The 115,343-nt window shown below is 72.1% G+C and carries 92 protein-coding genes and 2 tRNA genes (1 of these 94 running past the window's edge); 60 read left to right on the forward strand and 34 right to left on the reverse strand.

Going from position 1 to position 115,343, the window contains the following annotated elements; all coding sequences use genetic code 11:
* Positions 1 to 174 precede the first annotated feature (174 nt).
* Positions 175 to 924 (reverse strand): CPBP family intramembrane glutamic endopeptidase, encoded by a 750-nt coding sequence (locus ABIC52_RS03800; protein ID WP_354026665.1) that lies wholly within the window; start codon positions 922 to 924, stop codon positions 175 to 177.
* 125 nt (positions 925 to 1,049) lie between these two features.
* Between ABIC52_RS03800 and typA the strand changes: the two genes are divergently transcribed.
* The 7 genes from typA (at position 1,050) to ABIC52_RS03835 (ending at position 9,252) form a co-directional block, all read left to right on the forward strand.
* Positions 1,050 to 2,972 (forward strand): translational GTPase TypA, encoded by a 1,923-nt coding sequence (gene typA, locus ABIC52_RS03805; RefSeq protein WP_126891512.1) that lies wholly within the window; start codon positions 1,050 to 1,052, stop codon positions 2,970 to 2,972.
* 129 nt (positions 2,973 to 3,101) lie between these two features.
* Positions 3,102 to 4,295 (forward strand): amidohydrolase, encoded by a 1,194-nt coding sequence (locus ABIC52_RS03810; RefSeq protein ID WP_354026666.1) that lies wholly within the window; start codon positions 3,102 to 3,104, stop codon positions 4,293 to 4,295.
* A 152-nt stretch (positions 4,296 to 4,447) separates the two neighbouring features.
* Positions 4,448 to 4,987: a hypothetical protein gene (locus tag ABIC52_RS03815; RefSeq protein ID WP_126891514.1), complete on the forward strand. Its 540-nt coding sequence runs from the start codon at positions 4,448 to 4,450 to the stop codon at positions 4,985 to 4,987.
* A 19-nt stretch (positions 4,988 to 5,006) separates the two neighbouring features.
* Positions 5,007 to 6,272: a PIG-L family deacetylase gene (locus tag ABIC52_RS03820; RefSeq protein ID WP_209823224.1), complete on the forward strand. Its 1,266-nt coding sequence runs from the start codon at positions 5,007 to 5,009 to the stop codon at positions 6,270 to 6,272.
* A 36-nt stretch (positions 6,273 to 6,308) separates the two neighbouring features.
* Complete coding sequence (gene fdxA, locus ABIC52_RS03825) at positions 6,309 to 6,626, forward strand: ferredoxin (protein WP_058728223.1); 318 nt, start codon at positions 6,309 to 6,311, stop codon at positions 6,624 to 6,626.
* A 14-nt stretch (positions 6,627 to 6,640) separates the two neighbouring features.
* Complete coding sequence (dapC, locus tag ABIC52_RS03830) at positions 6,641 to 7,759, forward strand: succinyldiaminopimelate transaminase (protein ID WP_354026667.1); 1,119 nt, start codon at positions 6,641 to 6,643, stop codon at positions 7,757 to 7,759.
* Between the two features lie 194 nt (positions 7,760 to 7,953).
* A complete protein-coding gene (locus ABIC52_RS03835) occupies positions 7,954 to 9,252 on the forward strand; it encodes a citrate synthase (RefSeq protein ID WP_111226486.1) in 1,299 nt (432 codons plus the stop codon).
* 500 nt (positions 9,253 to 9,752) lie between these two features.
* On the opposite strand, the gene dapD is transcribed toward ABIC52_RS03835, so the two are convergent.
* On the reverse strand, positions 9,753 to 10,721 hold the full coding sequence (gene dapD, locus ABIC52_RS03840; protein ID WP_354026668.1) for a 2,3,4,5-tetrahydropyridine-2,6-dicarboxylate N-succinyltransferase: 969 nt from the start codon (positions 10,719 to 10,721) through the stop codon (positions 9,753 to 9,755).
* 175 nt (positions 10,722 to 10,896) lie between these two features.
* Here dapD and dapE point away from each other — a divergent pair, with 175 nt between their 5' ends.
* On the forward strand, positions 10,897 to 11,979 hold the full coding sequence (dapE, locus tag ABIC52_RS03845) for a succinyl-diaminopimelate desuccinylase (protein WP_209677698.1): 1,083 nt from the start codon (positions 10,897 to 10,899) through the stop codon (positions 11,977 to 11,979).
* The gene (locus tag ABIC52_RS03850; protein WP_354026669.1) at positions 11,976 to 13,214 is read left to right on the forward strand and encodes a putative hexosyltransferase; all 1,239 of its coding nucleotides are present in this window, start codon (positions 11,976 to 11,978) and stop codon (positions 13,212 to 13,214) included. Before dapE ends, ABIC52_RS03850 begins: the two co-directional genes overlap by 4 nt.
* Here ABIC52_RS03850 and ABIC52_RS03855 read toward each other — a convergent pair.
* A complete protein-coding gene (locus ABIC52_RS03855) occupies positions 13,193 to 14,410 on the reverse strand; it encodes an AI-2E family transporter (RefSeq protein WP_354026670.1) in 1,218 nt (405 codons plus the stop codon). The genes ABIC52_RS03850 and ABIC52_RS03855 overlap by 22 nt on opposite strands.
* Before the next feature lie 145 nt (positions 14,411 to 14,555).
* On the opposite strand from ABIC52_RS03855, the gene ABIC52_RS03860 reads away from it, so the two are divergent.
* Positions 14,556 to 14,726, forward strand: a complete 171-nt coding sequence (locus tag ABIC52_RS03860; RefSeq protein ID WP_017887054.1) for a DUF3117 domain-containing protein — start codon at positions 14,556 to 14,558, stop codon at positions 14,724 to 14,726.
* A gap of 114 nt (positions 14,727 to 14,840) precedes the next feature.
* Here ABIC52_RS03860 and ABIC52_RS03865 read toward each other — a convergent pair whose 3' ends face one another.
* Entirely contained in the window at positions 14,841 to 15,473 is a 633-nt protein-coding gene (locus ABIC52_RS03865; protein WP_126891521.1) for an O-methyltransferase, read from the reverse strand.
* Positions 15,474 to 15,537: 64 nt separating this feature from the next.
* Between ABIC52_RS03865 and ABIC52_RS03870 the strand changes: the two genes are divergently transcribed.
* Positions 15,538 to 15,918: a twin-arginine translocase TatA/TatE family subunit gene (locus ABIC52_RS03870; protein ID WP_238638167.1), complete on the forward strand. Its 381-nt coding sequence runs from the start codon at positions 15,538 to 15,540 to the stop codon at positions 15,916 to 15,918.
* Positions 15,919 to 15,987: 69 nt separating this feature from the next.
* Here ABIC52_RS03870 and ABIC52_RS03875 read toward each other — a convergent pair whose 3' ends face one another.
* The 4 genes from ABIC52_RS03875 to ABIC52_RS03890 are packed head-to-tail and all read right to left on the reverse strand — an operon-like array spanning position 15,988 to position 19,909.
* On the reverse strand, positions 15,988 to 16,839 hold the full coding sequence (locus tag ABIC52_RS03875) for a class I SAM-dependent methyltransferase (protein ID WP_209677703.1): 852 nt from the start codon (positions 16,837 to 16,839) through the stop codon (positions 15,988 to 15,990).
* Positions 16,840 to 16,880: 41 nt separating this feature from the next.
* A complete protein-coding gene (locus ABIC52_RS03880) occupies positions 16,881 to 18,047 on the reverse strand; it encodes a P-loop NTPase (RefSeq protein ID WP_354026671.1) in 1,167 nt (388 codons plus the stop codon).
* Positions 18,040 to 18,606, reverse strand: a complete 567-nt coding sequence (locus ABIC52_RS03885) for a DUF1003 domain-containing protein (protein ID WP_174234724.1) — start codon at positions 18,604 to 18,606, stop codon at positions 18,040 to 18,042. The genes ABIC52_RS03880 and ABIC52_RS03885 overlap by 8 nt, the downstream gene beginning before the upstream one ends.
* Positions 18,590 to 19,909: a magnesium transporter MgtE N-terminal domain-containing protein gene (locus ABIC52_RS03890; protein ID WP_126891525.1), complete on the reverse strand. Its 1,320-nt coding sequence runs from the start codon at positions 19,907 to 19,909 to the stop codon at positions 18,590 to 18,592. Before ABIC52_RS03890 ends, ABIC52_RS03885 begins: the two co-directional genes overlap by 17 nt.
* A gap of 194 nt (positions 19,910 to 20,103) precedes the next feature.
* Between ABIC52_RS03890 and ABIC52_RS03895 the strand changes: the two genes are divergently transcribed.
* Positions 20,104 to 21,201: a general stress protein gene (locus ABIC52_RS03895; protein WP_354026672.1), complete on the forward strand. Its 1,098-nt coding sequence runs from the start codon at positions 20,104 to 20,106 to the stop codon at positions 21,199 to 21,201.
* Between the two features lie 72 nt (positions 21,202 to 21,273).
* Here ABIC52_RS03895 and ABIC52_RS03900 read toward each other — a convergent pair whose 3' ends face one another.
* Positions 21,274 to 21,801 (reverse strand): GNAT family N-acetyltransferase, encoded by a 528-nt coding sequence (locus ABIC52_RS03900; RefSeq protein ID WP_308222913.1) that lies wholly within the window; start codon positions 21,799 to 21,801, stop codon positions 21,274 to 21,276.
* Positions 21,802 to 21,810: 9 nt separating this feature from the next.
* Positions 21,811 to 23,295 carry an aminopeptidase P family protein gene (locus ABIC52_RS03905; RefSeq protein ID WP_354026673.1) on the reverse strand — a complete coding sequence of 495 codons (1,485 nt, stop codon included), beginning with the start codon at positions 23,293 to 23,295 and terminating at the stop codon, positions 21,811 to 21,813.
* A 61-nt stretch (positions 23,296 to 23,356) separates the two neighbouring features.
* On the opposite strand from ABIC52_RS03905, the gene ABIC52_RS03910 reads away from it, so the two are divergent.
* Positions 23,357 to 24,238: a PHP domain-containing protein gene (locus ABIC52_RS03910; protein WP_126891528.1), complete on the forward strand. Its 882-nt coding sequence runs from the start codon at positions 23,357 to 23,359 to the stop codon at positions 24,236 to 24,238.
* A 174-nt stretch (positions 24,239 to 24,412) separates the two neighbouring features.
* Here ABIC52_RS03910 and ABIC52_RS03915 read toward each other — a convergent pair whose 3' ends face one another.
* On the reverse strand, positions 24,413 to 25,930 hold the full coding sequence (locus ABIC52_RS03915; protein WP_209823241.1) for a DEAD/DEAH box helicase: 1,518 nt from the start codon (positions 25,928 to 25,930) through the stop codon (positions 24,413 to 24,415).
* 104 nt (positions 25,931 to 26,034) lie between these two features.
* Here ABIC52_RS03915 and ABIC52_RS03920 point away from each other — a divergent pair, with 104 nt between their 5' ends.
* The gene (locus ABIC52_RS03920) at positions 26,035 to 26,751 is read left to right on the forward strand and encodes a ferritin-like fold-containing protein (RefSeq protein WP_161972693.1); all 717 of its coding nucleotides are present in this window, start codon (positions 26,035 to 26,037) and stop codon (positions 26,749 to 26,751) included.
* A 101-nt stretch (positions 26,752 to 26,852) separates the two neighbouring features.
* On the opposite strand, the gene ABIC52_RS03925 is transcribed toward ABIC52_RS03920, so the two are convergent.
* Positions 26,853 to 27,140, reverse strand: a complete 288-nt coding sequence (locus tag ABIC52_RS03925; RefSeq protein WP_126892675.1) for a hypothetical protein — start codon at positions 27,138 to 27,140, stop codon at positions 26,853 to 26,855.
* A 1-nt stretch (position 27,141) separates the two neighbouring features.
* Entirely contained in the window at positions 27,142 to 27,366 is a 225-nt protein-coding gene (locus ABIC52_RS03930) for a DUF3107 domain-containing protein (protein ID WP_126892676.1), read from the reverse strand.
* Positions 27,367 to 27,527: 161 nt separating this feature from the next.
* Between ABIC52_RS03930 and ABIC52_RS03935 the strand changes: the two genes are divergently transcribed.
* Both ABIC52_RS03935 and ABIC52_RS03940 read left to right on the forward strand, forming a co-directional pair.
* Positions 27,528 to 30,683, forward strand: coding sequence for a PD-(D/E)XK nuclease family protein (locus tag ABIC52_RS03935; protein ID WP_354026674.1), 3,156 nt, complete (start codon positions 27,528 to 27,530; stop codon positions 30,681 to 30,683).
* A complete protein-coding gene (locus ABIC52_RS03940; protein WP_354026675.1) occupies positions 30,680 to 33,985 on the forward strand; it encodes an ATP-dependent DNA helicase in 3,306 nt (1,101 codons plus the stop codon). Before ABIC52_RS03935 ends, ABIC52_RS03940 begins: the two co-directional genes overlap by 4 nt.
* 106 nt (positions 33,986 to 34,091) lie before the next feature.
* Here the strand turns inward: ABIC52_RS03940 and ABIC52_RS03945 are convergent, their stop codons facing one another.
* A complete protein-coding gene (locus ABIC52_RS03945) occupies positions 34,092 to 35,090 on the reverse strand; it encodes a phosphotransferase (RefSeq protein ID WP_126891382.1) in 999 nt (332 codons plus the stop codon).
* Positions 35,091 to 35,209: 119 nt separating this feature from the next.
* On the opposite strand from ABIC52_RS03945, the gene nudC reads away from it, so the two are divergent.
* Complete coding sequence (gene nudC, locus ABIC52_RS03950; protein ID WP_126891383.1) at positions 35,210 to 36,145, forward strand: NAD(+) diphosphatase; 936 nt, start codon at positions 35,210 to 35,212, stop codon at positions 36,143 to 36,145.
* A complete protein-coding gene (locus ABIC52_RS03955) occupies positions 36,142 to 37,896 on the forward strand; it encodes an ATP-dependent helicase (protein ID WP_209823247.1) in 1,755 nt (584 codons plus the stop codon). Before nudC ends, ABIC52_RS03955 begins: the two co-directional genes overlap by 4 nt.
* Here ABIC52_RS03955 and ABIC52_RS03960 read toward each other — a convergent pair.
* Complete coding sequence (locus tag ABIC52_RS03960) at positions 37,787 to 38,644, reverse strand: TOMM precursor leader peptide-binding protein (RefSeq protein ID WP_209823249.1); 858 nt, start codon at positions 38,642 to 38,644, stop codon at positions 37,787 to 37,789. The two genes, ABIC52_RS03955 and ABIC52_RS03960, sit on opposite strands and share 110 nt — an antisense overlap.
* A 60-nt stretch (positions 38,645 to 38,704) precedes the next feature.
* Positions 38,705 to 40,129, reverse strand: coding sequence for a zinc-dependent metalloprotease (locus ABIC52_RS03965; protein ID WP_126891386.1), 1,425 nt, complete (start codon positions 40,127 to 40,129; stop codon positions 38,705 to 38,707).
* A 126-nt stretch (positions 40,130 to 40,255) separates the two neighbouring features.
* Between ABIC52_RS03965 and ABIC52_RS03970 the strand changes: the two genes are divergently transcribed.
* The 4 genes from ABIC52_RS03970 to ABIC52_RS03985 all read left to right on the forward strand — a co-directional run bounded on the left by ABIC52_RS03970 (position 40,256) and on the right by ABIC52_RS03985 (position 45,668).
* Positions 40,256 to 41,365: a YlbL family protein gene (locus ABIC52_RS03970; RefSeq protein WP_354026676.1), complete on the forward strand. Its 1,110-nt coding sequence runs from the start codon at positions 40,256 to 40,258 to the stop codon at positions 41,363 to 41,365.
* 244 nt (positions 41,366 to 41,609) lie between these two features.
* On the forward strand, positions 41,610 to 44,636 hold the full coding sequence (locus tag ABIC52_RS03975; protein WP_209677717.1) for a UPF0182 family membrane protein: 3,027 nt from the start codon (positions 41,610 to 41,612) through the stop codon (positions 44,634 to 44,636).
* Positions 44,637 to 44,699: 63 nt separating this feature from the next.
* Positions 44,700 to 44,776 (forward strand) — tRNA-Met (locus ABIC52_RS03980).
* A gap of 79 nt (positions 44,777 to 44,855) precedes the next feature.
* A complete protein-coding gene (locus tag ABIC52_RS03985) occupies positions 44,856 to 45,668 on the forward strand; it encodes a carbon-nitrogen hydrolase family protein (RefSeq protein WP_354026677.1) in 813 nt (270 codons plus the stop codon).
* Positions 45,669 to 46,298: 630 nt separating this feature from the next.
* Here ABIC52_RS03985 and ABIC52_RS03990 read toward each other — a convergent pair.
* Positions 46,299 to 47,501 carry an aminotransferase class I/II-fold pyridoxal phosphate-dependent enzyme gene (locus ABIC52_RS03990; RefSeq protein ID WP_126891389.1) on the reverse strand — a complete coding sequence of 401 codons (1,203 nt, stop codon included), beginning with the start codon at positions 47,499 to 47,501 and terminating at the stop codon, positions 46,299 to 46,301.
* 223 nt (positions 47,502 to 47,724) lie between these two features.
* Here ABIC52_RS03990 and ABIC52_RS03995 point away from each other — a divergent pair, with 223 nt between their 5' ends.
* The 5 genes from ABIC52_RS03995 to ABIC52_RS04015 all read left to right on the forward strand — a co-directional run bounded on the left by ABIC52_RS03995 (position 47,725) and on the right by ABIC52_RS04015 (position 54,228).
* Positions 47,725 to 49,824: a S1C family serine protease gene (locus tag ABIC52_RS03995; RefSeq protein ID WP_354026678.1), complete on the forward strand. Its 2,100-nt coding sequence runs from the start codon at positions 47,725 to 47,727 to the stop codon at positions 49,822 to 49,824.
* Between the two features lie 208 nt (positions 49,825 to 50,032).
* On the forward strand, positions 50,033 to 51,076 hold the full coding sequence (locus ABIC52_RS04000; protein ID WP_126891391.1) for a glycosyltransferase family 2 protein: 1,044 nt from the start codon (positions 50,033 to 50,035) through the stop codon (positions 51,074 to 51,076).
* A 9-nt stretch (positions 51,077 to 51,085) separates the two neighbouring features.
* Positions 51,086 to 51,904, forward strand: a complete 819-nt coding sequence (locus tag ABIC52_RS04005; protein WP_126891392.1) for a CDP-alcohol phosphatidyltransferase family protein — start codon at positions 51,086 to 51,088, stop codon at positions 51,902 to 51,904.
* Entirely contained in the window at positions 51,901 to 52,854 is a 954-nt protein-coding gene (locus ABIC52_RS04010; RefSeq protein ID WP_209677723.1) for a glycosyltransferase family 2 protein, read from the forward strand. Before ABIC52_RS04005 ends, ABIC52_RS04010 begins: the two co-directional genes overlap by 4 nt.
* A 141-nt stretch (positions 52,855 to 52,995) precedes the next feature.
* Entirely contained in the window at positions 52,996 to 54,228 is a 1,233-nt protein-coding gene (locus ABIC52_RS04015) for a CDP-glycerol glycerophosphotransferase family protein (RefSeq protein WP_126891394.1), read from the forward strand.
* Positions 54,229 to 54,242: 14 nt separating this feature from the next.
* Here the strand turns inward: ABIC52_RS04015 and ABIC52_RS04020 are convergent, their stop codons facing one another.
* The 4 genes from ABIC52_RS04020 to ABIC52_RS04035 form a co-directional block, all read right to left on the reverse strand.
* Complete coding sequence (locus ABIC52_RS04020) at positions 54,243 to 54,554, reverse strand: hypothetical protein (RefSeq protein WP_126891395.1); 312 nt, start codon at positions 54,552 to 54,554, stop codon at positions 54,243 to 54,245.
* Positions 54,555 to 54,660: 106 nt separating this feature from the next.
* Entirely contained in the window at positions 54,661 to 55,431 is a 771-nt protein-coding gene (locus ABIC52_RS04025) for an ABC transporter ATP-binding protein (protein WP_126891396.1), read from the reverse strand.
* A complete protein-coding gene (locus ABIC52_RS04030) occupies positions 55,431 to 56,255 on the reverse strand; it encodes an ABC transporter permease (protein WP_126891397.1) in 825 nt (274 codons plus the stop codon). The genes ABIC52_RS04025 and ABIC52_RS04030 overlap by 1 nt, the downstream gene beginning before the upstream one ends.
* Before the next feature lie 44 nt (positions 56,256 to 56,299).
* Positions 56,300 to 56,995 carry a phosphocholine cytidylyltransferase family protein gene (locus ABIC52_RS04035; protein WP_354026679.1) on the reverse strand — a complete coding sequence of 232 codons (696 nt, stop codon included), beginning with the start codon at positions 56,993 to 56,995 and terminating at the stop codon, positions 56,300 to 56,302.
* Between the two features lie 333 nt (positions 56,996 to 57,328).
* Between ABIC52_RS04035 and ABIC52_RS04040 the strand changes: the two genes are divergently transcribed.
* From ABIC52_RS04040 to ABIC52_RS04050, 3 genes are all read left to right on the forward strand, one after another.
* The gene (locus tag ABIC52_RS04040; protein ID WP_238638148.1) at positions 57,329 to 58,573 is read left to right on the forward strand and encodes an ABC transporter ATP-binding protein; all 1,245 of its coding nucleotides are present in this window, start codon (positions 57,329 to 57,331) and stop codon (positions 58,571 to 58,573) included.
* Positions 58,549 to 60,120 carry an ABC transporter permease gene (locus ABIC52_RS04045; RefSeq protein ID WP_209823259.1) on the forward strand — a complete coding sequence of 524 codons (1,572 nt, stop codon included), beginning with the start codon at positions 58,549 to 58,551 and terminating at the stop codon, positions 60,118 to 60,120. Before ABIC52_RS04040 ends, ABIC52_RS04045 begins: the two co-directional genes overlap by 25 nt.
* Before the next feature lie 142 nt (positions 60,121 to 60,262).
* Complete coding sequence (locus tag ABIC52_RS04050; RefSeq protein ID WP_111228526.1) at positions 60,263 to 60,523, forward strand: DUF3039 domain-containing protein; 261 nt, start codon at positions 60,263 to 60,265, stop codon at positions 60,521 to 60,523.
* 4 nt (positions 60,524 to 60,527) lie between these two features.
* On the opposite strand, the gene ABIC52_RS04055 is transcribed toward ABIC52_RS04050, so the two are convergent.
* On the reverse strand, positions 60,528 to 61,778 hold the full coding sequence (locus ABIC52_RS04055) for a nicotinate phosphoribosyltransferase (protein ID WP_238638264.1): 1,251 nt from the start codon (positions 61,776 to 61,778) through the stop codon (positions 60,528 to 60,530).
* A 796-nt stretch (positions 61,779 to 62,574) separates the two neighbouring features.
* Between ABIC52_RS04055 and murI the strand changes: the two genes are divergently transcribed.
* From murI to rdgB, 3 genes are read left to right on the forward strand one after another with little or no spacing between them, the layout of a single operon-like run.
* Positions 62,575 to 63,420: a glutamate racemase gene (murI, locus tag ABIC52_RS04060; protein ID WP_209677729.1), complete on the forward strand. Its 846-nt coding sequence runs from the start codon at positions 62,575 to 62,577 to the stop codon at positions 63,418 to 63,420.
* Positions 63,417 to 64,148 (forward strand): ribonuclease PH, encoded by a 732-nt coding sequence (rph, locus tag ABIC52_RS04065; protein WP_209677733.1) that lies wholly within the window; start codon positions 63,417 to 63,419, stop codon positions 64,146 to 64,148. Before murI ends, rph begins: the two co-directional genes overlap by 4 nt.
* Positions 64,145 to 64,738, forward strand: a complete 594-nt coding sequence (gene rdgB / locus ABIC52_RS04070; RefSeq protein WP_354026680.1) for an RdgB/HAM1 family non-canonical purine NTP pyrophosphatase — start codon at positions 64,145 to 64,147, stop codon at positions 64,736 to 64,738. The genes rph and rdgB overlap by 4 nt, the downstream gene beginning before the upstream one ends.
* A gap of 185 nt (positions 64,739 to 64,923) precedes the next feature.
* On the opposite strand, the gene ABIC52_RS04075 is transcribed toward rdgB, so the two are convergent.
* The 3 genes from ABIC52_RS04075 to ABIC52_RS04085 form a co-directional block, all read right to left on the reverse strand.
* Complete coding sequence (locus ABIC52_RS04075) at positions 64,924 to 65,664, reverse strand: DedA family protein (RefSeq protein ID WP_209677736.1); 741 nt, start codon at positions 65,662 to 65,664, stop codon at positions 64,924 to 64,926.
* Between the two features lie 162 nt (positions 65,665 to 65,826).
* Positions 65,827 to 65,907: transfer RNA gene (locus ABIC52_RS04080), tRNA-Leu, on the reverse strand.
* A 90-nt stretch (positions 65,908 to 65,997) separates the two neighbouring features.
* Entirely contained in the window at positions 65,998 to 67,368 is a 1,371-nt protein-coding gene (locus ABIC52_RS04085) for an MFS transporter (protein WP_354026681.1), read from the reverse strand.
* A gap of 53 nt (positions 67,369 to 67,421) precedes the next feature.
* On the opposite strand from ABIC52_RS04085, the gene mnmA reads away from it, so the two are divergent.
* The 9 genes from mnmA to ABIC52_RS04130 all read left to right on the forward strand — a co-directional run bounded on the left by mnmA (position 67,422) and on the right by ABIC52_RS04130 (position 80,644).
* On the forward strand, positions 67,422 to 68,528 hold the full coding sequence (gene mnmA, locus ABIC52_RS04090; RefSeq protein WP_126892351.1) for a tRNA 2-thiouridine(34) synthase MnmA: 1,107 nt from the start codon (positions 67,422 to 67,424) through the stop codon (positions 68,526 to 68,528).
* Between the two features lie 89 nt (positions 68,529 to 68,617).
* Entirely contained in the window at positions 68,618 to 71,008 is a 2,391-nt protein-coding gene (gene ligA / locus ABIC52_RS04095; RefSeq protein WP_354026682.1) for an NAD-dependent DNA ligase LigA, read from the forward strand.
* A gap of 273 nt (positions 71,009 to 71,281) precedes the next feature.
* Positions 71,282 to 72,676, forward strand: coding sequence for an alpha/beta hydrolase (locus ABIC52_RS04100; protein WP_354026683.1), 1,395 nt, complete (start codon positions 71,282 to 71,284; stop codon positions 72,674 to 72,676).
* 89 nt (positions 72,677 to 72,765) lie between these two features.
* Positions 72,766 to 75,183 carry a transglycosylase domain-containing protein gene (locus ABIC52_RS04105; RefSeq protein WP_354026684.1) on the forward strand — a complete coding sequence of 806 codons (2,418 nt, stop codon included), beginning with the start codon at positions 72,766 to 72,768 and terminating at the stop codon, positions 75,181 to 75,183.
* A gap of 159 nt (positions 75,184 to 75,342) precedes the next feature.
* Positions 75,343 to 75,642, forward strand: coding sequence for an Asp-tRNA(Asn)/Glu-tRNA(Gln) amidotransferase subunit GatC (gene gatC / locus ABIC52_RS04110; RefSeq protein WP_058728900.1), 300 nt, complete (start codon positions 75,343 to 75,345; stop codon positions 75,640 to 75,642).
* The gene (gene gatA / locus ABIC52_RS04115) at positions 75,639 to 77,186 is read left to right on the forward strand and encodes an Asp-tRNA(Asn)/Glu-tRNA(Gln) amidotransferase subunit GatA (RefSeq protein ID WP_126891933.1); all 1,548 of its coding nucleotides are present in this window, start codon (positions 75,639 to 75,641) and stop codon (positions 77,184 to 77,186) included. Before gatC ends, gatA begins: the two co-directional genes overlap by 4 nt.
* On the forward strand, positions 77,186 to 78,691 hold the full coding sequence (gene gatB, locus ABIC52_RS04120; protein ID WP_354026685.1) for an Asp-tRNA(Asn)/Glu-tRNA(Gln) amidotransferase subunit GatB: 1,506 nt from the start codon (positions 77,186 to 77,188) through the stop codon (positions 78,689 to 78,691). Before gatA ends, gatB begins: the two co-directional genes overlap by 1 nt.
* 124 nt (positions 78,692 to 78,815) lie before the next feature.
* Positions 78,816 to 79,901: a type III polyketide synthase gene (locus ABIC52_RS04125; RefSeq protein WP_354026686.1), complete on the forward strand. Its 1,086-nt coding sequence runs from the start codon at positions 78,816 to 78,818 to the stop codon at positions 79,899 to 79,901.
* On the forward strand, positions 79,898 to 80,644 hold the full coding sequence (locus ABIC52_RS04130) for a methyltransferase domain-containing protein (RefSeq protein WP_354026687.1): 747 nt from the start codon (positions 79,898 to 79,900) through the stop codon (positions 80,642 to 80,644). Before ABIC52_RS04125 ends, ABIC52_RS04130 begins: the two co-directional genes overlap by 4 nt.
* A gap of 91 nt (positions 80,645 to 80,735) precedes the next feature.
* Here ABIC52_RS04130 and ABIC52_RS04135 read toward each other — a convergent pair whose 3' ends face one another.
* Entirely contained in the window at positions 80,736 to 81,788 is a 1,053-nt protein-coding gene (locus tag ABIC52_RS04135) for a zinc-dependent alcohol dehydrogenase family protein (RefSeq protein ID WP_126891929.1), read from the reverse strand.
* Between the two features lie 97 nt (positions 81,789 to 81,885).
* On the opposite strand from ABIC52_RS04135, the gene ABIC52_RS04140 reads away from it, so the two are divergent.
* From ABIC52_RS04140 to ABIC52_RS04180, 9 genes are all read left to right on the forward strand, one after another.
* Positions 81,886 to 82,818 (forward strand): DUF3097 domain-containing protein, encoded by a 933-nt coding sequence (locus ABIC52_RS04140; RefSeq protein ID WP_238638198.1) that lies wholly within the window; start codon positions 81,886 to 81,888, stop codon positions 82,816 to 82,818.
* A 653-nt stretch (positions 82,819 to 83,471) separates the two neighbouring features.
* Positions 83,472 to 84,125, forward strand: coding sequence for a spermidine/putrescine ABC transporter substrate-binding protein (locus ABIC52_RS04145; RefSeq protein ID WP_209677754.1), 654 nt, complete (start codon positions 83,472 to 83,474; stop codon positions 84,123 to 84,125).
* A gap of 162 nt (positions 84,126 to 84,287) precedes the next feature.
* The gene (locus ABIC52_RS04150) at positions 84,288 to 84,689 is read left to right on the forward strand and encodes a DUF3054 domain-containing protein (protein WP_126891926.1); all 402 of its coding nucleotides are present in this window, start codon (positions 84,288 to 84,290) and stop codon (positions 84,687 to 84,689) included.
* A gap of 178 nt (positions 84,690 to 84,867) precedes the next feature.
* Positions 84,868 to 86,442, forward strand: a complete 1,575-nt coding sequence (locus tag ABIC52_RS04155; RefSeq protein WP_354026688.1) for an inositol monophosphatase family protein — start codon at positions 84,868 to 84,870, stop codon at positions 86,440 to 86,442.
* Between the two features lie 114 nt (positions 86,443 to 86,556).
* Positions 86,557 to 87,402: a hypothetical protein gene (locus tag ABIC52_RS04160; protein WP_238638197.1), complete on the forward strand. Its 846-nt coding sequence runs from the start codon at positions 86,557 to 86,559 to the stop codon at positions 87,400 to 87,402.
* 59 nt (positions 87,403 to 87,461) lie between these two features.
* Positions 87,462 to 88,538: an ATP-binding cassette domain-containing protein gene (locus tag ABIC52_RS04165; protein ID WP_209677760.1), complete on the forward strand. Its 1,077-nt coding sequence runs from the start codon at positions 87,462 to 87,464 to the stop codon at positions 88,536 to 88,538.
* On the forward strand, positions 88,535 to 89,380 hold the full coding sequence (locus tag ABIC52_RS04170) for an ABC transporter permease (RefSeq protein ID WP_435526060.1): 846 nt from the start codon (positions 88,535 to 88,537) through the stop codon (positions 89,378 to 89,380). The genes ABIC52_RS04165 and ABIC52_RS04170 overlap by 4 nt, the downstream gene beginning before the upstream one ends.
* Before the next feature lie 65 nt (positions 89,381 to 89,445).
* Positions 89,446 to 91,431, forward strand: a complete 1,986-nt coding sequence (locus tag ABIC52_RS04175; RefSeq protein WP_209823274.1) for an amino acid permease — start codon at positions 89,446 to 89,448, stop codon at positions 91,429 to 91,431.
* Entirely contained in the window at positions 91,428 to 92,405 is a 978-nt protein-coding gene (locus ABIC52_RS04180; protein WP_354026689.1) for a DMT family transporter, read from the forward strand. The genes ABIC52_RS04175 and ABIC52_RS04180 overlap by 4 nt, the downstream gene beginning before the upstream one ends.
* Here the strand turns inward: ABIC52_RS04180 and ABIC52_RS04185 are convergent.
* Entirely contained in the window at positions 92,392 to 94,074 is a 1,683-nt protein-coding gene (locus ABIC52_RS04185) for a long-chain-fatty-acid--CoA ligase (protein ID WP_354026690.1), read from the reverse strand. The genes ABIC52_RS04180 and ABIC52_RS04185 overlap by 14 nt on opposite strands.
* A 72-nt stretch (positions 94,075 to 94,146) precedes the next feature.
* Here ABIC52_RS04185 and ABIC52_RS04190 point away from each other — a divergent pair, with 72 nt between their 5' ends.
* Positions 94,147 to 95,076: an oxygenase MpaB family protein gene (locus ABIC52_RS04190; protein WP_354026691.1), complete on the forward strand. Its 930-nt coding sequence runs from the start codon at positions 94,147 to 94,149 to the stop codon at positions 95,074 to 95,076.
* Positions 95,077 to 95,266: 190 nt separating this feature from the next.
* On the opposite strand, the gene ABIC52_RS04195 is transcribed toward ABIC52_RS04190, so the two are convergent.
* The 4 genes from ABIC52_RS04195 to ABIC52_RS04210 all read right to left on the reverse strand — a co-directional run bounded on the left by ABIC52_RS04195 (position 95,267) and on the right by ABIC52_RS04210 (position 99,018).
* Positions 95,267 to 96,250 (reverse strand): aldo/keto reductase, encoded by a 984-nt coding sequence (locus ABIC52_RS04195; RefSeq protein WP_126891552.1) that lies wholly within the window; start codon positions 96,248 to 96,250, stop codon positions 95,267 to 95,269.
* A gap of 302 nt (positions 96,251 to 96,552) precedes the next feature.
* Entirely contained in the window at positions 96,553 to 97,119 is a 567-nt protein-coding gene (locus tag ABIC52_RS04200) for a TIGR03086 family metal-binding protein (RefSeq protein ID WP_126891553.1), read from the reverse strand.
* 551 nt (positions 97,120 to 97,670) lie between these two features.
* Positions 97,671 to 98,231 carry a YceI family protein gene (locus ABIC52_RS04205; protein ID WP_126891554.1) on the reverse strand — a complete coding sequence of 187 codons (561 nt, stop codon included), beginning with the start codon at positions 98,229 to 98,231 and terminating at the stop codon, positions 97,671 to 97,673.
* Between the two features lie 121 nt (positions 98,232 to 98,352).
* On the reverse strand, positions 98,353 to 99,018 hold the full coding sequence (locus ABIC52_RS04210) for a putative endonuclease domain-containing protein (RefSeq protein WP_126891555.1): 666 nt from the start codon (positions 99,016 to 99,018) through the stop codon (positions 98,353 to 98,355).
* 783 nt (positions 99,019 to 99,801) lie between these two features.
* On the opposite strand from ABIC52_RS04210, the gene ABIC52_RS04215 reads away from it, so the two are divergent.
* From ABIC52_RS04215 to ABIC52_RS04250, 8 genes are all read left to right on the forward strand, one after another.
* Complete coding sequence (locus ABIC52_RS04215) at positions 99,802 to 100,806, forward strand: aldo/keto reductase family protein (RefSeq protein ID WP_058750614.1); 1,005 nt, start codon at positions 99,802 to 99,804, stop codon at positions 100,804 to 100,806.
* 286 nt (positions 100,807 to 101,092) lie between these two features.
* Complete coding sequence (locus ABIC52_RS04220) at positions 101,093 to 101,623, forward strand: GtrA family protein (RefSeq protein WP_238638168.1); 531 nt, start codon at positions 101,093 to 101,095, stop codon at positions 101,621 to 101,623.
* Positions 101,620 to 103,131 carry a glycosyltransferase gene (locus ABIC52_RS04225; protein ID WP_209823277.1) on the forward strand — a complete coding sequence of 504 codons (1,512 nt, stop codon included), beginning with the start codon at positions 101,620 to 101,622 and terminating at the stop codon, positions 103,129 to 103,131. The genes ABIC52_RS04220 and ABIC52_RS04225 overlap by 4 nt, the downstream gene beginning before the upstream one ends.
* A complete protein-coding gene (locus ABIC52_RS04230) occupies positions 103,128 to 105,116 on the forward strand; it encodes an ArnT family glycosyltransferase (protein ID WP_354026692.1) in 1,989 nt (662 codons plus the stop codon). The genes ABIC52_RS04225 and ABIC52_RS04230 overlap by 4 nt, the downstream gene beginning before the upstream one ends.
* A gap of 422 nt (positions 105,117 to 105,538) precedes the next feature.
* Positions 105,539 to 106,447 carry a DUF4397 domain-containing protein gene (locus tag ABIC52_RS04235; protein ID WP_126891558.1) on the forward strand — a complete coding sequence of 303 codons (909 nt, stop codon included), beginning with the start codon at positions 105,539 to 105,541 and terminating at the stop codon, positions 106,445 to 106,447.
* A gap of 131 nt (positions 106,448 to 106,578) precedes the next feature.
* Positions 106,579 to 107,730 carry a family 8 glycosyl hydrolase gene (locus tag ABIC52_RS04240; protein ID WP_354026693.1) on the forward strand — a complete coding sequence of 384 codons (1,152 nt, stop codon included), beginning with the start codon at positions 106,579 to 106,581 and terminating at the stop codon, positions 107,728 to 107,730.
* A complete protein-coding gene (locus ABIC52_RS04245) occupies positions 107,727 to 108,437 on the forward strand; it encodes a class F sortase (RefSeq protein ID WP_354026694.1) in 711 nt (236 codons plus the stop codon). Before ABIC52_RS04240 ends, ABIC52_RS04245 begins: the two co-directional genes overlap by 4 nt.
* A gap of 44 nt (positions 108,438 to 108,481) precedes the next feature.
* Entirely contained in the window at positions 108,482 to 109,276 is a 795-nt protein-coding gene (locus ABIC52_RS04250) for a polyprenol monophosphomannose synthase (RefSeq protein ID WP_209677796.1), read from the forward strand.
* A gap of 147 nt (positions 109,277 to 109,423) precedes the next feature.
* On the opposite strand, the gene treZ is transcribed toward ABIC52_RS04250, so the two are convergent.
* The 3 genes in view from treZ to glgX are tightly spaced (each overlapping or abutting the next) and all read right to left on the reverse strand, a layout consistent with a single transcriptional unit that may run on beyond the window.
* On the reverse strand, positions 109,424 to 111,178 hold the full coding sequence (gene treZ / locus ABIC52_RS04255; protein ID WP_354026695.1) for a malto-oligosyltrehalose trehalohydrolase: 1,755 nt from the start codon (positions 111,176 to 111,178) through the stop codon (positions 109,424 to 109,426).
* A complete protein-coding gene (treY, locus tag ABIC52_RS04260; protein ID WP_354026696.1) occupies positions 111,175 to 113,637 on the reverse strand; it encodes a malto-oligosyltrehalose synthase in 2,463 nt (820 codons plus the stop codon). Before treY ends, treZ begins: the two co-directional genes overlap by 4 nt.
* On the reverse strand, positions 113,634 to 115,343 hold the 3' portion of the coding sequence (glgX, locus tag ABIC52_RS04265) for a glycogen debranching protein GlgX (protein WP_354026697.1). The gene runs 576 nt beyond the window's last position; the window shows 1,710 of its 2,286 coding nt (coding positions 577-2,286); its start codon lies off the right edge, out of view; it ends in the stop codon at positions 113,634 to 113,636. The genes treY and glgX overlap by 4 nt, the downstream gene beginning before the upstream one ends.

The following is a 115,343-nucleotide window of genomic DNA, read 5'->3' on the forward strand; positions in this document are numbered from 1 at the left end:
TGGGGGCGGGCGTGGTTTTTGTTTTGTTGGGGGGGCCGCCGGGGGGGGGGGGGGGGGGCCGGGGGGGGGGGGGGGGGGGGGGGGGGCCCCCCCCCCCCGGGGGGGGGGGGGGGGGGGGGGGGGGCCCCCCCCCCCCCCCCCGCCCCTCGCCCGGTCGCCTCGGCGACGGAACCGCTACCGGAACAGCTGCGGGAACGCCTGCGCCACGAACGGGTAGCCCACGAAGACGACGGCGTCGAGCAGGCAGTGCGTGATGACGAGGGGCAGGAGCCGCCCCCACTTCGTGTAGATCCAGCCGAACACGATGCCCATCACCGCGTTCCCCACGAAGGCCCCGAACCCCTGGTACAGGTGGTAGCTCCCGCGCAGCACCGCGGTCGACAGGATGACCTGCCACCGCCCCCAGCCGATGCCGCCGAGCCGCTCGTACAGGTACCCGATGACGATCACCTCCTCCTGCAGGCCGGACCGGACCGCCGAGAGCAGCAGGACGGGGATCGTCCACCAGTAGGTGTTCAGCGCCGCGGGGTCGACGTCCACCGTGAAGCCGAGCGCTCGTCCCGTGAAGTACAGCGCGAGGCCGGGGATGCCGATGCCGAGCGCGATGAGCGCAGCGCCGCCGAGGTCCGGCCGGACGCGGAACCGGTCGATCCCGAGGCGGTGCAGGTGCGGGCGGCGAGCACTCCAGAGCAGGTAGCAGACCAGCGCCACCGGGGCGAGGTCGACCGCGATGCCGACGAGCTGCCGCGCGAGGTCGACGTACTGCACGGTCGTCGTCGACGTGTTGAGCGCGGTGGACTGCTGCCCGAGCGGGGTCGTCTGGGACATGTCGTCGATGATCTGCAGCACCGAGTACAGCGCGCTGCCGCCCAGCGAGAGCATGAGGACGATCGTGATCTCGATCCACGTTCGTCGTCTGCTCACGGGCTGTACTCCTCAGGGTTGCGAACTACCGGTAGACTGGCGTGTCGGGCGTTCTGCCCGCGGGTGCCATGTGTCCAAGACGACCGGCCGCCCGATCTTCTCCTGAACACCGAAGGATGTCCTGTATGGCGCTCGCCACCCGGTCCGACCTGCGCAACGTCGCCATCGTGGCACACGTCGACCACGGCAAGACCACCCTCGTCGACGCGATGCTCACGCAGACCAACTCGTTCGACGCCCACTTCGAGGGCGAAGACCGGATGATGGACTCGAACGACCTCGAGCGCGAGAAGGGCATCACCATCCTCGCGAAGAACACCTCGGTGCTCTACAACGGGAAGCACGCCGAGGAGTTCAACCCGGGCGGTCGCATCACGATCAACGTGATCGACACCCCCGGCCACGCCGACTTCGGTGGTGAGGTCGAGCGCGGCCTCTCCATGGTCGACGGTGTCGTGCTGCTCGTCGACGCGTCCGAGGGTCCGCTGCCCCAGACCCGCTTCGTGCTCCGCAAGGCGCTCGCCGCGAAGCTCCCGGTGATCCTGCTCGTCAACAAGACGGACCGCCCGGACTCCCGCATCGACGAGGTCGTCTCCGAGTCGCAGGACCTGCTGCTCGGCCTGGCCTCCGACCTGTCGGACGAGGTCGACGACCTCGACCTCGACGCGATCCTCGACGTGCCCGTCGTCTACGCGTCCGGTCGTGCCGGTGCCGCGTCGCGCAACAAGCCCGAGGACGGCTCGCTGCCCGACAACGAGGACCTCGAGCCGCTGTTCGAGGCGATCCTGCAGCACGTCCCGGCCCCGACGTACGACGACGAGCACCCGCTGCAGGCGCACGTCACGAACCTCGACGCCTCGCCGTTCCTCGGCCGCCTCGCGCTGCTCCGCATCTTCCACGGCACGATGAAGAAGGGGCAGACGGTCGCGTGGGTCAAGCACGACGGCACCGTCGCGAACGCCCGCATCACCGAGCTGCTCATCACGAAGGCGCTCGACCGCTTCCCGGCCGAGTCCGCGGGCCCCGGTGACATCGTCGCCGTCGCCGGCTTCGACACGATCACCATCGGCGAGACGCTGTCCGACCCCGAGGACGTCCGTCCGCTGCCGACCATCACGGTCGACGACCCGGCGATCTCGATGACGATCGGCACCAACACCTCGCCGCTCGTCGGCAAGGTGAAGGGCCACAAGCTCACGGCCCGCATGGTCAAGGACCGCCTGGACCGCGAGCTCATCGGCAACGTCTCGCTCAAGGTGCAGGACATCGGCCGCCCGGACACCTGGGAGGTCCAGGGCCGTGGTGAGCTGGCGCTCGCCATCCTGGTCGAGCAGATGCGTCGCGAGGGCTTCGAGCTCACGGTCGGCAAGCCGCAGGTCGTCACCAAGCGTGACGAGAACGGCAAGCTCCTCGAGCCCTACGAGCACATGACGATCGACACGCCGGAGGAGCACCTCGGCGCGATCACGCAGCTCATGGCCGCGCGCAAGGGTCGCATGGAGAACATGACGAACCACGGCACCGGCTGGATCCGCATGGAGTTCATCGTGCCGTCGCGCGGCCTGATCGGCTTCCGCACGTCGTTCCTCACGGAGACCCGCGGCACGGGCATCGCGAACGCGATCTCGCACGGCTACGACGAGTGGGCCGGCCCGATCCAGACCCGCATCAACGGCTCGATCGTCTCCGACCGCGCCGGTGTCGTCACGCCGTTCGCCATCACGAACCTGCAGGAGCGCATGACGTTCTTCGTCAACCCGACGGAGGAGGTCTACGAGGGCATGGTCATCGGCGAGAACTCGCGCGCCGACGACATGGACGTCAACATCACGAAGGAGAAGAAGCTCACGAACATGCGTTCGGCGAACGCCGACTCCTTCGAGTCGATGACGCCGTCGCGCCAGCTCTCCCTCGAGGAGTGCCTGGAGTTCGCGCGCGAGGACGAGTGCGTCGAGGTCACCCCCGACCACGTCCGCATCCGCAAGGTCGAGCTCGACGCGCAGGCACGCCAGCGTGCGTACGCCCGCCTGAAGCGCCAGGACGCGTAACAGCACTGCGACGGCACGTCGCCCTGCGACGGCCTGGAGGCACTGCCTCCGTCCGACGGCCCGGTCACCGCACGAGGTGGCCGGGCCGTCGGCGTCTGCGCTCGCCGGCTCCGGGGTTACGGTGGACGGGTGACCCTCGACCTCCTCTCCCTGTACCAGGACCTGCACGCCCACCCGGAGCTCGGCTTCCAGGAGCACCGCACCGCCGGTGTCATCGCCGACCGGCTCGCCGAGATCGGGGGGATCGAGGTCACGTCGGGCGTCGGCGGCACGGGTGTCGTGGGCGTCCTGTCGAACGGCGACGGCCCGGTCGTGTGGCTCCGCGCCGACATGGACGGCCTGCCCGTGCAGGAGCGCACCGGCCTGCCCTACGCGAGCGCGCACACCGGCCGCGACGACGAGGGCGTCGAGGTGCCGACCATGCACGCCTGCGGGCACGACATCCACGTCACGTGGCTGCTCGGCACCCTCGAGCGCCTCGTCGACACCCGCGACGCCTGGCACGGCACGGTCGTCGCCGTGTTCCAGCCGGCCGAAGAGGTCATCTCGGGTGCCCGCGCGATGATCGAGGACGGCCTGGTCGAGCGCTTCCCGAAGCCGGACGTGGTCCTCGGGCAGCACTCGGCGCCCGCACCGGTCGGCGTCGTGGCGGTCGGCAGCGGTCCCGTGATGGCGTCCAGCGACCGCCTGACGGTCACGTTCAACGGCCGCGGTGCGCACGGGTCGGCGCCGCAGGCCTCGCTCGACCCGATCGTCACCGCCGCGAGCGCCGTCGTGCGACTGCAGACCGTGGTCTCGCGCGAGGTCTCGCCCTCCGACGCCGGCGTCGTCACCGTCGGCAGCTTCCACGCGGGGACCCGACCGAACATCATCCCGGACCAGGCCGTGATCGAGATCTCGACGCGTGCCCGCAACGAGGAGACCCGCGAGCGCATCATCGCCTCGATCGAGCGCATCGTGCGGGCCGAGAGCGACGCCGGGGGGCTGTCCGCCCCGACGATCGAACGCGCCCCCGGCGCCGAGGTCACCGTGAACGACGCGGATGCGGCGAAGCGGGTGCTCGAGGCGCTCCGTGGTGTCGTGCCGGACGCCCGCGACCTCGAGATCGGGCTCGCGATGGCGTCGGAAGACGTCGGGCAGCTCGCCACCGCGGCGGGGGTGCCCCTCGTGTACTGGTTCACCGGCATCACCGACCAGGAGCTGTTCCGTCGCGGCGAGGAGATCCCGAGCAACCACTCGCCGTTCTACGCGCCGCAGGCCGAGACGGCGATCCCGGTCGGTGTCGACGCCCTGACGGCCGCCGCTCGCACCTACCTCGCCTGACCCCCCTCCGCGAAACGCAACCTCGGCGGCAGTACGCAGCGGCACGACGCTGCGAGCAGTCGCCATCGTTGCGTTCCGCGGGAAGGAGGCGGGAGGGAGGTTTCCCAGGGAACGCACGCCGCGCCTCCCGGCAGTCCACCTAGGGTGTCCGCATGCGCACGACCCGGACCCTCATCGCCGCCGTCACCGCGGGCATCGCCCTGGCGGGCCTGACCGGCTGCTCCGCCGACGCGGTGCGGCAGGCCACCGACCTCGGGTCGTCGGTCGCCTCGAACGTCAGCGAGACGGTGCAGGGGATCGACGGCAAGGCGATCCAGGACGGCATGGCGTCGGTGGCGGGCGGCATCGACGGTGCGCTCGACGCGGCGCTGTCGGGCACCGGGGTCACGAGCGACGGCAAGGTGCCGGACGGGTTCCCGACCGCGGACGTCCCGCTCGTCGACGGCACCGTGCTCGGTGGTGGGGCTGGACCGAACGGCTCCGGGTGGGTGGTGCAGGTCCGCGTGGCCGCGGTCGACGACTTCCAGGCGGCCACCGAGCAGCTCGCGGCCGCCGGGTACACCGAGTCCGCGAAGCGCGCCGACGCGTCGAGCGCGTTCGGGTTGTTCCGCAGTGACACGCACCGCGTGGTGCTGACGGTGTCCGAGTCCAAGGACGGCGTGACCGCGACGTACATCGTCACGCCCCGCTAGCGAAGTACCCTGGGACGCGATGTCCAAGGCTCCCGCACCGCGTCCCGAGCGCGTCCTGTTCGTGCACGCCCACCCCGACGACGAGACCCTGTCGTCGGGCGGCACCATCGCCACCCTGCTGGAGCTCGGTGCCGAGGTGACCGTCCTCACCGCGACCCGGGGCGAACGCGGCGAGATGCTCACCGAGGCCCTCGCACCGCTCTTCGGCGACGGACCCCGAGTCGCCGCGCACCGCGAGACCGAGATCGCCGCCGCACTGGCCGCCCTCGGGGGTCCGGCGCACCTGTGGCTCGGCGGCAGGGGAGCGCGTCCCACCGACCTGCCCGAGCGGCGGTACAGCGACTCCGGCATGCAGTGGGGACCGGACGGTCGCGCCACGGCCGCCGACGACGCCCCGGTCGACTCGCTCACCGCGGCCGACCTCGGCGAGGTCGTCGACGACGTGCGCGCGGCGATCCGCTCCACGGGGGCCGACGCGGTGGTCAGCTACGCCGACGACGGCGGGTACGGGCACCCGGACCACGTTCGGGTGCACCACGCCGCCCGGTACGCCGCCCGTGCGGAGGAGGTCCCGTTCTCGATGATCGTCCCCGCCGACTCCGCCGAGGCCGACCTGACCGTCGACGTCGTCCCCGTCCGGGCGAAGGTCCGTGCCGCCGTCGAGCAGTACCGGTCGCAGGTCACCGTCGACCCCGTGGACCCGACCGACCCGCAGCGCCTGACCTGGGTGATGCCGCACGGGGTCCGGCAGGAGGCCCCCGCGGTCGAGGCGTTCCGCCACGACGCTGACCCGGTGCCCCGCGCACCCGAGACCTTCGCCGAGCTCACCCGCCAGGGCAAGGTGACGGCGGTCGTCGTCGCCGCGGTCGCCGGCCTCCTCGTCGGTGCGCTCGGGACCGTCACGCACCAGCAGCGCATCGCGGGTCTCCCGGTCGGGATGGTCCTGACCACGCTCATCGTGCTCGGGCTGGTGGTCGGCCTGCGGCTCCTGTACCGCTCGCGGGTGATGGTCGCAGCGGCCGGCATCGCGATCATCGTCGCGACGCAGGTCCTGGTGAGCGTCGGCGGTCAGTCCTCACCGCTCGTGCTCGCGAACCTCGCCGGGTACGTCTGGACCTTCGCACCGGCGGCGATCGCGGCGTTCACCCTCGCGTGGCCCGACCTGTCCGGACTCCGTGCCCGCGCCGCCGCGGCGTCGACCGGGGGCGGTCCCGCTTCACCGGGGTCGGCTGCCGCGCCGCCCTCGGACCCTGCGCGGTCCGAGGCTCCCGGGCGCCGCGAGTAGACTCGACATGCTCAGTCCGAAGGGAGCACCCGCACCGTGACCTACGTGATCGCCCAGCCCTGTGTCGACGTCAAGGACCGCGCCTGCATCGACGAATGCCCGGTCGACTGCATCTACGAGGGTGACCGGTCGCTGTACATCCACCCCGACGAGTGCGTCGACTGCGGTGCGTGCGAGCCGGTCTGCCCGGTCGAGGCGATCTACTACGAGGACGACCTCCCGGACGAGTGGGCCGACTACTACAAGGCCAACGTCGAGTTCTTCGAGGAGGTCGGCTCGCCCGGCGGTGCCGCGAAGGTCGGTGTGATCCACAAGGACCACCCGGTCGTCATGGCCGAGCCGCCGCGCGGCTGACCCCGGACCGATCCGTGGCGCTCGACCTCCCCGACTTCCCCTGGGACCAGCTCGTCCCGTTCAAGCAGCGCGCAGCGGCGTACGAGGGCGGCCTCGTCGACCTGAGCGTCGGCTCGCCCGTCGACCCGACCCCCGAGGTCGTCCGCCGGGCCCTGGCCCGTGCGACCGATGCGCACGCCTACCCGCAGGTCGCCGGCACGCCCGCGCTGCGAGAGGCGATCGCCGACTGGTACGGCCGACGGCAGCGCGTCACGCTCACCCCGGAGCAGGTGCTCCCGACGATCGGCTCGAAGGAGTTCATCGCCGGGCTCGCGCTCTGGCTCGGCATCGGACCCGGCGACACCGTCGTGTTCCCGGAGGCCGCGTACCCGACGTACGAGCTCGGCGCCGCACTCGTGCGCGCCGAGGCGCTGGCCTCGGACGACCCCGCCGCCTGGCCGGAGACCACGAAGCTCGTGTGGTTGAACTCGCCGGGCAACCCGGACGGCGGCGTGCTCTCCGTCGAACAGCTGCGCGCCGCGGTCGCACGGGCACGGGAGCTCGGCGCGGTCGTCGTCGGCGACGAGTGCTACGCCGAACTCGGGTGGGAGCCGCCGTACGACGCGGCGCCGACCCCGTCGATCCTCGACCCCCGTGTCGTGGGGGACCGTGTCGACGGTGTGCTCAGCGTGTACTCGCTGTCGAAGCAGTCGAACCTGGCTGGCTACCGCGCCGCCTTCGTCGCCGGGGACGCAGCGATCCTGGCGGAGGTGCTCGCGGTGCGGAAGCACACCGGCATGATGCCGCCGCTGCCCGTGCAGGACGCGATGATCGTCGCCCTCGCCGACGACACGCACGTGCAGCAGCAGAAGGCCCGCTACCGCGCCCGCCGGAACATGCTCCGACGGGCACTCGAAGGCGCGGGCTTCCGGATCGACCACAGCCAGGCCGGCCTCTACCTCTGGGCCACCCGGGGCGAGCCGGCACTCGACACCGTGGGCTGGCTGGCGGAGCGGGGCATCCTCGTCGCTCCCGGGACCTTCTACGGGCCCGCGGGTGCGGAGCACGTGCGGGTGGCGCTCACCGCGACCGACGACCGGATCGCGGCCGCGGCGCAGCGCCTGGCGAGCACGAGGAGACTCGCGGCCTCCTGACCGAGGTGGGTCGCGCCTCCCGGCCGCGGCTCGGGACCAGACCACCGTGCGCTCCCTGCACAATCCGTGGAATCCACCAGATCTCCGCCTTCCGGTGGTGCACGACCGACAGTCGGCGCAGTTAGGCTGTCGTCGTGACTGACACTGCCAACGACGCTCAGAAGACGGCCACACCGCCCACCACGCCCGTCCCCGTGAGCCCCGCCGCCGCGGAGTCGACGGAGACCGCGACGCTGACCTTCCCGGGTGGCACGGCGGAGTTCCCGATCCTGCCGAGCGTCGACGGCGCATCCGCCATCGACATCTCCTCGCTGAAGAAGCAGACCGGGCTGAACACGCTCGACTACGGCTTCGTCAACACCGGCGCGACGAAGAGCGCCATCACCTACATCGACGGCGACCAAGGCATCCTGCGCTACCGCGGGTACCCCATCGACCAGGTCGCGTCGGGGTGCACGTACCTCGAGGTCGCCTGGCTGCTCATCTACGGCGAGCTCCCCACCGCCGAGGAGCTCGAGGGCTTCGACGCCCGCATCCGTCGGCACACGCTGCTGCACGAGGACCTCCGTCGCCTGTTCGACGCACTGCCGCACTCGGCCCACCCGATGTCCGTGCTGTCGAGTGCCGTGAGCGCCCTGTCCACGTACTACGAGGACGACATGGACGTCGACGATCCGGAGAAGGTCGAGCTGCAGACCGTCCGGCTCCTCGCCAAGCTCCCGGTCATCGCCGCCTACGCGCACAAGAAGGCCATCGGCCAGGCGTTCCTCTACCCGGACAACAAGCTGTCGTTCGTCGACAACTTCCTGCGCCTGAACTTCGGCACCATGGCCGAGCCCTACGAGCCGAACCCGGTGCTGTCGAAGGCGCTCGAGCGGCTCCTCATCCTGCACGAGGACCACGAGCAGAACGCCTCGACGTCGACCGTCCGCCTGGTGGGCTCGACGAAGGCGAACATGTTCGCGTCGATCTCCGCCGGCATCAACGCGCTCTACGGGCCGCTGCACGGTGGTGCGAACGAGGCCGTGCTCGAGATGCTCCAGCAGATCAAGGACTCCGGCGAGCCGGTGTCGCGTTTCGTGGAGCGGGTGAAGAACAAGGAGCGCGGGGTGAAGCTCATGGGCTTCGGGCACCGCGTCTACAAGAACTACGACCCGCGCGCGAAGCTCGTCAAGGAGTCCGCGCACGAGGTCCTGCAGTCGCTCGGGGTGCAGGACGACCTGCTCGACATCGCGATGGAGCTCGAGCAGATCGCGCTCGAGGACGAGTACTTCGTCAGCCGCAAGCTCTACCCGAACGTCGACTTCTACACGGGCATCATCTACCGGGCGATGGGCTTCCCGCCGCGGATGTTCACCGTGCTGTTCGCCATCGGACGTCTGCCGGGGTGGATCGCGCAGTGGCGTGAGCTGAACAACGACCCGCTGAACAAGATCGGCCGCCCGCAGCAGCTCTACGTGGGGCACCCGGAGCGGGACCTGCCCGCGCGCTGACACCGGGCTCCCTGCTGCCGGAAGGCCCGCTCGCGTTCCGCGAGCGGGCCTTTTCTGTCACGCTCGGCGCCGCGCGCCGACGGTTCGTGCCCGATGGGCAACGTGCGCGCGGCGTGTCCTGCCCGCTCGGTGACCCGAGAGCGATCGCGAGTGGCGTCGGACGGGAGGCGCGGTGCGGGCTGGTGCCGCGCGTCCCGTCCGGCGCTCCGCCCGTTCCTTCCCATCACGCTCGACATGGCAGGCGGAACCGGGCGTACCTGGTCGTTCCAGCGGACCAGGTACGCCCGATTCGGCCAGGTACGCCCGGTTTCGCCCTGTCCGCCCCGCCCACTCGCGCAGCGTCAGGGCCGACGCAGGGCTTGCCGACGCCGACAAGAGCCGCCGTCGCCGTGCCGAGACGGCGCGGACGCGACGAGACACCGCCGGATCCGGGGGTGTCTCGTCGTGGTGCGCCCGTCTCGCGGTGGCGCGGTGGCGCGGTGGCGCGGTGGCGCGCCGCGCTACGCGTGCAGCGCCGTGTTGAGCTGGATGCCCTGCCCCTGGCGCTGCAGGGCCTCGACCGCGCCGGAGAGCGAGTTGCGCCGGAACAGCACGTTCGGCACCCCCGACAGCTCCGCCGCCTTGACGGTGCGGGGCGTGCCGTCGGGGCTCGGCGCCGCGCCCACCAGGACGACCTTCGTGCCCGCCGTCACGTAGAGCCCGGCCTCGACCACGGAGTCATCACCGAGCGAGATGCCGAGGCCGGCGTTCGCCCCGAGGAGCGCCCGTTCACCGAGCGACACCCGGTGCGTCCCGCCGCCGGACAGCGTGCCCATGATGGACGCGCCACCGCCGATGTCGGTGCCGTTGCCCACGACCACGCCCTGGGACACTCGGCCCTCGATCATGGCGTCACCGAGCGTGCCGGCGTTGAAGTTCACGAAGCCCTCGTGCATGACCGTCGTACCGGGTGCCAGGTGCGCGCCGAGCCGCACGCGGTTGGCGTCGCCGATGCGCACGCGGTCCGGCACCACGTAGTCGAGCAGGCGGGGGAACTTGTCGACCGCGTGCACCGCGATGCCCGCGCGCTGCAGCGCGGGACGCAGGCGTGTCAGGGCATCGGGGTGGACGGGACCGGCGTTGGTCCACGCGACGATCGGCAGGTGACCGAAGACGCCGTCGAGCGAGACCTCGTTCGGTCGCACGTGCAGGTGGCTGAGCAGGTGCAGCCGCAGGTAGGCATCGGGCGTGCTGGCCGGTGCGTCGTCGATGACGATCTCGGTCGTGACCGCCTCGATCCGGATCTCGCGCCGCGGGTCGTCGCCGACGTGCGCCTCGAGCTCGGGCGGGAACGCCGCGTCGGCCGGTCGCGCACCGAGGTGCGTCTCCGGGTACCACGTGTCGAGGGTGGTGCCGTCGGCGGCGATCGTCGCGAGGCCGTGGCCCCAGGCGTGCGTGGTTCGGTCGGTGGCAGCGGTCGCGTCGGTCACGCCACCAGGGTAGCGAGCGCGTCGGGCGACGACCCGTCCAGGGAGACGGTCTGTGGAGAACGACCGCGTCCCCGGTCCGCCCGGTCTGGAGGCGCGGGTGTTGTGGACGGACGGCCTCCGTCCACAGGCGGTCGCCTCACCGATCGCTGAGGGACACGGCCGGTACGCTGACCGCATGCCGGAGCAGCTCGACCTCACCGCCTCGTCCATCGACATCACGCGTGCCATCTGCGACATCGAGTCGGTGTCCGGGAACGAAGGACCCCTCGCCGACGCGATCGAGGCAGCGCTGTCGGCGCTGCCCCACCTCGAGGTGGTCCGCGACGGCGACGCCGTCGTCGCGCGGACGCAGCTCGGCCGCGATCGTCGGGTCGTGATCGCCGGGCACATCGACACGGTGCCGCTCAACGGCAACCTGCCGACCGAGTTCCGCACCACGGACGACGGCACCGAGATCCTCTGGGGCCGCGGGACGGTCGACATGAAGGCCGGCTGCGCGGTGCAGCTCAAGCTCGCGCACGATCTCGCCGAGCCGAACGTCGACGTCACGTGGGTGTTCTACGACCACGAGGAGGTCAGCGACTCCCTCAACGGTCTCGGGCGGCTCGCGCGGACCCGTCCCGAGCTGCTCGCCGGCGACTTCGCGATCCTCGGTGAGCCGTCAGGTGCGCAGATCGAGGGCGGGTGCAACGGCAACCTCCGAGCCGAGGTCCGGACCTTCGGCAAGCGCTCCCACAGTGCACGCAGCTGGATCGGCGACAACGCGATCCACAAGACGGCGCCGATCCTGGCGACGCTCGCCGCCTACGAGCCGCGGACCGTCACGGTCGACGGTCTCGAGTACCGCGAGGGCCTGAACGCCGTCGGCATCACCGGTGGCATCGCGGGCAACGTCATCCCGGACGAGGCCATGGTGCACGTGAACTACCGCTTCGCGCCGTCGCGCAGTGCAGACGAGGCGGTCGCGCACATCCGCGAGCTGTTCGACGGGTACGACGTGCAGATCGTCGACCTCGCCGCCGGTGCCCGGCCCGGGCTCGACGCCCCGCTCGCGCAGCAGTTCGTGGCCGCGGTCGGCGGCCCCGCTCCGCGTCCGAAGTACGGATGGACCGACGTCGCCCGCTTCTCGGCGCTCGGCGTGCCCGCCGTCAACTACGGTCCGGGTGAGCCGGTCTTCGCGCACCACGACGACGAGCAGGTCCCCGTCGACCAGATCACCGCGGTCGAGGACGGCCTGCGTCGGTGGCTGACGGCGTGACGACCGGCCCCGCGCGCACCGTCGCGGGGCACTCGACCTCCGAGCGCTGGCGGGCGCGCTACCGACTCGTGCCGTGGTGGCTGCGGGTGACCGTCGTCTACGTGGTCGCGCGGCTCGTGACGGGGGCGATGCTCCTCGCCTTCGCCGGTGTGCAGACCGCCAATTCGTTCACCGCCGCACGTCCGTCGTACCTGTCCTTCGCCGCCATCTGGGACGGCGCCTGGTACCGCGTGATCGCGTCGAACGGGTACCCCTCCACCCTGCCGGTGGACGCTGCGGGTCACGTCACGGAGAACGCGTGGGCCTTCATGCCCGCCTACCCGTTCCTCGTCCGCGGGCTGATGGTGCTCACGGGTGCGTCGTTCGAGGCCGTCGCCGTCGTGGTGTCCCTGGTCGCGGGGTGGGGTGCCGCGCTGGTGTTCCGGCGGCTGATGGGGCGCTTCCTCGACGACGGCCGGGCGACCTTCGCCACGGTGCTGTTCTGCGTCGCGCCGGTGTCCGCCGTGTTCCAGGTCGCCTACGCCGAGGCGATGGGGCTCTTCCTGTTGCTGGTCGCCCTGCTGCTGATGGTCGATCGGCGCTGGTGGACGATGCTGCCCGTCGTGCTGCTGCTCGGCATGACCCGACCGACCGGACTGGCGTTCGCGTTCCTCGTGGCGCTGTTCCTGGCCGCCTGGGCGGTCCGACCGTCGTGGGTGCGCGAGGCGGCGCGGCCGACCGTGCGCACGGCCGTACCACCGCTGACCGTCGCGGCGGTCTCCGGGCTCGTCGGGCTCGCGTGGCCCGCGATCGCGTGGGCGGTGACGGGGGTGCCGAAGGCCTACACGGACACCGAGCTCGCCTGGCGGTCGTCCTACATCGGGTGGAAGGAGCTCGTCCCCTTCGCGCCGTGGATCCAGGGCGCGGGGTGGTGGTTCGGGCAGCCGGCGGGCGGGGTGCTGCTCGCCGTGGCGGTGGTCGGGTTCGCGGTCTTCGTGTTCCACCCCGCCGTGCGGCGCATCGGCCTGGAGCTCCGCCTGTGGGGCGTGGCGTACGTCGTCTACCTGCTGGCGGTGTTCTTCCCGCAGTCGAGCACGTGGCGCATCCTGCTGCCGATCGCGCCGCTGCTGGGCATCGTCGCCCTGCCGAGGTCGCGGGTGTACCGGGTGCTGCTGGTCGCCGTGTGCATCGGCCTGCAGTTCGTCTGGCTGTACACGTGCTGGTGGGTCGACGGCTACGACTGGACCCCGCCGTGATCGACCCCGCCGTGATCGGCGGCGCCGTGACCGGCCCCGCCGTGATCGGCGGCGCCGTGACCGGCCCCGCCGCGGTCGACCTCGCGGTCGTCTGAGTCCTCCGCGGCAGGCGTGTCCGACGGGTCCTCGCCGGGACGCCACTCGGCTGCGGCGTGCACCATCGCGTTCACGGTCGCGATGAACGGCACCGCGAAGAACGCACCGACGACGCCGGCGATCGTCGTGCCCGCGGTGACGCCGAGCACGACGCCGAGCGGGTGCACGCGGACGGCCGAGCCGGTGAGGAACGGGTGCAGCACGTGGCTCTCGAGCTGCTGCACGACCACGACGACGCCGAGCATGACCAGCGCCGGCACGAGCCCGTTGAAGACCAGCGCGATGAGCACGGCGACGATGCCGGCGACGATCGCCCCGACCACCGGGACGAACGCGCCGAAGAACACGATCACGCCGATCGGCACGGCGAGCGGCAGCCCGAGGGCGAGTGCTCCGATGACGATGCCGAGCGCGTCGGTCACCGCGACGACGAGCTGGACGCGGATGAAGCTGGTGAGGGTCTTCCACCCCGCCTGACCGGCCGCGTCGATGCGGCCGCGGGAGCGACGCGGGAAGATCCGGACCACCCACGACCAGATCCGGTGACCGTCGATCAGCACGAAGATCGTCGTGAAGACCACGATGAAGAGTCCCTCGAGGGCGTGCACCAGGCCGCTGCCCGCCTCGGCTGCCCCGGACAGGATGGACGCGACGTGGGTCTGCAGGAACTTCGTCGCCTCCGCCAGGTACTTCGTGACCTGCGCCGAGGTGATGCCGAACGGCTCGGTCGCGAGGAGGGTCTGGAAGGTCTGCACGTTGCTCGTGAGTCGACGCTCGAGGGTCGGCAGGTCGTAGCGGATCTGCGCGGTGACGACGAGCGCCAGGATCCCGAGGACCACCACGACCGAGATGCAGGCCGCGAGCACTGCGAGCCACTTCGGCCACCGGTGTCGTTGCAGGAACGCGGAGAACGGGGCGAGCAGCGCACAGACGAGCAGCCCGACCAGGAACGGCACCACGATGTCCTGCAGCAGCACCACCAGGGCGACGACGACGGCCAGGGCGGCCACCGTCACGAGGAAGCGCCACGAGAACGCACCGGCGATCTTCATGCCCGTCGGGACCGCCTCGGCGACCGGTTCGGCCTGTGGACGCAGCATGGAGCGGATGTTCGGCATACGCCAAGGTGACCATTCCGAGCCGCGAGAACGTCGCATTCCGACACCCCCAACCTGGGCGGTTTCGCAGTTGCCCCCTCGGTACGGGATAATGGGCGAGCATCTTCTGCACGAAAGGGGACATCTGATGGCAGCGATGAAGCCGAGGACCGGTGACGGGCCGATGGAGGCTGTCAAGGAGGGTCGACTCATCATCGTGCGGGTTCCGCTCGAAGGTGGAGGCCGCCTGGTGGTCTCGGTCAACGACGCCGAGGCCAAGGAACTCCACGACGCACTGGCAGAGGTCGTCTCCGCCTAGTCCGTCGACGCACCACGACAGGAGGCCCGGAGCGTGTACGCTCCGGGCCTCCTGTGCGTCCCGCAGCCGGTCGGACCGGCCGTACGGGTCAGGTCGGACCGACCGCGGGTCAGGTCAGGCGGAGACCTTCGTCATCTGCAGCAGCCCGTCCCCGGCGGGGGAGAGCGCGCTCCGGACCGCACCCGACGTCGACACCTCGGTGAGCAGCAGTCGGAAGTCCGTGGTCGCGCGGTCCCGGCGCACCGGGTCCGCGACCCGACCCCGCCAGAGCGCGTGCGGCACGAGCACCGTGCCCCCGACGCGCGCGAGCCGGAGTCCGTGCTCCACGTACTCGATGACGTGCTCCGGGTCGGCGTCGACGAGCACGACGTCGTACGACGCCTCGTTCATCCGCGGCAGGACCTGGTTCGCCCGACCCGGGATCAGCCGGACGCGCGACGGAGCGGTGCCGGCGGCGACGTAGGCGTCACGGGCGTACTGCTGGTGGTCGACCTCGACGTCGATCGTCGTGAGGGTGGCGTCCGGCGCACCGCGCAGCAGGTACAGCCCCGACACCCCGAGTCCGGTCCCGATCTCGATCATGCTCGTCGCGCGCGACGCCGCTGCGACGACGGCGATCTGGGCGCCGATCGCGGGGGAGATCGCCTCGACCCCGAGTTCCAGGGAGTGCTCTCGCGCTCGGGCGATCACCTCGGGTTCCGAGACGATGTCCTCGGCGAACTTCCAGTTCGACTCTTTCTCTGACACGCACACTCCGTTCGGAGGTCAACTCTACGGGTGCGGCGCAGTGGGACGGGTTACGCTCGTTGCCGTGTCCATCGACTTCAACAAGATCCTGATCATCGGGATCATCGCGGTGCTGCTGCTCGGACCGCAGCGCCTGCCGATGTACGCGCAGAAGCTCGCCGAGTTCGTCAAGGCGGTCCGCCGCTTCGCCGACACCGCGAAGGACCGCATGCGCGAGGAGATGGGCCCCGAGTTCGACGACGTCGACTGGCAGAAGCTCGACCCCCGGCAGTACGACCCCCGTCGCATCATCCGCGACGCCCTGCTCGACTCCGGGGGTGCGACCGCCGGCAGCATGGCGGCGGTGGAGACCGCGCAGGTGTCCGCGTCGAAGGTGCGGGCGACGGCACCGGTGGTGCCGCTCGCCGAGGGCGAGCCGGCCCCCTTCGACACCGAGGCGACCTGACGCGGCTTCCGCCACGACACGACGGACGGGAGGCCCGGTGCCAGCTGGCACCGGGCCTCCCGTCCGTCATCAGTCGCGTGTCGCGACGATCGTGAACGTCGTGGGCATCCGGTCGCGGTCCGCGGCGGGCCAGACCCACGAGCCGTGCCCGTCCTCCTCCATGCGGGGGCTGAAGCGCCACGGCAGCGTGCGCCCCTCGTCGAGTCGGCGCAGGCGGAGCCCGGCGCCGAGCAGGGCGTTGACCACCTCGGACAGCGGGTGCGGCCACTCGTACGTGCGGGTGTTCGCGACGGTGCCCTCGCCGACGTAGGTTCCCGTGCCCTCCCACTGCTGCGCCGTGCCGTCGGGGAAGTACCGGTACCGCGTCACGAGCTCCGCGGCGTCCTCGTCCAGGGCGTACAGCGCCGGGTGGCCGTCGCGGATGAAGAACACCCCGCCCGGTCGGAGGAGACCCGCGACCTGTTCGGCCCAGCGGTCGAGGTCGTCCAACCAGCAGATCGTGCCGATGCTCGTGTAGACGACGTCGAAGTCCCCGGTGACGGCGGCGCGGGCGTCGAGCACGTCGGTCTCCACCCAGGTGACGTCGAGGCCGAGCCGGTCGGCCAGGGCCGCTGCGGACGCGAGCGCCGGCGCGGAGAAGTCGACCCCGGTGAGCCGGGCACCCTCACGGGCGAGGGAGACCGTGTCGGTGCCGATGTGGCACTGCAGGTGGCAGACGTCGAGCCCCGCGAGCGTCCCGCCGGGCAGCCACGGCGTCAGTGCGGGGAGGTCGTCGCGGACGACGTCCGAGCGGTGCGCCGGGTCGTCGAGCGCGGCGACGTCGTACGCGCCCTCGTGGATGGGGACCCGGTCGTCCCAGTTCGCCCGGTTCGTGTCGCGGGCGGCGTCCCAGTCGACGGTGACGTGGTCGGTGCTGTCCATGCAGTCACGCTAGCGGGCGCGTCGACCCGCGAGGTGATCGGTCAGGACAGGGTGAGCCCGAGCTTCCGTCCGGCCAGGCCCCGCCCCATCGTGGTGATCGACCCGGCCACGGCCCGCAGGGCGACCGCAGCGGGGTCCTCCGGTGCGCCGAGCACGACGGGCACCCCGGTGTCCCCGCCCTCCCGGAGCGGCACCGAGAGCGGCACGCGTCCGAGCACCGGCACGGGGACGTCCTGCCCGCGGGAGAGCCGTGCGGCGGTCTCGTCGCCGCCGCCCTCGCCGAACAGGTGCAGGACGCTGCCGTCGGGCTGCACGAGCCCCGCCATGTTCTCCACGACGCCGATGACCCGCTGGCCGGTCTGCCGCGCCACGACCCCGCTGCGCTCGGCGACGTCGGCCGCCGCGGCCTGGGGCGTCGTGACGACGAGCACCTCGGCGTGGGGGAGCAGCTGCCCGACCGAGATGGCCACGTCGCCGGTACCGGGCGGCAGGTCGAGCAGGAGCACGTCGAGGTCGCCGAACCACACGTCGGTCAGGAACTGCGCGACCGTGCGGTGCAGCATCGGACCACGCCAGGACACCGCCGTGGAGACGTCGTCGACGAACATGCCGATCGAGACGACCTTCACTTCGTGGGCGACCGGCGGCAGGATCATGCTGTCGACGCGGGTCGGGCGGGGTGCCACACCGTGATCGTCGGTCAGTCCCATCAGACCGGGGACGCTGAAGCCGTGCACGTCCACGTCGACGATCCCGACCCGCTGCCCGGCCGCTGCCAGGGCGACCGCCAGGTTCACCGTGACCGTCGACTTGCCGACCCCGCCCTTGCCGCTCGTCACGGCGATGACCCGGGTGAGCGAGTCCGGGGTGAACTGCACGCCGCGCGGTCGACCGGCGCGGAGTCGCTCGGTGAGCGCGGTGCGGGTCGCCGGGCTCATCACGGAGACGTCGACGTCGACGTGCTGCACGCCGTCCACGGAACCGGCGGCCGACCGCACGTCGCGCTCGATGGTGTCGGCGGCCGGGCACCCGACGATGGTGAGCTGCAGGTCGACGCGCACCGAGCCTCCCGGCTGCACGTCCACCCCGCGGATCATGTCGAGCTCCGTGACGGGGCGGCGGATCTCGGGGTCGATCACGCGACCGAGCGCAGCGAGGACCGCGGCGCCGAGCTGTTCGTCGGTCGCCGCGGGGGAGTCGTCAGCCACGCGCGCTCGTCGCTCCCTCGCTGTCGTCGACGGCGTCGGCGCGCAGTGCGGCCTCTTCCTGGTCGCGGCGGTCGAGCTCCTCGAGCAGTGAGCGGATCTCGGCGCGGATGAAGTCCTTCGACGCCATGTCCCGCATCGCCAGGCGCAGGGCGACGACCTCGCGCGCCAGGTACTCGGTGTCCGCGAGGTTCCGCTCGGCACGCTGGCGGTCCTGCTCGAACTGCACGCGGTCGCGGTCGTCCTGCCGGTTCTGCGCGAGCAGGATGAGCGGCGCTGCGTACGAGGCCTGCAGCGAGAGCACCAGCGTGAGCGCGGTGAAGCCGATCGCAGCCGAGTCGAACTGCCACGGCTTCGGTGCGAGGGTGTTGTAGCCCATCCACAGCGCACAGAAGAGCGTCAGGCCGACCAGGAACCAGGGCGTGCCCATCGCACGTGCGATGCCCTCGGTTGCGCGACCGAAGGTGTCGCCGCGACCACGGCGTCGGGTCGGGAGCACGCGCGTGCGCATGCCCTTGGGGGAGTCGAGTCGCTCCTGTCGGGCGTCATCCGTTCGGGCCACGGGTGGTCCTCCTTCCCGTCGTCACGGGCGTCTTGCGCTGGCGTTGGCGGAGTCGCGAGGGGGCATCCCCCTCGCCCCGACTTCGCCAGTCGTCCGGCAGGACGTGGTCGAGGACATCATCGATCGTCACCACCCCGACCAGACGGTGGGCGTCGTCGACCACGGGGACGGACACGAGGTTGTAGGTCGCCATCACGCGGGTGACCTCGGCGGCACTGGCGTCCACGCGGACCGGTTCGGTCTGCTGGTCGATGAGCGTGCCGAGGCGTTCGTTCGGCGGGTAGCGGAGCATGCGCTGGAAGTGCACGAGCCCGAGGAACCGACCGGTCGGCGGCTCGTAGGGCGGCAGTACCACGCAGACGCTCGCGCCGAGTGCCGGAGCGAGCTCGTGCCGGCGGATGAGCGCCAGGCCCTCGGCCACGGTCGCGTCCGCCGAGACGATGACGGGCTCCGTCGTCATGAGACCACCGGCGGTGTCCGGCTCGTACTCCAGGAGCATGCGGACGTCCTGCGCCTCCTCCGGCTCCATGAGCTGCAGCAGGGCCTCGCTCCGGTCGTCGGGGAACTGCGCGAGCACGTCGGCGGCGTCGTCGGGCTGCATCTGGTCGAGCACGTCGGCGGCGCGGGCGTCCTCGAGGCGGGTGAGGATCTCGATGCGCTCCTGGTCGGGCATCTCCTCGAGCACGTCGGCGAGCCGGTCGTCGGGGAGCTCCTCGGCGACCTCGAACCGGCGCTCCTCGGGCAGGTCGAGCAGCGTCGAGGCCAGGTCGGCCGGCAGCAGGTCGGAGTACGCGGCGATGACGTGCTCGGCGGACTGGGCCTCGCCGGGGAGCTCGTCCTCGGTGACCTCGTTCCAGGTGGCGAACGTCGTCGGGCCCTTGCCGAACGGGGACGGGGTCGTCTTCGGCTTCCGGAGGAAGAGCTGCGACACCTCCCAGTCGCCCTGTCCGCGGTCCTCGATCGCGACGTCCTCGATGGTTGCGCGGATGCGCTCCTTCTTGATGAGGACCTTGCGACCGAGCATCTCCGCGATGACGCGGACCTCGCCACCGCGCTGCTCGAAGCGGCGCATGTTGACGATGCCGGTGGTGATGACCTGACCGGCGCCGATCGACGTGACGCGGCCGATGCTCAGGAAGATGCGGCGCTTGCCCGGCACCTCGACGATGAGCCCGACGACGTGCGGGGCGTCGACGCGGCGGTACACGACCAGGACGTCCCGGACGCGACCGACGCGGTCGCCCGCGGGGTCGAAGACGGAGCACCCGGCGAGGCGGGCGACGAAGACCTTCGTGGCGCTCACCCGTCCAGCGTAGTCGCTGCCGCTCGGGCCGGGGACGAGCGGACCCCGCGGACGCTGAGACGACACACGGGGTCGACCCGCAGTTGTCGTCGCTGTCGCTGCTGTCGCTGCTGTCGACGTCGCCGTCGCCGTCGCCCCGGAGGTTCCCGGGAGGCGTACGTGCGATCGCAAGGTGCCCGGTGGATGATGGCTGGGTGAGCAACCAGAGCCCGTTCGCCGGACGCACCGCCCAGGCCTTCCCGACGCTGCCGCGCGGGGACGTCCTCGGCACCTACGACAGCTACCCGGACGCCCAGCGTGTCGTCGCGAAGCTCGCCGAGGCGGACTTCCCCGTCGCGAAGATCGCGATCGTCGGCAACGACCTGAAGACCGTCGAGCGGGTCACCGGCAAGATGACGTACGGCCGTGCGGCGATCGCGGGCGCGCTCTCCGGCCTGTGGCTCGGCATCTTCTTCGGCATCGTGCTGACGCTGTTCTCGCCGACCGCCGGCGGCCTGATCATCGCCGCCGCGATCATCGGTGCCGCGTTCGGCATGCTCTACGGCATCGTGTCCTTCGCGATCACGAAGCGGCAGCGCGACTTCACGAGCGTGCACCAGGTGCTCGCCACGAACTACCAGATCGTCGTCGACCCGCAGCTCACGGGCCAGGCGCAGCGAATCCTCGGGCAGCACGGTGCGACGCCGTCCACCCACTGGAACGACGCACCGCAGCCGGGAGCGCCCGGTTCGCAGGCCCGCCCCTTCCAGGGGCAGGAGCCGTGGCGTCCGGGTCCGCAGCAGGGATCGCCCTACGGCGGCCACGCGACACCGCACCAGCAAACCCGGCCGGGAGGCCCGCAGCAGTCCGGCCCGTCGGCCGGCGGTCCGCAGGCGGGTGCGTCCCACCCCGGGAACGGCCCGCGGTACGGGACGAACGACGGTCCCCGCTACGGCGCGAACGACGGTCAGCGGAACGACGGCCCGCGGAACGGTTCGACCGACGGTCCGCGGCCCAGCACGAGCGACGGCCCGCGCTACGGGACGAACGACGGTCCCCGATACGGCACGAACGACGGTCCCCGCTACGGCGAGACCCCGCAGACGGCGCAGCAGCCCGCGCCGCCGTCGGACCCCCGCGTCCCGCAGTCCCGGCCGGACCAGCCCCCGCAGTACGGGGAGCGCGTCGGCGGCACCGACCAGCGTCCCGACGGTCGCGACCAGCGTCACGATGACGCCGACCAGCGTCCCGACGGTGCCGACCAGCGCCCCGGCTCGGCATCCGACGACCGTCGCGACGGCGAGCGCGGCTGACGAACCCCGATCACACAGGAAGCCCGCGTCGACGATCGTCGACGCGGGCTTCCTGTGTGAGGGGTGGATCGTTCAGAGCACCTTCGAGTAGCAGATCGATCGCGCCGCGCCGACGTACGGCCCGAACTGGGCGATCCGACGGAAGCCCTCGCGCTCGTAGAACCCGATGGCCCGCTTCTGCTCGTCGCCGGTCTCGAGCACGAGCGCCGGGGAACCCAGGTCGATCGCGGCCTCCTCGAGGCGACGGAGGATCGCGCTCGACACCCCGGCCCCGCGGGACTCCGGTCGCACGTACATCCGCTTCACCTCGGCGATGCCGTCCTGCACCAGGCGCAGGCCGCCGCAGCCGAGGGGCGTGCCGTCCTCGTCACGGGCGAGGAAGAACACGGCGATCGAGTCCGCCGTCGGCTTCTCGCCCGGTTCGGTGTCCCCGCCGTAGGCCCGGTCGATCTCCAGTCGCTGCGCGGCACGGAGCCGCTGCGCGTCGGGGGAGTCGAAGTGCTCGACGTCGATCACGAGTCCGCGCGGCACGTCGACGCCCGTCCGGCTGTCCGGCTGGGCTGTGGTCGTGCTGGGGGAGGCCTCGGGCGTCGTCGTCACGTCCCCAGGCTAGCGGCCGGTGCGGGCGATCCACCCCTCCACTTCCGAGGGGGTCCGCGGGATGCCGACGGACAGGTTCTCGGCGCCGTCCTCGGTCACCAGGATGTCGTCCTCGATGCGGACGCCGATGCCGCGGAACTCCTCGGGCACGGTCAGGTCGTCCTGCTGGAAGTACAGGCCGGGCTCGATCGTGAACACCATGCCGGGCTGCACGATGCCGTCGATGTACATCTCGCGACGGGCCTTGGCGCAGTCGTGGACGTCGAGCCCGAGGTGGTGGCTCGTCCCGTGCACCATGTAGCGGCGGTGGAACTGGTTGTCCGGCTGCAGCGACTCCTCGGCGGTGCCCGGCAGGAAGCCCCACTCGGCGGTCTTCTTCGCGATGACCTCCATCGCGGTGGCGTGCACCTCGCGGAAGGTGATGCCCGGCTTCACGATCGCGAACGCGGCGTCGGCTGCCTCGAGCACGGCCTCGTAGACCATGCGCTGCACGTCGGTGAAGGTGCCCGACACGGGGAGCGTCCGGGTGATGTCGGCGGTGTAGAACGAGTCGACCTCGACCCCGGCGTCGATCAGGATGAGGTCGCCCGGCTGCACGGCGCCGTCGTTCCGGGTCCAGTGCAGGATGCAGGCGTGGGGGCCGGACGCGGCGATGGTGTCGTAACCGACCGTGTTGCCGTCGGCTCGTGCACGGCGGTTGAAGGTGCCCTCGACGATGCGCTCGCCACGGGGGTGTGCCAGGACGGCGTCGAAGTCGGCGATGACGTCGTCGAAACCGGACTTGGTGGCCTCGACGGCCTTGCGGAGCTCGTTCACCTCGTAGGCGTCCTTCACGAGCCGGAGCTCGGACAGGTCGCGGGAGAGCACGTCGTCGGTCGCGGGGGTCTCGTCCACCGCGTCCGCTCCACCGACCGTGGTGCCGAGGCGGGTGTCGATCGCACGCGTGAGCTCGGTGTCGGCGTCGCGGACGAGCAGGACCGACGCGTCGAGGCCGTCCGCGACCTCGGCGAAGGTACCGAGGTCGGCCGTCGCGAGCCCGAGGTCGGCCGCGACCTCGTCGAGCGAGGGGCGGGGTCCGACCCAGAACTCGCCGATCTCGGGGTTCGCGTAGAACTCCTCGGAGTCGCGGCCGGCCGTGGCACGGAAGTACAGCGTGGCGTCGTGCCCGGACCCGTTCGGCGTCATCACGAGCACGGAGCCGACGACCGTGTCGGTGCCCCAGCCGGTCAGGTGCGCGAAGGTCGAGTGCGGGCGGAAGGGGTAGTCGCAGTCGTTCGAGCGCACCTTCGCCTGCCCGGCGGGCACCACGATCGTGCGCCCGGGGTGCAGCTCCGAGATCCGGGCGCGGCGCTCGGCAGCGAAGGCCGACTGCTCGCGGGGCTCGGGGATCGGCCGCGCACGGTCCGCCCACTGCGACGCGATGTGGTCCTTGAAGGTCGAGGACCCGGGGGTGGTGGAACGGTTGCTCGTCGCGCGGGGAGTGGTGTCGGCCATGTCACCCATCATCGCACCGAGCTGACCCTCCGGCCTGAGCGGCTGTTCACCTGTCGGTAGCATGGTCGACGTGCCCGATCCGTTCATCGACCTGCACGCCCACTCGAGCGTGTCCGACGGCACCGAGCGGCCGGCAGACCTCGTCGCCGCAGCCGCCGCTGCCGGCCTCGACGGCGTCGCCCTGACGGACCACGACACCACCGCGGGGTGGGACGAAGCGATCGCCGCCGTCCGCGACCGCCCGATGTCGCTCCTGCCCGGACTCGAACTGAGCACGCGCGTCGGCCACCGCAGCGTGCACGTGCTCGGCTACCTGGTCGACCCGACCGACGACGCCCTGGTCGCGGAGACCAGCCGGATCCGCGACGGCCGGTACTCGCGGGCACGGCGCATGGTCGAGCGCATCGGCCGCGACCACCCGATCACGTGGGAGGACGTCCTCGCCCAGGCGCGCGACGGCGCCACGATCGGCCGTCCGCACATCGCCGACGCCCTGGTCGCCCGCGGGCTCGAGCCCGACCGCAGCGCAGCCTTCCGCGGGATCCTGCACCCCGCGTCCGGCTACTACGAGCCGCACGAGGCACCGACGCCCCTCCGCGGGGTCGAACTCATCCGCGGCGCCGGCGGCGTCCCCGTGATCGCGCACCCGGCTGCGTCCTCGCGCGGGATCGTGATCGACGAGCCGATGCTCCGCGAGCTGGTCGACGCCGGCCTCGGCGGACTCGAGGTCGACCACCGCGAGAACCTCGCCCACGGCAAGCGCACGCTGCTCGACTGGGCGGGCCGCTACGACCTGTTCGTCACCGGCTCGAGCGACTACCACGGCACCGGCAAGCCGAACCGCTTCGGCGAGCACCGCACTGCGCGGCGCTCCTTCGACACCATCGTCGACCAGGCCACCGGCAGCGCCCCGGTCCACGGCGCGGGCTCCCGCCTGGCCTGAGGCCCGGTCCCGCTCGGTCCGACCGGGGCCGAGCCTCGGTCCGAGCGACATTTCTCGCGTTCCGGGGCGCGAGCAACGTCGCTGGGCCCGAGACCCGGGCGCGGCAGGCCGGCGCGTGCGTGAGGACGACGAAGGGCCCGTCGCGTCAGCGACGGGCCCTTCGGTCTGGAGGCGCTACTCGCCGTCCGACGACCCCTGCGGAGCCGAGGCGGTCGCCTCGGCAGAGCCGCTGCCGCCGCTGCGACGGCGACGACGACGGCGGCGCTTGGCGGCGCCGTCGGTCGAGGTGCCCTCGGCAGCGGGCTGCGCGTCGGTCGACGGCTCCGCGTCGGTGCCGGTGGTCTGCTCGGCGGGGGCCGACGCGTCGGACTGCTGCGAGCCTCCAGGACGGGTCCGGGTGCGGGACCGCGAACGCGAGCCGCTGCGCTCGCCGCCCTGGCGGTCGCCGCTGCGCGCGCCGCGCTCGGTGCGCTGCGGGGCGGAGCCGGCCTCGGCCGCGTGCGAGGACGCGCCGGGCAGGCGGCCCTTCGTCCCCGCGGGGATGTCGAGGTCGGCGAACAGGTGCGGCGACGACGAGTAGGTCTCGACGGGCTCGGGGATGCCGAACTCGAGGGCCTTGTCGATGAGCGTCCACTTGTGCAGGTCGTCCCAGTCGACGAACGTGACCGCGATGCCGGTCTTGCCCGCACGACCGGTGCGGCCGGCGCGGTGCAGGTAGGTGTCCGGGTCGTCCGGGATCGTGTGGTTGATGACGTGCGTGACGTCGTCCACGTCGATGCCGCGGGCGGCGACGTCGGTCGCGATGAGCACGTCGCGCTTGCCCGCCTTGAACGCCGCCATCGCGCGCTCGCGCTGCTCCTGGTTGAGGTCGCCGTGGACGGCTGCGGCGTTGAAGCCGCGGTCCTTCAGTTCCTCGACCAGCTTCGCCGCCGCGCGCTTCGTGCGGGTGAAGATGACGGTCTTGCCGCGACCCTCGGCCTGCAGGATGCGGGCGATGACCTCGTCCTTGTCGAGCGAGTGCGCGCGGTAGATGACGTGCTTGATGTTCGCCTGCGTCAGGCCCTCGTCGGGGTCCGTCGCGCGGATGTGCACCGGACGCGTCATGAAGCGACGTGCGAGCGCGACGATCGGCGCGGGCATCGTCGCCGAGAACAGCATCGTGTGCCGCACCGCGGGGACCGCCTGGAAGATGCGCTCGATGTCCGACAGGAAGCCGAGGTCGAGCATGCGGTCGGCCTCGTCGAGCACGACCTCTTGCACCTTCGACAGGTCGAGGAGGCGCTGGCGCTGCAGGTCGATGAGGCGACCGGGGGTCCCGACGACGATCTGCGCGCCGGCCTTGAGCTGCTCGATCTGGCCCTCGTACGCCTTGCCGCCGTAGATGGAGACGATCGTGGTCGAGCGGTTCGACGTGGCGACCTCGAGGTCCTCGGTCACCTGCACGGCGAGTTCACGCGTGGGGACGACGACGAGCGCCTTGACGCCGTGTTCGGGGTCCGCGCCGAGGCGCTGGATCAGCGGGAGGCCGAAGCCGAAGGTCTTGCCGGTACCGGTCTTGGCCTGGCCGATGATGTCCTGGCCGGTGAGGGCGAGCGGGATCGTCTGCTGCTGGATCGGGAAGGGCTCGCTGATGCCCTTCGTCGCGAGCGCGTCGACGATGTCCTGCTCGATGGAGAGGTCTGCGAAAGTCAATGGATCACCTTGGTCCTGGTGGGAGTCCCGGCCAGTCTACCGACGGCCGGCGACGACAGCGCCCGCCGGGCGGGAGCGGCGCCCGTTCCCCGTATGCTCGGGGCATGGTGTCGTGGTGGAACCGGAAGCGCGCTGCGCAGCTCGCAGCCGCGTGGTTGGCGTCGCGCAACCCGCGGAACGCCTCGCCCGTGGAGCGCCTGCAGCTGGACGACGTGAGCCCGGAGCTCGACGTGTACCTGGGGCAGGCCGCCTACCTGCAGCTCTCGCTCTACGAGACGATGGGGCGTGCCGGGGCCGCGGCGCCGACGATGTCCGGACGCCTCGTGACGGGTGTGCTCGCGACGACGGCGCTCGAGCGGCACCGGACGATCGTCGCCGAGATCGAACGAGGCGGGTGGGCACCGGCGGAGCTCATGGAGCCGCACCGCGAGGCGATCGACCGCTTCCTGCTGCGCACCAGTGGCGCCGACTGGTACGAGTCGATGCTCACCGGGTACGTGACGGCGGGCATCCTCAACGACCTGTTCGGCAGCCTGCTCCGCTCGCTGCCGCTCGACGTCCGACAGCGACTGCGCACGGTCTTCGACGCGCGCGAGGAGCCCGCGGTCGTGCAGGAGCTGTCCGAGCACATCGAGCAGGACCCGCGTGTCGGGTCGCGGCTGGCCATGTGGGGCCGCCGACTCGTCGGGGACACCCTGCTCGTGGCACGGTCCGCGCTGGCGGTCCACGCGCGGGAGGACCAGGAGAAGCTCGAGCCGGTGTGGACGGAGCTCATCGCGGCACACACGCGGCGGATGGACGCGCTCGGGCTGACCGCCTGAGGGGCGGCGGTCCGGTCGGGCTGGCCCCGGGGGTACGGTCAGGCGCGTTCGGCGCGGGAGCGCTCGGCGCGGTCGTGCTCGTCCGTGCAGGACCGGTGCGGTCAGGCGCGGGCCCGCTCGAAGAAGTCCTCGTCCGCGGCGGTGCGGCGACGACCCAGGACCCACTCGGTGACGACGGCGACGACGCCGGCGCCGACCAGGGCGAGCACCCAGATCCAGCCGCCGTCGTACGGCCAGCCGGCCCAGGTCAGGGCCTCCCACACGACGGCGGCGACGACGCCGCCGACCACCGGGCCGAGCAGCGCACCGCGCGTCGAGCGCCAGGGCACGACGACGTGCGCGACGGCCCCGGCGATGAGGCCGCCGAGCACGGCGAAGAGCAGCTCCACGTCAGGCGACGAAGCCGATGCGGCGCGACTCCTCTGCACCGACCTCGACGTAGGCGAGCGCGGCGACCGGCACGATGAACCGGCGGCCCTTCTCGTCCTTGAGGGAGAGGTGGGTCGACTGCGACTCGAGGGCTGCTGCCACGGCCTGCTCGATCTCCTCGGCGCTCTGGGCGGTCTCGAAGGCGATCTCGCGCGGGCTGTTGATGATGCCGATCTTGATGTCCACGAGCACAGCGTATCCGAGCGGCCCCCGACGACACCGGGCGTTCGCCCGGGGCGCACCGCAGCGGTGGCGGCGGTGTGTTCCTCGCACCGGGCCGGAGCGCACGCGGCTCCGGTCGCGGTGGGTCGGCCGCTGCTGTCGGCCGTGGTCGGTACCGTGTCCGCGTGCCCAGGACCACGCTGACGACCCTCCCCGAGGACGTCGGGGTCGCCCGTGCGCTCGTCGCCGACCCCGCGCAGGATGCCGTCCTGACGCTGCCCGACGCCCGGCACGCCGCCGTGATCGGCGCACCGGGCACCGGCAAGACCACCACGCTCACGCGGCTCGTCGCCGAGCGGCTCGCCCGTCCGGACGGGATCTCGCCCGACGGCCACGCGGCGGTGCTCGCGCTGACGTCCGCCCGGACAGCGGCGACCGCGCTCCGCGACCGTCTGGCGGCCGCCGTCGACCGGGTCGTCCCCGGGGCGCTCGCCCGGACCGTCAACTCCCTCGCCTTCCAGGTCGTCGCACACGCAGCGGCGCTGCAGGGGCAGGAAGCGCCGACGCTGCTGACCGGTGGTGAGCAGGACCGCATCATCGCCGACCTGCTCGACGGGCACGAGATCGACGGTGGCGGTCCCGCGTGGCCGGCCCCGATCACCGCCGTCGTCCGGGAGCGTGCAGGGTTCCGGACCGCGCTCCGTGACGTGATGATGCGGGCCGTGGCCGCCGGTGTGGAGCCCGACGACATGCGCGAGCTCGCCGACGAGCGCGGACGCCCCGAGTGGCGCGCGGTCGGCGACTTCGTGGACGAGTACCGCGCGTCGGTGACGGCCTTCCGCGGCAGCAGCCTCGACTCGGCGGAGCTGGTGGCCTTCGCGACGGCCGCCGTCCTGCGGCACGAGGTCCCGGCGAGCGTCGCGGCGCTGCGGCTGGTCGTCGTGGACGACACCCAGGAACTCGTCGAGGGCGAGATCGCCCTGCTCGGCGCACTCGCGCGTTCCGGCGTGCAGGTCGTGGCGTTCGGCGACCCGGACATCGCGGCCTCGGCGTTCCGTGGCGCCGAACCGGACGTGCTCGGACGCCTGGCCGTCCGGCTCGGGGTCGAGCGCGTCGACGAGGTCGTGCTCGGCACGGTGCACCGGCACGCAGCGCCGGTCCGGGCGCTCGTCGGAGCGGTCACCGCACGGATCGGCGCCGCCGCGGCCGGACGGCAGCGGACCGCCGTGGCATCGACGACCGACGCCCGCAGCGACGCCGTGCTGCACCTCGAGGCGGGCAGCCGGTCGGCGCTCGTCGTCGCGGTCGTTCGACGGCTCCGCGAACACCGGCTGCTGGACGGCGTCCCGTGGCACCGGATGGCCGTCGTCACCCGCAGCGGCGCAGCCATCCCCGAGCTCGTCCGGGCGCTGTCCGTCGCCGAGGTCCCCGCGACGGCGGGCGCCGCTCCCGTCCGTCCGCGGGACGACAGCGCCGCCCGGGCGCTGCTCGACGCCGCCGCGGTCGCCCTCGGGGTGGTCCCGCTCGACGCCGACCTCGCCACGTCCTTCGCGACCGGACCCCTCGGAGGGCTCGACACCCTGGCGATGCGACGCCTCCGGCTCGCCCTGCGCCGCGAGGAGCTCGCGGGCGGCGGCACCCGCACCGCCGACGAGCTGCTCGTGGACGCCCTCGGCGCGCCCGAACGGCTCGCGACCGTCGACGCCGGCTTCGCCCGTCGCGCGACCCGGCTCGCGCGAAGCCTCGTCCAGGCACGGGCGGACGCCACCGCCGACGCGAGCATCGAGGAGATCCTCTGGGGACTGTGGGAACGCAGCGGTCTGGCGACGACGTGGGGCGGACAGTCGGCGGCAGGCGGGGTCGGCGCTGCCGAAGCCGACCGGCACCTCGACGCCGTCGTCGGGCTCTTCACCGCGGCGAAGCGCTTCGTCGAGCGCACGCCGGACGCGCCCGCGCGGGTGTTCGTCGACGACCTGCTCGGCGCCGACCTGCCCGAGGACTCCATCGGCCCCGACCGGACAGCGGGCCGCGTGCGGGTGCTCACCCCGTCGGCCACCATCGGGCTCGAGTGCGACGTGGTCGTCGTGCTCGGGCTGCAGGACGGTGTGTGGCCGAACACCCGGGTGCGCGGGAGCCTGCTCGACCCGGACGGGCTGGTCCGTGCTGCTGCCGGCATCGACGACCGGTCCGTCGACGACCGGGCGGCGGTGATCGCGGACGAGCTCCGGTTGTTCGCCCGCGCCGTCTCCCGAGCCACGACCCAGGTCGTCATCGGCACGGTCGCCAACGACGACGAGGCACCGTCGCCCTTCGTCCGGCTCGTCCCGGTGCCGCCGGACCGGCAACCGACCGCGCACCCGCTGTCGCTCCGGGGCATGGCCGGGTCACTGCGCCGCCGTGTGGTGACCACGGGCGACCACGAGGCGGCTTCGGCCCTCGCGCGGCTCGCCGAGGCCGGGGTCGCCGGTGCGTCCCCGGACGAGTGGTACGGGACCGCCGAGCCGACGACCGAGGACCCGCTGGTCGACCTGGACGCCCCGCCGGCACCCGAGCACGAGGACGGCGAGCCGGTCGCCCCGACGGTGGCGGTGTCACCCTCGCGCATCGGCACCTTCGAGGAGTGCCCGGTGCACTGGTTCGTGCAGACCTTCGGCGGCAGCGCGCCGAGCCCGGCGATGGGCATCGGGACGATCGTCCACGAGGCGATGGAGCAGGCCACCGCGGTCGACGTCGAGTCGCTGTGGGACCACGTCGAGGGGCGGTGGGACGAACTGACCTTCGAGTCGCCGTGGGTCGCGGACCGCGAACGGGCGCGGACCCGCCGCATGATCGAGGGGCTCAGCGACTACCTGCGGACGTTCGCGAGCGCCGGACGACGGCTGCTCGGCGCGGAGACCTCGTTCGCGCTCGTCACCGGGCCGGCGCGCATGCGCGGCAGCATCGACCGGATCGAGGTCGACCCGGACGGCCGGGTCAGCGTCGTCGACCTGAAGACCGGGCGGTCGATGCCGAGCGAGAAGAACGACATGCCCGAGCACCCGCAGCTCGGCGCCTACCAGCTCGCGGTCGAGGACGGCGCGGTCGAGGGCGTCCCGGCCGGTGCCCCGATGGCGGACGCCCGACTCGTCTTCGTGCAGAACCCCCGCTCCGGACGGGCCTTCTCGGAACGCACGCAGCACGCGTTCGACGACGAGGCCCGCGAGGCCTACCGTGCGCGACTGCACGGGGTCGCGAGGGGAATGGCCGGACGGACGTTCCTGGCGAACGTCGACGACCACTGCGACCGTGCCCGCACCGGCGTCGAGTGCCGCATCCACGTGGTGGGAGAGGTGACCTGGTGACGACCGAGACCGACACCCAGACCGAGACGGGCCCGCAGACCGTGCCCGACGCGCACACCGACCCCGAGGCGCGCGTCGTCGCGGACGTGTCCACCGCTGCCCACGACGCCGACGCGATCGCCGACGCCCTCGGCCGTCCTCGTCCGACCGACCAGCAGCGCGCGGTCATCGAGTCGCCGCTCGCACCCGCCCTCGTCGTCGCCGGGGCCGGCAGCGGCAAGACCGAGACGATGGCCTCGCGTGTGGTGTGGTTGCTCGCGAACGGGTTCGTGCGCCCGGCCGAGGTGCTCGGCCTGACGTTCACCCGCAAGGCCGCCGGCGAGCTCTCCGTGCGCATCAACGACCGGATCCGTGCGCTCGAGGACGTCGGGCTCCTGACCGCCGGTGACGCCTTCGAGGCACCGACCGTGTCGACCTACAACGCCTTCGCCAACGCCGTGTTCCGCGAGAACGCCCTGCTGGTCGGCCGCGACGGCGAGTCGCAGGTGCTGACCGAGCCGTCCGCGTGGCAGCTCGCCCGGCGCGTGGTCGTCGGCGCGCGGGACGACCGGCTCGCCGGCCTCGACCGCGACGTCGACACCGTGACCGCCGCCGTCGTGTCGCTGGCCGGAGCGGTGTCCGAGCACCTCGTCGACCCGGGCGACCTGCGGCGGTTCGCGATCGACTTCGGCGCCCTGCTCGAGCTGCCGGGCAACACCAGGGGCAACCCCTACAAGGCGGTGACCGACGCGGTGTCGGCGATCGGGGCGCTGGAGCCGCTGGTCGACCTGGTCGAGGAGTTCCGTCGACAGAAGGTCGACCGCGGCTTCGTCGAGTTCTCCGACCAGATTGCCCTCGCGCTCGCCGCCGCCGAGTCGGCCCCACGCGTGGTCGAGGACCTGCGGAGCCGGTTCCGCGTGGTGCTCCTCGACGAGTACCAGGACACCTCGGTCGTGCAGACGCGGTTCCTCGCCCGGCTCTTCCGGGGGCACCCGGTGATGGCGGTGGGCGACCCGCACCAGTCGATCTACGGCTTCCGCGGCGCGAGTGCGGCGAACCTGGCGCGCTTCCCGCGCGACTTCGGCGACCGGTCGGGAGGCCCCGGTCCGGCCGAGGCACCGGTCACCTTCGCGCTGTCCACCAGCTGGCGCAACCCCGTCGACGTGCTCGCCGGCGCGAACGCGGTCGTCGACCCGCTCTCGGCTGCGTCCGAGGTGGCGGTGGAACGACTCGCGCCGCGGCCGGGCGCTGACCGCGGCACCGTGACCGCCGTCTTCCCGGAGACCCTGCCGGAGGAGGCGGACGCCGTCGCCCGCTGGTTCGCGGAGCGCCGGAGCGCATCGCCGGAGGGCTCGATGGCCCTGCTGCTGCGCTCGCGGAAGGACCTGGCGGCCTTCACCGCCGCGCTCGGCGCCCACCGGGTGCCGTTCCACGTGCTGGGCACCGGCGGCCTCCTGCAACGCCCCGAGATCGTCGACCTGGTGGCGTGTCTCCGGGTGCTGCACGACCCGGCGGCGGGCAACGACCTCATCCGACTGCTCGCCGGTGCACGGTGGCGCGTCGGTGCCGCGGACATCGCCGCACTGCACGAGCTCGCCCGCTGGCTGTTCCGTCGCGACCACACCCAGCAGCGCCTCGACGACGAGCTGACGGCGGCCTTCCGAGCCTCGGTCGCCGCCGGGGAGCACGGGTCGATCGTCGACGCCCTCGACTTCGTCGCGAGTGCCCCGGACGACCACGGTGCCCTCGCGGGCATCAGTCCTGCCGGCCGTCAGCGGATGCGCGACCTCGGGCAGCAGCTCGCAGCGCTCCGGTCCCGCGCCGCCGGGGACCTCGTCGACTTCGTCACGCTGGTGGTGCAGGAGATGCGCCTCGACGTCGAGGTCGCCGCGCACGAGCAGGGCAGTGCCGCGTTCCTCGACGCGTTCGTCGACGAGCTCGCCGGCTTCGTGACGACCGACGACCGCGCCGACCTCGGGGCGTTCCTCGGCTGGATCGACGCCGCCGCCCGCCGCGACGACATGGGCCCGCGGTCCGAGGAGCCCGAGGCCGGCACCGTGCAGATCCTGACGATCCACGGGTCGAAGGGGCTGGAGTGGGACGCGGTCGCCGTGCCGCGGCTCGTCGAGGGAGCGCTGCCCGCCCGGCCGCAGGAGGGCTCCTCGGGGTGGCTCGGCTTCGGCCGACTGCCGTACGAGTTCCGCGGGGACGCCGAGGAGCTCCCTCGGCTCGACTGGCGGGGCCACGAGGACCAGAAGGGCGTCGTCGACGCGATCGAGGCCTACAAGGAGCAGGTGAAGGCCCGCAACGAGGACGAGGAGCGTCGGCTGACCTACGTGGCGCTGACACGGGCTCGGCACGACCTGCTCGTGTCCGGGTCGTCGTGGGCCGGCGGGGTCAAGCCGACCGCCCCGAGCCGGTACCTCCACGACCTGGTCGAGGCCGGGGTCGTCGCCGCGGAGGCCGTCCCCGAGGGCACCGTGCACGAGGAGAACCCGCTCGGCGGGGACGGCGCGACCCAGACGTGGCCGCACGTGCCGTTCGGGCAGCGGGGCGCCCGGGTGCTCGCCGCCGCCGACCGGGTGCGGAACGCGAACCCGGGCGCCGCCGGACGCTTCGCGGCGGACATCGACCTGCTGCTCGCCGAGCGGCAGGCTGCGCGGTCGGCACGGCACCGTGTCGCGATCCCGCACCGAGTACCGGCGTCCAGGTTCAAGGACTACGTCGGGAAGCCGGACGCGGTCGCCGAGCGCCTGCGTCGGCCGATGCCGGAACGGCCGTACCGCGCGACCAGGCTCGGCACGCTCTTCCACCAGTGGGTCGAGCAGCGTGCGCGCAGCGGTGGCTCGCTCGAGACCCTCGACCTGTGGGACGACGAACGCGACCTCGACGCCGACGAGGCCGTCGACGCCTCGACGGACGCTGCGGTCACCGACGACGACGCGCGTCGACTGTCGGCGTTCCAGGCGACGTTCGCCCGGTCACGCTGGGCGGACCTGACCCCGGTCGAGGTCGAACGCGAGATCCACATCCCCTTCCTCGGGCACAGCGTCGTCTGCAAGCTCGATGCCGTGTACGAGATCGACGGGCGTGCCGAGGTGGTCGACTGGAAGACCGGCAAGGCGCCCACCGGAGCGGACGACCTGGCTGCACGGCAGCTGCAGCTCGCGCTGTACCGCGTGGCGTACGCCGAGTTCACCGGGCGACCGGTCGACGAGGTCGACGCGGTCTTCTACTTCGTCGCGGACGACCTCGAGGTCCGGCCCACGGCACTGCTGGACCGCGCGGGCCTCGAGCGCGCCTGGCAGGACGCGCTCGGCTGACGCGACGACGTCGGCACGGACACCGAGTCGGACGGGAGGCGCGGGGCGGGGTCGCGCCGAGCCTCCCGTCCGGCGTGTGGTCGCCTCGGACCGGAGACCGGTGAGGTCAGCCGTGTCGACGCTCGGTCGACGACAGGAACTGCTCGACCTCGCCGATCTCCATCGTCTCGGGGGAGACCGACTGCAGCGGCGCCGCGCTCGGCGTCTGCACCGCGTCGACGAGACGGTGCATCATCGCGACCGCGTCGTCGACCACCTCGGTGCTCTTCGCCTGCACGCCGTGCAGCAGCCACTGCGCGGTCTCGAGCTCGTGGTACACCCGGGCACGCTGGGCGAGTTGACGGTCGCGGCCGCCGCCGTTCGCCTCGTACGCGCTGAGGACGGTGTCGAAGGCATCACGACGACCGGCCAGCACCCAGGCGAGGTCCTTCGCGGGGTCGCCGAGCCGGAGCTCGCCCCAGTCGAGGACACCGGTGACCGCGTCGCCGTCCACCAGGACGACCCCGGTGCCGAGCGCACCGTGCACGACGGTGGGCGTGAACTGCCAGAGCTGCTGGTCGCGCGCGGCGCCCTCCCACCGCTCGACCAGGGCGGCGGGCACCAGCTTGGTGGCGACCGCGCGGTCCATCACGGAGACGGCGGAGCGCAGGACCTCGAACGGGGTGAGCGACGGCAGGCCCGCGTCGGTCACGAAGCTCGTCGGGAGCTGGTGCACGGCGGCGACCGCGCGGCCGACGGCGGTCGCGAGCTCGGGACGTTCGCCGAGGTCGCGCAGCGTCGGGTGGGTGCCGGGGACGTAGGTCGTCACGATGGCCCGCGTCGAGCCGATCGGCGCCTGACCGCGGTACTCGGCGACGGCGAACGGCAGTCGCGAACGGATGCCGGCGCTGAGGGCGCGGATCGCGACGAGGTCGGCGGACTGCCGGGCCTCGGCCCGCTGGTTGCGCGGTCGACGGATCGCGCTGAGCGTGCCGTCCGCACCGCGCAGGACCGCCGACTCGTAGTCTCCGGAGGCGGCCGAGCCGAGGGTCTGCGTGCCGGTCAGGACCAGACCGGGAACGGCCGTGGTCGCCAACGCGGCTAGAGTGAACTGGGATCCCGCCATGCCCCTCAGGGTAGGTCCGCGTCCGGTGCCGGAGCGCACGCCACGCTGGCCTGTGCAAGCCCGGGCACCGTCCACAGGGTCCTGCCGAGAAGCCCGTCCCGAACGAGGAGCACCCAGCCGTGACCGTCGAGTTCGCCGCCAGACTCCCGCTCTCCCGCAACGAACTCGACCGCGACGCGGAGTTCCGGACGACCCCGGACCTCGACCGCGTCCTGCGCGCCGACCCGGAGACGCGGTGGTTGCCCGTCCGCGGTGCCGACCTGCTCCGTGACCCCGCCGGGGCGCTCCGGTTCGTCGACGCCGACGCGGTCCCCGAGGACGCGGTGACGCTCTACCTCGGCCGAGCGGTCAGCGACGCTCCGGACGCTCCTGCGGGCACCCGCTTCGTCGCAGCCCTGCTCGACGCGTCCGCCGCCGCGGCGATCGAGCCGGACGACGAGGCCTGGGCGAGCCTCCGCATGTTCGGCACCGAGCTCTCGGCCCGCGACCAGGGCCTCGCCGTCGAGGCCGTCGCGATGGCGAACTGGCACGCCGTGCACGGGTTCTCGCCGCGCACCGGCTCCCGGTCCGAGGTCGTCAGCGGCGGGTGGGTCCGCCGCGATCCCGAGGGCCACGAGCTCTTCCCGCGCACCGACGCCGCGATCATCGTCGGGGTCACCGATGCCGACGACCGCATCCTGCTCGGGTCGAACGCCGCGTGGGACGCCGACCGCTACTCGCTGCTCGCGGGCTTCGTCGAGCCGGGGGAGTCGCTGGAGGACGCCGTCCGCCGCGAGGTCTGGGAGGAGTCCGGCGTCCGCGTCGAGGAGCCCGAGTACCTCGGGTCGCAGCCCTGGCCGTTCCCCGCCTCGCTGATGCTCGGCTTCCGGGCCCGGGCCGTGGACGGCGACCCCTCGACCGCGCGCCCCGACGGCGTGGAGATCCTCGACGTCCGGTGGTTCTCGCGCGACGAGGTCCGCGAGCGTGCCGGTGACACCCTGCTGCTGCCCGGCCGCACGTCGATCGCCCGCGCGATCATCGAGGAGTGGTACGGCGGGCCGCTGGACGTGCCGTGACCGACCCGCATGCGACGACCGGTGCTCCACCGGTGCGCCCACCGTCGCCGGACGAACTGCTCGCAGCACTCGACGCCGAGCAGCAGACCGTCGCCCGGACGCTGCTCGGGCCCGTCGCCGTGCTCGCCGGTGCGGGGACCGGCAAGACCCGGGCCATCACCCACCGCATCGCCTACGGGGTGGCGACCGGCACGTACTCGCCGAACCACGTCCTCGCGCTGACCTTCACCACGCGTGCGGCCGGGGAGCTCCGGTCACGGCTGCGTGCGCTCGGCGCCGGGACGGTCCAGGCACGCACCTTCCACGCCGCGGCCATGGCGCAGCTCAGCTACTTCTGGCCGGACACCGTCGGCGGGCACGCTCCGCGGATCGTCGAGTCGAAGGGGCGGGTGATCGCCCACGCGGCGGACACCGTCGGGATCCACGTCGACACTCCGGTGCTCCGCGACCTGGCCGCCGAGGTCGAGTGGCGCAAGGTGCAGATGCTCACCTACGACGAGTACGAGGCCGCGGCGGCTGACCGGGTGATGCCGCGCGACACCCCGGCCCGGCGCGTGGTCGACCTGATGAAGGCGTACGAGCAGCTCAAGGACGACCGCCGGCAGCTCGACTTCGAGGACGTGCTGCTCGCGACGCTCGGCATGGTCGAGTCGGAACCGCGGGTGGCCTCGTACGTCCGGCAGCAGTACCGGTTCTTCGTCGTGGACGAGTACCAGGACGTCTCGCCCGTGCAGCACGACCTGCTCCGGGCGTGGCTCGGCGGCCGTGACGACGTGTGCGTGGTCGGCGACGCCAGCCAGACGATCTACTCGTTCGCGGGCGCGTCGAGCCGGTACCTGCTCGGCTTCGGGTCGGAGTTCCCGCGCGGGTCCGTCCTGCGGCTCGAACGGAACTACCGGTCGACGCCGGAGGTCGTGCACGCCGCGAACACCCTGATGCGCGGGCAACCGGGCGCCCTCGACCTCGTGGCGCAGTCCGCGGAACGAGGCCCGGAACCCGAGGTGCTGCCCTGCGTGCACGACGGCGACGAGGCCCAGACCGTCGCCCGTCGCATCGGGGAGCTCGTGGCGGCGGGTGCGGCGTTCGGCGACTGCGCCGTGCTGTACCGCGTCGGAGCGCAGTCCGCCGCGCTCGAGTCCGCCCTCGGCCGTGCCGGCATCCCGTACCGGGTGCAGGGCGGCACGCGGTTCTTCGACCGGCCCGAGGTGAAGCTCGCGGTGCACCACATGCGCGGCGAGGCCGTGCGGCAGACCGACGACGAGCTGACCCGCCGGGTCGGACTCGTGCTGCAGCTGAGCGGCTGGACACCGACGCCGCCGGACGGCACCGGCGCGGTCCGTGACCAGTGGGAGGCGCTGCAGGCGATCATGGGCCTGGCCGAGGCAGCGCCCGCCGGCACGACCATGCAGGAGTTCACGAAGGACCTGGTCGACCGTGCGGCGACCCACCACGAGCCCGAGCTCGACGCCGTCACCCTCGCCACGCTGCACTCGTCGAAGGGCCTCGAGTGGCCGCACGTCGTGGTCGTCGGCGCCGCCGAGGGGCTGCTGCCGATCTCGCACGCCTCGACCGACGTCGAGGTCGACGAGGAACGCCGACTGTTCTACGTCGGGCTGACCCGTGCGCGCCGCTCGATCACGGTCACGTGGTCACGGCAGGGCTCCACGCGTGGGGGCGCCCGGGCGCCGAGTCGGTTCCTGGCAGCGCTCGACAGGCACACCGAGGGTGCGGTGCCACCGGCAGCAGACTGACCGTCAGGTCGTCCCGGTCGAACACGACCTGGTCGGTGCCCGGCTGCTGTGTCCGCAGGGGCAGGCGCTGCACGAGCATCCGCACGGTCGCCGACGCGACCGCGGCGAGCCGCCAGGGCGACAGCGGAGCCGCCGGGCGGCCCCACACCTGCGCCGCCAGCGTCGGCCACGCCGGGTCCTCGTCCACACGGGCGTACTCGACGCACTGCAGGCAGGGTCCGTCGCCCGGGACGACGACGGGCCCGAGCCGGATCCGTCCGTCGCCGACCACGAGCGGCAGGTGCGGGGTCCCGCGGCGCGCCCACGCCGACCGGAGTGCCGGGTCGACCACGTGGTCGGCGACGACCACCGCGAGCGCCGGCGGCGGATCCGGCAGCACGACCGGGCCACCACGGGGTGCGACCGTCCGGGCGACGGTCACGCCCTCGCCCGAGAGCATGTCCGCGACGGCGTCGGCGAGGACCCCGTCCCCGTGGACCTCGACCCGGGCGAGCGGCTCGGGCAGGACCTCGACGACGGCGGGGGATGCATCCCCGAGCACGCGGGCCGCCACCTCGGGCCGGCACCCGGTCGTGGCGGCGAGGGCGGTCAGGGCGTCGCGGCTGGTCTCGCGTCGGAGCGCGCAGAGGAAGCGTTCCTCGGCGACGGTCGGTACGGGGACGACGGCGCGCGGTGGGTCGACGCCGAGCTGGACGGTGCTCGGGTCACGCCAGACGAACTCGAGCGCGGGGTCGATGCGGATGCCCATGCCCCCACGCTGGCGGAACGGCCGGCCCCGTGGGTGCCGGCCGTCACGATCTGTGGAGAACTAGCGGGGTCCGGCACCGGGGGAGTCGTCGCCCGCAGCCCCGCCGTCCGCGGTGCCGTCGCCCTCGTCCTCGATGCCACCGCTCTCGTCCTCGCGCGGGCGGTCACCCGAGGCGTCGTTGAGCAGGTCCTCGAGTGCCTTGTCGAACGCATCGTCCTCGGCCGAACGGCCCGGGTTCCGGAGCCGCAGCACGAAGGCGTCCGGGTCGTCCACGTCCTCCGACGTCGGCACGGCGTCGAAGTGCGACCAGAGGGCGTCGCGCTCCTCGGCGCCGAGCTCCTCGGTGACCCGCTGCCAGAGCGCCGCGGCCTCGCGCAGTCGACGGGGACGCAGCTCGAGACCGACGAGCGTGGCGAAGGCGGACTCCGCCGGGCCTCCCGCGGCACGGCGACGGCGCACCATCTCGGCGATCGCGTCGGACTTCGGCAGTCGCGTGGTCGCCGCTGCGGTGACGGTGTCGACCCAGCCCTCGACGAGCGCGAGCATCGTCTCGAGCCGACCGAGCGCTGCCTCCTGTTCGGGCGTCCGCGGCGGGATGAGCGCACCGGACGCGAGTGCGTCGCGGAGCTGCTCCTGGTCGGTCGGGTCGATCTCCGACGCGAGTTCCTCGACCCGGTCGAACGGGATGTGGATCCCGCGGGCGTAGTCGGTGATCGACGAGATGATGTGCAGCCGGAGCCAACGGGCCGACCGGAAGAGCCGGGCGTGCGCGAGCTCGCGGACGGCGAGGTAGATCCGGACCTCGTCCTCGGGGACGTCGAGGCCCTCGGCGAACTCGGCGACGTTCTGCGGCACCAGCGCCGCGACCTGCTCGTCGAGGAGCGGCACACCGACGTCACCGCCGGAGACGACCTCCTTCGACAGCTGTCCGACGACCTGGCCGAGCTGGATGGCGAACAGGGCACCGCCGACGCCGCGCATCGCCTTCGAGACGTCGCCGAGCATCGCCTTGAGCTGCTCCGGCGCGCGCTGCTCGATCGCCTCGGTGAGGGCGTTCGAGATGCTCAGCGCCACCGGCTCGGCGATCTGTGCCCACACCGGCGTCGTCGCCTTCGCCCACTGCTCGCGCGTGTACAGGCTCGGCGTGGCCGTGAGCTCGGGCACGGTCGTGGCCTCGTCGAGCCAGAGCGCAGCGACCTGGAAGGCCTGGTCCGACGCCTGGGCGGTCGCCGGGTCCACCGGGTGCCCGCCGTCCCGCGCGATCGCGGTGGCCCGTTCGGACGCCACCGAGAAGTCGATGCCGTCCCCGCCCGACTGTGCCGCGCGCTGCAGCTGGCTCATCAGGTTCGCCACGAAGGCGGGGTCGTTCGGCAGTCCGGCCGCGCCCGCGAGCTGCGACGGGTCGATCTGCCCCTCTCCGGAGAGCAGCTTGCGCAGCATCTCCTGGAAGTCGTCGTCCGGCCCCGGCTGCGGTTGATCAGGCATGCGCACTACGCTAATCCCCGCTCGTGGAGCCGCACCTGGGACGGCCCCGCGGGACTGCCCATCCGGCTGCGCCGAGGGCGAACACCCGGGCCGCGTCCGCCGGCCCACACCTCGCAAAGGACGTCCGTGACCCTCTTCGCTCCCGCGCCCCGCCGCCGGTCCCGCGCTCGCACCGTCGGGTGGGCGTTCGTCATCGGTGCCGTGGTGCTCGGACTCCTGGCGAGCTTCCTGCCGAGCCCGTACCTGATCGAGGTGCCCGGCCCGGTCTACAACACGATCGGCACCCAGCGGCAGGGCCAGGGCAAGGCCGCGAAGGACGTCGAACTGATCCAGATCGACGGCGCGCAGACCTACCCCACGGCGGGCGCGCTCGACATGCTCACCGTGGGGATCCAGGGCGACGCCACGACCCGTCCGTCGTGGACGAGCGTGATCCGCGCACTGTTCTCGCGCTCCGAGGCGGTCATCCCCGCCAGTGCCGTCTACCCGGAGGGCACCACCACCGAGCAGGTGAACCAGCAGGACGAGGCCGACATGCGGTCGTCGCAGCAGTCCGCCGTCGCCGCGGCGCTCGTCCACCAGGGCTACGACCTGCCGACCGAGCTCCGGGTCGGGACGGTGCAGGACGGCTCCGCCGCCGACGGGACGATCCGCGAGGGCGACGTCATCACGGCCTTCGACGGGAAGCAGCTGACCGAGAACGTCGACGCCGGCTCACTGCGCAAGGCGGTCGCGGAGCACGGCACCTCGTCGCCGGCGACGGTCACGCTGCTGCGCGACGGCCAGCGCGAGCAGGTCGAGGTCACCCCGCGCGAGGAGCAGGGCACCCCGCTCCTCGGCGTCGGGGTCACCGAGCGGTACGACTTCCCCTTCGAGGTGAAGATCGCGCTGCAGGACGTCGGCGGTCCGTCCGCCGGCATGATGTTCGCGCTCGGGATCATCGACGAGCTGACGCCGGGCAAGCTCAACGGCGGCGAGCACGTCGCCGGTACCGGCACGATCACCGCCGACGGCGAGGTCGGCCCGATCGGCGGCATCCGGCAGAAGCTCTACGGCGCGAAGGACGCCGGCGCGACCGTGTTCCTGGCGCCGGCCGACAACTGCGACGAGGTCGTCGGTCACGTCCCGGACGGTCTCGACGTCTACAAGGTCGCCACGCTCGACCAGGCCGTCACCGACCTGCAGACGATCGCATCGGGGAAGAGCACCGCCGGACTCGCGCGCTGCGGCTCCTGACCCGACCGCGCGCGTGCCGCGTCGTGCGGGCACGACGCGATCCGTGCCTCCCGGCCGGCCTGGAGGCCCTGCCCACCTTCCTGAGTCCCCGTACAGTTTCGCTGTCGGTGCGGACCAATAGGATCGGTGCACTGACGGCCCGCCGTGCCGGGCCCGCCGGTCCGACACGTCTGGAGCACATCAAGTGACGACAACCTCGTCCACCTCGGGCACTGCAGGGCGGCGTTCGCCGCGGGTCCCGATCGTGGTCACGATCATCGTGCTGGCCGCACTGGTGATCGGCTTCTTCATCTTCGCCAGCCTGTACACCGACTACGCGTGGTTCGCGCAGCTCGGCTTCCAGCAGGTCCTCACCACCCGCTGGATCGCGGGCACGCTCATGTTCGTGGCCGGGTTCCTGGGCATGGCCGTCCCGGTCTACGTGAGCATCGCGCTCGCATTCCGGTTCCGACCGGTGTACGCCAAGCTCAACTCGCAGCTCGACCGCTACCAGCAGGTCATCGAGCCGCTGCGTCGCGCGGTGATGATCGGCATCCCGGTCGTCCTCGGCCTGTTCGCCGGTCTGGCCACGGCCGGCCGCTGGAGCATGGTGCTCGAGTACTTCAACCGGACGTCCTTCGGCAAGAAGGACCCGCAGTTCGGGCTCGACATCGGGTTCTACGTGTTCGAGCTGCCGTTCTGGCGCTCGATCGTGGCGTACTCGTCGGCCGTCGTGCTCATCGCCGGCATCGCCGCGCTCGCAGCGACCTACCTGTACGGCGCCCTGCGCTTCGGTGGGCGCGAGGTCCGCATCTCCAAGGCGGCGCGCATCCAGCTCGCCGTGACCGCCGCGCTCTACGTGGCCCTGCAGGCCGTCAGCCTGTGGCTCGACCAGTACGCCGCGCTGACGAAGGACAACCCGCTCATCACGGGCGCGCAGTACACCGACGTCAACGCCGTCATCCCGGGTCGCGAGATCATGGCGGGCATCGCGGCGATCGTCGCGGTCCTGTTCATCGTCACCGCGGTCATCGGCCGCTGGCGCATCTCGATCGTCGGCACCGGGCTGCTGCTCGTCGCGGCCATCGTCATCGGCGGCGTCTACCCGTGGATCATCCAGCGCATCCAGGTCAAGCCGTCGGAGCGCACGTACGAGTCCGCGTACATCGAGCGGAACATCAAGGCCACCCGTGACGCCTACGGCGTGAGCGGTGTCGAGGAGCAGAACTACGACGCGACGACCGAGGCCAGCTCCGGCGCGCTCGCGCAAGACGCCCAGACCACGGCGAACATCCGCCTGATCGACCCGAAGATCGTCTCGGACACCTTCAGCCAGCTGCAGCAGTACCGGCAGTACTACCAGTTCCCGGACCAGCTCGACGTCGACCGCTACGACATCGACGGCCAGACCGAGGACACCGTGATCGCGGTCCGCGACATCGACCTCGCCGGCCTCAGCTCGCAGGCGAACACCCAGTACAACCGGACGTTCGTCTACACGCACGGCTTCGGTGTGACCGCGGCCTACGGCAACCAGCGCGCCAGCGACGGCAAGCCGGTGTTCCTCGAGTCCGGCATCCCGTCGAACGGCAAGCTCGGCAACTACCAGGAGCGCGTCTACTTCGGTGAGACCTCGCCGCCCTACTCGATCGTGGGCGGACCCGAGGGCTCGAAGAACATCGAGCTCGACTACCCGGCCGGCTCGGACGACAGCGACGGCGGCAACGCCACGACGACGTACCAGGGCGACGGCGGACCGAGCCTCGGCGGGTTCTTCAACCGGCTCGTCTACGCGGCGAAGTTCCAGTCCGAGCAGATCCTGCTGTCGAACGCCGTGAACCGTGACTCGCAGATCCTGTACGACCGCGACCCGATCCAGCGCGTGCAGAAGGTCGCCCCGTACCTGAAGCTCGACAGTGACGCGTACCCGGCGATCGTCGACCACCGCATCCAGTGGATCGTGGACGGCTACACGACGAGCGACGCGTACCCGTACTCGCAGAGCCAGAGCCTGTCGGACACCGTCGCGGGCACCGACTCGTCGGCCTTCAGCACCGACCAGGTGAACTACATGCGCAACTCGGTCAAGGCGACCGTCGACGCGTACACGGGCAAGGTGACGCTCTACGCGTGGGACACCGAGGACCCGGTGCTCAAGACGTGGCAGAAGATCTTCCCCAGCACCACGCAGCCGGTGTCGCAGATGAGCGCCGAACTGCTCGACCACGTGCGCTACCCGACCGACCTGTTCAAGGTGCAGCGCGCCATCCTCGGCACGTACCACGTGACCAACGCGAACTCGTTCTACTCGGGTGACGACGCGTGGAACACGCCGCAGGAGACCACGACGGGCACGAACGACTCCGAGGCGAACTCCGACACCGTCTCGCAGACGACGACGAACGCACTCGGCACCAGGACCACGCCGTCGCAGGGCAACCTGCAGGACCCGTACTACCTGACGATGAAGGTCCCGGGGCAGGACACCGCGTACTCGCTCTACACGACCTACATCCCGCAGCAGTCGGCCGGAGCGAACAACCGCAACGTGCTGACCGGGTACCTGGCGGTCGACTCCGACGCGGGAGGCGCCGGCAAGGGTGAGAAGGGATCGAACTACGGCAAGCTCACGCTGCTGACGATGCCGAAGACCGACAACATCCCGGGCCCGGCACAGGTGCAGAGCCTGTTCAACGGTGACACCACCGTCTCGCAGGAGCTGAACATCCTGAAGCGCGGCAACTCGACCGTGAAGCAGGGCAACCTGCTGACGCTCCCGGTGGGTGGCGGCTTCCTCTACGTGCAGCCGGTCTACGTCCAGTCGACGTCCAGTGGTTCCTACCCGCTGCTGCAGAAGGTGCTCGTGGCCTTCGGTGACAAGATCGCGTTCGAGGACACGCTCGACCAGGCACTCAACGAGCTGTTCGACGGCAACTCCGGTGCCGCCGCCGGCGACCAGGGTGCTGCGGACGGATCCGGCTCGACCGGTTCGTCGGACTCCGGGTCGACGGGCTCGGGGTCGGGGTCGTCGGATTCGGGGTCGGGTTCGTCGGGCTCGGGGTCGGGATCGTCCGGCTCGTCCGGTGACTCCGGCTCGACGTCCGGTGGTTCGGGCGGCTCGTCGAGCGGCTCGGGGAACCAGGCGCTCGAGCAGGCGCTGGCCGAGGCGCGCAGCGCGCTCCAGGACCGCCAGCGGGCCTACGCCGACAACGACCTGGTCGCTGCGGCCGAGGCGGACAAGCGCCTGCAGGACGCCATCGAGGCCGCGACCGCGGCCGAGAACGGCAACTGACACGCCGTGGCGAGGCACTCGATTTGTGCCTCGCCACGGAGCTGTGTAGGCTATTCAACGTGCCGCGGGGTGGAGCAGTTCGGTAGCTCGCTGGGCTCATAACCCAGAGGTCGTAGGTTCAAATCCTGCCCCCGCAACCAAGCGTCACAAGAAGGCCCCGGTCCGATCGGACCGGGGCCTTCGTCGTGTTCGGGAAACGCACGCGGCTACGCTCGCCCCATGGCTATCCTGACCGTCGCTGCCGCGCAGTTCGCTCCCACCGACGACTCCGTCGCGAACCTCCGGACCGTCCGGACCGCCGCCGAGGAGGCCGCGGAGCGCGGCGCCGACCTGCTCGTGACGCCCGAGTACACCTCGTACTTCAGCGCCGAGCTCGACGAGCGCTTCGTCGCCGCAGCCGAGCCGCTCGACGGGCCCTTCGTCAGCGGACTGCAGGAGATCGCGCGACAGCACTCGCTCGCGCTGGTGGTCGGCATCGCCGAGACCGCAGACACGAGCGGGCGGTTCCGGAACACCCTCGTCGCCGTGCTGCCGGACGGGTCGATCGCCGCGACGTACCGGAAGGTGCACCTGTACGACGCGTTCGGCTCGAAGGAGTCCGACCGCATCGAGTCCGGCGACGCCGACCAGCTGCCCGTCTTCGAGCTCGGCGGCCTCCGTGTCGGGCTCGAGACCTGCTACGACCTGCGCTTCCCCGAGGTCTCCAGACGACTGGCAGCACCGGAGGTCGGCGCAGCGGACGTGGTGGTCCTGCCGGCCGAGTGGGTGCGCGGGCCCGGGAAGGAACACCACTGGCGCACGCTGCTGACCGCCCGTGCGATCGAGAACACGGTCTGGGTCGTCGGCGTCGGTCAGACCGGGCCGATCGGCATCGGCGACTCCGTGGTGATCGACCCGTCGGGGGTCGCGGTCGCCGCTGCCGGAGAGAGGGTGGGGGCCATCGTCGCGACGATCGACACCGCCGTCACCGAGGAGGTCCGAGCGGTCAACCCGTCGCTCGCACTCCGTCGCTTCGACGTGCACCCGCGTTGAGGCGCCTCGCGCGTTCGAACGGCGCCTGTTCCTCGCTCGTCGGCGCCGGCGTCGGCGTCGACGTCCCCGTCGACGTCCCTCGGGCGCTCGTCCGTCTCCACGAGCGGGCGGAACCGGACCGCCGTGTGCGGGACGCATCGCCGGTTCCGCCCGCTCGCGGCAGCGGCTGCGGCCGGTTGCTCGGCGACGACCAGCCCGGGCTCCGGCGTGGGCTGCGCGAGGGTCGACGCGTGCACGTGTCGAGCGGGCGGAAGCGGCGGCGCTCAGCTCCGAAGCGTTCCGGGAAGGCCCGCTCGGCGTGACGGCGGTGAGCGACAGCGAGGCTCGGGCTCAGGCCTCAGGCCTCAGGCCTCAGGCCTCGGGTCACGCCGAGCGGGCGGAAGCGGCGGCGCTCAGCTCCGAAGCGTGCAGGGAAGGCCCGCTGGCGGCAGCGGCTGCGGCCGGTTGCTCGGCGACGACCAGCCCGGGCTCCGGCGTGGGCTGCGCGAAGCTCGATGCGTGCACGTGTCGAGCGGGCGGAAGCGGCGGGGCTCAGCTCGGCAGCGTGCAGGGAAGGCCCGCTCGGCGCGACGGCGAGGCTGGGCAGCGCGCGCCGAAGAGTGGGCAGGTGTGCGTGGGCAGGGACCGGGGTCAGCGCGGCGGGGCGAGCGCGGCGAGTCGCGTGGCGGCCTCGGACAGCACGTCACGCCGCTTGCAGAAGGCGAACCGCACGAGCGACCGGTAGCCCGCGGCCCGCTCCGGCCGGACGAACGCCGAGACCGGGACACCCACCACGCCGGCGAGCTCCGGCAGGCGGAGGCAGAACTCGCGGGCGTCGTCGTACCCCAGCGGTGCGGTGTCCGCGAGGACGAAGTAGCCGCCGTCCGGTTGCATGACCTCGAAGCCGGCGGAACGGAGTCCGGCCGCGAGCAGGTCGTGCTTCTCGGAGAGCTCGCTCGCGATGCCGTGGAAGACCGCGTCCGGCAGACGGAGTCCGACCGCGACCGCGGGCTGGAACGGAGCACCGTTCACGAACGTCAGGTACTGCTTGACCGAGACGACGGCCTCGACGAGCGCGGGAGCGGCCGTGAGCCAGCCGACCTTCCAGCCGGTGGTGCTGAAGGTCTTGCCAGCGCTCGAGATCGTGATCGTCCGGTCTGCCGCGCCGGGCAGGGTCGCGACGGGGACGTGCGGGGTGCCGAAGGTGAGGTGCTCGTAGACCTCGTCCGTGACGACGAGGGCGTCGTGGCGCTCTGCGAGCTCGAGCACCGTTGCCAGGACCTCGCGGGGGAGCACCCGCCCGGTGGGGTTGTGCGGGGTGTTCACGAGCACGATCCGCGTGCGGTCGGAGAACGCGGCGCGCAGGGTGTCCTCGTCCGGCAGGAAGTCCGGAGCAGTCAGGGGCACCGTCACGTGCGTGCCCCCGGCGAGGCGGATCAGCGCCCCGTAGGCGTCGTAGAAGGGCTCGAAGGTGATCACCTCGTCGCCGGGTTCGACGAACGCGAGCAGCGTGGCGGCGAGGGCCTCGGTCGCGCCTGCCGTGACGAGGACCTCGCGATCCGCGTCGACTCGCAGGCCGTACCAGTGCGCCTGGTGCTCGGCGATCGCCTCGCGGAGCTCCGGCGCCCCGCGTCCGGGCGGGTACTGGTTGACCCCTCGGCGGATCGCGTCGACTGCGGCGTCGAGCACCTCGGCCGGGCCGTCCTGGTCGGGGAAGCCCTGGCCGAGGTTGATCGCCCCGGTGGCAGCGGCGAGTGCACTCATCTCGGCGAACACGGTCGGTGCGGGCACGCCGTCGGGGCCGAGCAGCATCGCCCCTTCCGCGGCTCGGAGCCAGGGTCCGGTGCGGTGCATGGTGGGTCCCTCCGGTGCGCCGGGCGCGGATCGACGCCCTGGAGCACTCCAACCTAGTAGGACGGATCAGTGGCCTCGCCCCGGCACGTCGTGTCTCGTCGCGAGACCGGGAGGACGCCCACAGCCCACGCATAAGATCGCCATAGGTCGCTTGCAGCCCCAGCAGGAGCACCGCTCAGGTGGACGCGGAAGACTGCAGGAGCTTGAAAGGAGCACGTCCAGCATGACCGACACCACGCCACACGGCCAGGGCGATGACAACCGCCCCGAGGACACCGACCACCGGGCCGCTGCCGAGGACGCCACGCGCGACACCTCCGGCGAGGGCGCGTCGACGCAGGACGTCTCCGGACTCCCCGCCGACCGCCACGCGGACCACGACCACACCGACGTGTTCGACCACGCCCGTGCTGGTGAGACCGACGTCATCCCGACGGGGGGCGACAACGCGACGGACCGCTACACCGCGCCGTACCCGACCGTCGAGCGCGACGGCAGCGGGGCCGCGCAGCAGTCCAGCCCCTACGGCTCCGACAACGCGCACCACGACCAGACCGCGACAGGCGCGTACGGCCAGGGTCAGTACGGCCAGGACCAGTACGGCCGGGACCAGGGCCAGTACGGACAGACCCAGTTCGGCCAGGACCAGGGCCAGTACGGGCAGACCCAGTACGGCCAGAGCCAGGGCCCGTACGGGCAGACCCAGTACGGCCAGAGCCAGACCCAGTACGACCAGGGTCAGCACGGCCAGGACCAGGGCCCGTACGGGCAGACCCAGTACGGCCAGAGCCAGAGCCAGAGCCAGAGCCAGAGCCAGAGCCAGAGCCAGAGCCAGAGCCAGAGCCAGAGCCAGTACGGCCAGGCCCCCTACGGTCAGGCGCAGTACGGCACCGATCAGGACCGCTCCGGCCAGGGGCAGTACGACCGCCCGCGCTACGGCGAGTACGCGCAGGGCACGTCGCAGTACGGTTCGCAGTACGGCACCCCCCAGAGCGCCTCGTACCCCGGCTCCGCCCAGGCGCCCTCGTCCGCCAGCGCCTTCGGCGACGTCGACGGCTCGAACCAGCGCAACGGCCACTACTTCGGCGGCGCTGCCGCGGGTGCACCGACCGGGACCGCCACGAGCACGAACGGGAAGAACGGCCGCAACAAGCTGGTCCTGCCGATCGTCGCCGGGCTGGTGCTCGCCGGCCTGGTCGGCGGTGGTGCAGGCTGGGCCGCGGGAGCCTCCCAGTCGGGCACGACCGTCATCGGCTCGGGCTCGTCGCAGAGCGGCGGCAACCTCACGGTCAACGACTACAACAACGCCACCGTCGTCACCGCCGTCGCTGCCCAGGCCACGCCCTCGGTCGTGACCATCAACGTGTCGTCGGGCTCCGCGGGCGGCACCGGCTCCGGCGTCTTCTTCACGAAGGACGGCTACATCGTCACGAACACCCACGTGGTGACCCTCGACGGCGACAGCGCGAACGGCACCATCACGGTGACGACGTCCGACGGCAGGATCTACCCGGCGAAGCTCGTCGGCACGGACCCGACGGTGGACCTCGCGGTGATCAAGATCGACGCGACCGGCACCAAGCCGATCTCGTTCGCGAACTCGTCCGACCTCAACGTCGGTGACACCGCGGTCGCGATCGGTGCGCCGCTCGGGCTGTCGAACACCGTCACCGACGGCATCGTCTCGACGCTCAACCGCAGCATCCAGGTCGCCTCGAGCGCCCCCAGCCAGGGCGGCGACTCGAACGAGGGCGGCAACAGCGACAGCCCCTTCGAGTTCCCGGGCAACGGTGGGTCCTCCACCAAGACGACGGTCTCGCTGCCGGTCATCCAGACCGACGCGTCGATCAACCCCGGCAACTCGGGCGGCGCCCTGCTCGACTCCAAGGGCAAGCTGATCGGCATCAACGTCGCCATCGCGAGTGCGGGCAGCTCGCAGTCGTCGGATGCGCAGTCCGGCAGCATCGGTGTCGGCTTCGCCATCCCGTCGAACCTGGTCGAGCGTGTCGCGAACGAGATCCGTGAGAACGGCTCCGCGACGCACGGCCTGCTCGGCGCCACCGTCGGCGACGCGTCCGAGGACGCGAAGGCCACCCAGATGGGCGCGCTGATCAAGTCGGTGTCGTCCGGCGGAGCGGCGGCTGACGCCGGTCTGCAGAAGGGCGACGTCGTCACGAAGATCGGCTCGGCATCGGTGGCGGACGCCACCGACCTGACCGCGCAGGTCCGCTTCTTCGCCGGCGGTGCGAAGACGACGATCACGTACGTCCGCGACGGTCAGACACGCGAAGCCGACGTCACGCTCGGGACCTACAAGAGCTGACGCGACGAGCGACGGACGGGAGGCGCGGTGCCGGCTGGCACCGCGCCTCCCGTCCGTCGTCCGGTGGTCGCCCGCCGACCACCGGTGTTGCGCGGTCCGCTCGGGACGCAGGTGGGCGCTCCTGCCGCTTGATAGGCTCATGGCTGCTCTCCGGGGCGGTGCCGGCTCTCGGTGCGCTCCGCGCGTCAGCCACGACCCCGAGGACCGCATGCAGACAGACGGACAGCCCCTGCCGGGGGTCTCGTACGTGATGCCGGTGCTCAACGAGGTCACCGAGGTCCGTGCCGCGGTCGGGAGCCTGCTGGAGCAGGACTACGAGGGTCCGTTCGAGGTGATCCTCGCGCTCGGACCGTCGATCGACGGGACGAACGAACTCGTGGCCGAGATGAGCGCTGCCGATCCTCGTGTCCGGGCCATCGAGAACCCTGTCGGGTCCACACCTGCCGGGCTGAACGTTGCGATCCGCGCGTCGGTGCACCCGATCGTCATCCGGGTGGACGCCCACTCGGTGCTGCCCGCCGACTACACGCGGATCGCCGTGCGGGTGCTGCTCGAGTCGGGGGCGGACAACGTCGGTGGCATCATGCGCGCCGAGGGTCGCACGCCGTTCGAGCGTGCCGTCGCGCACGCGTACGGCAGCCGCGTCGGCCTCGGCGGGACCCCGCACCACGTCGGCGGCAAGGCCGGACCGGCCGAGACCGCGTACCTCGGGGTGTTCCGACGCGACCGGCTCTTCGAGGTCGGGCTCTTCGACGAGGGCATCAAGCGCGGCCAGGACTGGGAGCTCAACCGCCGGCTGCGGCAGACCGGTGGCACGGTGTGGTTCACCCCGGAACTCGTCGTCACCTACCGCCCGCGGCCGAGCCTGCGACGCCTCGTCCGGCAGTTCGTCGCGACCGGACTGTGGCGCGGCGAACTCGCTCGCCGGTTCCCTGCGAACAACGGCCTGCGGTACTTCGTCCCGCCGGCCATGGTCGCCGCGATGGCGCTCGGGATCGTCGCGGGCATCGTCGGCATCGTCGGCGCCGCGCTCGGGTCGCCGGTGGCCTGGGCGGCGCTCGGCTTCGTCGTCCCCGCGGTCTACCTGCTCTTCGTCGTGGTCGGCGCCGTCGCCGTGGCACGGCGCTCCGGGCCGGCCACCACGCTGTGGCTGATCGTCGTCCTGCCGTGCATCCACGTCGGCTGGGGCATCGGCTTCATCATCGGGTTCCTGACCAGGACCTCCGAGCTGACCACGCACACGGGACGGTGACCTGACCCCTTGACCCACGACACCTCCGGCCGCGGCGCGGCCCGACCGAGCTCCATCGCCGAACTCCGCGCGGTCGCCCAACCCGACGAGGTCCGCTCGCGCGCGAACGCCGAGCACTGGACCGCGTCGCTCTACCTGCGCGACGTCTCGCCGTACCTGACCTGGCTGCTGCTGAAGACCCGGGTGTCGGCGAACCAGGTGACCGGTCTGATGATCCTGGTCGGGTGGAGCGTCGCCGCGGCACTGCTGATCCCCGGCATCTGGGGTGCGTTGCTCGCCCTCGTGCTCGGTCAGCTGCAGATGCTCGTGGACTGCTGCGACGGCGAGGTGGCTCGGTGGCGGGGTACCAGGTCGCCGGCCGGGGTCTTCCTCGACAAGGTCGGGCACTACACGACCGAGGGGCTCATCCCGATCGCCCTCGGGGTCCGGGCCGCGACCTGGCCGATCCACGGCGCGGACTGGATGTGGACGACGATCGGGTGCGCGCTCGGCCTGGTGATCGTGCTCAACAAGGCGCTCAACGACATGGTCCACGTCGCTCGGGCGAACGCGGGCCTCGAGAAGCTCGTCGACCGTCGCGACGCCGGCACCGCGCCCTCCGGTCGACGGCTGGCGACGCTCCGCCGCGCGGCGCGTTTCCTGCCCTTCCACCGTCTGTACCACTCCGTCGAGCTCTCGATCCTGGCGTTCGTGTTCGCGCTGCTCGGGCTCGTGGTCGGTCATCCGCTGGCGGACCGTATCCTGGTCGGTGCGCTGTTGCCGCTCGCGGTCCTGGCGACCGCCGGTCACTTCGTCGCCATCATGGCGTCGAAGCGGGTCCGTGCATGACCGGGTCGACACCGGAACCGACGCTGGGCCAGCAGCCGGCCGTGACACCGGGCACTGCGCGACGGAACGCGCCGCCGCACCGGCAGCGCCCGCGCATCGCCGTGGTGAGCCTGTCCCAGGGCACCCGGCCGGACGATCTCCGTCAGGGGTTGGCGAGCGTGCTCGCGCAGCAGGACGTCGAGCTCGACGTCGTCTGCGTCGGCAACGGCTGGGAGCCGGCCGGCCTGCCCGACGGTGTCCGTGCGCTCGCCCTGCCGGAGAACGTCGGGATCCCGGCCGGCCGCAACGCCGGTGCGGAGGTGGTCGACGGCGACCACGTGTTCTTCCTCGACGACGACGCGTCGATCCCGTCGCCGACCTTCCTGCGCGACGCCGTGGCGCTGCTCGACCGCGACCCCTCGGTCGGGCTCGTGCAACCGCGGGTGGTCGACCCGACGGGGTCCGCCAACCCCCGACGCTGGGTGCCGCGGATCCGCAAGGGTTCGGCGACGGACTCGTCGCCGGTGTTCTCGGTGTGGGAGGGCGCCGTGCTCCTGCCGATGGACGTCTACCGTGCCGTCGGCGGTTGGGGAGCGCCGTACTTCTACGCGCACGAGGGCATCGAGCTCGCGTGGCGCGTCTGGGATGCCGGTCGACGCGCGTGGTACGCCGGCGACCTGGTCGCGCACCACCCGGCGATCGACCCCGCCCGGCACGCCGAGTACATCCGCCTGAACGCGCGGAACCGCGTGTTCCTGGCCCGACGCAACCTGCCGCTGGCGCTGCGACCGCTGTACGTCGGGTCGTGGGCCGCGATCCAGGTCGCCCGCTGGTGGCGGCACCCGCTGCGACTGCGGACCTGGTTCGCCGGTCTCCGTGAGGGCTGGACGGCGGACTGCGGTCCGTCGCGGCCGATGGGATGGCTGACGATCGCCCGGATGACGCTCGCCGGCCGCCCGCCGGTCGTCTGAGCCCGCCACCACGTCCGACCAGGGGCTCCGGAGCCCCGTCGGTCTCGCAGCGCTCGGTGTCGCAGCAGTCGGGGTCGTCCCCTCCGCTGACCGCGCCGTCGAGCACCCCGCACAGCAACCGCCCGTAGCCTGAGGACCACCATGCCGATCACCAAGGACGTCCGGACCGCGATCCGCCTCGCCCGCCGCCTGCTGCGTTCGCGTCGGAACCGACGGGAACTCGACCGTCGTCTGCCCGGTGCTCCGCAGTTGCCGCCGCGGTCGATCGAGGTCGCGGTCTACTTCGCCGACGGCCCGGTGAACATGTACCAGATCCGCCAGTGGTACGCGCCGCTGGCGGAACTCGCCCGCGAGCACCCCGTCGCGATCATCTCGCGCAGCCCCGGGACGATGACGACGCTGCTCGACGAGTCGCCCGTCCCTGCGGTGTACGCACGGCAGGTGGTCGACCTCGAGCAGTTCGTCGAGGATCAGGCGCCGAAGATCGTCCTGTACGTCAACCAGAACGCCCGCAACTTCCAGATGATGCGGTACGGACGCATGTGGCACGTCTTCGTCAACCACGGCGAGAGCGACAAGATGTACATGACCACGAACCAGTTCAAGGCGTACGACTACGCCCTGATCGCGGGGGACGCCGCACGGGACCGCCTGCGTTCCGCGCTGTGGGACTACGACGTCGACAGGAGCACGATCGCGATCGGCCGTCCGCAGGCCGACCACTTCGCCGGCGCCGTGCCGTACCCGCACGACGACCGCACCGTCGTGCTGTACGCGCCCACGTGGGAGGGGGACCGCGCGGCCGCTGCCTACGGCTCGATCGTGTCGCACGGGGTGGAGCTCGCCGAGCGCCTGCTCGCCTCGGGTCGCCACCGGCTGGTGTACCGGCCGCACCCGCGCAGCGGTGTCGTCGACCCGGACTACCGGGCCGCCCACGAGCGCATCGTCGCGGCGATCGCCAGCGCGAACGCCGCCGATCCGTCCGCGCACCACGTGTACGACGACGGCCCGCAGCTCGGGTGGCAGCTGGCGGACGCCGACGTCGCCGTGACCGACATCAGCGCGATGATCTACGACCGGCTGGCCGTCGGCAAGCCCCTCATCGTGACGCGCCCGGCGGCACCCGACGCCGACGTGGACGAGCGCGGGTACCTCGGCGACGCGAACTGGCTGCTGGCCGAGGACGCCGCCGACGTGGTCGCGAGGGTGGACGCCGCGGCGAACGACGCCGAGGAGCTCGCGAAGCTCCGGCACTGGGTCGAGCGGTACTTCGGCGACACGACGCCGGGCGTCGCGACGCGTCGACTGCACGCGGCGGTGGACCGACTCGTGGCGCGCTGGCACGAGGTCGCCGAGGAGCGCGGCGAGGTCTGACCCGGCGGCCGTCGTCACGACGCGAGCCCGACCAGCCGGTCGCCGACCAGGGACATCCGCCAGAGGTACTCCGACCGGTCGGGGCGACGCCACCGGACGACCACGATGCCGGTCTGCTCCGGATCCGCGCCGAACACCGCGATCGACAGGGACCGCCCCGGGTCGAGACGGTTCACCGCCAGCGGCGGACAGAAGCCGCTGCCGAGGTGGGTGAAGGAGATCGCGTGCAGTGGCTCGGGCCCGGTGTTCACCAGGTCGTAGCGACGTGGTGCTCCGGATCGGTCGACGGTGAACGGGACTGCGTAGGCCGTGGGTGGGTGGTGCATGCCGGTCACGGTAGGGGGAGGGGCCGACGTCGGGGCTCCGGGGGAGGCCTCCGGGGCGCCTGCCTGTGGAGGAGGGGAAGGCGGGCCCTCGGTGTGGAGGAGGGGCTCAGGCCCCGTGGTCCGCCGCGTACCGATCCAGCGCTGCCTCGATCGTGTCGTCGAGCTGCAGCCGACCCTTGTCGAGGTAGAGCCCGCGGTCGCAGAACCGGCGCAGGTCCTTGTCGCTGTGCGAGACGAAGAAGAGCGTCCGACCGCCGGCGAGCAGCTCCTCGATGCGCTTGTAGCACTTCTCGCGGAAGCCCTTGTCGCCCACGGCCAACACCTCGTCGACCAGGATCACCGGTTCGTCCAACCGCGAGATCACGGCGAACGCGATGCGCACCTTCATGCCGCTCGACAGGTGCTTGTAGGGCGTGTCGACGAAGTCGCCGATCTCGGCGAAGTCGATGATCTCGTCGAACGCGTCGCGGATCTCCGCTCGCGACATCCCGTGCAGCCCGGCCGTCAGGTACACGTTGTCCCGGACCGTCAGGTCACCGACGAAGCCACCGGTGATCTCGATGAGCGGGGCGACCCCGGCGTTCACGCGGACGCGGCCCTCGTCCGGCAGCATGACCTGGGCGACGAGCTTGAGCAGCGTGGACTTGCCCTGTCCGTTGCGACCGACGACGCCGATCGCTTCGCCCGGCCGCACGTCGAAGGACACGTTCCGGAGCGCCCAGAACTCGTCCGCGCGCTTGCGCCGGTTGCTCCCGGCGAACAGGTCCTTGAAGCTCCGGCTCGCCCGGCGGTTGCGCTTGAACCGGATGCCCGCGTCGCGCACGGAGATGACGGGCGCCACGGTCGTGGACGGAGCAGTGGAGTCGGTGGCGGTCATCACAGCTCCTTCAGGACACGGTGCTCGCTCCGGCGGAACACGACCAGGCCGACGCCGAGCACGACAGCCGTGACGAGCACCGACACGCCGACCTCGACCCAGTCGAGCTGACCGGGGAAGAACGCGGAACGGTAGAGGCCGAAGATGCCGCTGAGCGGGTTCAGCGCGGCGATGTCGTGCAGCCGATCGGGGAGCGCCTGCGTCCCGTAGATGATCGGGGACGCGTAGAAGAGGAAGCGCAGCACGAGCTTCACGGCCCGTTCGAGGTCACGGAAGAAGACCACCAGCGGCGCGACGATGAGGCCGAGGCCGTAGACCAGCGCCCCCTGCAGCACGATGGCCAGGGGGTACAGCGCCAGTTCCCAGTGCAGGTGAGCGCCGGTGGCGATCGCGAAGATCGCGAGCACCGGCAGGCTGAGCAGGAACTCGATCCCCTTCGACGCGTTCACCCGGGCGACCCAGATGCTCCGCGGGATCGTCGTCGACCGGATCAGCTTCGCCTCCTTCGTGAAGGCACGCGTGGAGTCCGACACCGCTCCGGTGAACCACATCCAGGGCAGCAACGCCGACAGCAGGAAGACGATGTACGGTTCCTCGCCCACCGAACCGCGGTGGAACACCTGGGTGAAGACGAACCAGTAGATCGCCGACATCACCAGGGGGTCGAGGATCGACCACAGGTACCCGAGGGCCGACGTCGAGTAGCGCACCCGGAGGTCGCGGACGGTGAGCAGCCAGAGTGCCTGGCGGTAGCGCCGACCGGCACTCCGCGTCGCCGCCGATGCGGTCGTCGCGGGTACGGTCGGCGCACTCGCTGTGGTCACGGTTTCCCTCCGGGCGGATCCGCCGAGGGGGTCCTGACGGTGGTTCAGGCGAACAGGTCGTTCGCGCGCTCGAGGTCCTCGGCGAAGTCGATCTCGACCGCGTACAGGTCGGAGATGTCGATCGGCGACCAGCGTAGCCCGTCCTCGGCGATGGCAGCCTCGATGCCGCCCTCGAAGTACTCCTGGTCGTCGACGCGTCCGAGCTGGCGGATGAGCGCCTGCTTGTCACGCGAGGAGACGTAGTTGATGCCGACGGCCTCGCCGAGGCCGCCCACGACCCGCTTCGAGAGCTCCTTGATGCAGCCCTGGGCGTCGACGGTGTACTTGACCTCCTCGTCGGAGACCTTCTCGGTGTTGACGCTGACGAACGAGCGGTCCTGGTCCATCAGGTCGGCGGCGCGGACGAGGGCGCGCGGGTCGAAGACGACGTCGCCGTTCATCCAGAGGACGCCGCTCTTGCCGGTGGCCTTCAGCGCGCGCAGCAGGCTCTTCGAGGTGTTGGTGGAGTCGTAGGACTCGTTGTACACGAAGTTCGCCTCGGGGAACGCCTCGACGATGTACTCGGACTTGTAGCCGACGACGATCGTGACGCGGGCGCTCGAGCCGAACGCGGCGCGGATGTTGTCGAACTGCTGCTGCATGATGGTGCGGCCGTCGCTGAGTTCGGTCAGCGGCTTCGGCAGGCTGCGGCCGAGCCGGCTGCCCATCCCCGCTGCGAGGATGACGATCTGCGTGGTCATGCTGGTCCCTTCTGGTGTCCGCCCGCGCGCCGCGTGGGGCACGGGCGGGCCTCGTCGAGTGTGCTCGCACCAGGTCTGAGTTCGCCGTGAGCGTGCGCCTTCTGCACCTTCGTGCGGGGGACGAGCGGCCACGGGAGCCCGTCCGAGCAGGTTTCCATGTGGTGAACACTCCGTCGTGCCCTGGTGAATGATACGGAACGGGCGCGCTCCGGGGTACACCCGTGCGCGCTTCGTACTCAATTCGTGACCCTGTGACCGATCCGGTACCGGAGCCCGCACGGACGCGCCGACGGTCGGGGTCTGCGGCGTCCGGCGCGTTGGTACGGTGGGGCGGTGGCTGCAGCTGATGACGACGACGTGTACGCGACGTCCGACGCCGCCTGGCTGGCCGAGGCGGACGAACCGCACGGTGACGCGGCCGACGACGACACGGGGGACGGGGATGCGCGCGACGACGCCTCCGATGATGACGAGATGACCGACGACGCGACCACGACGGCCGCGCCGACGTCCGCGACGACGGACCGCGCTCCGCGCCAGGTCAAGGGTCAGGGCAGGGGCCGGACGAAGGGGAAGGGTCGCGCCTCGCGCCCCTCCGGCCCGGGCACGTCCGCTGCGTCGACGACGCCGACGACCGACGGCCCCGGCGTCACCGACGGTGACACGACCACGGACGGCGGGGCGGCCACCGGGTCGGCTGTCGACGTGGACCCGACGTCGACCACGACGGCCCCGAAGACCACGACGAAGAAGAAGCGGGCTCCCGAGCGCCAGCCGACCGCCACCGCCGCCGCGACGCAGACCGCGCAGGCGCAGCAGCCCGTCGTGCTCCGCGCGAGCGGCCTCGTCAAGCGGTACGGCCAGACGCTCGCCGCCGACGAGGTCGACCTCGAGATCCGACAGGGTTCGATCTTCGGTGTCGTCGGCCCGAACGGTGCCGGCAAGACCACGACGCTGTCGATGGTCACCGGTCTCCTCCGTCCCGACGCGGGCACCGTCACCGTCCTCGACCACGACGTCTGGTCGGACCCGACGGCGGCGAAGCGTGCACTGGGCGTACTGCCCGACCGTCTCCGCCTGTTCGACCGGCTCACCGGCGCGCAGCTGCTGCACTACTCGGCGACCCTCCGCGGCCTCGACGGCGCGACGGCCCGGAAGCGCAGCGCCGACCTGGCCGAGGCGTTCGGCCTGGGCGAGGCGCTCGGACGCCAGGTCGCCGACTACTCCGTCGGCATGGCGAAGAAGATCGCGCTCGCCGCGACCCTGATCCACTCGCCGCGCGTGCTCGTGCTCGACGAACCGTTCGAGTCGGTCGACCCCGTGAGCGCGGCGACCATCACGGACATCCTGCGGCGCTACACCCGCGGTGGCGGGACCGTGGTGCTCTCCAGCCACTCCATGGAGCTCGTCCAGCGCACCTGCGACTCGGTCGCGATCATCGTCGGCGGCAAGGTCCTCGCCTCCGGCACGATGGCCCAGGTCCGCGGGCGCAAGAGCCTCGAGGACAAGTTCGTCGAACTCGCGGGCGGCCGCGTCGTGGCAGAGAGCATGGAATGGTTGCACAGCTTCTCCGACTGAGGGTCGACCTGCTCGCGGGCGAGGTCCGCGGCGGAGCCCGGCGGTCGGTCCTCGTCGTGCTCGGGTCCCTGCTCGGTCTGGTCGCCGCCGTCGTGGTCGCGGGGGAGCTCCTCGCGCTGCGGTCGGCACCCGTCGAGGTCGCTCGCTCCGTCGCCGTCCCCGTCGGCACGTTCGTGTCCCTCGCACTCACCCTGGTGCCGCTCGTCGTGGGCCGCACCGACCAGTTCGACCCGCGGCGGTTCGCCGTGTACGGCATCGACCGCCGCCGGCTCGCCGTCGGGCTCGGTGTCGCCGGGCTCGTCGGCGTCCCGGTGCTCGCCGTCGCGGTCGTCGCGGTCGGTCAGGTCGGCGCCTGGTCGCGGAGCGGGGGCACCGCGGTGCTCGCGGTCGTCGCCGCGCTGCTCGGCACGGTGACGTGTGCCCTGCTGCTCCGTGTCGGCAGTGCCGTGGGTGCGACCTTCGTCGGTCCGCACCGGTCGCGGGACGCCGGCTGGCTCGCCGCCCTGGTCATCGTCGTCCTCGGGTTGCCGGTGGCGTCGCTGCTGCTGCGCGGCGACTGGCTCGACCCCGCCAGTGCCGAGCTGCAGCGGGTCGCCGACGTCGCCGGGTGGACACCGTGGGGTGCCGCCTGGGCCGTGCCGGCCGACGTCGCGAGCGGCCGCGTCGGCGAGGGCGTCCTGAAGCTGCTGGTCGCGCTCGTCACCATCGCCCTGCTCGCGCTCGCGTGGTGGGCGCTCGTCGGTCGGGCGCTCGAGGCCGCGGACGGTCGCGCGAGCACTCGTCGCTACCGCGGGCTCGGCTGGTTCGCCGCGCTCGGCTCCACGCCGGTCGGCGCGGTCGCCGCCCGCGCGCTCACCTACTGGGGCCGCGACCCGCGCTACCGGATGTCCTACCTCGTCATCCTGTTCGTCCCGCTCGTCGTGCTCCCGCTCGGGGTGGCGGGCGTGCCGTGGCACCTGACCGCGCTCGTCCCGCTCCCGCTGATGGCGCTCATCGCCGGGTTCCTGCCGCACAACGACGTCTCCTACGACAACACCGCGGTCTGGCTGCACGTCGCGTCGGGTGCTCCCGGGTGGAGCGACCGGCTCGGACGCCTCGTGCCCCTGCTGGTCGTCGGTCTGCCGCTCGTGGTGGCCGGTGCCGCCGTGTCCGCCGCGCTCTCCGGCGACCCCACCGCCTTCCCGGTACTCACGGGGATCGCGGTCGGCGCGCTGCTGGCCGGCCTCGGCCTGTCGAGCGTCGTCTCCGTCCTGCTGCCCTACCCGACGGTCCGTCCGGGCGACCACCCGTTCCAGCAGCCGCAGGCCGCCGGCACGACCGCTGCGGTCGCGCAGACGACGATGATCCTCGGCATCCTGGCATCGCTCGTCCCCGCCGTCTGGCTCGCGGTGCTCACCGCCGTGGAGGGTCCGGACCCCTGGGCGACCGCGACGCTCCTCGTGGGCATCGCCGTGGGCGTCGTCGTCCTCGTGGTCGGCGTGGCGGTCGGCGGTCGGCTCTTCGACCGGCGCGGTCCCGACCTGCTCGCTGCGGCGCAGCGCAACTGAGCGACCGACGGCCGGGAGGCACGCGCCGGGTCCGTCACGTCGGTCCCGGTGGTGACGCACCGTCGGACGGGAGGCGCGTGGCGGGACCGCCCCGCGCCTCCCGTCCGTCGCGGCCCCGGCCGCATCGTCGTACCCTGGACGCATGAGCATGACGGAACCCGGCGGCGGCCTCGACGTGATGGACCGCGAGCTCGAGAAGCTCCTCGAGGAAGAGGCGATCGAGCCCGGCGACCACGAGCGGTTCTCGCACTACGTGAAGAAGGACAAGATCCTGCAGTCCGCGCTGTCCGGCAAGCCGGTCAAGGCGCTGTGCGGCAAGAAGTGGGTGCCCGGGCGCGACCCCGAGAAGTTCCCGGTGTGCCCCGACTGCAAGGCCATCTACGAGAAGATGAAGGCCGAGTAGGCCGCTAGATCACCAGGGTCGGGATCGCCGGGTCGCCACGCCCGATGCGGGACGCGTCCACCGGGAGCTCCGCCTTGGCGCGCTTGTGGTGCGCGCGAGCTGACTCGACGCCGGCGACCCCGAGGAACGCCGGGTCGACCTCGCCGTGCTCGACAACGGGGACGAGCAGGGGACGCTCGTCGGGGCCGACGCGACCCGACGTCAGGACCACCTCGGCGGTCGCGATGCCGTTGCGGAGGCGACGACCGGCCTCCTTGCGACCGCCGGTCGACGCCTTGTCCGCGGACTTCTTGGCGACGGGGACCCACTCGTCACCCGCCGGGGTCCGGTGCGCGACGAGCTTGAACACCATGCCCGCCGCCGGGTGGCCCGAGCCGGAGACGACGCTCGTGCCGACGCCGTAGGAGTCGACCGGTGCGGCGCGGAGGGCGGCGATCGTGTACTCGTCGAGGTCGTTCGTCACGGTGATCTTCGTGGCGGGTGCTCCGAGCCGGTCGAGCTGTGCCCGGACCGCGGCGACGACGCTCGGGAGGTCGCCGCTGTCGATGCGGACCGCGCCGAGTCGGCCGTTCGTCAGCCGGACGGCGGTCTCCACCGCCGCCTCGATGTCGTACGTGTCGACGAGCAGCGTGGTGCCGTCGCCGAGGGCGTCGAGCTGGGAGCGGAACGCGGCCTCCTCGGAGTCGTGCAGGAGCGTGAACGCGTGCGCGGCGGTGCCCATCGTCGGGATGCCCCAGGTGCGGCCGGCCTCGAGGTTGCTCGTCGCGCCGAAGCCCGCGATGTACGCGGCTCGGGCGGCGGCGACGGCGTTCCACTCACCGGTGCGGCGCGAGCCCATCTCGGCGAGCGGTCGGCCGTCGGCAGCGGACACCATGCGGGCGGCGGCGCCGGCGATGGCCGAGTCGGCGTTGAAGATGCTCAGCGCGAGGGTCTCGAGGACCACCGACTCGGCGAAGGTGCCCTCGACCTGGAGCACGGGGGAGTTGGGGAAGAACACCTCGCCCTCGCGGTAGGCGCGGATGTCACCCGTGAAGCGGTAGTCCGCCAACCAGCGGGCGGTGCCCTCGTCGATGACGTTGCGGTCGCGGAGGAAGCCGATCTCCTCGTCTCCGAACCGGAACTCGGTCAGCGCCGTGAGGAAGCGTCCGAGGCCCGCGGCGACCCCGTAGCGGCGGCCGTCCGGCAGGCGACGGGCGAACACCTCGAACACGCAGCGTCGATCGGCGGTGCCGTCCTTGAGGGCGGCGTCCACCATGGTGAGTTCGTACTGGTCCGTGAGGAGCGCGCTGGTCACGCCTCCGACACTAGTGACGTCGTGGTGCGGAAGCGCGGAGCGGGTGTGCGGGGGCGGGTGCGTGGGGGCTCGCGCCGTCGGTGGGGGCGTGGCGAGCGGGTGTGGGTGGTCGCGAGCGGGTGGAACCTGCCGCGCCCGCTCGGCGAGTGGGCGGAAGCGGCGCGACGCGGTGTCGGTCCGGACCGCTTCCGCCCGGTCGGCGAGTGGGCAGAAGCGGCGCGACGCGGTGTCGGTCCGGACCGGTTCCGCCCGCTCGGCAACGAGGGGAGGCGACCGCGCGACCCGGTGGCCGTGCGTGCCGGGGCTGGGTGGTGCCTCCCGGCCGGTGCGGTCCACGGATTGCCGGCGTCTGGCGTGAGCGGAGCGTGAGCGGGCTGAACCTGCACGCGCCCGCGCGTGGACCGACTCGTTCCGCCCGCTCGCGGGGGAAATCGGCGGGTGGAGGGTGGCGAGCGGGCGGAAGCTCCAGAGAGTGCGGATGTGGGTGGCGTGTTCCGCCCGTTCGTGGGAGGAGAAGGGTGTTTGGTCGCGGGGACGGTGGCGAACGGGCGGAAGTCGTCCGGGAGCGGGACGACGGCGGTGGGTTCCGCCCGCTCGCGGGAGGAGGAGGGGTGTGCGCTCGGGCACCTCGTTGAGCGGGCGGAAGCGGCGGGGGGGCGCGGAAGCGGGTCGTGCATTCCGCCCGCTCGGGGAGGGGAGGGCGAAGGGAGCGGGGCAGGCGCGGGGCCGGGCGGGTGCGGCTCGGTACGCTGGTGGGGTGACGGATGCACCGATCGGAGTCTTCGACAGCGGCGTCGGTGGGCTGACGGTCGCGCGGGCGATCATCGACCAGCTGCCGCGCGAGAGCATCCGGTACGTCGGGGACACAGTGCACTCGCCCTACGGCCCGAAGCCGATCGCCGACGTCCGGCGGTACGCGCTCGAGGTGATGGACGACCTCGTCGACCAGGGCGTGAAGGCGCTCGTCATCGCGTGCAACACCGCGTCCTCCGCCGTGCTCCGCGATGCCCGGGAACGCTACGAGCAGGCGTACGGCATCCCCGTCGTCGAGGTGATCCAGCCGGCTGCCCGCGCGGCCGTGAAGCAGACCCGCACCGGACGCATCGGGGTGATCGGCACGGTGGGGACCATCGCCTCGCGGGCCTACGAGGACGCCTTCGCCGTGGCCGCCGACGTCACCCTGTCCCTCGCCGCGTGCCCGCGCTTCGTCGAGTTCGTCGAGGCGGGGGACACCTCGTCGCCGGCGCTGCGCGAGGTCGCGGCGCAGTACCTCGCCCCGATCCGCGAGGCGGACGTCGACACGCTCGTGCTCGGCTGCACCCACTACCCGCTGATGTCCGCGGCGATCCAGTACGTGATGGGCCCGGACGTCACGCTGGTGTCGAGTGCCGAGGAGACTGCGAACGACGTGTACCGCCGGCTCGTGGAGCACGGGCTCGAACGCACCACTCCCGAGCCGCCGACGTACGCGTTCGAGGCCACCGGCGACGACAAGAACGGCTTCATCCGGCTCGCCCGGCGCTTCCTCGGTCCCGAGGTCTCGAGCGTCGGACACCTCCAGACCGGGGCGATCACGCTGCCCCGAACCGAAAGGACCCCATGAGCACCCGCATCGACGGCCGCAGCGCCTCCGACCACCGTCCGGTCAGCATCGAGCGGGGGTGGAGCGCGCAGGCCGAGGGCAGCGCGCTCATCTCGTTCGGCAACACGAAGGTGCTGTGCACGGCGTCCTTCACGAACGGCGTCCCGCGCTGGATGGCCGGCAAGGGCACCGGGTGGGTCACCGCCGAGTACTCGATGCTGCCGCGGTCGACGAACGAGCGCATGCAGCGCGAGTCGATCAAGGGCAAGGTCGGTGGACGGACCCACGAGATCTCGCGGCTGATCGGCCGGTCCCTGCGTGCAGTGGTCGACATGAAGGGCCTCGGCGAGAACACCCTCGTCCTCGACTGCGACGTGCTGCAGGCCGACGGCGGCACGCGGACGGCGTCGATCACCGGCGCCTACGTCGCGATGGCGGACGCCATCGAGTGGGGCCGCGACAAGGGCTTCATCGCGAAGAAGGCGACGCCGCTCACCGACAGCGTGCAGGCCATCTCGGTCGGCATCGTCAAGGGGGAGCCGATGCTCGACCTGGCGTACACCGAGGACTCCGCGGCCGACACCGACATGAACATCGTGACGACCGGCTCCGGCAGGTTCATCGAGGTGCAGGGCACCGCCGAGCACGCACCGTTCGACCGCGACGAGCTGAACACGCTGCTCGACCTCGGCCTCGCGGGCAACCGGTCGCTCGCGGCGATCCAGCGCGACGTGCTGGGCCTCGCGTGACCGGGCGCACCGTCGTCCTGGCGACGCACAACCAGGGCAAGGTCGTCGAGCTGCGCGGGATCCTCGGCGAGGCGCTCGGCGAGGGGGTCGAGCTCGTCGGGTACGACCGTCCGGAGCCCGTCGAGGACGGCGACACCTACGCGGCGAACGCGCTCATCAAGGCACGTGCGGCAGTGGCGCACACCGGGCTGCCGGCGCTCGCCGACGACTCCGGGATCGCGGTCGACGCACTCGGTGGGGCGCCCGGTATCCACTCCGCCCGGTACGCCGGGACGCGGGTGGACGCGGACAACATCGCGCTCCTGCTCCACGAGCTTGAGGGCGTGGTCGAGCGCACCGCCGCCTTCGTCTGCGCGGCGGCGTTCGTCACGCCGGACGGCACCGAGCACCTGTTCGAGGCCGTCTGGAACGGTGCGGTCCTGACGGAGCCGGTCGGGGACGGCGGGCACGGGTACGACCCGGTGTTCCAGCCCGACGACGCCGACCGTTCGGCAGCGCAGCTCACGCGCGACGAGAAGAACGCGCTGTCCCACCGGTCGAAGGCGTTCCGGGGGATCGCGCCGATCGTGCGGGAGTACTTCGGGGTCTGACGCGGCGAGGCGCGCGGGACCCCGCACAACGAACGGCACCTCGCGCCACGGAACTCCGTGGCGCGAGGTGCCTTCGGTTGTGCGGCGGCACGAGATGCCGCGCGGCGACCGACCCGGGCGCCGACGGCGGCACGAGATGCCGCGCGCCGACCGACCCCGGCGCCGACAGCGGCGCGGCGCGGCGACTACTGCCCGGCCGGACGCCCCGCGCCGTCCGCGGTCCCGCGCTCGACGCCACCGTGCTGCGCGGCCTCCTCGGCCTCGGCGGCGTGCTTGGCCTTCCGCGCGGTCCGCCAGTAGTGCAGCCCGGCGGGGACGACCGTGACGAGCACCGCGAGGATGAGGATCACGTCGATGTAGTTCCGCACGACGTAGGCGATCGGCGGGATGTAGCCGAGGAAGTACCCGAGGAAGGTCACGCCGACGCCCCACACGACCGCGCCGATGGCGTTGTACAGCGAGTACTTCTTGTAGTTCATGCGCCCGACCCCGGCCGCGATCGGCAGGAAGGTGCGGACCACGGGGACGAAGCGGGCGAGGATGACCGCGAGCGGGCCGAAGCGGTGGAAGAACGCGTTCGTGCGGTCGACGTTCTCCTTCGAGAACAGTCCGCTCTCCTTGCGCTCGAAGATCGGGGGCCCGGCCTTCTTGCCGATGTAGTACCCGAGTTCACCGCCCAGGAACGCCGCGGCGCCGATCATCAGTGCGGCCACCCAGATGGGGATGCCGCCGATCTGGCCCCCGCGGTCGAAGGCGAAGAGGCCCGTGATGACGAGCAGGCTGTCACCGGGGAAGACGAAGCCGATGAGCAGGCCGGTCTCGGCGAAGACGATGGCGCAGACCACGAGCACGGCGATGGCCCCGAAGTGGTCGAGGATGTACTGCGGGTCGAGCCACGGGATCAGGGCGAGTGCGACGGAGTGCATGGTTCTTCCGGTCGTGTCGGGGCGGGGCACGGGGAGGCTCCCGCCTGACGAGGGTACCGCCCGGCGGTGACCGGCCCATCCGTCGGTGGGCTGACTTCGCCGAGCCGAGCCGAGCCGAGCCAGGCCGAGCGAGCAGAGCCGGGCCGAGCGAGCCGAGCACGGTGCGGAAGGAGGGACTCGAACCCTCACGCCTGGGGCACAGGAACCTAAATCCTGCGTGTCTACCGATTCCACCACTCCCGCGAGCAGCGGCAGTCTACCGAGCGGGAGGTGCGGGGCGGGCAGCAGCCGCGCCTCCCGGCCGCCCCGACGGGACCGACGGGACCGACGCCGTCAACGCAACCGACGTGGCAGGTACCGCGGCACGTAGCGCAGCAGCACCCCCGCACCGACCAGACCGAGCACCCCCATGACCCCGCTCGCCAACGCGAGCGACGCGACCGCGGTGACACCGGAGATCAGCAGCGGCGCCGCCGCGGACCCGAAGTCCCCGGTGAAGCGCCACGCACCGAGGAACGGTGCCGGGTTCCCTCGCGGTGCGAGGTCCGCCCCGAGCGTCATCAGGATGCCGCTGCCGACCCCGTTGGCGAGCGACATGCCGATCGCGATGGCGACGAACCAGCCGACCTTCGCGTCGAGGTGCCCGCTCCATGCGAGCAGGAAGTAGCTCACGGCGAGCCCGAGCATGCACGGCAGGGCGCTCGCGAGTCGACCCCAGCGGTCCATGATCTGCCCGCTCGTGTAGAAGAGGGCGAAGTCGACGGCTCCGGCGATGCCGATGACGAGCGCAGCCGACGCGTCGTCGAGCCCGACGCTGACCGCCCAGAGCGGCAGGATCACCTGGCGTCCGGCGCGGAGCGCGCCGATCAGGGCCGCACCGCTGCCGAGCCTGGCGAGGACGGCCCGGTTCTCGCGGATGGTGCGGAAGAGGCCGTGCGCCTCGCGTTCGACGAAATGCGCGCCGGTGTCCGTGGGCGGCTCGTCGGGGTGCGGTCCGGGTGCGGAGCGTCGGGTCGCGTCGGTCGTGTCAGTTGCGCTGGTCGGGCCGGTCGCGTTCGTCGGGCCGGTTGCGTTCGTCGCGTCCGGTCTGGAGGCTCGGCTCGGCAACCGCAGACCGCGTTCGCCGGTCGCGGGGTCGCGCAGGACGAGGAGCACCACCGCCGCCGCCAGGCAGCAGACCACGTGGATCCAGAAGGCGCTCTGCGTCGTGCCGGTCAGGTGGACCACGCCGGCCGAGAGGAAGGGACCGACGAAGTAGCCGAAGCGGAAGACGCCGCCGAGGCTCGACAAGGCGCGGGCCCGGATCCGGAGGGGGATCGCGGTCGTCATGTAGGCGTGCCGGGCGAGCGCGAAGACCGCGGTCGAGACGCCGACCAGGAACACCCCGACGGCGAGCACCCAGGGGCTCGGCGAGACGACGCAGACGAGCAGACCGACCACGGACACCACCGCGGCGCCGATCATCGCGTTCCGTTCCCCGATCCGCCCCACCACGACGCCGGAGGGCACGTCGCCGATGAGCTCGCCGACCAGGATCAGCGCGGCGACGAAGCCCGCGAACGCCAGGCTCGCGCCGAGGGAGTCGGCGGCGATCGGGATGATCGGGATGATCGCCCCCTCGCCGATCGCGAAGAGCGCCGCGGGCAGGAAGCCGGAGAGCAGGACGCCGCGGCGGTCGAAGGCGTCGTTCGTCGTGCTGGTCATCGTCGGGCAACGGTACGCCTGGACTCGTCGGGGGATGCGCTTACCCTGGATGCATGCGTGTACTTGCGGCGATGAGCGGTGGGGTCGACTCGGCGGTGGCCGCGGCGCGGGCCGTCGACGCCGGGCACGACGTGGTCGGCGTGCACCTGGCGCTGAGCCGGATGCCGGGCACGCTCCGCACCGGGAGCCGCGGCTGCTGCACCATCGAGGACTCGATGGACGCGCAGCGAGCCGCCTCGGCGCTCGGGATCCCGTACTATGTGTGGGACTTCTCAGCGCGCTTCAAGGAGGACGTCGTCGACGACTTCGTCGCGGAGTACCAGGCCGGCCGCACCCCGAACCCCTGCATGCGCTGCAACGAGCGGATCAAGTTCGCGGCACTGCTCGAGAAGGCGCTCGCCCTCGGGTTCGACGCCGTCTGCACCGGCCACTACGCCTCGATCGTGACCGGGACGGACGGTGCACGCGAGCTGCACCGCTCGGCGGCCTGGGCGAAGGACCAGTCCTACGTGCTCGGCGTGCTCACGGCCGAGCAGCTCGAGCACGCGATGTTCCCGCTCGGTGCGACGCCGTCGAAGGACGAGGTCCGGGCCGAGGCCGCGGCGCGCGGGCTCACGGTCGCGCAGAAGCCCGACTCCTACGACATCTGCTTCATCCCGGACGGGGACACCCGCGGATGGCTGGCCGATCGCGTCGGCGCCGAGCCGGGGTCGGTCGTCGAGCGCGACGGCACCGTCGTCGGCGAGCACGAGGGCGCGACGGGCTACACGGTCGGGCAGCGCCGCGGCCTGCACCTCGGCCGCCCGGCGCCGGACGGCAAGCCGCGCTTCGTGCTGGAGATCCGACCGAAGGACAACACCGTCGTCGTCGGACCGAAGGAGGCCCTCGACGTCCGGTCGATGGCCGGGTCCCGGTACACCTGGGCGGGCACGGCGCCCGTCGACCCGTCCGAGCCCTTCGCGTGCGACGTGCAGATCCGGGCGCACGCGGACCCGGTGCCGGCGACGGCGCGGGTGTCGGACGGCGAGCTCGTGATCGACGTCGACGAGCCGCTGTCGGGCGTCGCCCCCGGACAGACCGCGGTCGTGTACGTCGGGACCCGGGTGCTCGGGCAGTGCACGATCGACCGCACGGTCTCGGTGGTTCCCGCGGCCGTCTGAGCCCGGTCCGCCGGGGTGCCGCGGTCGGCTCCGCTGCGGTGTCGCCGCCCGCTGCGCGCGGGGTCGGCGGTGCACGGTAGAACTGAGGCATGAGCGACACGACCCCCGACTCGGCCGACTCGACGTTCGAGACGCTGGCCCCGGCCGACCTCGACGCCGCGCAGGCCCAGCGGGAGGTCGAACGCCTGCGGGTGCGCATCAACGAGCTGCGTGACGAGTACTACGAGGGCAACGGCTCGACGGTGGCGGACGGCGAGTACGACGCGATGGTCCACCGCCTCGACGCGATCGAACAGCGCTTCCCCGACCTGCTCACCCCGGACAGCCCGACGCAGACCGTCGGCGGACAAGCCCAGACCGTGCAGTTCGCTCCCGTCGAGCACGCCGAGCGGATGCTGAGCCTCGACAACGTCTTCAGCCCCGAGGAGCTCACCGAGTGGGCCGACAAGGTGCAGCGCGACGCCGGGTCGGAGCGGATCCGCTTCCTGACCGAGCTGAAGATCGACGGACTCGCGATCAACCTGCGGTACGAGCACGGTCGCCTCGTCTCGGCGGCGACCCGCGGTGACGGCGTCGTGGGTGAGGACGTCACCGGCAACGTGCGCACCATGGGGACCATCCCGGACCGTCTCTCCGGCGAGGGGCACCCCGCGATCGTCGAGGTCCGCGGTGAGATCTTCTTCCCCGTCGCCCAGTTCGACGAGCTCAACGCCCGGCAGCGCGAAGCCGGGGAGCGGGTGTTCGCCAACCCGCGGAACGCCGCCGCCGGCTCGCTGCGCCAGAAGGAAGAGGGCAAGTCCGAGGCGAAGCGCGCGCTCATGGTCGACCGCCTGCGACGTCTCCGCATGCTCGTGCACGGCATCGGCGCGTGGCCGGTGCGCGAGCTCGAGCGCGACACCGAGGTGCACTCCCAGTCCGAGGTGTACGAGCTGCTGCAGACCTGGGGCCTGCCGACGAGCTCGCACTACCGGGTGTTCGACACCGTGGACGACGTCCTCGGCTTCGTCCGGACCACGGGGGAGCGTCGGGCCTCGGTCGAGCACCAGATCGACGGCGTCGTGGTGAAGGTCGACGACCTGGCCCTGCACGAGGAGCTCGGGTCGACCTCCCGCGCGCCGCGCTGGGCGATCGCGTACAAGTACCCGCCGGAGGAGGTCCACACGAAGCTCCTCGACGTCGTCGTCAGCGTCGGGCGGACTGGCCGTGCGACGCCGTTCGCCGTGATGCAGCCGGCCGAGGTCGCCGGGTCCGTCGTGCGTCAGGCGACCCTGCACAACCAGGACGTGGTGAAGGCGAAGGGCGTCCTGATCGGCGACACGGTCGTGCTCCGGAAGGCCGGCGACGTCATCCCCGAGGTCCTCGGTCCGGTCGTCGAACTGCGCGACGGCACCGAACGCGAGTTCGTGATGCCCTCGGAGTGCCCGGAGTGCGGCACACCCCTCGCCCCTGCGAAGGAGGGCGACAAGGACCTCCGCTGCCCGAACGCTCGGAGCTGCCCGGCGCAGGTCCGGGGCCGCGTCGAGCACATCGCGTCGCGCGGATCCCTCGACATCGAGGGCCTGGGTGAGGTCGCCGCGGCCGCACTCACGCAGCCGCTGCACCCGGAGCAGCCGCCGCTCGTCACCGAGGCCGGCCTGTTCGACCTGACGATGGAGGACATCGTCCCCATCGAGGTCATCGTCCGCGACGCCGAGACCGGCATGGAGAAGTCCGACGACGACGGCACCCCGAAGCGCGTGACCCCGTTCAGTCGTGCCCGCAAGAAGACCGACCCGCCGTTCGACGCCGACGCCCGCGGTGCCGAGTACACCGGGGAGCCGAGCCGCTACCCGTCCAAGAACGCCTTCGAGATGCTCGCGAACATCGAGGCCGCGAAGACGAAGCCGCTCTGGCGGATCATGGTCGGGCTGAGCATCCGGCACGTCGGTCCGGTCGCCGCCCGGGCGCTCGCGAACCACTTCGGGTCGCTCGACCGGATCCGGAACGCGTCGCGCGAGGAGCTCGCGGCGGTCGACGGGGTCGGCGGGATCATCGCCGACGCACTGCTCGACTGGTTCGCCGTCGACTGGCACCGCGAGATCATCGACCGGTGGACCGCGGCCGGCGTGCAGTTCACGACGCCGGACCACCCGGGCCCCGGCGCCGCGGTCGAGGGGGGAGTCCTCAGCGGGGTCACGGTCGTGGCGACCGGTTCGCTCGAGGGCTACACCCGCGAAGGGGCACAGGAGGCGATCATCGCCGCCGGCGGCAAGGCCGCGTCGAGCGTCAGCAAGAAGACGGACTTCGTCGCCGCTGGTCCCGGTGCCGGGTCGAAGCTCACGAAGGCCGAGCAGCTCGGGCTGCGGATCATCGACGCCGAGCAGTTCCGCCTGCTCGTGACCGAGGGGCCCGGTGCCCTGGGGACGGCCCAGACGGACGCAGCGGAGTCCTCCGACGCGGCCGCGGGCCAGGGGACCGGCGACGGAGACACGGCCGACTAGCGGGACGGCACAGAGCAGGCTGGCACAGCGCCGGACGGCACAGCGCAGCACGGCGCTGCGCGGCTCGCCGTGAGCGACGCGCCGCCGACCGCGGACGAGCGATCGCGATCCGTACCCAGTTCGAGGGGCAAGTTGCAGGACGCATCCCCTGGCGAGCACATTCTCCTTACACTCGAAAGGGCATCAATCGTCGCCTGAGGGGGTCGACGACACGGCCTTCCCGGGGAGACCTGATTGCTGCTCATCGCTGCGGCCCTGCTACTCACCGCCTCGATGCACTCGTCGGGAGTGGTCGAGGCCCCCGCCGTGCCCGGTCCGGAGTCCCACGTCCTGGACGCGGCGGCGCACGGCGTCCTGCACGTCACCGGGACCGACGCGGACCGTGGTCACGCCGACCCGGACCGACTGGCGGTCGCGCAGGGTGCTGCGTTCCTCGACGCGCTCGGCACGGCCGGTCCGGGCGACCTGGCGCGCGCCGACTCGGACGAGCGCGTGCTCGCGACCGCGCAGGACCGGCCACCGACGGCGATCTCCGTGGCTCGGTGGTGGGGTGCGCTGAGCGCTGCCACGCGGGAGCGCCTGATCGCGTCCGCGCCCGCGGTCGTGGGCAACCTGGACGGGGTGCCGTACGACGTCCGTGACCGTGCCAACCGGACGACCCTCGACGCCGGGCTGACCGACGATGCGACGGCGACCGCGGGCGCCGAGTCCGGTCCGACCACCGCCCGCACCGCGATGCTCGAGCAGGTCCGGGACGCCCTGCACCAGGAGCCCGGCGAGGGGCCCCGACGCCTGGTCGTCCTCGACACCCGGGGTACCGGGCGCGCGGCCGTCGCCATCGGAGACCTGGCGAGCGCCCGGGACGTCTCGGTGGTCGTCCCGGGGATGTTCTTCACCGTGACCGGGCAGATGCACGACTTCACCGACACCGCGAGCGACCTGTACGACGAGCAGACGGCGGTGTCGGCGCTCGCCGAGACCCGCACCGGCCGAGGCGCGCCGGCCAGCGGCGACGGCGACGGCGACGGCAGCACCGGCGTCACGACGGGCGGTACGGCGGTGCTCGCCTGGATGGGCTACCGCACGCCCGACATGTCCAACATCCTGTCGCTCGGGCTCGCGCGGACCGGCGCGGACCGGCTGGAACGCGTCGTCGACGGCCTCGACGCCGTCCGCGGCGCCGACCGACCCCGGTTGAACGTCGTCGCGCACTCCTACGGATCGACGACGGCGCTGATGGCGCTGTCGTCGGGGCACATGCGGGCTGACTCGCTCACGGTGCTCGGCTCGCCGGGCAGCGAGGTGCAGTCCGCCGCGGAGCTCGCGGTCCGGACCGGGCAGGTCTACGTCGGGGACGCGCACAGCGACCCGATCGCCGGTTCGGGGTACTTCGGGACCGACCCGGGCTCCGCGGGGTTCGGTTCGACGGTCCTCGACCTCTCGGCCGACACCGCGGGCGTGGACACGGGCCTGTTCCGTCGTCCGGTCGGCCACAACGACTACCTCAAGCCCGGGACGGCCTCGCTGCACGACGTCGCCCTGATCGGCATCGGGCGGGGGGACCTCGTCCGGCACCAGGCCCGGCGCGGCCAGGGCGGTGACGGCACCGCGCAGCCCCTGCCCGACATGTACCTCCTGCGTCCTCAGGACCTCCAACCCCGCGACTGACCCGTCCCTGTGGGCGATCCTGTGCGCCGCCGCAGCCCCCGGCCGTCCCACGGCAGAACGACCCCAGTCCGCACCCGTACCGTGCCGCCATGCGTGCGTTGCGGTGGACCGGTGCCCTCACGACCTTCGTCGCCATGTCCGGGCTCGCCGGCCTGCTGGTGGCGGTCGCGGTGACCCCGGCGGTGGCGGTCGCGGGCGAGGGGACCTCCGGCGCGGTGTCGTTCTTCGAGGACCTGCCGAGCTACCTCGACATCCAGACGCCGCAGCAGGTGTCGTCGGTCTACGCCACGAAGGACGGGCAGCAGGTCAAGATCGCGTCGTTCTACGCCGAGAACCGGACCGACGTCGCCTCGAACGCCATGGCCGAGTCGCTGAAGCGTGCCGCGATCGACACCGAGGACCCGCGCTTCGAGGACGAGGGCGGCATCGACGTCCTCGGGACCGTCCGCGGCGTCGCGGCGACGGTCGTCGGCGGCGACGTGCAGGGCGGCTCGAGCATCACGCAGCAGTACGTGAAGAACGTCCTCGTGCAGCAGTGCGAGGAGCTCACGGGCGCGACGGCGGCCGCGACACAGGCGAAGGTCGCGGCGTGCTACCAGGACGCCGCCGGGGTGACCCCGCAGCGCAAGCTGCAGGAGATGCGCTACGCCATCGCGGTCGACAAGAAGTACTCGAAGGACCAGATCCTCACCGGCTACCTGAACCTCGTCGGGCTCGGCGGGCGTGTCTACGGTGCCGAGGCGGGCGCCGAGTACTACTTCGGCGTCCACGCGAAGGACCTCTCGCTCCCGCAGTCGGCGACCCTCGTCGCGATCCTGAACAACCCGGCGAACCTGCGCATCGACGAGCCGGACGACAAGGACAACGGTGCGGCGAACGGCTACGCCGCGACGAAGACCCGGCGCGACTACGTCCTGCAGCGGATGTACGTGCACCACGACATCTCGAAGGCGCAGCTCGACCAGGCGAAGGCCACCCCGGTCACGCCGCAGATCACGGACACCGCGAACGGCTGCTCGGCGGCGGCGAGTGCGTACGACGCGGGGTACTTCTGCGACTACGTCCGCGACCAGGTGCTGCAGGACCCGGCGTTCGGCAAGACCGCCGCGCAGCGCATCGAGACCCTCGACACCAAGGGCCTCGAGATCCACACGTCGCTCGACCTCGACCTGCAGGCGCAGGCCCAGTCGGCACTGTCGTCCTACGTGCCGTCGACGATGGACGGCGTGGACCTGGGCGGCACGAACGTCACCGTCGAGCCGGGGACGGGCCGGGTGCTCTCGATGGTGCAGAACACCACGTACACGCAGAGCGACAACGCCGGCCCCGGCGCGACCGCGATCGACTACAACGCCGACACCGCCTACGGCAACTCCGGGGGGTTCCAGACCGGCTCCACCTACAAGGTGTTCACCCTGGCGGAGTGGCTGGCGTCCGGGCACACGCTGTCCGAGTCGGTGCCGACGGGCGAGCACCTGTTCCAGCAGTCGGAGTTCACCAACTCCTGCGAGGCGCTCGGCGGATCCCCCTGGCCGGTCTCGAACGCCGAGGCCGTCCCGGCGAGCATGAGCGTCCAGGCGGCGACCTCGGAGTCGATCAACACCGCGTTCGGCGCGATGGCGAAGCAGCTCGACCTCTGCAAGATCAAGGACCTCGCGCAGGCCATGGGCATCCACCAGGCGGACGGCTCGGCCCCGGCGTCCAACCCGGCGTCCGTGCTCGGCACCAACCCGCTCTCGCCGATCGACCTGGCCGAGGCCTACGCCGGTTTCGCGAACGGCGGCGTCGTGTGCTCGCCGACCGTGATCGACTCGGTGCGCGAAGCCGACGGCACGACGATCACCCCGACGCCGTCCACCTGCACCCGGGGCGTCTCCGCCGAGGTCGCCGGGACGGTCGACTACGCGCTGCAGGGCGTCCTGACCGGCGACGGCACGGCGGCCGCCGCGAACCCCGGCGACAGCACCCCGAAGTTCGCCAAGACCGGCACGACCGACGCGGACACGCAGAACTGGCTCGTCACGTCGAGCACGAAGTACACGAACGCGACGTGGGTCGGCAACGTCAGGGGGCTCGTCGGCCTCGCGAACACGCCGTTCCCGCACGGCACGACCGGGTACAGCGCGAAGTTCGGCGTGGGCCGCTCGATGATGTCGTGGCTCGACCAGCGGTACGGCGGGGGAGCGCTGCCCGAGCCCGATCCGGCGATGATCGGTTCGACGTCGCGGTCCGCGCAGTCCGCTGGCGGGTCGGCGTCGGACGCGGCGACCGGCGGCGACCAGGCGGCGCCGGGGACGAGCGCCCAGGCGCCCTCCGCGCCGGGGTCGTCCACCGCGGGCACGACCGGCGGCACGACGACGGGCGCGCCCGCGCAGGGCGGGGCCGCCGGGGCCGGCTCGCAGCCGGGCGCGGCTGCCGGCGCGACGTCGACCGGGACGGGCACGTCCGGCGGCGCCCCGGGAACCGGAACCGGCGGGACGGCCCAGCAGCCACCGTCGCACGGGTAGGCGGCGGCGAGGACGCGACGGTCTGGAGGCCCGGTGCCGGTCCGCCGGACCGGCACCGGGCCTCCGTACCGGTTCTCCACAGCCCCGGTCACCGTGGTGCCGCCGCCGGACGCGGCCAATAGACTGGTGCGCATTCCACGAACCGATCGACGGAGCACCATGCCTGACATCACGAGCGAGCAGGTCGCCCACCTGGCGAACCTCGCACGTATCGCACTCACGCCCGACGAGATCGAGAAGCTGACCGGGGAGCTGTCGCACATCGTCGAGAGCGTCGCCAAGGTCGCCGAGGTCGCGACCGACGACGTCCCGGCGACGAGCCACCCGGTGCCGCTCGGCAACGTCACCCGACCCGACGTGGTGGGGCAGACGCTGACACAGGAGCAGGCGCTCTCCGGTGCGCCCGACTCCGACGGCGAACGGTTCCGCGTGACGGCCATCCTGGGAGAAGAACAGTGACCGACGACCTCACCCGCCTCAGCGCGGCCGCCCTCGCCGACGCCCTCGTGGCGCGCGACGTCTCGAGCGTCGAGGCCACCCAGGCCCACCTCGACCGGATCGCAGCGGTCGACGGCGACGTGCACGCGTTCCTGCACGTCAACGAGAACGCCCTCGCGGCGGCGCGGTCGATCGACTCGCGCCGCGCCGCGGGCGACGACCTCGGTGCACTCGCCGGTGTGCCGATCGCGATCAAGGACGTCCTGTGCACGCAGGACATGCCGACCACCTCGGGGTCGAAGATCCTCGAGGGCTGGCGGCCGCCCTACGACGCCACCCCGGTCGCGAAGCTCCGCGCCGCCGGCCTCGTGCCGCTCGGCAAGACCAACATGGACGAGTTCGCGATGGGCTCGACGACCGAGTTCTCGGCGTACGGCCCGACGCGCAACCCGTGGGACCTCGACCGGATCCCCGGCGGGTCCGGCGGTGGTTCGGCAGCAGCCGTCGCCGCGCACGAGGCACCCTTCGCCCTCGGCTCCGACACCGGTGGCTCGATCCGTCAGCCCGGTGCCGTCACGGGCACGGTCGGCGTGAAGCCGACGTACGGCGGGGTCAGCCGGTACGGCGCGATCGCACTGGCGTCGTCGCTCGACCAGATCGGCCCGGTGTCCCGCACGGTCCTCGACGCCGCGCTGCTGCACGACGTCATCGGCGGGCACGACCCGAAGGACTCCACGTCGATCCCGGACGCCTGGCCGTCGATGGCCGCCGCCGCGCGCGAGGGCCTGCAGGCCGACACGCTGCGTGGGCTCAAGGTCGGCATCGTCAAGGAGCTCGCGGGGGGCGAGGGCTTCCAGGCCGGCGTCACGCAGCGCTTCCGCGAGACGGTCGCGATCCTCGAGCAGGCGGGCGCCGAGGTGGTCGAGATCGACGCTCCGTCGTTCGCGTACGCCATCAGCGCGTACTACCTGATCCTCCCGGCCGAGGCATCGTCGAACCTCGCGAAGTTCGACTCGGTCCGCTTCGGCCTGCGGGTGACGCCCGAGAACGGTGCCACCGTCGAGGACGTCATGGCCGCCACACGCGAGGCCGGTTTCGGCCCCGAGGTGAAGCGCCGCATCATCCTCGGCACCTACGCACTGAGCGCCGGGTACTACGACGCCTACTACGGCTCCGCGCAGAAGGTCCGCACCCTGGTGCAGCGTGACTTCGCGGCGGCGTTCGACCAGGTCGACCTGCTCATCAGCCCGTCGGCGCCGACGACGGCCTTCCCGCTCGGGGAGCGCCTCGACGACCCGCTGTCGATGTACCTCAACGACCTCACGACGATCCCGGCGAACCTCGCCGGTGTCCCCGGCATGAGCATCCCGAACGGCCTCGCGCCCGAGGACTCCCTGCCGACCGGCGTGCAGCTCATGGCTCCGCAGCGCGAGGACGCCCGCCTCTACCGGTACGGCGCCGCCCTCGAGCGCCTGCTCGAGCAGCAGTGGGGCCGCCCGCTCATCGACAGCATCCCGGACCTCGACCAGTCTCAGCAGTCCGCTGCGCAGGAAGGTGTGATCTGATGGCGCAGAAGGACGCGCTGATGGACTTCGACGAGGCGCTCGAGCGCTTCGAGCCGGTGCTCGGCTTCGAGGTCCACGTCGAGCTCGCGACGAAGACCAAGATGTTCTCGGACGCCCCGAACTTCTTCGGTGGCGAGCCGAACAGGAACGTGACCCCGGTCGACCTCGGGCTTCCCGGGTCGCTGCCGGTCGTGAACGAGCAGGCCGTGCGCTACTCGATCCAGCTCGGGCTCGCACTCGGCTGCTCGATCGCCGAGAGCTCGCGGTTCGCCCGGAAGAACTACTACTACCCGGACAACCCGAAGAACTACCAGATCTCGCAGTACGACGAGCCGATCGCGTTCGAGGGCGAGGTCGAGGTCGAGCTCGCCGACGGCACGATCTTCCAGGTGCCGATCGAGCGCGCCCACATGGAGGAGGACGCCGGCAAGCTGACGCACGTCGGCGGCGCCACCGGCCGCATCCAGGGCGCCGAGTACTCGCTCGTCGACTACAACCGCGCCGGCGTCCCGCTCGTCGAGATCGTCACGAAGCCGATCTTCGGCGCGAAGGACCGCGCTCCCGAGCTCGGCGCCGCGTACGTCCAGGTCATCCGTGACCTCGTCCGTGCGCTCGGCGTGTCCGAGGCTCGCATGGAGCGCGGCAACCTGCGCTGCGACGCGAACATCTCGCTGCGTCCGTGGGGCCAGGAGAAGCTCGGTACCCGGACGGAGACGAAGAACGTCAACTCGTTCCGCGCGGTCGAGCGTGCCATCCGCTACGAGATCCAGCGCCAGGCCGCGATCCTCGCCGCGGGCGGGACGATCACGCAGGAGACGCGGCACTGGCACGAGGACACCGGTCGCACCTCGGCCGGGCGACCGAAGTCCGACGCCGACGACTACCGCTACTTCCCGGAGCCCGACCTGCTGCCGGTCGTGCCGGACCCCGCCGTGGTCGAGGAGCTCCGGGCGTCCCTGCCCGAGGCGCCCGTCTCCCGCCGTCGCCGTCTGAAGGGCGACTGGGGCTTCAGCGACCTCGAGTTCCAGGACGTCGTCAACGGCGGACTGCTCGACGAGGTCGAGGCCACCGTCGCCGCCGGCGCGTCGCCGCAGGCCGCGCGCAAGTGGTGGACGGGTGAGATCAGCCGTGTCGCGAACGCGCAGGACGCCACCCCCGGCGACCTCGTCTCGCCGCAGCACGTCGCCGAGACGATCGCGCTCGTCGAGTCCGGCGACCTGACCGACCGTCTGGCACGCCAGGTGCTCGAGGGCGTCATTGCGGGCGAGGGCTCGCCGGCGCAGGTCGTCGAGGCCCGCGGGCTGAAGGTCGTCTCGGACGACTCCGCGCTGACCGCCGCCGTCGACCAGGCACTCGCCGCCCAGCCGGACGTCCTCGCCAAGATCCGGGACGGCAAGGTCCAGGCCGCCGGCGCCATCATCGGCGCCGTCATGAAGGCCATGCAGGGCCAGGCCGACGCGGCGCGCGTCCGCGAGCTGGTGCTGGAGCGCGCGCAGCAGGCGTAGCGCCCGCACGCGACGGACGGGAGGCACGGTGCCGGCTGGCACCGTGCCTCCCGTCCGTCCGCCGGCGGCGACCAGGGCCGGGCCAACCTGGGGACACGTCAGCGACCCGGTGACAGGATGAGGAGTGACCGCAACGATCCGCGCCATCGGGACCGCCGTCCCCGACACCACCCTCGACCAGGGTTCGGTGCGTGACCTGTTCGCCCGCCAGCCGGACCTCGGTCGGCTGGGGGCACGGATCGTCCCCGCCGCGTTCGACGCTTCCGCCGTCGATCACCGGCACACCGTCATCGAGGAGCTCGACGCCTCGCGGCCGGGAGGCCTGTTCCGACAGGACTCCGGCGAGCTCGTGTCGCCGTCCACCGGCACCCGCAACGACCGCTACCGGGACCTCGCCCCCGCGCTCTTCGTCGCGGCCGCGCGGGACGCGGTCGAGCGTGCCGGGGTGTCCCCGGACCGCGTCACGCACCTGGTGACCGTCTCGTGCACGGGGTTCACGCAGCCCGGACCGGACATCGACGTCGTCGACCAGCTCGGACTGCCCGCCGGGGTCTTCCGCCACCACATCGGCTTCATGGGGTGCTGCGCGGCGTTCCCGGCGCTCCGGATCGCGGCGGCCTTCGCCGAAGCGGACCCCGACGCCGTCGTGCTCGTCGTCTGCGCGGAGCTCTGCACCCTGCACGTCCGCGCGTCGGACGACCCGGACCAGATCGTCGCCAACAGCGTGTTCGGGGACGGCGCCGCAGCGGTCGTCGTGACCGCGGGCGGGCCGGGGCTGCGGATCGAGCGCTTCGCGACGGCGACGGTGCCCGAGGGTGCGTCGGAGATGGCCTGGAACATCGGCGACGAGGGCTTCGAGATGGTGCTCTCGACCGCGGTCCCGAAGCTCGTCGGCGTGCACGTGCCGGCTGCCGTCACCGCGCTCCTCGGCGAGGGGGAGACCTTCGCCGACGTGCCCGTGTGGGCGGTGCACCCGGGAGGCCGGGCGATCCTCGATCGTGCGCAGGACGCTCTCGAACTGCCCGACACCGCTGTCGCGTCGAGTCGGGCCGTCCTCCGGGACCACGGCAACATGTCGAGCGCGACCGTGCTGTTCGTGCTCCGGGACGCCGTCGAGCAGGGGATCGCACCGGGGTCTCCCGTCGCGGCGGTCGCGTTCGGACCCGGACTGACGGTGGAGAGCGCGAGGCTGACGGCGGTCGAGGCGTGAACGACCGGACCTGGTCCGCGCGTGGCGAGGACGACGGGCGCGAGCCCGGGTCCCGTGCAGTGGACCTCCGGCAGCGGGACGCGGACCTCCAGGAGCTGATGGACGACCCGGGCTGCGACCCGCGGGTGCTCGACCGGACCTTCCGACGGTTCGCCGTGGTGAACGCCCTGGTGAGCGGTTGGCGTGCCGTCTGGCGCACGCACGTCGTCCCGGCGCTGCCGCCGAGCGGTCGCGCCCGCGTGCTCGACCTCGGGTGCGGCGGCGGGGACCTCGCCCGTTCGCTCGTGCGGTGGGCCGGCAGCGACGGCTTCTCGCTCGAGGTCGTCGGCGTCGACCCTGACGAGCGGGCGATCACCGCGGCACGGCGGTCCGCGGCGCGCGGCGTGACGTTCCGGCAGGCCTCGAGCGCGGACCTCGTCGCGGCGGGCGAGCGGTTCGACGTCGTCGTGTCGAACCACGTGCTGCACCACCTCGACGACGACGCCCGGGCCGGCTTCCTGGCCGACTCCGAGCAGCTGGCGACCGGACGGAGCCTGCACTCCGACATCCGACGGTCGCGGCAGGCCTACCGGGCGTACGCGCTGGCGTCGCCGCTCGTGTCCGCCGGCACGTTCGTCCGGGTGGACGGACTCCGCTCCATCCGCCGGTCGTTCACGGTCCCCGAGCTGCAGGAGGCGCTCCCGGCGGGGTGGACCGCCGAGCGGGCGGCACCGCACCGGGTGCTCGCGGTGCGGGACGCCTGACGGGCTTCGCCGGGCGTTGACGGGCGCTGCCGGGTGCCGGGTCCGGGGTGGGCAGCGTGTGCCGCCGACCCGGACCCGGAGCCCCTCGTAGCTACGGACGCAGCAGCACCTTGATCGCGCGTCGCTCGTCCATCGCCGCGTACGCCTCGGCTGCCTGGTCGAGGGGCAGCTCGAGGTCGAACACCTTGCCCGGCTCGATCGTCCGCGACAGCACGTCCGGCAGCAGCTCCTCGATGTACGCGCGGGCCGGGGCCATGCCGCCGCCGACCGTGATGTTCTTCGCGAACAGGAACGGCATCGGCAGCTCCGGGTCGCCGGCGGGGACACCGACGTAGCCGACGTTGCCGCCGGGACGGACGACCCGCAGCGCCTGGTCCATGCTCTCCGCGGTGCCGACGGCCTCGAGGGCGCAGTCGGCGAGCTCCCCGCCGAGCAGCTCGCGCACGGCGGCGATGCCCTGGTCACCGCGGGTCTCGACGATGTCCGTCGCGCCGAACTCCCGCGCCAGCGCCTGACGGTCGGCGTGCCGGCTCATCGCGATGATGCGCTCGGCACCCAGCCGCGACGCCGCGAGCACCGCGGACAGGCCGACCGCGCCGTCGCCGACGACCACGACGGTCTTGCCGGGGCCGACCTCGGCCGACACCGCAGCGTGGTGCCCGGTCGAGAACACGTCGGACAGCGTGAGGAGCGAGGGCACGAGGTCGTCGTCCACCGGGCCGGGGACCTTCACGAGCGTCGCCGCCGCGTCGGGCACGCGCACGTACTCGGACTGGGCGCCGCCGATGGGGTGGCCGTAGGCGTCGGTCGTACCGCCGAAGATCGAGCTGTGCTCGCAGCCGCTCGTCATGCCGTGCGTGCACGCCTGGCAGGTGCCGTCGTTCGTCGTGAACGGCGCGATGACGAAGTCGCCCGCAGCGAGGTCGGTGACGTCGGCACCGACGGACTCGACGACGCCGACGAACTCGTGTCCGATCGTGTGGGCCTGCTCGGTCCCGCGGACGCCGCGGTAGGGCCAGAGGTCGGAGCCGCAGACGCAGGACGCGGTCACCTTGACGACGGCGTCGCTGGGCTCGATGACGGTGGGGGTGTCGCGCTCCTCGACGCGGATGTCGCGAGGGGCGTGGATGACGGTTGCGCGCACGGGGTGGCCTTCCGATCGTGGGGGTGGACGCGGCGCGTACCGTGACGCGCCAGGGTGCCGGCGCCGTTGCGGGACCCGTCGACACTACGCTTCCCGGGTGGACGACGACCGCTACGGCAGTGACGTGCTCTCGGGCGACTGGCGCTCGAAGGGCGTCAAGAAGGTGCGGCAGGTGCCGCTCGAACGCGACATGGTGCTCGAGGACCCGGACTCCGGGTGGGCGGGCGCCGTCGTCGGGCTCGAGGCGGGCAACGTCTCCCTGGAGGACTGGAAGGGTCGCACCCGCGCCTTCCCCTTCACCGGACAGTTCCTGCTCGAGGGCGAACTCGTCACCCTCGGCCGTCCGCAGGCTCCGGTGGGCCGGTCCGCGGCGGCCGCGCCGCCCGCACGCTCCGTCGGGACGGCCGGGAGGCCCGCAGCGGCCCCGGCGGTCCGGCACGCCTCCGACGGTGGCCGGCTCCGCACCGCGTCCGGTTCGTTCGCCGTCGAGCAGCAGCGGGCACGCGTGGCGCTGCCCTCCCGCATCATGGTCGAGGGCAAGCACGACGCCGAGCTCGTTGAGAAGGTCTGGGGAACCGACCTGCGCGTCGAGGGCGTCGTCGTCGAGGAGCTCTCCGGCGTCGACAACCTGGCGGACGTCCTCGAGGAGTTCCGCCCGACCCGCGAGCGCCGCGTCGGTGTCCTGGTCGACCACCTCGTGCCGGGGTCGAAGGAGTCCCGCTTCGCCGACGCCGTGATGCGCGGGAAGTGGGGCGCGCACGTCCTCGTCGTCGGGCACCCGTTCGTCGACGTCTGGCAGTCGGTGAAGCCGTCGCGGCTCGGGCTCGAGGCGTGGCCGACGATCCCGCGGTCCGTCGAGTGGAAGAAGGGCATCTGCCAGCACCTCGGGTGGCCTGCCGAGGAGCAGGCCGACATCGCCCGTGCGTGGCAGCGGATCCTCGGGCAGGTCCGGACCTTCGCCGACCTGGAGCCGCAGCTGCTCGGACGTGTCGAGGAGCTCATCGACTTCGTGACCGAGCCGAGGGCCTGACCCGGCCGGCGACCCGCCGACGTCCCCTCCGCGGCGGGGGCGCCCCGGGCCTCCCGCCCGTCGGCGTCCGCGTCCCCGTCCCCGTCCCCGAGCGGGCGGAACCCGCATCCCCGCGGCGTTCGGGTTCCCGTTTCCGCCCGTTCGGGTTCCTGCGTGGGGAATGTCGGGCGCGGGGTGCCGGGCGGGCGGAACCCGAGCCTCCGCGGGCGGTCCCGTTCCCGTTTCCGCCCGTTCGCGCACTGTGCCTGGTCGATGTCTGGCGCGGGGTTGCCGGGCGGGCGGAATCCGCGCCTCCGGGGGCGCTCCCGTTCCCGTTTCCGCCCGTTCGCGTTCCTGGGTGGGGGGATGCCGGGCGCGGGGTGCCGGGCGGGCGGAATCCGCGCCTCCGGGGGCGCTCCCGTTTCCGTTTCCGCCCGTTCGCGCACTGTGCCTGGTCGATGTCGGGCGCTGGGTTGCCGGGCGGGCGGAACCCGCGCCTCCGCGGGCGGTTCCGTTCCCGTTTCCGCCCGTTCGCGCACTGTGCTGGGACGATGCCGCGCGCGCGGGGTCACGCGAGCGGGCGGAACCCGCGGGCCCGTCGACGCGCACGGTGCGTTTCCGCCCGCTCGGGTGTGCTCCGGGGGCAACCGCGCCCCGCGGCCTACTGTTGAGGGATGGACGGCATCGACGGTCGCGTACGGAGCGCGGTCGACGTGTGGTTGCGCTGGCTGCCGCGGTGGCAGATCGGGACCGCACGGCCCCGGACGCGCATCTGCCGGAAGTGCACCGGGTCACCGATCGCCTCGGCGGCGGGCTTCGGGCCGGACGTGCCGCACGCCGTCCAGCACGCGTTGATCGGTCGGATCTCGACCATCGTCGAGGACGCCGTCGACGAGTACACAGCGAAGAACCTCCCGCTGCTGCAGCGCGAGCTCGAACGGGCAGCCGCGAGGAAGCGGCACGCGGGCTACCAGCCGACCGAGGGCCTCTCGCCGGAGTTCCAGGGTCTCGACGTGGACCCGGAGCCCTCGCCGGGAGAACCGTTCCTCTTCACCCTCGACGAGATGACGGGCACGGGGGCAGGGGAGCAGACGCCGCGCGAGCCGTTGTCCGACGAGGCGAAGGCGGCACTCCGGCACGAGATCGCCCTGTCGGACGAGTGCGCGCGCGCGACGGGGACGGCCGTGTGCCTGGCCCTCGTCGAGCACCGTCCACGCATCGCCGAGGCCGTCGAGCGCCTCGTGGAACCGCAGATCGCAGCGCTGGTCACCGACATGTTCCGCGGGTTCGACGGACCGGAGGGCCCTGGGCGCCCCGGGCTCTTCTGACCGCGGGGCACGACGCCGGGACTCCGCGGCGGGGCGACGCCGCGACGCCGCGACGCCGCGACGCGGGGACGGCTGGACGCTCCGACGCTCCGACGCAGCGACGGCAGACCAGCGACCGTCCACGTGTCGCTCGCGGTGGTCTGACCGCGGGACAATGGGCGGGTGACTCGCACATGGGGCTGGCTCGCAGCCGTCGTCGACATCGTCCTCATCGTCGTGTTCGCGCTCATCGGGCGGTCCTCGCACGCCGAGGCGACGACGTTCGCCGGGACCTGGACGACGGCGTACCCGTTCCTGGCCGGCTGGCTGGTCGGCTACCTGGTCGTGCGCGGCTGGCGGCACCCGCTCCGGCTGTGGCCGACCGGTGTGGTCGTCTGGGTGGCGACGGTCGCGATCGGCATGCTGCTCCGGGTGCTGACCGGGCAGGGCGACGTCGCGGGCGATCCGTTGCCGCTGTCGTTCGTGATCGTGGCGACGATCGTCCTGGCGGTCTTCCTGCTGGGGTGGCGTCTGGTCGTCGGACTCGTCCTCCGTGCCGGACGCCGGGGCCGCGGTCGCGCCTGAGCGCCGGACCGGACCCGATCGGACGTTGGGACCCCGGTCGCGCCTGAGCGCCGGACCGGACCCGATCAGACGCCGGGACCCCGGCCGCGCCTGAGCACCCGACCAGACTCCGCTCCACCACCGCGACCGTTCACCCGCCGGTCACCCAGCCGCCACCCGCGGCCGGGAGCATGCCGGGATGACGACGCTCGACCACGCCACCGTCGGCCCGGGCCACGACGGCCGCGCAGCGAGGACCCTCCCGCGTCTCGTCGCGCGTCGTGGCGCTCCCCGGGTCCGGCGCGAGGACACCCTGCCGTCCATCGCCGTCGCCGAGGCCCTCGGCGCCGACGTGGTCGAGGTCGACGTGCGCCGGACGGCCGACGGCGTCGCGGTCCTGCTGCTCGACGAGACCCTGGGTCGGCTCTGGGGCGACCCGCGTCGCGTCGCCGACGTCTCGTGGTGCGAGGTCGCCCGGCTCGGGAACGGGCTCGACCGCATCCCGCGCCTGGACGCCGTGCTGGAACGGCTCGACGGCTGCCGGGCTGCCCTCCTGCTCCACGTCGTCGACCCCGCCGACGCCCTGGTCGCGACGAGGACGGTCGCGGCGTCCACCTGGGACACCGTGGTCGCGTGGACGGGGACGCCCCCGGCGCTCGCCGCGGTCCGTGCAGCACTGCCGAACGCCGACACCTGGCTCCCGTGGGAGTCGCTCGACGTCCCGACCGGCGAGGACACGGCGGAGCTCCGACCGTCGACCCTGGTGCTCGACGACGTGTTCCTCACGCCGGACACGGTGACAGCGGCTCACGACCTCGGCGTCGCGGTCGCCGTGCGGACCGTCGACGAGCCGGAACCCGTCCGCTGGGCGGCGCGCACGGGAGCGGACCTCGTGGCCACCGACGACGTCGCGTCCGCCCGGGCCGTGCTGGCCGGCGGCGAGCGCGACGGCTGGGCACTGCCCGAGCGCGAACCCACCGAGGAGGAGGTCGGCACGCGTGCCCAGGCGCTCGCCCACCGCATCGCGCACGAGGTGATCGCCTTCACCCGCGAGCACCCGGTCGGCCAGGTCGGGACGAAGCGCGGCGTCGGCGGTCCGGTCACCGACGTCGACCGTGCGGTCGAGCGACTCGTCCGTGCCCGCGTCCGTGCGGCCTTCCCCACGCACGGGTTCACGGGCGAGGAGTACGGCACGGCACCGGGCGACCGGCACCACTGGTACCTCGACCCGGTCGACGGCACGACGAACCTGGTCAACGGGGTGCCCTGGACGGCGATGTCGCTGTGCCTGACCCGCGGCGGGCAACCCCTCGTCGGTGTCGTGGCCGATCCGTGGCGCGGCGAGGTCCTCGAGGCCCGTCGCGGCCGGGGCGCGGTGCTCCGCGACGCGCCGCTGCACCTCGACGACACGCCTCGGGCACTCGCCGGGTCCGTCGTGGGCGTCGAGTTCGGTGGACCAGGGGCGCGGGGCGGGTCCGGGAGGCTCGTGGCCGCGTTGGCGGACCGCGCCTGCGCCGTGCGCGTGATGGGTTCCAGCACGTTGACGGTCGCACAGGTCGCCGCCGGTCGCGGGGTCGGCGGCTGCGTCCCGGCGTTCGACCCGGTGGACCACGGCGCGGCGGTGCTGCTCGTGCACGAGGCCGGGGGTGTGGTCCTCACCCTCGACGGCCCCGCGGGCGGCTTCCCGCGGGCAGGGGAGCCCTTCCTCGTCGCGCACCCGGGCACGGCCGACGAGCTCTTCGCGATCTGGTCGACGGCTCTCGGCGCGCGCTGACACCGCTCTCGGCTGCTTCTGTGCAGCCGTACAGCCAGTGGTCGTCGGCGCTGCCTAGGTTGGTGTCGACGGACGCTCCCGACCCGGGACGGACCGCACCGAAGGAGCAACGACATGGGATTCCTCGACCGACTGCTCGGCCGTCCCGATCGCGACCGCGACCAGCAGGGCGGGTGGGGCCAGCCGCAGCAACAGCAGCCGCAGCAGCCGACCCAGCAGGGCTACCGGTACGGGCAGCAGTCGTACCAGGTGCCGCCCGTCCAGCAGGGGCAGCAGTACGGCACTCCGCAGGGCCAGTACGGCACGCCGCAGTGGGGCGGACAGCAGCCGGGCGGACCGGGTGCGCAGCAGCCCGGCGGCCAGCAGGACGCCTCGTCCGCGGAGGACCAGCGCGCCGTCGAGCGCTACCGCTACCTGCTCCGCACGGCTCCGCCCGAGCGCATCGAGGAGGTCCATGCCGAGGCGTTCGCGACCCTGACGCCCGAGCAGCGCAGGATGGTCTACGACGAGTTCACCCGCAGCGCTCCCGACGGCGAGGCACCCCGCGGCGACGACCCCCGGTCCCTGGCCCAGGCGGCGACCCGGTCGGAGATCCGACAGCCCGGCTTCATGGAGCGCTCGCTCGGTGGGATGAACGGCGGTGCCGGTGCGATGGGGCAGCGCGGTGGTCCCTCGTTCGGCCGGATGATCGGTGCGTCGATCCTCGGCACGGTGGCCGGGTACGTCATCGGTTCGGCGATCATGAGCGCCTTCCTGCCCGACGCCGGATCGTTCGACGGCGGTACCGATGCTGCGGGCGACGGTGGTTCGGAGGACACTGGTGCCGACTCCGGTGACGGCGGGGCGTCCGATGCGGGCGCGTCCGACGGCGGCGGGTACGAGAACGCGGGCTGGGACGACGGCGGTGGTGACTTCGGCGGCGGCGGCTTCGGCGACTTCGGCGGTGACTTCGACGTCTGACTGACGTCGTCGCTCCCGCCGACCCCACACCACACCGACGTGGCCGACGAGGGAGCGACATGGCCATCATCGAGGCCTCCGGGCTGACCAAGACCTACCGATCGCGCTCGGGGCCGGTGCACGCACTGGCCGGGCTCGACCTCGCCGTCCCCGAGGGCACCGTCACGGCGCTCCTCGGGCCGAACGGCGCGGGCAAGACCACGACCGTCAAGGTCCTCACGACGCTCGTCACCCCGGACTCCGGTGGGGCGACGATCGACGGCATCGACGTGGTCGCCGACCCGCAGGCGACCCGGCGGTCCATCGGTGTCTCGGGGCAGTACGCCGCGGTCGACGAGAACCTGACCGGGGCCGAGAACCTCGAGATGATCGGCCGGTTGTACCACCTCGGCCGGCGTGCGGCGCGGCAGCGGGCCCGCGAGCTCATCGACGTGTTCGACCTGTCCGAGGCCGGTGACCGCCCGGTGAAGGGCTTCTCCGGCGGGATGCGCCGCCGCATCGACCTCGCCGGCGCACTCGTGACGAACCCGCGTGTGCTGTTCCTCGACGAGCCGACGACCGGCCTCGACCCCCGGAGCCGTCTCGCGCTCTGGGGGATCATCGAGGGCCTGGTCGGCGACGGTGCCACCGTGCTCCTCACGACGCAGTACCTGGAGGAGGCGGATCAGCTCGCGGACGACATCGCCGTGATCGACGACGGACGGGTGATCGCCGAGGGCACCGCCGACCAGCTCAAGGCCCAGGTGGGCGGCCACCGGGTGGTCGTCACCCTGGTCGACGGGGACGACCGGGAGGCCGTGGTCACCGCCCTGCGCCGCCACGGCGTCGGTGACGTGGAGACCTCGGCCGACGGGCGGACCTCCGGCATCGCGGTCGAGGCCGGACCGCAGGCGCTCCGGCGGGTGCTCGCCGACCTCGGCGAGGCGGGGATCCGGCTGCACGACGCCGGCATGCGCCGGCCGACGCTCGACGACGTGTTCCTGCGCCTCACGGGACACGCCGCCACGGCGGAGGACGGGGACGCGCCGGACGGTGGCGGCGGGGCGGGCGCGGGCCGTGCCTCCCGGCCGGGTCGACGTGACACGGTGCCGGCCGCCGGTGACGCGACCGACAGCACGCCGGAGCGTGTCCGGTGACCGCCGTCGGCGCGTCGCGGCAGCAGCTGCCGGTGGTCGTGACGTCGCCCGTCGCGATCTGGTTCGAGGACGGCTGGACCGTCACGTGGCGGAACCTGACGAAGATCAAGCGCTCGCCGGACATGCTCGTCTTCGCGGTGCTGCAGCCGATCATGTTCGTGCTGCTCTTCAGCCAGGTGTACGGCGGAGCCATCCAGGTGCGGGGAACGGACTACACGCAGTTCCTCATGGCGGGCATCTTCGCGCAGACCGTCGTGTTCGGGGCGACCTTCTCGGGGTCGGCGATGGCGCAGGACCTCAAGGAGGGGCTGATCGACCGGTTCCGGACGCTGCCGATGTCGGCATCGGCGGTGCTGGTGGGTCGGACGAACTCGGACCTGGTGCTCAACGCGATCTCGATGGTGATCATGATGCTGACCGGGCTCGCGGTCGGCTGGCGGGTCGGGTCGGCGCCGCACGAGTTCCTCGCGGGGGTCGGGCTGCTCCTGCTGTTCAGCTACGCGTTCAGCTGGGTGATGGCGCTGCTCGGGATGAGCGTCCGGACGCCGGAGGTGATCAACAACGCGTCCTTCATGGTGCTGTTCCCGTTGACCTTCATCTCGAACGCGTTCGTGCCCAGCGAGACGATGCCGCTGGTGCTGCGGGTGTTCGCGGAGTGGAACCCGGTGTCGTCGCTCGTGCAGGCCGCACGGGAGCTGTTCGGCAACGCCGGGACGGCACCGGTGCCCGACGTCTGGACGATGCAGCACCCCGTGGCGACCGTCCTGGTCGGGATCGCGGTGATGCTCGTGGTGTTCGTGCCGCTGGCCGTCCGGAAGTACACCAGGATCAGCGCGGACTGAGTCCGTTCCACAGTCCCGCACGAGGGGTCCCCGAGGGTCACCGGGACCGCTTACGATCGACTCTCGTGACCGCGACCGAAGCCGAGCGTGCCGCCCAGGGCGGCGCCACCGGGCGACCCTCCGACCGCAGCGTGCGACTGCGCCGCTGGATGCTGCACGGAGCCGACCAGGGCGCCTCGCACCAGGGCCCCCACCAGGTCGAGGTCGAGAAGACCCACTCGTGGTGGCGGGTGATGTGCCTGACCGGTGTCGACTACTTCTCGACGCTCGGCTACCAGCCCGCCATCGCCGCGCTCGCCGCGGGGTTGCTGTCGCCGATCGCGACGATCGTGCTCGTGCTCGTGACCCTGTTCGGCGCCCTGCCCGTGTACCGACGGGTGGCCTCGGACAGCTTCAAGGGTGCGGGCTCGATCATGATGCTCGAGAAGCTGCTGCCCTGGTGGGCCGGCAAGCTCTTCGTGCTCGTGCTGCTCGGGTTCGCCGTGACCGACTTCATGATCACGATGACGCTCTCGGCGGCCGACGCCACCGCGCACATCGCGGAGAACCCGTTCACGCCGCACTGGTTCACCGAGATCCCGGTGCCGATCACGCTCGTGCTGCTGCTCCTGCTCGGCATCGTGTTCCTCCGCGGCTTCAAGGAGGCGATCGGCATCGCGGTCGGGCTCGTCGCGGTGTTCCTCCTGCTCAACGCGGTCGTCGTCGTGGTGGCGCTGTGGCACGTGTTCGAGCGCCCGGTCGTCGCGAGCGACTGGTGGTCGAACCTCACGGCGCAGCACAGCAACCCGCTCGTCATGATCGGGATCGCGCTGGTCGTGTTCCCGAAGCTCGCGCTCGGCCTGTCCGGGTTCGAGACGGGTGTCGCGGTGATGCCGCAGGTGCGCGGTGACGCCGGCGACGACCCGAACGGCCGCCCGGAGGGGCGGATCCGCGGGACGAAGCGCCTGCTGACGACCGCCGCGATCATCATGAGCACGTTCCTCATCACGTCCTCGATCGCCACGACCTTCCTCATCCCGCAGCAGGAGTTCCAGCCGGGCGGCGGGGCGAACGGCCGCGCGCTGGCGTTCCTGGCGCACGAGTACCTCGGCAACGTCTTCGGGTCCGTGTACGACGTCTCGACCGTGGCGATCCTGTGGTTCGCGGGTGCGAGCGCGATGGCCGGTCTGCTCAACCTCGTGCCGCGCTTCCTGCCCCGCTACGGCATGGCGCCGCAGTGGGCCCGGGCGACGCGTCCGCTCGTGATCATCTTCACGCTGATCGCCTTCGTCATCACGATCATCTTCGAGGCGAACGTCGACGCGCAGGGCGGCGCGTACGCCACGGGTGTCCTCGTGCTCATCACGAGTGCGGCGGTCGCGGTGACGCTGTCGGCGCGACGGAAGCAGCAGAAGAAGCGCACGATCGGGTTCGGGATCATCGCGGTCGTGTTCGTCTACACGACGGTCGCGAACGTCATCGAACGTCCGGACGGCGTCCGCATCGCCGCGGTGTTCATCATCGCCATCGTCGTCGTGTCGCTGGTGTCCCGCGTGCGACGGTCGTTCGAGCTCCGGGCGTCGTCGATCGAGCTGGACGCGACCGCCCGGCAGTTCATCGAGGCCGACGCCGACCAGTTCAGCTCGATCTGCATCATCGCGAACGAGCCGGGCGCCGGGACCGCCGAGGCGTACCGGTCGAAGGGGCGCGAGGAACGCCGCGACTCCGGGATCCCGGCACGCGTGCCGACGATGTTCCTCGAGGTGCTGCCGGCCGACTCGTCCGACTTCGAGGAGGACCTGGTCGTCGAGGGGCACGTGGTGCAGGGGCACCGGGTGCTGCGCGTCCGGTCCGGCAACGTGCCGAACACCATCGCGTCGACGCTGCTCGCCGTGCGGGACATCGCCGGCGTCGTGCCGAGCATCTACTTCGAGTGGAACGAGGGCAGCCCGATCCAGAACGCCCTGCGGTTCGTCTTCACCGGGGTCGGTGACGTCGCGCCGGTGACGCGCGAGGTCCTGCGCGAGGCGGAGCCGGACGTGCACCGGCGGCCGACCGTCCACGTGTCGTGACCCACCCGGCGGCCGTGGGGCGTGCCTCCCGTCCGGTGGGCGGTCCGGTCGCGGTCCTCGTCGCCGCCGCCGTCTGGGGGACGACGGGGACCGCGACCCACTTCGCGCCCGGCGTCCCGGCGGTCGTGTTCGGTGCGGTGACGTTCGGCCTCGGCGGGCTCGTGCTCGCCGCGACGACGGGTCGTTCCGCGGTGCGTGCCGTCACCGGTCCCGGTTCCCGGCGGTGGGTGCTGCTCGGCGCGGTCTCGCTCGTCGTGTACGCGGTCGCGTTCTACGCGGCGCTCGCCGACGCGGGGGTCGCGCTCGGCACGACGGTGGCCATCGGGTCGTCGCCGCTCTTCGCCGGACTGGTGGAGTGGGTGGCGGACGGGAGGCGCGTGGCCGGTCGCTGGGTCGTCGCCACGCTGGTGAGCGTGGTCGGCATGGTCGTCGTCACCCTCGCGCGGTCCGAAGCGCCCGGCAGCGGGTCGCTGCCGCTCGGGCTGGGCAGTGCGCTCCTCGCCGGGCTGGCCTACGCAACCTACTCGTGGGCGGTCGCGCGGGGGATGCACGCGGCGTCCAGGGCCCGCCCGGCGTCGTCGCTGCCGGGCACCGGAGCCGGCACCGCGCCCGGAGCAGCCGGGCGCGGGGTGGTCGGGGCCGTGTTCGGGCTGGCTGCCGTCCCGCTCGTCGTGCTCGCGCTGGTCGCCGGGCACGACGCCCTGTCGGTCGGGGCGAACTGGCCCGTGTTCGTCTACCTCGCGCTCGTGCCGACGGTGCTCGGGCACTCGCTGTACGCCGTCGGGCTGCGGCGGGTGAGCGCCTCGGTCGCGACCCTGCTGTCGTTGTTCGAGCCCGTGGTCGCCGCGGTGCTCGCCATGCTCGTGGTCGGCGAACACCTCGGCGCTGCCGGGTGGGCGGGTGTCGGGCTGGTGGTCGCCGGGCTCGCGGTGCTCGCGCTCCCGAAACGGGGAGGCGTGCCTACTTCGCGGTGATCTGGTCGCGCACCTTGCGGCGGAGCACCTTGCCGATCATCGAGCGCGGCAGGTCCTCGACCACGACGATGCGCCGCGGCACCTTGTAGGCCGCGAGCTGCTCGCGCGACCACGCGCGGAGGGCCTCGGCGTCGAACGTCCCCGGGTCCTTGGGCACGACGGCCGCGACGACCTGCTCGTTGCCGCCCTGCGTGATGCCGACGACGGCGACCTCGCGCACGCTGGGGTGCTTGAGCAGGGCGTCCTCGACCTCGGACGGCGACACGTTGAAGCCGCCGGTGATGATGAGCTCCTTGAGCCGGTCGACGATGCTGACGAAGCCGTCCGCGTCGATCGACACGACGTCACCGGTGCGGAACCAGCCGTCGGGCGTGAAGACCTCGTCGGTGGCCTCGGCCTTGCCCCAGTACCCGCGGAACACCTGCGGACCCCGGACCTGGAGCTCGCCGGCCTCGCCCGTGCCGAGCACCTTCGACTGGTCGTCCGGGTCGACGACGCGGGCCTCGGTGGACGACAGCGGCAGACCGATCGCACCGAGGCGACGCTCGGGGGAGACCGGGTTCGCCATGAGGACGGGGGAGCACTCGGACAGTCCGTAGCCCTCGACGAGGTAGCCGCCCGTGCGGGCCTCCCAGGGCTCGACGACGTCCTGCGACAGCGGCATGGCACCCGAGATCCCGATCTCGATGCCCTGCAGCGACACCTTCGCCGAGTCCGCCGCGTGCTGCAGCCGGGTGTAGATCGGCGGCACGGCCGGCAGGAACGTCGGCGGGTGCTTCTTCATCGCCTTGAGCACGAGTGCGGGGTCGAACGCCGGGAAGAGCACGAGTCGCGAGGCCATGCTCATCGCGAAGGTCAGGCACAGCGTCAGGCCGTAGGCGTGGAACATCGGCAGCACCGCGTACACAGTGTTGTCGCCCCGCCGGATGGCCGGCACCCAGGCGCGGGCCTGCGCGGCGTTGGCGAGCAGGTTCCGGTGGCTGAGCACCGCACCCTTCGGCACCCCGGTGGTGCCCGACGTGTACTGGATCAGCGCGACGTCGGTCGTCGTCGGACGCGGGTGGCGCTTCGACAGCTTCCGGGTGGAGACGAGGTCGTCCCACTTCGTCGTACCTCGCACGCTCGTGGTCAGCTTCGCGCGGGACTCCCGGGCCTTCGCCACCGGCAGTGCCAGGGCGAGACGGGTCGCCCGGGGCATCGCGCGTGTCAGGTCGACGGAGACGATCGCGTCGAGGCGCACGTCCGCGGGGAAGTCCTGGAGCGTGGCGACGGACTTGTCCCACGCGATCGCGACCTTCGCGCCGTGGTCCTCGAACTGGTGGCGGAGCTCGCGCGCGGTGTACAGCGGGTTGTGCTCGACGACGATCGCCCCGAGCCGGAGCACCGCGTAGAAGGCGACCACGTGCTGCGGGCAGTTCGGCAGCACGATCGCCACGCGGTCCCCGGCGCTAACGCCGAGCTTCCGCAGGCCGTTCGCAGCGCGGAGGATCTGCTCCTGCAGGTCAGCGTAGGTCGTCGTCCTGCCGAAGAACTCGAGCGCCACCTTCCCCGGGAAGCGGTCTGCTGACTGCTCCACGATGTCGGAGAGCGAGCCCGTGGGCTCGTCGATGTCGTGCGGGACCCCCGGGGCGTACGAGGCAAGCCAGGGACGAGGCGTGTCGATGCTCACTCGGCCAACCTACCGGCGGAGCCGTGCTCGTTGTCAGGGCCCACTGTCAGGGGCACGTCGGACGATGGGGGCATGGCTTCCGTGTCCGACGCGTTCCGCTCCCGCCTCAACGACACCTTCACCAACGGCGCGACCGAGCGTCCCGCCTGGATCGACGAGCTCGAACAGGGCTCCGACGCGGGCTTCTTCGGCCCGGGCTCCGCGACCTGGGCCGTGCACGGCGGCAACCACACCGTGCTCGCCGGCGTCCGCGCGCTGCTCGTGCAGGCGCTCCACCCCGGCGCACTCGCCGGCGTCGCCGACCACTCGCGCTACCGCGAGGACCCGTTCGGCCGCCTCGCGGGCACGATCCGGTGGATCTACACGGTGTCGCACGGCGACACGCAGCAGGCCACGCACGCCAGCCAGTGGGTGCGGAAGCTGCACGAGCGGGTGGTCGGCGAGTACGTCGACGGCCACGGCGTGACGAAGCCGTACGCCGCGAACGACCCGGACCTGGCACGGTGGGTGCACCTCGCCTTCACCGACGCCTTCCTGCGGAGCGCACAGGTCTGGGGCAAGCCCGTCCCGGGCGGCGCCGACGCCTACGTGCGGGAGTGGGCGATCGCGGGACGCCTCATGGGTGTCGAGGATGCTCCGGAGTCGGACGCCGAACTCCGTGCGCAGATGAACGGCTACCTCGACCGCGGGGAGCTCAAGGCCGACGCCCGCACGCACGACGTGGTCCGGTTCATCAAGGACCCGCCCCTCGCCAGGCTCCTCCGCCCGGGCTACCGGGCGCTCTTCGACGGCGCGGTCGCATCGCTCGACCCGCGGCACCGGTCGATGCTCGCGCTGCGGACGCCCGGTGTCGGGCCGGTGCAGCTGCCGGTCCGTCAGGTCGCGGGTGTCGTGCTCGACGGGATCGGCGCGGTGCTCGGCACGACCCCGGGCACGGAGCGTGCGGCGCTGGTCCGGATCGCGCGGTTGGAGCAGGAGGCCCGGCAGGACGCCACCGCCTGACCGGCGGGCCCGTTCGTCTCCGGGGATCCGGTCGTCGATCCGTCTCCGGGGGTCCGGTCGTCGGTCCGTCTCCGGCGGTCCGGTCGTCGAACCGTCTCCGGTGGCCGGCCGTCGATCGGGACGCGCGCCCCGACGGACGGGAGGCGCGGTGCCAGCCGGCACCGCGCCTCCCGTCCGTCATCGGGTCCAGTCAGAAACCGGACGGCACGCGGGGGGTGTAGGCGGCCTCGAGTCGCGACACCTCGTCGTCCGTGAGCTCCATCGCGGCCGCGGCGACCGCGTCGTCGATGTGGTGCTCCTTCGTCGCGCCGATGATCGGCGCGGTGACGGCGGGCTTGCCGGCCACCCACGCCAGCGCGACCTGGGCCATGCTCGCGCCGCGGGCCTGGGCGACCTGCTGCACCGCGTCGACGATGGCTCGGTTGGCGTCCTCGTCCTGGCGGTAGAGCGTCTTGCCGAACTCGTCGGTGTCCGAGCGGCTGCCCGAACCCTGCGCGTCCCACGGGCGGGTGACCTTGCCGCGTGCCAGCGGGCTCCACGGGATGACGCCGACGCCGGTCGTCTGCGCGAACGGGTGCATCTCGCGCTCCTCCTCGCGTTCGAGGAGGTTGTACTGGTCCTGCATGCTGACGAACTTCGTCCACCCGTGCAACTCGGCGGTGTGCTGCATCTGCGCGAACTGCCACGCCCACATGCTGCTCGCGCCGATGTACCGCGCCTTGCCGGCCTTGACGACGTCGTGCAGGGCCTCCATCGTCTCCTCGATCGGCGTGTGCGGGTCGAAACGGTGGATCTGGTAGAGGTCGACGTAGTCGGTGCCGAGCCGGGTCAGCGACGCGTCGATCTCGTGCATGATCGCGGCGCGGGAGAGTCCAGCGCCGTTGGGGCCCGGGCGCATGCGGTTGAAGACCTTGGTGAAGACCTGGACCTCCTCGCGCGGGGCGATCTCCTTGAGGAGCTGCCCGGTGATCTCCTCGCTCGAGCCGGCGGAGTAGACGTTGGCGGTGTCGAACGACGTGATGCCGGCCTCGTAGGCGCGGCGGACGAAGGGGCGAGCGGCATCGATGTCGACGCTCCACGGGTGGGCGCCCTGGTCTGGCTTGCCGTAGGACATCATCCCGAGGACGATGCGGCTGATCTCGAGGCCCGTGCGCCCGAGACGCGTGGTACCCACCGAGGTCGAGGCCGAGGCCGAGGCCGGGGTCGGGGTGGCGCTCGAGCGGGCGTTGTCTGTCGCGTCCGTGCTGGTCGAGCGGGCGTTGTCTGTCGCGTCCGTGATGACTCCTTCGTCGTTTCCGCCCGCCGGGTGTCGGGCGGGTGGTTCCTGTCGTGCGGTGTGGTGTCCGTGGCCGATTCCGCCCGTCGGACGCGCGCCGCTCAGTCCAGTGCTCGCGAGGGCGCCCAGCGGGCGGAAGCTTCCGAGACGTCTGCGCTCGATCGGCGATTCCGCCCACTCGCGCTGGGCTGGATCGAGCGTCAGGCGTTCACCCTGGCATCACGACCTGTGACCGCGAGCAGGCGGACCTGCAACGGAGCGTCGTCGTCGACCTGGACCGGTGCGGCGTAGAGCCCGGTCGCGGCGAGGTCGTGGATCTGGGGCTCGAAGTACTCCCAGACGGCGCGGACGAGTTCGTCGGGCAGTGACTCGTCAGTTCCTGTGGCCCGAGCGAGATCCCACGTGTGGATGGTGATGTCGCTGGTCTGCTCGGTGAGGTACTCGTCTGCTCGGACGACGTCGGTGCTGAGGTGGACCGGAGTGTCAGCGGGCGCATTTTGCCAGGCGCCCGATGCTGCCGAAGCGAACTTCGTCCACTCGCTGGCGAGATCCTGGCCGATCGGCTCGAGGTCAGCCTCTGCTTGGGCGTAGTCGCATCCCGTCAGGAGCTTCGGGATCCAGCGCTGCTCGTCGATGACGTGGGTCACCAGGTCGCGTGTCGTCCATTCCGAGTCTGGCGTGGACGCTTCCCAGTCGGTCACGGCGGCAACGCGGCGGCCGAACTCGGCTGCCGCGAGGGACTGCAGCGCGATCCAGTCGGTGGCCATGGTGGTGCTCCTCTTCGGTCGGGACGGGTGCGGGGTGCAACGGGATCGGCGATCGGGCGATTCCCGTGCCGGGACAGGGGACAAGTTACGCCCGCCCGGGGGTCGTCGGCGCTCGTGCGGCGCAGCGCTGTGTCACTGTCGGACCGAGGAACGTGCAGGAGCCGTCCCGAGTGGGCTGGATCGGCACGAGCGCCGGGGGATGAGGCGCGGAGATGGCCCGTTCGTGGTCCGGCGGGTGGTATCGGCTCGGGATGGCCGGTCGAGCCGCGGGAACCGCCCGTTCGTGGTCGGGCGGGTGGAATCGGGTCGGGACGGGTGGTCGAGCCGCGGGAACCGCCCGCTCGCGGTCGCGTATGGGGAAGCGGTCTCGTGCTCGGCCAGCGCAGGACAAAGCGGTGCAGCTGGAGGGGGTGCGTACGGACGCGGAACGGCCCGGCTCCGTGGGGGAGGAGCCGGGCCGTTCGCCGGGTACTGCAGGTACTTCGTTCGGTGTCCGCGGCCGTCGACCCCGCACGCTGCGGGGGATCAGCCGTGGTTCGGTGACTCGGAGGTCAGGCCGCCTGGAGGACGAACTGCACGTCGAGGTTGATGGTGACGTCGTTCCCGAGCGTGAAGCCGCCGGCCTCGAGCGCTGCGTTCCAGTTCACACCGAACTCGGTGCGGTCGATCTTCGTGGTCGCCTCGGCGCCCAGCTTGACCTGGCCGTAGCCGTCGGTGGTCACGCCACCGAACTCGGTCTTCAGGGTGACGTCCTTGGTGACGCCGCGCAGGGTCAGCGTGCCGTCGATGAGCATGTCGTCGCCGTCCTCGCGGATGCCGGTCGACTTGAAGACCATCTGCGGGTGCTCCTCGGTGAGGAAGAAGTCACCCGTGGCGAGGTGCTGGTCGCGCTGCGCCTGGTTCGTGTTGATGCTCGCGACGTCGATCGAGGCCTCGAGGGTCGTGTCGAGCGGGTTCTCGGCGGTGACGAGCGTCGCGTCAAAGCGCTCGAACGAGCCCTTGACCTTGCTGATCGCGAGGTGGCGGACCGAGAAGGTGACCTCGGAGTGGGTCGGGTCGATCTTCCAGGTGCCGGTCTGGTAGCCCGGGATGGCGGAGGCGGTGAGCGTCATGGTGACTCCTTACGAGAGCGTTGGTCTGCGGTTCCCGACCAGGCGAAGCATGTTCATGCGCCTGCATCGAATCGAACTGTAGCCCATTCTGCACCCGTTTGGTTGAAGCGTCAACCAATGTTCACGAGATCGTCGCGTGCGGGTGTCGAGAACGCGTGTCGTGCCTCCCGGCCGTCCCCGTGGTGAGCAGCCGCCGGATGCGCTGGACGAAGACGTCGGCGAGTGCGCCGACGTCGTCCGCTGTCGCACGGACCAGCCACCAGTCGACGTCCTTCAGGTGCTCACCCCGGGTCAGGTCCTTGCGGAAGGTCCGCGGATCGGACCGGTGCAGGTCGCTCTCGTACTCGATCGCAACCCTTGCGGCCGGGTAGGCGAGGTCGACGCGGGCGATCCACTCGCCCGCGACGACCACGTCGTGGTTCAGCTTCGGCTCGGGGAGACCGCGCCGGAGCAGGGTGAGCCGGAGGCGTGTCTCGCCGGGGCTCCGTGAGCCCGGTCGTACCTCGGCGAGGGCAGCGCGCGCCTTGCGGATGTGCCTTGCGCCGCGGTGTCGACCGACCGCGGCCTCGAGTTGGTCCACCGTGCACCAGTTCAGCCATCCGACGAGCCCGTCGCCGGCGACGATCAGTTCGTCGACCGTGAGGACTGCGGCGAGCATGACGAACGTGGTGGCCGGGTCCACGATCGGAGCGGTGCCCGAGTGGACCACCCTCGCGAGGTGCGCCCGCGTGCGGTGCCCGACGGTCCCGCGCACGCGGAGCGCCTGGTCCTTCCCGATCGTGGTCACGTGGACTCGCTGGTCGGCTTCGAGTCGGCGGGGGAGCGGGATGCCGAGGAGCTGTGCAGCCGTCGTGTGACTGAACGCCTGATCGCGCCGGAGTCGAGGTGCGACGGCTCGCGCTCGGTCCGCATGGGAGCCGGGTGGGGTCCAGCAGCGGGTGCCGTGGAAGGGTCGGCAGAGCCGTCTCGAGCGGAGGCGGCTCGGCGGGACGCCGCGGCGCAGGGCCTCGCGGACGCGGAACGGGCGTCCGCGGAGCGCTGGTGGGAAGCGGTCGGCGATGGACATGCAGGGAGCGTGGCAGGCCGCTCCCCCTCTGCGAGGCGACTGCTCGCGAGCTGTGGACGGGAGTGCGGCCGAGCGTGGTGTGCAGGACCGGGGCCCGGCAACTGGGGGAGAGCGGGATCGCGAGTGGGGGCGAGAGCGGGGCGCTGCTGCTGCCCGTGCAGGTCGGGCGGACGAAATCGGGCAGGGCGGGGAGGCTCGTGGTGACCGTTCCGCCCGCTCACGGCGGGCGGCCGAAATCGGGCAGGGCGGGGAGGCTCGTGGTGACCGTTCCGCCCGCTCACGGCGTTCGGCCGGAATCGGGCAGGGCGGGGAGGCTCGTGGTGACCGTTCCGCCCGCTCGCGCACCCGCGACCCGCCCGCCCGCTCACGCACCGCCTGCCCGTACTTCGCCTCTCTCCCGTGAGTCCCGCCCGCTCCCCTCCCCATCCCCGGGTCACCCCACACCTGTCCACAGGTACTCCCACACCCCCTCACGAGAGCGCTCACTCCACTAGCGTCGGGAGCATGGAATTCAGGTACCTGGGCAACTCCGGACTCAAGATCTCCGAGATCACCTACGGCAACTGGCTGACGCACGGCTCGCAGGTCGAGAACGACGTCGCCACCCAGTGCGTGCGGGCAGCGCTCGATGCCGGCATCACCACGTTCGACACCGCCGACACGTACGCCAACACCGCGGCGGAGACGGTCCTCGGCGAGGCGCTCAAGGCCGAGCGTCGCCAGTCGCTCGAGATCTTCACGAAGGTCTACTGGCCGACCGGGCCGAAGGGGCACAACGACGTCGGCCTCTCCCGCAAGCACATCATGGAGTCGATCGACGGTTCGCTCGAGCGCCTCCAGACCGACTACGTCGACCTCTACCAGGCGCACCGGTACGACCACGAGACCCCGCTCGAGGAGACGATGCAGGCCTTCGCCGACGTCGTCCGACAGGGCAAGGCGCTGTACATCGGCGTCAGCGAGTGGAACGCGGAGCAGATCCGCGCCGGTGCCGCCCTGGCCAAGGAGCTCGGCTTCCAGCTCATCTCGAACCAGCCCCAGTACTCGATGCTGTGGCGCGTCATCGAGGGCGAGGTCGTGCCCGCCTCCAAGCAGCTCGGCCTCAGCCAGATCGTCTGGTCGCCGATCGCCCAGGGTGTGCTGACGGGCAAGTACAAGCCGGGCCAACCGGCCCCCGAGGGCTCCCGCGCCACGGACGAGAAGGGCGGCGCGGACATGATCAAGCGGTTCATGCGCGACGAGGTCCTCGAAGCCGTGCAGCGTCTGCAGCCCGTCGCCGACCAGGCCGGACTCACGCTCGCCCAGCTCGCGATCGCGTGGACGCTGCAGAACCCGAACGTCGCCTCGGCGATCGTCGGTGCGTCCCGCCCCGAGCAGGTCACCGACAACGTCAAGGCAGCGGGCGTCACCCTCGACGCCGATGCGCTCGCCGCGATCGACGACGCCCTCGGCGACATCCCGGAGCGCGACGCCAGCAAGACGGTCAGCCCGGAGAAGCGACCCGCGTAACGCACGCGACCGACCGACGGACGGGAGGCACGGGGCCAGCTGGCACCGTGCCTCCCGTCCGTCGTGCAGTACCTCGCGACGAACGCAACCGTTCGGCCGGACTGCCTACCCGGCGCTGATCAGCACAAACGTTGACAGAAGTTCACTGATGAACAGCACGTGTCGCGGAACTGTCAGGGCCCTGGCAGGAGTTGTACCCCGACCAAACCACTCGTGAGCGTGCCCCCGAAGAGGGGGCATGCCCCGAACCGTCACCCCCGTTCTGGTGCCACCGAGCACCGGCCCGGTGCCGATCGAATCCGCAGTCGCCGACCACCCAGCGGCGACCAGCGGCGCGTCGGCGACCCTCGCTCGGCCTGCCCGCGTCCTACGCCTCCGCGCGACGGCGACACAACTCGCGTCTTTCGGCGCCATCGGAGCGATCTGCTTCGTCATCGACCTCGGTGTCTACAACCTGCTGCGCGCGACCGTCCTGCCCGACGGACCCATCGCCGCGAAGATCTTCTCCGCGGTCGTCGCCACCGTGGTCGCGTGGCTCGCGAACCGCTCCGTCACGTTCCGCTCGCAGCGGCGGGTCGGCCGGAAGGAGACCCTCCGCGAAGGGCTCCTCTTCGCCGTCACGAACGTCATCGGCCTCGGCATCGCCGCCGCCTGCCTGTTCGTCTCGCACTACCTACTCGGCTTCACCTCGACCCTCGCCGACAACGTCGCCGGCAACGGGGTGGGTCTCGTCCTCGGCACCGTTTTCCGGTTCGTCGCGTACAAGGCCCTCGTCTTCCGTTCCACCGACGCTCACGCGAAGGAGCACTCCGCATGACCATCACCGCCACGCTGCTGACGGCCGCCGGGCCGCTGCTGCAGCCGAACGAGGGAACAGGCCCGGCAGGGAACGTCCCGAACCGCGGGACCACCGACGTCCCGACGGGAGGCTCGGGGCAGGCCCCGCAGGTCGCCTGGTCGCTGGGCGAGTGGATCGGGTACTCCACTCTCATCGCGGTCTCCGTGCTGCTCACGGTGATCGCGCTCACCACGCTGTGGTGGATGCTGCACGCCTGGCGGTCGCGGGATGCGCTGAAGTCGACGAGCTTCAGCCAGACCCCGCTGCCGGCGGCGCACCGCTTCACCCTGCTGGTGCCCGGTCGGCACGAGCAGGACGTGATGGGCGAGACGCTCGACATGCTCGCGAAGCAGGACCACCCGGACTTCGAGATCATCGCGATCGTCGGCGAGGACGACCCGGAGACCGACGCGGTCGTCCGTGCCGCCGCCGCCCGGCACCCGGAGCTGATCAAGATCGTCGTCGACGACACCGCGCCGAAGAACAAGCCGAAGGCGATGAACCTCGCGCTGCAGTACGCCACCGGCGACGTCGTCGGGGTGTTCGACGCCGAGGACGAGGTCTACCCGAAGCTCCTGTCGCTCGTCGACTCGCGCTTCCAGGAGACCGGCGCCGACGTCGTGCAGGGCGGCGTGCAGCTCATGAACTTCCGGTCGAGCTGGTGGTCGCTCCGCAACGTGCTCGAGTACTACTTCTGGTTCCGCTCGCGCCTGCACTTCCACGCCGGCTCCAAGTTCATCCCGCTCGGCGGCAACACCGTCTTCGTCACCCGTGAGCGGCTCGAGTGGTCGGACGGCTGGGACGCACACTGCCTGGCTGAGGACTGCGAACTCGGCGTCCGGCTCTCCGCCGACGGGGCGAAGGTCGTCGTCGCCTACAGCCCCGAGGCGGTCACACGCGAGGAGACGCCACCCACCTTCGCGTCCCTGCTCAAGCAGCGGACCCGGTGGAACCAGGGCTTCCTGCAGGTCCTCGGCAAGGGGGAGTGGAAGAAGCTGCCGTCCTTCCGCCAGCGCTTCTTCGCCCGCTACATGCTCACCATGCCGTTCATCCAGGCGGCGACCGGTCTGCTCATCCCGCTCAGCGTCCTGATGATCCTGTTCGTCAAGGTGCCGACCGCGATCGCCCTCGTCTCGTTCATCCCCGTGGCGCCGACGCTCATGCTGCTCGCCGTCGAGGTCGTCGGACTCAACGAGTTCGGCCGCATCTACAAGGAGAAGGTCCGCATCCGCGACTACGTGAAGCTCGTCCTCGGCCTCGTGCCGTACCAGGTGTTCCTCGCCGCCGCGGCCGTCCGCGCCGTGGTCCGCCACACGAAGGGGCAGAACGGGTGGGAGAAGACCGAGCACACCGGTCAGCACCGCACCGGCGGTGGGCAGTCCGAGGTCGTCGGCTTCGCGTCCGAGCTGACCGGCTCCTCGTCGTCTTCGTCGTCTTCGTTGTCCGAGCGTGAGCTCGCCGGCTCGACCACCGGGGGTGCACGATGACCGCCAGCCTCACCCACACCACCGGGATCCCCGTCCGGGGCGCCGGCTCGCTCTCCGGCGTGCGCGGCTGGTTCCGAGTGCACGCAGCAAGCCTCGGCTGGCTGCTCCCCGTCCTCGCCGTCACCGTCGGCGTGCAGCTCTGGAACATGTCCGGCACGCCGCAGCGCATCGACGACGAGGGCACGTACACCGCCCAGGCCTGGGCGATCGCGAACCTCGGCGAGATCACGCACTACACCTACTGGTACGACCACCCGCCGCTGGGGTGGATCCAGATCGCGGCGTACACATCGCTGACCGGGGCGTTCGCGCGCTACCCGTTCGCCGTCGAGGCCGCCCGCGAGGCGATGGTCTTCTTCACCGCCGTCTCCAGCGTCCTGCTCTTCGTCCTCGCTCGCCGACTGGGCGCAGGTCGCGTCACGGCCGCGGTCGCGGGGCTCGTCTTCGCCCTCTCGCCGCTGGCCCTGCAGTACCACCGCACGGTCTACATCGACAACGTCGCGACACCGTGGCTCCTCGCGACGTTCGTGCTCGTGCTCAGTCGACGGCAGCAGCTCGCCGGGTTCGCCGGTGCCGCTGCCTGCCTCGGCATCGCGGTGCTCTCCAAGGAGACGTACCTGCTCGCGCTGCCGTTCCTGATCTGGATCGCGGTCCGCCGGGCCGACAGGAGCACCCGTCGGTACACGCTCAGCGTCGCCGGGGCCGTCCTGGTCGTCATCGGTGGCGGCTACCTGCTGCTCGCCGCGGTCAAGGGTGAACTCCTGCCGGGCGCCGGGCGGGTGAGCCTCTTCGAGGGCATCACCTACCAGCTCGGCTCGCGGACCGCGTCGGGCTCGATCTTCGACGCCGGCAGCCTGGCGAACCAGGCCGCGGCGCAGTGGTGGGCGCTCGACCCCGTCTTCATCGTGCTCGGATCGGTCGCCGCGGTCGTCGGGCTCTTCCTGCGTCGGGTCCGCCCGATCGCCGCGATGCTCGTCTTCCTGCTCGCGATGATGTTCCGCCCGAACGGGTACCTGCCCGTGCCGTACGTCATCGTGCTCGTGCCCTTCGCGGCGCTGCTCGTCGCGTACACCGCCGAGCGGGCGGTCCTCGCGCTCGCCGGACGGGTCCGGTCCAGCGCCCGGACCCGTGTGCACGGAGTCGCTCGACGTGGTCTCGGGGCGACCTGGGCCGTGGTCACCGCAGTGGCCGTCGTCGTGGCGGTGCCGCTCTGGGGCACGCAGCTGCGCGGGTTCACGTCGGCGAACCTCGACCTGCCGATGCAGCAGGCCGAGCAGTGGGTCGGCGACAACGTCCCGAAGTCCTCGCGCCTGCTCGTGGACGACGCCATGTGGGTCGACCTCGTCCGCGACGGCTTCGCCCGCAACAACGTCATCTGGTACTACAAGCTCGACACCGACGCCGCCGTGCAGCGCCAGTCGCCGAACGGGTGGAAGGACTCGGACTACGTCGTCACGACGGACTCGATGCGCACCGGCGGGAACTCCTCGCAGGACGTGACGCAGGCCATCCGGAACTCGACCAGCGTGGCGACGTTCGGCACCGGTGACCAGCAGGTCGACGTCCGCCGCATCCACGCCGAGGGCGAGGCTGCCGCGAACGAGGCCATCAGTACCGCCACGAACGGGCGGAAGACGATGGGCACCGAGCTCGCGCAGAACCCGGCGCTCCAGGCCGACGCGGGAACGAAGTCGCAGTTCCGCGCCGGTCAGGTCGATTCGCGCGCGATGCTCGCCCTCGGACAGGTGCTCGCTGACCAGTCCGTTTCGGTCGACCGATTCCGCCCGCTCACGGGAGAGGACGGGCAGCCCTTCCGCCGTCTCGTCGTGCAGACCACCGATCGGGCGGAAGCTGCTCGTGCGGTCGCCACCTTCGACGCCATGAGCGACGGGATCCGCCCGACCGATGTCGAGCGCGACGGCGATCGCGTCGTCGTGACCTACGCCCCGGCCGACCCCACGACGACGCCGACCAGCGCGTCCTGACCCGTCCCCGCCTCCACGAACGGGCGGTTCCGGCAGCGGCGGTCGTCGTCCGCAGCAGGATCCGCCCGCTCGCGGAGGCGACGAGCCAGCGGGAGCGCCCGTGTCCGGCGAGCGGGCGGAACCGGCAGCCAGATCGCCGGGGACGAGCAGGAAGCGCCCGCTCGCAGCTCGACGACGACTCTGCACCACGACTCCAGCCCGAGCGGGCGGAACCGGCAGCCGGACCGCTGGGGCCGAGCAGGAAACGCCCGCTCGGCCAGCGGCTCCGCACCACGACGGTACCCCGGGCACCCCGAGCACCCGAAACACCCGACGCAACCCGAGACCCCGAGCACCGGGCGCCGAGCACTCGAAACGCCCGAGCACCCGACGCACCGAGCACCCGACGCACCGAGCACCACACGAAACGAAGGAGCACCACGATGCACGCACGCACCTCCGCCCCGAACGACGCACGCACCTCCGCCCCGAACGACGCACGAACCCCCGCACGCACCCCCGCACCCACCACCGGACGCCGCACCGCCCGCCGTCCGGTCGTCGTCGCCGGGATCGCCGCGGCCGTCGTCGTCGCCACCGTCGGCCTCGCCGCACCGCAGACCGCCTCGGCCGCGACCGGCACCGACGAGGGATGGCTGCGCGTCGGCCACCTCTCCCCGGACACCAAGAGCGTCGACGTCGAGCTGACCAGCCTGTCCGGCGGCAAGACGGTCTTCGAGCTCGACGACGTCACCTACGGCCAGGTCAGCCCGTACCAGGAGCTCCCGGTCGGCACCTACGTCCTCTCGATGCGCGCCGCCGACGCGCCCGACTCCACCCCGGTGATCTCGACCGACGTGCAGGTGCAGCAGGGCGACGCGAACACCGTGGTCGCCTACGGCAAGAACGACGACCTGAAGACCAAGGCGTTCACCGACGACCTGCAACAGCCGGGTGACGGCAAGGCGAAGCTCCGTCTCGTCCAGGCGGCGACCACCGCGAAGGAGGTCGACGTCAGCACCACCGACGGCACCGCCATCGCCGAGGACGCGTCCTTCGGCACCGCCACGCAGTACGCGACCGTCGGTGCCGGCAAGTGGTCGCTCGACGTCTCGGGCAGTGGCCAGCGCGGCACCGCAGAGGTGGACCTCGCCGGCAACACCGTCTCCACGCTCTTCGTCCTCGACGACAGCAAGGGCGACCTGACCGTCGTGCCGGTCACCGACGCGGCCGCCACGGCAGCGACCCCGTCCGGCGGCGTCCAGACCGGTGGCGGCGGCGCAGCCGCCGACCGCCCGTTCACCGAGTTCACCCACGCGGTCGTCGCGGCGGTCCGCTCGCTGTTCCACTGACCGACGGGCAGCCGACGGGTCACGCGACCCGTCGGCCCCGGTCTGGAGGCGCGGATCACCGCAGCCGGTCCACCCACGTGCACCGCGCCTCCCGTCCGACCGTCCCCGACCACCCCGGAAGAGGTGCCGGCATGACCCGCAGGACCTGGATCCCCATCACCGCCGCAGCGGCGGTCGTCGTCGCCGTCGGCGTCGCCCTCGTCGCCGTCCGCCCCTGGAGCGGCACCGTGCCGCAGGCCGGCACGACCTCGAGCGCGACGTCGTCGCCCGCGCCGGACGTCGAGCGCAGCGCAACACAGCTGCGGTCGGACTTCCTCGACGCCCACGTGCAGGACGGCCGGGTCGTCCGCACGGACCAGGGAGGCGACACGGTCAGTGAGGGGCAGGCCTACGGGCTGCTCATCGCGTACGCGAACGACGACCGGAGGACCTTCGGTGCGATCTGGTCGTGGACGCAGCGGCACCTGGTGACCGACGACGACCTGCTCGCGTGGCGGTGGACGCCCCAGGACGGCGTCGCCGACGAACAGTCCGCGAGCGATGCCGACCTCGACGCGGCCCGAGCCCTCGTGCTCGCGGGGGAGCGGTGGGACGACGAGCGGTACACGACGGCGGGGAAGACCCTGGCGTCGGCGATCCTCGAGCACGAGACCGCGACGACCGACCTCGGTCGGATCCTGCTGCCGGGGCCCTGGGCGGACAGCGAGCCGTACCGGTACAACGCCTCGTACGCGTCGCCGGCGGCGTTCCGGATCCTCGAGCGAGCGACCGGCGACCGTCGGTGGACCGAGCTCGAGCGGGGTTCGTCGGCCGTGACCGCCGCCGTGCTCGACGAGAGCGACCTGCCGAGCGACTGGTCCCAGGTGCACGCCGACGGGACCGTCGACCCGGTGCCCGCGTCGGGCGACCAGGGGAGCGTCGTCTACGGGTGGGAGGCCATGCGCCTGCCGCTGCGCTACGCCGAGGCCTGCTCCGCGGACGACCGTGCCCTCGCGGCCTCCGTCGCGCCGACGCTCGCGCGGAGCACTCGGCTGGCGGCGCAGCTCGACCTCGGCGGCACGGCCGTGACGGGGGACACGAGCGGCCTGGCCTACGCTGCCCGCGCAGCAGCGGAGCACGCCGCGGGGTCGTCGTCGGCTGCTGCCGCGGACCTGCGCCGGATGGACCGGACCGCGGCGACCACGCAGACCTACTACGGCGACGCATGGGCGGCGCTCGGTGCGACGATGCTCACGTCGGACGTCCTCGGCGGCTGTGCGACCGCGGCGGGAGGCGCATCGTGACCGGGCGCCGAGCCGCGACCGGAGGGACGCGCTGGTCCGGCCGTCGAGGCGTCGTGGTCGGCGGGGTGCTGGCGGCGGTCCTGGTCGGGGGCGGCATCGCCGGTGTCGCCGTCGCCACCACCGGGACCGACGGAACGGGGCCGCAGGCGGCAGCGAGCAGCGCAGCGTCCGCGACGGCCGATCCGGGTGCGGCGGCGAACGACTCCGGGGTCGGAGACACGTCGGGCTTCCAGGACCCCGCGGCTCCGGCGGCTCGCTCGACGGCGACACCGGTACGGGTGGAGATCCCGGCGATCGGGGTGTCCTCGGGCCTCGAGGACCTCGGCCGCGGCCCCGCGGGTGAGCTCGACCCGCCGAAGGACTGGGACAGCGCGGGCTGGTTCGCCGACGGCATCGTGCCCGGGCAGGTCGGGCCGGCCGTGATCGCCGGGCACGTCGACAGCCCGACGAGCGCAGCCGTCTTCTTCCGGCTCGACGAACTCGTGGCCGGGGACGAGATCCACGTGTCCATGTCCGACGGCAGCGACCGCACCTTCACGGTCGAACGGTCGGAGCGCGCCGCGAAGGCGGCGTTCCCGACGAGCGACGTCTACGGCAGCTCGCCCACACCGCAGCTCCGTCTGATCACCTGCGACGGCACGTTCGACACCGCGACCGGGCACTACACCGACAATCTGATCGTGTTCGCAGACCTGTCGTCGGGCTGACGCAGGGCGACCCGATACCCTCGATGCGAAGCGCAAGGAGCACCATGAGCACGTCACTGGTCATCATCCCGACCTACGACGAGGCGGAGAACGTCCGCCCGATCGTCGCCCGTACCCTGGCCGCGACCGACGACAGCGTGCACGTGCTCGTCGTCGACGACAACTCGCCGGACGGTACCGGCGACATCGCGGACGAGATCGCGCGCGAGACCGACCGCGTCCACGTGATGCACCGCACGGTGAAGGACGGCCTCGGCGGGGCGTACCTCGCCGGGTTCGCCTGGGGCCTCGAGCACGGCTACGACAAGCTCGTGGAGATGGACGCCGACGGCTCGCACCACCCGGAGTACCTGCCCTGGATGCTCGAGCTCGCCGACTCGAACGACCTCGTGCTCGGTTCCCGCTGGATCAAGGGCGGTGAGGTCGAGAACTGGCCGTGGTACCGCGAGTTCCTGTCGCGCGGCGGCAACCTCTACACGCGGATGGCCCTGGGCATCGCGGTGCGTGACGCGACCGGCGGCTTCCGGGTCTTCACGTCGAAGGCGTTCGAGCGGATCGACCTCGCCGGTGTCGCGTCGAAGGGGTACTGCTTCCAGGTCGACCTGTGCTGGCGTGCCCTCGAGGCCGGGCTGCGGGTCGTCGAGACGCCGATCACCTTCACGGAGCGTGAGTTCGGCGTCTCGAAGATGAGCGGCAACATCGTCCGCGAGAGCCTGACCCTGGTGACGAAGTGGGGCATCGACCGCCGCCTGCGCGAGTTCCGGTCCCTCGTGAAGGACCACCGTCGTCTGCCCTCGGTGCGCAAGAACGCGCACGCGGTCGCGGACCAGTCCGCCTGACCGGTACGGGCTCAGACCTGCACGGGCCCGGACCTGCACGGGCCCAGACCGATCCGGGGCTCAGACCGGTCTGAGCCGCGAACGCGACAGTCCCCCGTGGAACTTCCACGGGGGACTGCCGCGTTCGCAGTTCGGTCGGGGCGCTCGTCAGCGCAGGACGACCACGCCCCGCGACGTGAACCGGACGACACCGGGTTCGACGCTGGCCTCGCCGAAGCGGTAGAGCTCCTCGCCGGTCGCGTCCGGCACGGGCACCTCGGCGGCGTCGTCGGCGAAGTTCACCACGACGTGCACCGGTGCGGCGTCCGGGCCGAGCAGCCCGCGCGTGAGCACGAGCCAGCGGTCGTCCCCGTCGAAGCGGACGGCGTTCGCCTCGTAGCGGTGGTCGACGAACGCCTGCTCGGTCCGACGCAGCGCCACGAGCACGCGGTACGCCCGGAGGATCCGCGCACCCCGGTCCGAGGTGACGTCGGCCCAGTCGAGCTTCGAGTTCGTGAACGTGGTCGGGTCCTGCGGGTCGGGCACGACCGACTCGTCCCAGCCGTGCTCGGCGAACTCGGCGATCCGTCCCTTCGCCGTGATCTCGCCCAGCGCCTTCTCCGGGTGCGAGGTGAAGAACTGCCACGGCGTGGTCGCCGCGAACTCCTCGCCCATGAACAGCATCGGGGTGAACGGGCCGAGCAACGTCAGCGCCGCCGCGATGACGAGCGACTCGTCGTCGAGCGTCGCCGCGAGCCGGTCGCCCGCGGCGCGGTTGCCGATCTGGTCGTGGTTCTGGTTCGCGACGACGAGCGCCGTCGCGGGCGAGGTGCCGCGGTCGATCGGTCGTCCGTGCCGCTTGCCCCGGAACGAGGACCACGTGCCGTCGTGGAAGAAGCCCTGCTCGAGCACCTTCGCCAGTGCCGACAACGGTTCGAAGTCGGCGTAGTAGCCGTTCGTCTCGCCGGTGACCGCCACGTGCACGGCGTGGTGGAAGTCGTCCGACCACTGACCGGTGAGTCCGTAGCCGGAGGCCTCCTGCGGGCGGAACATGACCGGGTCGTTGAGGTCCGACTCGGCGATGAGCGACAGCGGACGCCCGACGAACTCGGAGTACGCCTCGGTCTCCGATGCCATGGCCTGCAGCACGTGCGGCCGCGTGGTGTCACGGATCGCGTGCACGGCGTCGAGCCGGAGCCCGTCGACGTGGTGGTCGCGGAACCACATCCGCACGTTGTCGAGCACGTACCGGCGGACCTCGGGGTGCTCGACGTTGACCGAGTCGCCCCAGGTGTTGCCGAGCCCCTGCAGCAGGTACGGACCGTACAGCGGCAGGTAGTTGCCGCTCGGACCGAGGTGGTTGTAGACGACGTCCTGGATGACCCCGAGCCCCAGCGCGTGGGCGGTGTCGACGAACCGGTCGTAAGCGTCGGGACCGCCGTAGGGGTGGTGCACGGCGAACCATCCCACCCCGTCGTAGCCCCAGTTCCACTCACCGTTGACGGCGTTCACGGGGAGGAGCTCGACGAACTCCACACCGAGCTCGACGAGGTGGTCGAGCTTGGCCGCGGCCGCGTCGAGCGTGCCCTCGGGCGTGTAGGTGCCGATGTGCATCTCGTAGATGACGCCGCCGCGGGCGGGACGGCCGGTCCAGGCCTCGTCGGTCCACGCGAAGCGCTCCGGGTCGACGACCTCGGACGTGCCGTGCACCCCGTCCGGCTGGTACCGGCTGCGGGGGTCGGGTCGGACGTCCTCGTCGTCGTCGATGCGGAAGCCGTAGCGCGCACCGACGACCGGGGCGACCTCGTCGGTGCTCCACCAGTCGTCGTCACCACGGGTCAGCGCGTACTCGACGTCGTCGACGACCAGGCGCACGCGCTCCGGGTTCGGCGCCCAGACGGCGTAGCGGGCGGGAACGGTCATGCGTGACCCTCCAGGATCTCGATCTCGGCCTGCTGGTCGGAGACGGCGGCGCCGTCGGACCCGGCAGCCGCGGGTGTGGTCGTCGACGTGGACGAGGAAGCAGCGGTCGCGCCGCCGTCCGTCGTCGCGGTGTCGACGAGGTCGGCGGGCACGAGGAGCGCCACCGGCAGGTCGGTGAGCAGCTCGGCGAGCGCGATCCCGCGGGACGCCGGGAACCGCCGACCGGTGAGCAGGTCGACCCGGTCGAGCGGCACGGGGTGCACCAGGGTGTCGCCCCAGCCCCCGACCCGCTCGAGTCCGACGGGCAGGCGCGTCGCGACCGTCACGGCACCGTCGCGGTCGAACGCCAGGACGTGGTCGGCGGCGCTGCCCGTGGCCTCGAGCCCGAGGTAGCGGGTGAACAGCTCGGGGTGGTCGCGGCGCAGGCGCAGCGCACGGCTGACCACGAGGGTCTTGACGGCGCCGTCGGGGCCGACGGCCGGCAGCCGCTCGGGTCCGTCGTCCTCGGGGCCGTCGAGCCCGGCGAGCACGTGGCGGAGCTCGGTGTAGTCGACCGGTCGGCGGTTGTCCGGGTCGACGAGCGAGCGGTCCCAGCCCTCGGTGCCCTGGTAGACGTCCGGCACGCCGGGCATCGTCAGCTGCACGAGCTTCTGCGCGAGACCGTTCGACCACCCGGCTGCGTCGATGGTGCGGTCGAGCTCGTCGAGCACGGCCACGACCTGCGGGTCGTCGAAGGACGCGTCGACCAGGGCGTGCATCTGCTCCTCGAAGGCCTCGTCGGGTTCGGTCCACGTCGTGCTGTCGCCCGCTTCGCGCGATGCCTTCTCGGCGTAGGCGTGCAGCCGCTCACGGCTCGCGGGACGTGCACCGACGATCGCCTGCCACAGCAGGTCGGCGAACACGGCGTCGTCGAGGGGCGCGAGCGACTGCAGACGCTCGAGCGCAGCGGTCCACTCGGACCCGAGCTCGGCGAGCACGGTGATGCGCGCGCGGGTGTCCTCGCTGCGCTTCGTGTCGTGTGTGGTGAGCGTCGTCATGGTGTGCGGCCAGCTGCCCTGCCGGTCGCGTTGGGCCTGGTGGAACGCCTCCACCGAGACGGCGAACAGGCTCGGGTCGGCACCGACCTCGCTCAGGGTGGTCAGGCGCGACGTGCGGTAGAACGCGGTGTCCTCGACGCCCTTCGCCATGACCATGCCCGACGTCTGCTGCAGCCGGACGGCTGCGGCGTGGTCGGGGTCGACGAGCGCCGGCGCGATGCGGTCGATCACGTCGTCGAGGTCCGGGCGGGCCTCGGCTGCGCGCTCGAGCGCGTCGATGAGGTGGTGGACGCCCTCGGGCAGGTACGTCCGGTAGACCTCGAAGGACGCCACGATCTCGGCGACGGCGTCCACGACGCGGTCCTCGGGCACGTCCGCCGCGACGGGGGCGAGGAGCCGGGCGAGCCGACGGACCTCGCTGCCGAGGATGCCGTCGGCGATGCCTCGACGCGTGTCGTGGGTGAGCTGCTGCCAGTCGGTGGGCTCGGCGCCGGACGCGGCCGAGAGCGCCGGTTCACCGGCGGGGTCGACGAACACCCGGTCGACCACTGCGAGTGCGTCGTAGCCGGTGGTGCCGTCGACCGGCCACGACGACGGCAGCTGCTCACCGGGCTCGAGGATCTTCTCGACCAGGGTGTACGCGCCGCCGGTCAGCTCGTGCAGGTCCTGCAGGTAGCCGGCGGGGTCGTACAGGCCGTCCGGGTGGTCGATCCGCAGACCGTCCACCAGCCCGTCGCGGAACCACCCGCCGATCGTCGCGTGCGAGGACGCGAACACCTCGGGCTCCTCGACGCGGATCGCCGCGAGGGTGTTCACCGCGAAGAAGCGGCGGTAGTTGAGGTCGTGGTCCGCACGCTTCCAGTGCACGAACTCGTAGTGCTGACGGGCGTGCACGGTCTCGACGTCGTCGCCGTCGTGCACGGTGCCCTCGGCGGTCGGGTAGGCAGTCTCGCCGACGTACAGGCGACCGTCGCGCAGCTCGACCGCCTCGAGCAGCCGGTCGTCGAGCACCGGGATGCGGATGCGACCGTCGCCGGCCTGCCAGTCGACGTCGAACGCCCAGGCGACGGGGGAGCCCTGCCCGGCCTCGAGCAGCGACCACCACCACGGGTTGGCCTCCGGCGTCGCGACGCCGACGTGGTTCGGCACGATGTCGACGAGCACGCCGAGGCCCGCGGCGTGTGCGGCCTCGGCGAGCGACCGGAGTGCGGCGTCGCCACCGCGCTCGGTGTCGACGTGGGAGTGGTCGACGACGTCGTAGCCGTGCTGCGACCCGGGCTCGGCCTGCAGCACGGGGGAGAGGTAGACCCAGTCCGCACCGAGGGTACGGATGTGGTCGACCACGCCCTGGGCGGCAGCGAGGTCGAAGTCTGCGGTGACCTGCAGCCGGTAGGTGGACGTGGGGACGCGGCGAGCGCTCACGCGGTGGCTCCTGTGGATTCGGGTTCGGTGTCGGGAGAGACGGGCTCGGATCCGGGCTCGGACGCGGTCGCGGGCTCGGGATCGGTCGCGGACGCGGTCGGCGCCGCCGCCGGGTTGTTCGGGGTCGACTGTCGCCCGCCCTCGACCGACTCGACCTGGGTGGTCGTGACCTCGTGGTCGGGCTCGGCTCGGAGCACGATCATCGAGCGTGCGGGCACGTCGAGCGGGGTCCCCGCGTCGAGGACCGTCTCGCGCGCCCCCGGTTCGGCCGTGTCGATCCGCACGGTCCAGCCGGGGGAGTACTCCTCGGGCGGCAGCGTGAAGGTCACGACGTCGTCGTGTGCGTTGTAGTACGTCAGGAAGGCCACGTCGGTGACGCGCTCGCCCCAGCGGTCGCGGCCGCGGATGCCCTCGCCGTTCAGGTACATGCCGACGCTCTTGCCGAAGCCGGAGTCCCAGTCCTCCGGGTCCATCGCCTCGCCGGAGGGGGTCAGCCAGACGACGTCGGGCAGTGGCTCGCCCTCGCCGCGGCGCACCGGACGACCGTTGAAGTACCGGGTGCGGCGGAACGTCGGGTGGTCGTGCCGGAGCTTCACGACGTCGGCGGTGAACTGCACGAGCTCGTCGTCGGCGTGCTCCCAGTCGATCCAGCTGATCGCGGAGTCCTGCGCGTACACGTTGTTGTTGCCGTGCTGGGTGCGGCCGAGTTCGTCACCGTGGGCGATCATCGGCACGCCCTGGCTGAGCAGCAGGGTGGCGAGGAAGTTCCGGCGGCGCTGGAGACGGAGCGCGGCGACGTCCGGGTCGTCGGTCGGTCCCTCGACCCCGGAGTTCCACGACCGGTTGTGGCTCTCGCCGTCGTTGTTGTCCTCGCCGTTGGCCTCGTTGTGCTTCTCGTTGTAGGCGACGAGGTCGTACAGCGTGAAGCCGTCGTGGGCCGTGATGAAGTTGATGCTGGCCTTGGGCGTCCGACCGTCGTGCTCGTACAGGTCGGCCGACCCGGAGATGCGCGAGGCGAACTCGCCGAGCGTCGAGGGCTCGCCCCGCCAGAAGTCGCGGACCGTGTCACGGTACTTGCCGTTCCACTCGGACCACTGCGGCGGGAAGTTGCCGACCTGGTACCCGCCGGGTCCGACGTCCCACGGTTCGGCGATGAGCTTGACCTGCGACACGATCGGGTCCTGCTGGACCAGTTCGAAGAACGCGGCGAGCCGGTCGACCTCGTAGAACTCCCGCGCCAGGGCCGCGGCCAGGTCGAAGCGGAACCCGTCGACGTGCATCTCGGTCACCCAGTACCGCAGCGAGTCCATGATGAGCTGCAGCGAGTGCGGGTGCCCGACGTTGAGCGAGTTGCCCGTACCGGTCGTGTCCATGTAGTACCGCTTGTCGTCCTCGACCAGGCGGTAGTAGGCCGCGTTGTCGATGCCGCGGAAGGACAGGGTCGGGCCGAGGTGGTTGCCCTCTGCCGTGTGGTTGTAGACGACGTCGAGGACCACCTCGATCCCCGCACGGTGGAGCTCGCGCACCATCGCCTTGAACTCCTGCACCTGCTGCCCGCGGTCACCGGACGACGAGTAGTGCGAGTGCGGCGCGAAGAAGCCGATCGTGTTGTAGCCCCAGTAGTTCGACAGCCCCTTCTCCTGCAGCGTGGAGTCGTTGACGAACTGGTGCACGGGCATGAGCTCGAGCGTCGTGATGCCGAGCCG

The organism is Curtobacterium oceanosedimentum (assembly GCF_040545555.1).
GTDB lineage: Bacteria > Actinomycetota > Actinomycetes > Actinomycetales > Microbacteriaceae > Curtobacterium.

Excerpts from the sequence above, each read along its gene's own strand:
- typA (WP_126891512.1), top strand. The coding sequence starts at position 1,050 with ATGGCGCTCGCCACCCGGTCCGACCTGCGCAACGTCGCCATCGTGGCA.
- ABIC52_RS03815 (WP_126891514.1), top strand. The coding sequence starts at position 4,448 with ATGCGCACGACCCGGACCCTCATCGCCGCCGTCACCGCGGGCATCGCC.
- ABIC52_RS03820 (WP_209823224.1), top strand. The coding sequence starts at position 5,007 with ATGTCCAAGGCTCCCGCACCGCGTCCCGAGCGCGTCCTGTTCGTGCAC.
- dapE (WP_209677698.1), top strand. The coding sequence starts at position 10,897 with ATGCCGGAGCAGCTCGACCTCACCGCCTCGTCCATCGACATCACGCGT.
- ABIC52_RS03855 (WP_354026670.1), bottom strand. The coding sequence starts at position 14,410 with ATGCTGCGTCCACAGGCCGAACCGGTCGCCGAGGCGGTCCCGACGGGC.
- ABIC52_RS03860 (WP_017887054.1), top strand. The coding sequence starts at position 14,556 with ATGGCAGCGATGAAGCCGAGGACCGGTGACGGGCCGATGGAGGCTGTC.
- ABIC52_RS03875 (WP_209677703.1), bottom strand. The coding sequence starts at position 16,839 with ATGGACAGCACCGACCACGTCACCGTCGACTGGGACGCCGCCCGCGAC.
- ABIC52_RS03905 (WP_354026673.1), bottom strand. The coding sequence starts at position 23,295 with ATGGCCGACACCACTCCCCGCGCGACGAGCAACCGTTCCACCACCCCC.
- ABIC52_RS03910 (WP_126891528.1), top strand. The coding sequence starts at position 23,357 with ATGGTCGACGTGCCCGATCCGTTCATCGACCTGCACGCCCACTCGAGC.
- ABIC52_RS03920 (WP_161972693.1), top strand. The coding sequence starts at position 26,035 with ATGGTGTCGTGGTGGAACCGGAAGCGCGCTGCGCAGCTCGCAGCCGCG.
- ABIC52_RS03945 (WP_126891382.1), bottom strand. The coding sequence starts at position 35,090 with ATGGCGGGATCCCAGTTCACTCTAGCCGCGTTGGCGACCACGGCCGTT.
- ABIC52_RS03960 (WP_209823249.1), bottom strand. The coding sequence starts at position 38,644 with ATGGGCATCCGCATCGACCCCGCGCTCGAGTTCGTCTGGCGTGACCCG.
- ABIC52_RS03965 (WP_126891386.1), bottom strand. The coding sequence starts at position 40,129 with ATGCCTGATCAACCGCAGCCGGGGCCGGACGACGACTTCCAGGAGATG.
- ABIC52_RS03985 (WP_354026677.1), top strand. The coding sequence starts at position 44,856 with ATGGCTATCCTGACCGTCGCTGCCGCGCAGTTCGCTCCCACCGACGAC.
- ABIC52_RS03990 (WP_126891389.1), bottom strand. The coding sequence starts at position 47,501 with ATGCACCGCACCGGACCCTGGCTCCGAGCCGCGGAAGGGGCGATGCTG.
- ABIC52_RS03995 (WP_354026678.1), top strand. The coding sequence starts at position 47,725 with ATGACCGACACCACGCCACACGGCCAGGGCGATGACAACCGCCCCGAG.
- ABIC52_RS04000 (WP_126891391.1), top strand. The coding sequence starts at position 50,033 with ATGCAGACAGACGGACAGCCCCTGCCGGGGGTCTCGTACGTGATGCCG.
- ABIC52_RS04010 (WP_209677723.1), top strand. The coding sequence starts at position 51,901 with ATGACCGGGTCGACACCGGAACCGACGCTGGGCCAGCAGCCGGCCGTG.
- ABIC52_RS04015 (WP_126891394.1), top strand. The coding sequence starts at position 52,996 with ATGCCGATCACCAAGGACGTCCGGACCGCGATCCGCCTCGCCCGCCGC.
- ABIC52_RS04020 (WP_126891395.1), bottom strand. The coding sequence starts at position 54,554 with ATGCACCACCCACCCACGGCCTACGCAGTCCCGTTCACCGTCGACCGA.
- ABIC52_RS04025 (WP_126891396.1), bottom strand. The coding sequence starts at position 55,431 with ATGACCGCCACCGACTCCACTGCTCCGTCCACGACCGTGGCGCCCGTC.
- ABIC52_RS04035 (WP_354026679.1), bottom strand. The coding sequence starts at position 56,995 with ATGACCACGCAGATCGTCATCCTCGCAGCGGGGATGGGCAGCCGGCTC.
- ABIC52_RS04045 (WP_209823259.1), top strand. The coding sequence starts at position 58,549 with ATGGTTGCACAGCTTCTCCGACTGAGGGTCGACCTGCTCGCGGGCGAG.
- ABIC52_RS04050 (WP_111228526.1), top strand. The coding sequence starts at position 60,263 with ATGAGCATGACGGAACCCGGCGGCGGCCTCGACGTGATGGACCGCGAG.
- ABIC52_RS04055 (WP_238638264.1), bottom strand. The coding sequence starts at position 61,778 with ATGGTGGACGCCGCCCTCAAGGACGGCACCGCCGATCGACGCTGCGTG.
- rph (WP_209677733.1), top strand. The coding sequence starts at position 63,417 with ATGAGCACCCGCATCGACGGCCGCAGCGCCTCCGACCACCGTCCGGTC.
- ABIC52_RS04075 (WP_209677736.1), bottom strand. The coding sequence starts at position 65,664 with ATGCACTCCGTCGCACTCGCCCTGATCCCGTGGCTCGACCCGCAGTAC.
- ABIC52_RS04085 (WP_354026681.1), bottom strand. The coding sequence starts at position 67,368 with ATGACCAGCACGACGAACGACGCCTTCGACCGCCGCGGCGTCCTGCTC.
- mnmA (WP_126892351.1), top strand. The coding sequence starts at position 67,422 with ATGCGTGTACTTGCGGCGATGAGCGGTGGGGTCGACTCGGCGGTGGCC.
- ligA (WP_354026682.1), top strand. The coding sequence starts at position 68,618 with ATGAGCGACACGACCCCCGACTCGGCCGACTCGACGTTCGAGACGCTG.
- ABIC52_RS04100 (WP_354026683.1), top strand. The coding sequence starts at position 71,282 with ATGCACTCGTCGGGAGTGGTCGAGGCCCCCGCCGTGCCCGGTCCGGAG.
- ABIC52_RS04105 (WP_354026684.1), top strand. The coding sequence starts at position 72,766 with ATGCGTGCGTTGCGGTGGACCGGTGCCCTCACGACCTTCGTCGCCATG.
- gatC (WP_058728900.1), top strand. The coding sequence starts at position 75,343 with ATGCCTGACATCACGAGCGAGCAGGTCGCCCACCTGGCGAACCTCGCA.
- gatB (WP_354026685.1), top strand. The coding sequence starts at position 77,186 with ATGGCGCAGAAGGACGCGCTGATGGACTTCGACGAGGCGCTCGAGCGC.
- ABIC52_RS04145 (WP_209677754.1), top strand. The coding sequence starts at position 83,472 with ATGGACGGCATCGACGGTCGCGTACGGAGCGCGGTCGACGTGTGGTTG.
- ABIC52_RS04155 (WP_354026688.1), top strand. The coding sequence starts at position 84,868 with ATGACGACGCTCGACCACGCCACCGTCGGCCCGGGCCACGACGGCCGC.
- ABIC52_RS04160 (WP_238638197.1), top strand. The coding sequence starts at position 86,557 with ATGGGATTCCTCGACCGACTGCTCGGCCGTCCCGATCGCGACCGCGAC.
- ABIC52_RS04165 (WP_209677760.1), top strand. The coding sequence starts at position 87,462 with ATGGCCATCATCGAGGCCTCCGGGCTGACCAAGACCTACCGATCGCGC.
- ABIC52_RS04190 (WP_354026691.1), top strand. The coding sequence starts at position 94,147 with ATGGCTTCCGTGTCCGACGCGTTCCGCTCCCGCCTCAACGACACCTTC.
- ABIC52_RS04200 (WP_126891553.1), bottom strand. The coding sequence starts at position 97,119 with ATGGCCACCGACTGGATCGCGCTGCAGTCCCTCGCGGCAGCCGAGTTC.
- ABIC52_RS04205 (WP_126891554.1), bottom strand. The coding sequence starts at position 98,231 with ATGACGCTCACCGCCTCCGCCATCCCGGGCTACCAGACCGGCACCTGG.
- ABIC52_RS04215 (WP_058750614.1), top strand. The coding sequence starts at position 99,802 with ATGGAATTCAGGTACCTGGGCAACTCCGGACTCAAGATCTCCGAGATC.
- ABIC52_RS04225 (WP_209823277.1), top strand. The coding sequence starts at position 101,620 with ATGACCATCACCGCCACGCTGCTGACGGCCGCCGGGCCGCTGCTGCAG.
- ABIC52_RS04230 (WP_354026692.1), top strand. The coding sequence starts at position 103,128 with ATGACCGCCAGCCTCACCCACACCACCGGGATCCCCGTCCGGGGCGCC.
- ABIC52_RS04235 (WP_126891558.1), top strand. The coding sequence starts at position 105,539 with ATGCACGCACGCACCTCCGCCCCGAACGACGCACGCACCTCCGCCCCG.
- ABIC52_RS04240 (WP_354026693.1), top strand. The coding sequence starts at position 106,579 with ATGACCCGCAGGACCTGGATCCCCATCACCGCCGCAGCGGCGGTCGTC.
- ABIC52_RS04250 (WP_209677796.1), top strand. The coding sequence starts at position 108,482 with ATGAGCACGTCACTGGTCATCATCCCGACCTACGACGAGGCGGAGAAC.
- treZ (WP_354026695.1), bottom strand. The coding sequence starts at position 111,178 with ATGACCGTTCCCGCCCGCTACGCCGTCTGGGCGCCGAACCCGGAGCGC.